We start from the raw sequence: 97604 nt of genomic DNA on the forward strand, positions 1-97604 counted from the left end.
TACTGGAAAAGCGATCGCCTGATGTAATGCCAGATTAACCCAGCTACAATTAACCCTAAACCAATTTGCCAGATAGCAGACTCTACCCAAAACGCTAAAAATAAACAAGATAACAATCCTATCCAACCTATCCATGTCGGGTATAGTCTTTCGGAGGCGGGAATTTTTAAGGCGGCATAGTTGGTGATGGCGTAGTAGATTAAGACGCTAAAGGCACTAAATGACCAGGTTGTTTTGACGTTGCCTAATAATACCAGAAAGGCGATCGCTATTCCGACAACTATCACCGCCCAATAAGGTGCAGTTTGGGCTTGATTCAGTCGTGCTAAAAATCTCGGAGCATCTGCACGTCTACCCATAGCCAGCAATACACGAGATAAGCCCAAGATTAAATTTAATAATACACCTAACATCGCTGCGATCGCACCAATCGCCAAAACCACAGCCGCACCCGCACCGCCTACACTCCGGGCGACAACTTCCAAAGGTGCAGCTTTTACTTGTCCGGTAGCATTAGCTAAAGTCTCCACACCTACAGCACTAATCCCTACAGTTGCCACCGTCATATAGAGTAACATCGTCAGCAGCAAGCAGACAATCATCGCCCTGGGAATAGTTTCTCGCGGAAAACGTGCTTCTTCCCCCATAGTTGCAATCCGCCCATAGCCAGTGTAAGCTACAAACATCAACGCACTAGCATGAAGCACATCCCCCCAAGAATTACTGAAAAAAGGCGTTAAATTATTTACCCCTTCACCCACCGCACGGGGCAGACAAATCAGCGTAAAAAAGCCCAAAGACAGCAGCGTAACCGACACAATCACGATATTAGTCAGATTCGAGCGTTTAATTCCACTCAAAACAACTAACGTCATAATTAATACAGCCAACACAGCCAGAGGAATCACCCAAGTAGAACTGACACCCAACAGATTCAGCAAATAACCAGCAAACCCTAACGCCGCCGTCGCCGCCGAAGCCGACTTAGCCACTAAAAACATCCAACCTGCGGTAAAACCAAAAGCCGGAGTGAGATATTTATAACCATATTCATAAGTACCACCACTGACGGGATGATTAGCAGCCAGTTGTGCGCTATTGAGTCCGTTACAGGTAGCGACAATTGCCCCAATAGCTATTGCCAAAATGACGGCTGATCCGGCGATACCAGCCGCAATACCAATACTGACAAATACACCCGTACCGACAATCGAACCCAACCCCATGATTGTCGCACCAAACACCCCTAACTCTCGTTTCAGTTGGGGTGGTGAATTGCTGACGGACATCTAATTTATCTCCCTCGTTTAGCTGATGAAGATGTAGCATTTATTGGAGAGGATACCATAACAGTTTTGAACGAAATCTAGAGAAGAAAAAGGGAAAAATGTAGAGACGTTGCATACAACATCTCTACATTTGTAGGTAAAACACATCTTGCACCTGTTCCTTGATGATAATTTTTGTAGGGTGGGCATTGCTTGCAACTTGCTGAAAGCCTTAGTTTTACGTAATTAGCAATGCCCACCGGACGCTGATTGAGAAAGGTGCAAGATATGACGTAAGCTTGATGTCGCTGTCAGTCAGGACTAAGCCTCGACTTTGACACCACGCCAAAAAGCGACATAACCCTCGATATTCTTAGCTTTGTCCTTGGTGGTGGGATAGTACCAAGCTGCATCTTTGTTAACTTGTCCATCAACGGCGATGCTGTAGTAACTCGCCACACCTTTCCAGGGACAAGTTGTGTGAGTATCACTGTCTTGGAAATACTGCTTGTTAATTGCGTCAGGGGGGAAATAATGGTTTCCTTCTACGACAACGGTTTTGTCGCTTTCAGCTAAAACAGCCCCATTCCAGATTGCTTTTGCCATCAGTGCGTTTGTTAATAAAGTTTACATTTATATTTTGACACCTTCACCTTTTAAAACACGGTGTGTTCTTCCAAGTGGGCGGTGATTTCCTGTCGAGTTCGCCAAACCGGACGCAATTGTTGACGAATAAAAAATTGCAGTTGATCGCCAACATGAGGTGAATGAGGTTGAGTAGCATTCCCATAACTGGTGATAGCCATTGCTTTTATTGGTTGGGAAAACTCCACAGCCGCAACGTAAGAGTCACCCGCGACTGCTTGAAACTTCCCATCACCGACTGGGGCAAAATTCACTACACGGAAAATACCTTTATCTCCATCACCACCATTAGCGGGTAAATCTAAATTGCCATACCGTAATCGGAAGACATCACCCCAAGCTACATCTAGGCTGCCATAGGTTTTTTCTAGTTTTGCTGCTACCTCTGCTAGTGCTTTGACTGCACTTTCAGGATTAGCCAAACCATCGGGTGTTGTGTGTGGGTGTTTTTCATCCCAAGGAGTGCTAAACACCTGATCTAAATCTATATTGTCCACCCAGGAGTTAAACAAGACAGCACCTCGGCTATTGGCATCGGCTTTCCGATTCCACGCTGCTAAAACCTCGGCGGCGCGACGTGTTAATTCATCTCCTTGTTGTTGTGCGGCAGGAATTAAATCATCTAAAATTCGCTCTGCCAGTTCCATCTGGGTAGAATGTTTGTAAGCAATCATTTCCTCAAAGGAAATACTTTCATCCTCTGCTAACATTTTGGCGGAATGTTGCGCCCGGAAATCCATCGGCCACTTTGGTGCCATATAGGAAGGATAGTTTTCGGCTTTGATGGCGGTGGGATAAGTAGTAGTCCAAGGTGGATCATTGGCATTTTGTAACCAACCACTGGGGGGATCAATTACTCTCGGCAAATCTTGATATGGGTGGATTTTAGTCCACAAAGTTTGAGATGTATCACCAGGAATCATGTTTTGCCAATAGGTAAAGTCTCCTTTTTGACGCACAGGTACTAGACCGTTGAATAGGTGCATAATATGACCATCACGGTCTGCATACATGACGGTAAACATGGGGAGTTGTAAGCGTTGCAATGCTTGCTGAAATTGGGTGAGATTTTTGGAGGTTGCCATATTCCACCACTGTTCTAAAACACCAGGGCGATCTAAACCAACCACACGCAACGCTACGGCTTTACCTTGTTTGTTGCTGACTATAGGGCCGTGAATTGAAGTTTTAACTGAGAATATTTGCTCGCGCAATGAGCCATTTTTTTGCTTGATTTTTAAGGAAAAGTTAGCTGTTTCAAAGGGGCGAACTTTGCCATCAAAAAGATAGCCGTTTTGTTGTAATTTGAGTTCGTAGGCATCCCAACCGTCGTGAGTGTTGACGGTATGAGTCCAACCTAAGTTATCGTTGAAGGCGATCGCTAACACGGGAATACCTACCAATGTGGCCCCATAAGCATCAATTCCTGGGGCGGTAATTTGGGCTTCGTACCACAAAAATAAATCTTTCCAAGGCAAGTGCGGATTAGCCAATAGCATCGCCTTGCCACTAGCAGACTTTTTTGGTGCGATCGCCCAACCATTAGAACCGGCTGGCAACTGAGGCTTAGTAATATCTGCTACATAACCCGGATTGACCACAAAAGTAAACAGCAACACTCGTTGCAGGTGGCTGAATACATCCTCTGGCTTCACAGGTAACACTGCCTTGACTTCATCATCAATTAAATCGGGATGTTTTGTGGCATAGGCATTAATTCCATCGGCAAAGGCATCTATGTAACTGCGAAACTTAGAACTTTGTGCTTTATACCAAGCACTTCCTCTGTTGGGTACACCCATTGTCAATACCCATTTGTCGGAATCTAGATATTTCTCGCCCCAATATTCCGCAGCTCTTCCCCGTGCTTGTCCGTAGAGGCGCAACAGCAAGTTACCATGACTTTGCATTTGCGCCCAACCAAAGGCGTGAAAAGCTCCTTGGGTGTTATTACCGTAAATATGCGGTATGCCGTAGGTATCCCAAAGAATTTCTGTATCTTTGGGTGCATAGCTAATACTTTGGCTACTCACTACCAATGTAAATATAAGGCTGAGTAAAAAAGGTAACAACTTTTTTAAGTGTTTCTGCCAGCCCAAAGGACTATCAAGCTGAGTGTTAGCCGTAAACAACATTTTCTAATGAGATTTATTTGCAATAAACACTAAGATATAATAGAACATCTGTCAAGTTTATTTGAGGCTTTATTAAACCAACATAACGATAAAGACTATCAATAAGCTTAGACAGACCTTATAGGGCGGAGAGTGTGAAATTTCTAGACATTGAACTGCTGATGTGTGAAACTTTAAGTAAATTCTACATATAATAAGCTTTTTAGTGAATTTATGGAGACTGTAACACTGACGGCTGTTGCTACTGCGATCGCTTCTATCATGACTACACTTGCCACCAAAGCTATAGAGAAAAGTGGCGAAAATCTTGGCGATGCGGTATGTGAGTTAATAAACCAGCTACGCCAGAAGGGTAAATCGCCATTACTCACCAGTGCGGTTGAGGAAAATGAGCCGCAGCGTTTAGATTTTGGTCAAGCAGTGCTAGAACTCACGGAAGCCGCACAAGACCCAGAAATTGCTCAAGCTGTTGTAGATGTGGAAGCAGCAGTTAACAATGACCAGTCTGAGACTGCTAAGGAGATTAAACAGAAAGCAGCAGAAATCGAGTCTCAGCCATCAGTTGTTAACAACTTTGCCAAGTTAGCAGAAACAATTAAAGCAGAGAAAGGTGCAATGGTTGCCCAACAAATTACAATTAAGGAACAGAATAATACTTACAACTGACTACAGCCGCCCGACGGGGAGAAGCGGGTAAAGTTAACTCCCATTGACTGGCGTAAGATTTGCACCGCCATGCTGGAAAGTCAGCAGAAAGCTGCAAGACTTAGACGCACAGCTACAGAACAAGGTTTTGAAGTTAACGTTTATGTTCCCTTGGGGTTGGTGGAACGCAAACAGCAGCAACGCCGACAACTAGATGAATATCAAGACAGAGAAAATGTCTATGAATTAACTCAAGAAGTCATAGTCAAAACCTATGAACATGACGCATTTCTGAGAGAAGTAATTGCACAACAGCCAACCGCCAATAATCAACATATTGCTATCATCGGTGAACCGGGAGCAGGTAAGACAACTTTATTGAGTACCATTGCTTCCTTTATTCACAACAACACTCAAGATTTACCCATCTGTATTTCTCTCGCCAACTTACAGGGAAGAACAATTGAGGAATATTTACTCAAGCAATGGCTGACTGATGCGATGAGATTAGTTAAATCTGATGTTGTCGTCACGCCAGAAATTGAACGTCAATTAATCGAGTGTTTTGGTAAAGGGGGAGTTTGGCTACTGTTAGACGGCGTGGATGAAATGGGTGAAAATTCACCTGTGGAAGCCTTAGCCAAAATTAATCGAGAACTGACAGCATCTCTGAGACAGGCGCGGGTGGTGTTAACTTGTCGCTTAAATGTTTGGGATGCCAAGGTTAATAATACACTCACAGGATTTGATACTTATAAAACCCAAGAGTTTCAACCAGAACAAATTGATGAATTTATTCAACAGTGGTTTGAGTGTGCTGGCAATTTACCAAAAGGGAAGATACTACAGGATAAATTAAAAGCAACTCAACATGAAAATATTCGTAAATTGGTGACAAATCCTCTGCGCTTGTCGCTGTTGTGTCAGACATTCTATTTGGATAAACAGGGAGAGTTACCAGAAACTAAAGCAGCACTTTATCAGAGATTTACCTTTTATTTCTATGAATGGAAGTCAGATTTATTTCCTGAATTGTCTAACTCTGATGATTTAAAGGCTGAATTACACCAAGCTTTAAGTAAATTAGCATTTGCAGGTATTAACAGTAGTGTAAGATTTCGCTTGCGGCGGAGTTTAGCACGTCAAGAAATGGGAGAGAGATTATTTAAATTAGCTGGTGATGTTGGTTGGTTAAATTTAGTAGACAGAGTAGCTGAAACTGATGAAGAAGTTTATGCTTTCTTTCATCCTAACTTTCAAGAATATTTCGCAGCTTTAAATGTTTATGACTGGCATGAGTTTATTAATCATGTTCCTCACAATCCCAGACAAGGAATTTACCGCATTTTTGAACCACAATGGAAAGAGGTGATTTTGCTGTGGTTAGGACGGAGACAAGAAAACCTCAGACAGCAGCAGCAAGATTTTATTAATGCTTTGGTGAACTTTAAAGATGGATGTGGTCAGTGGAATAGGGAAGATGTAGACAAAGGTTTTTATGAGTATCAAGCCTACTTTTTAGCGGCGGCGGGAATTGCTGAGTTTAAAGATTGTTCTCAAGCAGATGAGATAGTAGAGAAAATAGTTACTTGGATATTTGGTAATTTCAAAGATGTCATTAAGAATGAAGCCAGAACAGCACTAGAACAAACCTACCGCAGAAAAGCGATCGCTGCTTTGGTGCAACTGCTGCATTCACAAAAAGTGTCTGACTACACCCGTTTGCAGGCAGCAGACAGCTTAGGGAAAATCGACTCAGGAAATCAAGATGCGATCGCCGCCTTAGTGCAACTGCTGCATTCACAAAAAGTGTCTGACTACACCCGTTTGCAGGCAGCAGACAGCTTAGGGAAAATCGACCCAGGAAATCAAGATGCGATCGCCGCCTTGGTGCAACTGCTGCGTTCACCAAATCTGGATGACTACACCCGTTTGCAGGCAGCACAAAGCTTAGGGGAAATCGGCACAGGAAATCAAGATGCGATCGCCGCCTTAGTGCAACTGCTGCAATCACCAAATCTGGATAACTACACCCGTAGGCAAGCAGCATCAAGCTTAGGGGAAATCGACCCAGGAAATCAAGATGCGATCGCCGCCTTAGTGCAACTGCTGCAATCACCAAATCTGGATGACTTCACCCGTAGGCTGGCAGCATCAAGCTTAGGGAAAATCGACCCAGGAAATCAAGATGCGATCGCCGCCTTGGTGCAACTGCTGCAATCACCAAATCTGGATGACTTCACCCGTTGGCAGGCAGCAGAAAGCTTAGGGGAAATCGACCCAGGAAATCAAGATGCGATCGCCGCCTTGGTGCAACTGCTGCAATCACCAAATCTGGATGACTTCACCCGTTGGCAGGCAGCAGATAGCTTAGGGAATATCGGCACAGGAAATCAAGATGCGATCGCCGCCTTGGTGCAACTGCTACATTCACCAAATCTGGATGACTACACCCGTAGGCAAGCAGCATCAAGCTTAGGGGAAATCGACCCAGGAAATCAAGATGCGATCGCCGCCTTAGTGCAACTGCTGCATTCACCAAATCTGGATGACTTCACCCGTAGGCTGGCAGCATCAAGCTTAGGGAAAATCGCCTCTCCCTATGAGGTAGTCAAAGTTTTAAGAGGTTCTTGGCTATTGAGTGATTACGAATATCAGATTATCTGGAAATCTTCCCAGAATATGCCTTACCCCAAGTTTTATCAAGTTTGGCATGAGTTGAACTTGATCACTCGTGCAAAGATCAACCTAGCGAGGTTATCTAGCTGGGTGCGAGATATTTTATAACTTACACGCTGTACAAATTAATCATAATATGCAGTTACGAACATAAGTCTTTTTCGCCTTTATTCCATCATTAATTTAATTGTAAATGTGTATTTATATTCATTAGACTTTGAAAACACGCCCTAAATAACTCGTAAACCTGATGATTACAAGTTCTATACTATTAACAGCAAACTCAGATTCACACCAATGAAAGCAATTGAAGTCAAGGGAACAGTGAATGAATTTGGTCAACTTGCCTTAGACGAACCGTTGACTATAGCAAAACACAGCCGTGTCCGAGTCATTGTGATTATCGCGGAAGAAAATCAAGAGGATGAGGAACTGATTGAGTCTGCAAGCGAAAGTTTTCGTCAAGGTTGGTACGATGCGATGAATGGAAATACAGTACCTATCTCTCAGTTGTGGGAAGGGATTGATGCAGAGTGAACCACCTTTGATTATAGTCGTAGCCACTGCTAAATTCCAACGCAATCTGCGTATTTTAGCCAAGAAGTATCGGAATATTCGTAATGATGTTCAACCGATTATTGAGCAACTGCAATTAGGAGAATTACCCGGAGACCAAATACCTGGAGTTGGATATACAATTTTTAAGCTACGAGTCAAAAATAGTGATATTCAAAAGGGTAAAAGTGGTGGATATCGAGTAATTTATTATGTCAAGACAGTGAGAAATATTATTTTAGTCACTATCTACTCAAAATCCGAGCAGGAAGACATCTCAGTAGCAGAAATTCAACAAATATTAGCTGATTTTGAACAGCAATATCAAGGAGAATAGGCAGGCGTAATTCTTCATTAGTTCTAATTGTGTAAAAATTTAGATTATTGCTTCTTCTCTGGTGAGTGGTTGAAAATATTTAATCTGGATGGGATTTGCTGTTAAATGGGCGATAATCCCCGTTGGCGAAAAGCGTTTCTTGTTCGGCGAGGGTTTCAAAATCACGATTTGCACCATCTCGGCGTTGCGTATCTCGTCTTGATACTCAACCGGAATTTCAATTTTCCCATTTTTGACCTGAGCGTTAAAAGAATGTGTATTTGTACTCATTCTGGTATAGTCAAACCTCTAATCCTCTTAGTATAGCTCCCTCTTCATTAGTTGGGTTGCGCTGCACTTAACCCAACCTACAAACACTACAAATACTCTTTATCCTCTCTGCGCGACGGACACTTTGCTCAAGTCGGCAAAGCCGCCCACGCAAGTGTCCTCCTCTGCGTCTCTGCGTGAACATTCCCTAATCCCATCACCAACGCCCAGCCAGAGAAAAAAATTCCCGCTTTCCTAGCGAGAGATTGTTACAATCCTGTTATCCTCATAACTACTAACGCAGAAAGCCATCAAACAAGCGATCGCTATGCTTCAGTATCCCAATCTCGAACACGCGCTAAAATATCACTTCGGTTATGATAACTTTCGCCCTGGACAACGGCAAATTATCGAAAATGCGCTACAAAATCGGGATTTATTGGTAGTGATGCCCACAGGTGGCGGTAAGTCTCTGTGCTTTCAGTTACCTGCACTGGTGAAAACAGGACTAACTGTGGTAGTATCACCGTTAATTGCATTGATGCAAGACCAAGTAGAAGCACTGCGAAATAATAATATCTCGGCTACCTTCCTCAATAGTAGTCTGAATCCTTATCAGGTGCGATCGCGTGAAGAAGCCATCCTCTACGGTAAAGTAAAATTACTCTACGTCGCCCCAGAACGTCTACTGAGTGAAAGGTTTCTCCCTTTCCTAGATTTAGTCAACGAAAAAATCGGGATTTCCATCTTTGCAATTGATGAAGCGCATTGTGTTTCTGAATGGGGACATGATTTCCGCCCAGAATATCGCCAGTTAAAATCCCTCCGCAAGCGTTACCCCAATGTTCCCACCCTCGCCCTCACAGCCACAGCTACAGACCGGGTTCGTTCTGATATCATTCAACAATTAGGGTTAAAGCAACCAAGCATTCACATTGCTAGCTTTAATCGTCAAAATTTATATTACGAAGTCCGCGCCAAAAGTAAACAAGCTTACGCCGAATTATTAGCCTTAATTCGTGATACCGATGGTTCAGCTATTATTTATTGTTTAACTCGCAAAAAAGTTGAGGAACTAACTTTTAAACTGCAAAAGGATAAGATTTCCGCCTTACCTTATCATGCCGGATTACCTGATGCTGAACGTAGTAAAAATCAAACGCGATTTATTCGGGATGATGTGCGGGTGATGGTAGCAACTATCGCCTTTGGCATGGGAATTAATAAACCCGATGTGCGGTTAGTTGTGCATTTTGATATTCCCCGCAATTTAGAAAGTTACTATCAAGAATCAGGTAGGGCGGGTAGGGATGGCGAACCATCACGCTGTACATTATTTTTCAGTTTTGGTGATATTAAAACTATAGAATGGAGTATTGAACAAAAACCAGACCCCCAAGAGCAATTAATTGCTCGGCAACAACTACGACAAATGATAGACTATGCTGAGGGGACTGATTGCCGTCGGACAATTCAACTCGGTTATTTTGGTGAACGGTTTGCAGGTAATTGCGGTAACTGTGATAATTGTCGTTATCCCAAACCTGTAGAAGATTGGACAATTGAAGCCATGAAGTTTTTATCTTGTGTGGCACGTTGTAAACAAAGATTTGGGATGTCACATATTATTGATGTGTTGCGTGGGTCGAAAAAAGAGAAGATTATTCAATACGAACATGATAAACTTTCTACCTATGGGATTGGTAAAGATAGAACTGTAGATGAATGGCGAATGTTAGGGCGATCGCTCTTACATCAAGGTCTACTAGAACAAACTACAGATGGTTATTCTGTGCTAAAATTAAATGCCTTAAGTTGGGAAGTCATGCGCCGTCAACGTCAAGTGATGCTATCTGTTTCTGTGGCGCAGAAGCTGAGTGTAGTAACGGATAATCCCAACGCCGAAGTTGCAGAAGCACTGTTATATAGACTGCGATCGCTGCGTAAACAATTAGCTGATGAACAGTCTGTAGCACCCTATGTCATCTTTCATGATTCTACATTAAAATTGATGGCACAGGTACAACCAAAAACTATGACCGAATTCGGGAAACTTTCGGGCGTAGGTAGTCACAAACTCACCCAATACGGTGAAAAGTTCCTCTCAGAAATTCGCGCCTATATTCAAGAACAAAAAGCCACAGATAAACCTGCTAATGCGATATCTTCATCTAGCTTAGTGTCAGCCACAGAATTACAGACTTTGTATTTACATCAACAAGGTTTAAATATTGCTCAAATCGCCCAGCAACGCAACCTCAGCCCCTCTACCGTTGCTACACATTTAGAAAAACTCATCGAAAAAAATCAGCCTGTAGATTTAAATCAATTAGTTCCTCTGGAACATCAACAAAAAATCTGGCAAGTTTTAGAAGTGTTGGGTGATATTCCTTTAACGCCAATTAAAGAACAGCTAGGCGATAATTATACTTTTAATGAAATTCGCCTAGTGCGAGAAAAATGGCGGCGACAACGCAAGAATTCTTAATTTATGTTGTAGTCAGCACTATTAGTGCTGAGTTGGTTTGTGTTAAGAGAGGACTAAAGTCCCCACTACAAACTCAGAACAGACTACGATGATACGTTATCTTGAGTTTTTGCAGCGAGAATTACAGACAGTAACTTTGGCAATACCAAACACAGAACAGTATTGACCAGTGTTAAGAGGATACCATCCATCAAACTCATAGACATTCCCCTTGTTGAAAATTTGGATTTATTACTTATATTAGTTTGAACTATAATCTGTGTTATGGATCACAGCAATTATTTTAATTTTCTTTGGTTATCCATAAGCCTGTTCTATATATATTTTTGTAAACTCCAGTTTCTCAACTTCAGCCTCTAACCTCTCAACTCAACAATATGTGCTGGATTTTATACCCAAATGCTGGCAGCATTCGGGTATAGCGGTTTGGCAATGGAGTCATGAATGATGCAGAGATTCTCACCTACAATAGTTGATTAATTCGGAGAACATTTAGAACAGAAATGAGGGCTGAATTTACAAAATTCGCTACCCGTGATTTTGTAAGCTGTACAGTAGGGAAAACTGGTAATTCCCCTCCCTGCTTCTCGCCATTGTAAAACCGGGGATAATCTGTAATTTTGTTGGGTTTTACGCAAAGACAAAATCAACGATAATAGCTTGGGTAATCCCACACAGACAACTAAATTCATTAGGGTTAGCAAGCAAGCGTCGAGTAATCCTATAGGTATTCACCCCCAGTTCAGAATAATTAGGTGGTTGCCATTGATAGTTGTAAATTGGATTTAGCAGTCAAAATTTTCGAGTCAGACCGATGAGCAAAATCGGGAGATGATCTCACTTATGACTTGACCAACTATATCAAACGCTGATCAATCATTAGTTCTGACTGCTGTGTTCTGAATTCCCAGGGAAAAACCATTGAGTTTGGTTTATATAAATTAACTTTAACATAAACTTCTCTCAATCCAAATGTTAAGGTTGCGAAACTGACTACACAATGAATGATGTAGATATCAAGAAGCGGTATTGTAGCGTAATAACAGAATCAATAAAGACAAAATTAACTTTGAATTTGAGGTGATTTATAATGGTAGCCATGCAATCAGGGTCTGCTTTTTTAGCCAACATTAACAGGCAAGAAAGTCTTTCACTACAGCGTTTAGTGGATTATACTCAAGTAGAATCACTGCCAGAAATTTGGCCGTTGGCGGCGGAAAAATTTGGTAATATTGTGGCTCTGCACAGTCCCCACACCAAGCCAGAGATAAAAATTACTTATAAGCAGCTAGCAGAAAAAATTCAGCAATTTGCGGCTGGTTTACAAGCTTTGGGGGTGCAACCAGGCGATCGCATCTCTCTGATAGCAGATAATAGTCCACGTTGGTTTATTGCGGATCACGGTATAATTACCGCCGGGGGAGTAAATGCGGTGCGGAGCGCCCAAGCGGAACGGGAAGAACTGCTGTTTATTGTGGCTAATAGTGGTAGTACAGCCTTAGTAGTCGAGGATTTAAAAACATTACAAAGATTGCAGCCACGTCTCAACGACTTACCAATTCAGTTTATTATCTTACTTTCCGATGAAATACCACCCACCGAGACAACAATCAAAGTCTTCAACTATGACCAAATACTAGAACTGGGTGCGAAACATACCCTAGTCAAAGTCAAACTCAAATCTAGCAACCTCGCCACCTTGATTTACACCTCCGGCACCACAGGGAAACCCAAGGGAGTGATGCTATCTCACGGCAACTTACTGCACCAAGTCAAAACCTTGGGGACAATTGTACAACCCCAACCAGGGGATATAGTCCTGAGTATACTTCCTACTTGGCACAGCTACGAACGCAGTGGCGAGTATTTCTTACTGTCGCAAGGTTGTACACAAGTTTATACTAATTTACGTTCTGTTAAAAAAGATTTAAAAGACTTCAAACCCCATTACATGATTGCAGTTCCCCGACTGTGGGAATCGATCCATGAAGGTGTGCAGAAGCAATTCCGGGAACAACCAGCCAATAAACAACGGCTGATTTACTTTTTACTGGGTGCGAGTGAGAGATATATCAAAAACAAGAGAATTGCTCAAGGTTTAAGTTTAGATCATCTTCATGCCTCAGTTGTGGAACGTTTAGCAGCCAGGGCAGTAGCAACGGCTTTATTTCCCCTGCACGCCCTCGGAGAAAAGATAGTTTATGGCAAAGTGCGACAAGCCACAGGAGGACGCATCAAACAAGTAATTAGCGGTGGTGGTGCATTACCCCGACACATAGATAACTTTTTTGAGATGATAGGCGTAGACATTTTACAAGGTTACGGCTTAACAGAAACCTCTCCCGTGACAAATGCCCGTCGTCCTTGGCATAATTTACGCGGTTCATCCGGACAACCAATTGCCGGTACAGAAGTGAAAATCGTAGATCCTGAGACTCGCAAGCCGTTAGCAGCAGGGCAACGAGGCTTAGTGTTATTGCGAGGGCCGCAAGTTATGCAAGGCTATTACCAAAATCCCGAAGCCACAGCTAAAGTCATAGATGCTGAAGGTTGGTTTAATAGCGGTGACTTAGGTTGGATTACACCATATAATGACTTAGTGCTGACAGGCAGGGCAAAAGATACGATTGTCTTAACCAATGGGGAAAATATCGAACCGCAACCCATCGAAGATGCTTGTTTGCGATCGCCCTACATCGATCAGATTATGCTAGTGGGACAAGACCAACGCTGTATCGGTGCTTTGATTGTTCCCAACCTGGAAGCTTTGGCAAAATGGGCAGAGAGTCAAAATCTAACTTTAGTGACAGAGGATGATAATTTAACCGCTTCATCCAGCGAAACAATTACCCTGGAGAGTAAAATAGTCCAGGATTTATTCCGGCAAGAATTGAATCGGGAAGTGCAGAACCGTCCAGGTTATCGCCCAGATGACCGTATTGGGCCGTTTAGACTGATTTTAGAGCCATTTTCCATTGAAAATGGTTTAATGACACAAACGCTAAAAATCCGGCGACACGTTGTCATGGAACGCTACCAAGATTTGATTGTCGCCATGTTTTCCTGATGATTTCACATTGCAAACTCTAGAGTGAACGCGAATTTTTATGACTGATGTCTCCAATCCTCAATTGCTGTTAAAGCGCGTAGTTAACGTGAAAGTGATTGTCACCCCTCTGTGGAAAGAAGAAGTACAACAACAATTGCAAGCACAGATCAACCAACTGGATCAGCAATTGCAACAGTTGGACATGGAAGGACAAAGAGCGATCGCCGCGATTCAAAAACAAAGTCTCCAGCCACCAGGCCCCCAGACTGTACAACAAATCGATAACATCCAACTGCAAGTCAACCAAAAGAAAAGCGAATTTCTAGAACAGAAAAACCAAATGCTGCAAAATCTCCAGCAAGTACAGCTACTTGAGTTAGATCAAGAAGTGAATCAATTCCAAATGGAAGGCTTTTTCCGTATTGAACGGGGCGATAATTTAATTAGCAAAATGCAAGTTGAAATCGTTCTCCGTGATGGAGTTGTCGAAGAAATTCGTGGCGATATTTAACCAAATGAGGTTGAGGTAATTCTCAAGTTTGAATTTGGCACTTTGAATTTTGAATTGTCTTCAGGGGTATGGTTTCCAGTTCGAGTACGAATTTGGGAACCTACCCAAACAATTTGCCAGATTGGCGGTGAACTGACTAACAGCGATCGCCCAAACACAGACATCTCCACGCGATATTTAATCACCTGAGAAGAATCGCCATCTGATGACTTTTCGATCACTGTGACTAACGCTTGATTCTGTTGAGGGTAGATAACCTCCACCTGGCGATCGCCATTCGTTGCTGTCAAATCATCCAAAACATTCATCGCCAGAGTTTTCGGGTTACTACCTTGTAGGGGATAGTTGATATTTTCTAAAGGTATAGTTTGATATTCAGCCCGTTCTGGATGCTCCAAAACTTCCTGAGAATGTTGTACTGTTGACAATTCCTGTGGCTGCGTGTCTGTATTGTCTACAATTGATAATGGTGTCTGGTTTTGAGCCATATAGAAACCAACACTCATTGTAGTAAAAAGACTCAGTATTACAATCAAAGACAATTTCAGCTTTACTGACATAAAACTAAATAGGTAGTTCCAACAGACCAATGATCGATTTTAGGTTTTAAACTGAAGTTTAATTATTAATGACTGTCTATCATCTCCCTTGGGAAAGCTTCTCATTCCCGATAATTTAGTGATGAGCGATACAAATCTATATAAAAATTGCCTAGGAATTGTGAAAAACTCATCATTATGGAAACATAGACCCCACAGTTGTCTGGATGTTCCGATGCGGGAGATGGTGGAGATGAGGGAGATGGGGGAGATGGGGGAGATGAGGGAGAAAATCTTTCCCAGTCCCCAGTCAAGAGTCCCTTCCAGTCCCCAGTCAAGAGTCCCTTCCAGTCAAGAGTCCCTTCCAGTACCCAGTACCCAGTACCCAGTACCCAGTACCCAGTACCCAGTACCCAGTCCCTTCCAGTCCCCAGTCCCCATTCCTTAACCTAAAATAGAAAATCTCAACCATAAAACTCTCTTGCCAAGATACAATTCGATCTGGCAAAAGCTGATAAATTCCATAAACCCGTTGATTCTAGAACCACCATCATATGAGCATTCACGAAATATTCATGCCCGCGCTTAGTTCCACCATGACCGAAGGTAAAATTGTCTCCTGGGTAAAATCGCCAGGGGATAAAGTGGAAAAAGGCGAAACAGTGGTGGTTGTCGAGTCAGATAAGGCAGATATGGATGTAGAATCCTTCTATGAGGGATATCTGGCACATATCGTAGTTCAAGCCGGTGACAGTGCGCCTGTAGGAGCAGCGATCGCCTATGTCGCAGAAACCGAAGCCGAAATTGAAACCGCCAAGTCTATGGGGAACTCCGGTGGTGCTGCTACTCCTACCTCTGCGCCGCAACCAGTTGCAGCTACAGCCGCAGTGGGAACACCTTCCGTAGCATCTCAAAATGGCTCTAACCACAAGGAAGGTAGACTCATAGCTTCACCCAGGGCGCGCAAGTTAGCCAAAGAACTGAAAGTTGATTTAACAACTCTCAAAGGTAGTGGCCCCTACGGTAGAATTGTCGCTGAAGATGTGGAGGCATCTGTAGGTAAAACCACTACCCCGGCTGCACCCGCACCCGCACCCAGCATTACCCCAGTTAAACCACCCGCACCCGCACCCGCACCCGCACCCGCACCCGCACCCGCCGCAGTTGTTCCTGGTCAAATCGCACCATTCAATACTCTGCAAAATGCCGTAATTCGGAATATGGTTGCTAGCCTAGCAGTCCCAGAATTCCGTGTGGGTTATACAATTACCACCGATGGATTAGACAAACTTTACAAACAAATTAAATCCAAGGGTGTGACAATGACAGCGTTACTGGCGAAAGCCGTAGCGGTGACATTACAAAAACATCCACTGTTAAATGCTAGCTACTCTGATCAAGGTGTAGTTTACCACGCCGACATTAATATTGCTGTAGCCGTGGCAATGGATGATGGCGGTTTAATCACACCCGTATTAAAAAATGCTGACCAAATAGACATTTATTCCCTGTCGCGCACCTGGAAATCACTTGTAGACCGCGCTAGAGCCAAACAACTGCAACCTGATGAATATAGCAGTGGTACTTTCACCCTGTCCAACTTGGGGATGTATGGTGTAGATACATTTGATGCGATTCTACCACCCGGACAAGGTTCAATTTTAGCGATCGGTGGCTCTCGTCCCCAAGTTGTCGCCACCCCAGACGGTTTGTTTGGTGTGCGTCAACAAATGCAGGTTAATATTACTTGCGACCATCGCATTATATACGGTGCTCATGCGGCGGCGTTTTTACAAGACTTGGCTAAGTTGATTGAAACCGATGTTCAATCCTTAACCCTGTAATTTCATCCGCTTCAGTGAAAAGTAGTTTGAGTTAACATAATCCCGCTTTCGCAAGAAAGCGGGATTTAAATCCCCCTGCAAAACCTACACTGTTCCCTGTTGCCCGTTAAGAGTTCCTCATTAACACGACATTTCAATTCGGAATACTATATAATCGGTATGATCATGAGTGAGGTAGAGAGAAATCCACTCAGGAACGTGCTTTTACCTTCTTCTTTACCTTTGCTCAGATGGCTCTCCCAATTCTCCCAAAGTCAGGGAAATTAACCAGGATTTACCATTTACCATCATTAAACCCCAGTTCCTAGCTCAATGTTATCTCGTAAAAAGACATGAGAGCCATTCTTCATTTAGGAATGTTGGGGTGAATTTCACATAATTTGTCATGCAGCCACGCTTATCAGAACATGATCTGCTGCTTAAATCCAGACTGTCCAAATCCTCTTAATCCCAATGGTAAAAAGGTGTGTCAAAGTTGTGGCACCACCTTAGTACCCTTGTTGAGAAATCGCTTCCGTGTCATCCGAGTGCTTTCTGATGAAGGCGGATTTGGTAGAACCTATCTATCAGAAGATAAAGATAAACTGAATGAACGTTGTGTCATTAAACAATTAGCTCCAAAATTTCAAGGAACTTGGTCACAAAAAAAAGCGGTAGAATTGTTTGCTGAAGAAGCCAAACGATTACAAGAACTAGGAGAACATCCGCAAATTCCCACCTTGCTAGCTTACTTTGAGCAAGACAATTGCCTGTATTTGGTACAACAGTTTATTAATGGGCAGAACTTATTAAAAGAATTACAGCAGCGTAAGACTTATAGACCAGGGGAAATACAAGCAATTTTGCTAGATATATTACCTGTTCTCAAATTCATTCACGATCGCGGTGTAATTCATCGTGATATCAAACCAGAAAATATTATTCGTTGTCGTATTGATGGACGGTTAAATCTGATTGACTTTGGTTCTTCTAAGCAATTAACAGCCAACGTCCAGAATTTTGGCACATCCATTGGTTCACACGGTTACTCTCCTCTCGAACAAATCCGAGATGGTAAAGCTTATGCAGCTAGTGATTTATTTGCCTTGGGGGCTACTTGTTTTCACTTATTAACTGGCATTTCCCCCTTTCAATTGTGGATGGAACATGGTTATGGTTGGGCGACAAATTGGCGGCAATATCTGCGTAGTTCCTTAAATCCAGAGTTGGATTTTGTCCTGGACAAGTTATTGCAAAAAGACTTAAAGTCCCGCTACCAATCGGCGGATCAAGTCCTGAAAGATATCACTCCTAAACAAATACTTGCATTACCTGCTGCCGGTCAGACATCAGGAAAAATCCCTGTAACTCAAATCAATCAAAAACCGCATTTGACGATTATATACTGGCTGATGCGGGCTGGGGTGTTAATGTGTGCTTTCATCTTATTATTTGGTTTTAATGAATCTTGGTATAACCAATATCGCCGGATTTACAGTAGTTTATCCGCCAGATTAATTCAGCCTCACAAGAGTTCAACACCTGGGGAGGTAGTTGTGGCACAGCCCCAGAGGATAACTTTGAAAGATATCACCTTAGCCAATACCCTCCTCGGCCATGAGAATGCAGTTGTCTCTGTGGCTGTCAGCCCTGATGGTGAGACTATGGCTAGCAGTGGGGACGATCGCACTATTAAAATTTGGCACATCTCCACAGGTGAGGAAATCGCCACCCTGCCACCGCCAGGCTACCCCAACCAAGGACATTCCCGCAAAGTCAATGCAGTTGCCATTAGTGCTGATGGTACAACTTTAGTCAGTGGTAGCGATGACAAAACCATCAAACTCTGGAATCTCAAAACTCGTCAAGAAATCAAGACTCTTAGAGGACATAGCGATGCAGTTCATGCCTTAGCCATCAGTCCTGATGGTAAAACTTTAGTTAGTGGTAGTGATGACAAGACTATTAAAGTTTGGCATTTGGAAAGTGGTAGACTCATCGGTACTCTCACAGGTCATCAATACTGGGTGCGTACAGTTGCAATTAGCCGTGATGGTGCAACTATCGCCAGTGGTAGTTTTGACAAAACTATCAAAATTTGGGATTTAAAAACTAAATCTTTAATTCGCACCATCGCAGATAATGACGAAACCATAACAGCAATTGCCTTTAGTCCCGATGGTAACATTCTGGCTACTGCTAGCCGCGATCGCACCATCAAACTCTGGAATTTTGCCCAAGGTACAAGAATACGCACCTTACGAGGTAGTACGGAAACAGTCACAGCAATTGCCTTTAGTCCCGATGGTAACACTCTTGCTAGTGCCAGTCGTGACCAAACTATCAAACTTTGGAACCTAGAGACAGGTGAAGAACTGCGTACCCTGATAGGTCATGAAAACACTGTAACATCCGTTGCTTTTACGCCCAACGGTCAAACTCTAGTTAGCGGTGGTGAAGATAACACGATTAGAATTTGGCGTGTTGGTAATTGAACCATAACTCTGTTGTGTCCCTGTTGTTTGATGCTGGAAATTTCAGTAGGGCTATGTTTAAATGCAGTACAACCTTGTGTTAACTAAAAATTAAACATCCTAAATTATACTGTCAAAGAATTTTACGCAAATTGCAATCATGACATTTTGAGTTTAGGTGAGATGGCGATCGCACTCAATACTCAAACAATTGCAGTTTATCCATGAGCAACATCTGATCCAGACAGCATTTAACCCCATGCAGATTGATTAAACTGCCGCTTTGCTGGCAGCAATTTTAAGAGAAACAACTACATACAAGTTGTTCATGAAATTATACAAGGTAAAAACAAATGCCAATAAGTTTAACTGGAACAAATTACACTGAGAACTTTGACTCCTTAGTAAATTCTGGAACAACAGATAGTGTACTACCGTCTGGGTGGGAGTTTTTGGAAAGTGGAAGTAATGCCGACACAACCTACGGTATTAATAATGGCAATTCTAATACAGGTAATACATATAGCTACGGCGCAACAGACGATACAGACAGAGCATTTGGTGGATTGCAATCTGGTAGTCTAACACCCACTATAGGAGTCAGTTTTACAAATAACACAGGTACTACCATCACTTCATTAAACATCAGCTATCGTGGTGAGCAATGGCGATTAGGTACTACAGGTAGACAAGATCGCTTAGATTTTCAATACAGCTTAGATGCGACTTCCCTATCAACTGGTAGTTGGATAGATGTTGACTCCTTGGATTTTAGTTCGCCTAATACTTCAACCACAGGTTCTCTCGATGGTAATGCTGCGGGGAATAATACCACAGTCACAGGAACCATCTCTGGGTTAAATATTGCCAATGGTGCAACCTTCTATTTGCGCTGGCAAGACTTAAATGCTTCTGGTGCAGATGATGGTTTAGCAATTGACGATTTTTCCCTGTCTATTCCTTCTTCAACCCCCACAGTTAACCTATCCGTTAACAGTAACACTGGCACAGAAACAGGAACAACAATAATTACTGTCACCGCTACAGCTTCCAGTGCCGTGACAGGCGAGCAAACTGTTAACCTAGCAGTATCGGGAACTGATATCACTGCCAGCGATTACTACCTCAGCAATACTACAATTACCATTGCCGACGGACAAACCGTTGGTTCTGTCTCCTTCATTGTGGCTGATGATGCCATACCTGAAGGAACAGAAACCGCAACATTAACTATTAGCAGTCCATCCGCAGGTATTAGTTTAGGTGCGACCACCTCTCAAAATATTACTATTACTAACAATGACGGCAGCTTTTTAACCAAAGTTGGAGGGATCACCAGTGCTAACGGGGCGGAAATTCCAGCTTTTGATCCAGGAAGCGATCGCCTATTTGTTGTTGCTGGTACTACCGTAGAAATTTATACTGTTAGTAATACAGGTTCGCTGACTGCGGTTGGTAGTTTAACTCCCGGAATCACTCCTGCTGTTGATACTGCATTAATTCCCAACAGCGTGGCGGTGAAAAATGGCGTGGTTGCCGTAGCTTATGCAGTACGTACTACAAACAATGCCCAACTAACTGGTAAAGTAGCTTTCTTTAATGCTGCCGATGGCAATTATATCAGTGCGGTAGATGTGGGTGCATTGCCTGATATGCTCACCTTTACCCCCGACGGCACAAAAATATTAGTAGCTAACGAAGGTGAACCCAACAGTTACGGTCAAGCCGACTCTGTTGATCCAGAAGGTTCAGTTAGTATCATTGATATTGCTAATGGTGTTGCTAATGCCACAGTGCAAACAGCCACGTTTACCAGTTTTAACAGTCAGATTCCAACACTCAGAGCCTCTGGTGTCAGGATTTTTGGGCCAAATGCTACAGTTGCTCAAGACTTAGAACCAGAGTATATTACAGTATCAGGCGATGGTCAAACTGCTTGGATTACCCTACAAGAAAATAATGCGATCGCCATTCTAGATATTGCCAATGCAACCATTACTCAAATTCTGCCGTTGGGTGTAAAGAATCACAGTCTACCTGGTAATGGCATAGATGCCAGTGATCGAGACAGTGGTATTAATATTGCGAACTGGCCTGTATTTGGATTGTATCAACCGGATGCGATCGCCAGCTTCGTAGTTAACAGTCAAACCTACTACATCACCGCTAACGAAGGCGATGCCCGTGACTACACAGGATTTGCTGAGGAAATTCGTGTTGGTAATGCCGGCTATGTTTTAGATCCAACTGTTTTCCCCAATGCAGCTACACTCAAACAAAACGCCAACTTAGGGCGGTTAACAGTTACAAATGCCACAGGTGACATAGACGGAGATGGAGATTATGATCGCATTGAGGTATTTGGGGCGCGTTCCTTCTCCATTTGGGATGCAAACGGCAATCAGGTATTTGACAGTGGCTACCAACTTGAACAAATCACACTTACAAAAGTCCCCACCCTGTTTAACTCCAACGGTGCAGGAGATAGCTTTGACAGCCGCAGCGACAACAAAGGCCCAGAACCCGAAGGTGTAGTAATTGGAGTCATCGACAACCGCACCTATGCTTTTATCGGTCTAGAACGCACAGGCGATGTTATCGTCTATGATGTCAGCAATCCCAACCAACCGCAATTTGTCCAGTACATCAACACACCCGCAGACGTTAGCCCTGAAGGACTCACCTTTATTTCCGCCGCCGATAGTCCCACCGGCAAACCACTGTTAGTCACCGCCAACGAAGTCAGCCAAACAGTAGCGGTGTTTGAAATCACCCCCCCCATTCGTATCCGTGACATTCAAGGAACAAGCCACACATCCCCATTAGACGGTCAGACAGTCAACAATGTTGCGGGTATTGTCACAGCCATCAGAAACAACGGCTTCTACTTCCAAGACTCCAACCCAGACAATGACGACAGCACCAGCGAAGCTATTTTTGTCTTCACCTCATCAGTACCAACTGTACAAGTAGGTGACTCAGTAACCGTCAGTGGTACAGTAACAGAATTTCTTCCCGGTGGTTCTAGTGGCACTAACAACTTAACACTCACACAAATTATTAGCCCTGCAATCACTGTACTATCTAGTGGTAATGAGTTACCCGCAGCTACCATTTTAGGTGATGGAGGTCGGACAATCCCCACCACAGTCATCAGTGATGGTCAAATCAGTGGTACATTCGACCCAGTACAAGAAGGCATCGACTTCTACGAAAGTTTAGAAGGGATGCGGGTACAGATTAATAATCCTGTAGCCGTAAGTCCGACTAATCAATTTGGGGAAATTTGGGTATTAGCAGATAATGGCGCAAATGCTACCGGACGGACAGCCCGTGGTGGGATCGGAATTAGTGCTAATGATTTTAATCCAGAGCGTATCCAAATAGATGATACTTTACTTAATCCGCTTAGTGGCAGCTATTTAACACCCAATGTCAGTGTAGGAGCGCAACTAGATACAATTGTCGGGGTAGTAGACTATAGCTTTGGTAATTATGAGGTATTACCAAATACTTTACCCACAGTAGATACACCAAGCACACTTACTAGAGAAGTCACAAACCTCGCTCCTGGTGATAATCAACTGACAGTTGCTACATTTAATGTGGAAAATCTTGATCCTAATGATGGGGCAACTAAGTTTAATAATATAGCGGCTCGGATTGTGAATAACTTGCGATCGCCAGACATTATCTCTGTAGAAGAAATTCAGGATAATAACGGGGCAATCAATGACAGTGTAGTTGATGCAAGTGTAACATACCAGGCTTTGATTGATGCCATAGTTGCTGCTGGTGGCCCCACATATCAATATCGACAAATTGACCCAGTGGATGATACCAACGGAGGAGAACCAGGCGGTAATATCCGGGTAGGTTTCCTGTTTAATCCTGGGCGTGTTTCATTCGTAGACATTCCTGGTGGTACATCAACCTCCAGCACCAGCGTTACCAACACCAACGGTACACCCACACTCTCAGCCAGTCCTGGTTTAATTGACCCCACCAACACAGCTTTTGATAGCAGTCGTAAACCTTTAGTTGGACAGTTTACCTTTAACGGTCAGACTGTATATATAGTAGCCAATCATTTCAACTCGAAAGGAGGAGATCAACCCCTATTTGGTGTTAATCAACCCCCCACCCTGACTAGCGAAACCCAACGTAATCAACAAGCAGAGATTGTTAAAAACTTTGTCCAAAGCATTCTGGCAATTAATCCCAACGCTAATGTTATCGTAGCCGGGGATTTAAACGACTTTGAATTTTCCCATCCCTTAACCACCCTAAAAAGTGCGGGACTCAATACCTTAATTGAAACTCTGCCAGAAAATGAGCGTTATACCTACAACTTTCAAGGTAATGCTCAAACCCTCGACCACATTTTAGTTAGTAATAACTTACTCAGTAACCTAGATGGGTTTGATGTGGTTCATATTAACTCAGAGTTTTATGACCAAGATAGCGACCATGACCCCACAGTAGCTAGATTTAATATCTCATCTAACACACCCCCCACAGTTGCCATCCCCATCGCTGACCAAACAGCACCCACAGGTAAAACTTTTAACTTCCAATTTGCTCCCAACGCCTTCACCGATGTAGAAGATGGTACAAACCTCACTTACACCGCTACTTTAGCAGATGGTAATGAATTACCCAATTGGTTAACCTTCAACCCAGATACTCGCACCTTCTCTGGCGAATACTCCACACCAGAAACTCTCACCATTCAGGTAACAGCAAAAGATTCACAAGATGCAACCGTGAGTGATGAGTTTGTCTTAACACTCAAACAACCCATTCAAGGCGAATTAGGTAACAACATCATCAGAGGTACAAACGAAGGCGATGTCATCGAGGGTTTAGACGGTAGACAATACCTCATAGGACGTGGAGGTAACGACAACCTGGATGGCGGTGCTGACAATGACTACGTATTCGGTGGTGCAGGGGATGACAACATCAAGGGTGGCGACGATGCCGGCTTTGACCTACTCTACGGCAACGAAGGTAATGACACCCTCGACGGTGGCGACGGTAACGACAACCTCGACGGTGGAACAGGTAATGATCTCCTGATTGGTGGTACTGGTAACGATATCTATACTGTAGATAGTTTCGGCGACACCGTAGTTGAGAATGACGGAGAAGGAACAGATAAAGTCAACTCTTTCATCGACTACACACTCGGAGATTACTTAGAAAATCTCACCCTGTTGGGTAACGCCGCTATTAATGGTACTGGTAACAGCCTCAATAACCACATCATTGGCAACAATAGAGATAATACCCTATATGGTTTAGATGGTGATGATTGGCTGATGGGTAAGGGTGGTAACGACACCCTGTATGGTGGTATTGGTAATGACCGACTTGATGGTGGTAAAGGTGATGATAGTCTGGTTGGTGGTGCTGGTAATGATATCTATGAAATAGATAGCTTCGGCGACGAAATTATTGAAGCTGAAGATGGAGGTATAGATACAGTTATCTCTGTTGTAGATTGGGTTTTAGGGGACAACATAGAAAACCTAACTTTAGTAAGAAATGCTACTGATGGTGGAGGTAATGAACTCAATAACCGCATCATTGGTAATAATGCAAGTAATACCCTAGTTGGTTTAGACGGTGATGATTATCTTGCCGGAGGAACAGGCAATGATACACTCATTGGTGGTGATGGCAATGATACTCTAGTCGGTGGTCGTGATGCAGATAGGTTTGACTTGACTGGTGTTCTGCTTGGTGGTTTTGATACTATCGTTGATTTCCGAACCAGTGAAGATATTGTCCAACTGTCTGCTAATGAGTTGCAACTCACAGCAGGAAGCTTAGACTCTAGCTTGTTTGTCTTGGGTACGAGTGCGACTACAGAAACTCACCGCTTGATTTACAATCGAACTACAGGGGAGCTATTCTTTGATACTGATGGTAGTGGTAGCACTGAATCTGTAAAAATTGCGCTGTTCTCTAATCGTGCGGCGTTAACTGCTGCTAGTTTTGATGTAGTACCTGAGTTTTAGGAAAAAAGGCACAAGTGCGACGGCAAGCTATGCTGAAGGTAAAATTTCTGCCTAGCTTGCCGCTTGCCGTAGGCTACTGCTCTAAAGCATGCTTAAGCTTTTCTGCTAATACCTGCACATGAGGTTCTTCTAAAATTGTATAGTGATCACCAGGAAGAATATGTACATCAGTAATTTCTTGCACCAGTTGATTCCAAGCTAAAATTCGCTCATTGGCATCTTGAGATATTTGTTCAACTTCCTGAATATTAAGTGAATGACTGGCTTGAAAAAAGCTAACTTTACCAGAGTATAACTTAGCTCGATAGTTAATAATAGCTTGGTGATTAGCTTTATTAACTGCCAGAAAATAACTTATCTGTTCTAAACTAATATCTGGAGGAAGAAAATCTTCTTTCTTCATGATGTCCAAAACATAACTTAGCTGTTTTTCTGGTGCAATTGTTTCCAGAGTAGTTTTTAAAAATGACAAATCTTTCCCAAAAGATGCAGCAGTTCCAATAGCAATATTAGCTAACAATTGAGCATCAGTAACTTTACTAAAATCTTGGTGATGATTATTTAATGTTGGTGGTTTAGAATCTATCAACGCTAGAAAATCTACATTTTCCCCTTGCTTTTGTAGCTGTATAGCCATTTCTAGAGCTATAACACCTCCCATCGACCATCCACCGAGGAGATAGGGGCCTTCTGGCTGCACCTTTTTTAAAGCTTGAATGTAAAAATTTGCCATGTCTTCAATTTGATTATAAGGCTCACATTCACCATATAATCCTGGTGCTACTAAACCATAGAAAGGTCTTTCTGCACCTAAATATTTCGCCAAATGATAATAACAAATTACATGACCCTCGCTAGGATGAATACAGAAAAAAGGCTTTTGATTTCCTAAAGGTTGAATAGAGACTAAAGGAGAAACAGATATAGATGCAGGTTCTTGACGCAGAATACCTGCTAAATGCTCAATAGTTGGGTTCTTTAAAAAAGCTGATAAAGGTATTTTTTGCTGAAAACTTTTCTCAATTCTAGCAATTAAACGTACAGCTAGAAGTGAATGACCACCAACTTCAAAAAAGTTATTTTTCACTCCAATCGGACGAATTTGTAAAATTTCTTCCCAAATATTTTTGAGTTGTAATTCTATGCTCTCACGAGGAGGAACAAAAGCATTTTCTGTAGTTTCATTGAGTAAATCAACAATTGGCAACGCTTGACGATTGACTTTACCATTAGATGTTAAAGGCAAAGTTTTCAACTTCATAAATGCTGATGGAATCATGTATTCCGGTAATTTACTTTTCAGAAAATCACGCCAATCATCAACATTTGCAATTACATCTTTACGAGGTACTATATAAGCTACCAGTCTTTGATTACCTGTTTCATCTTCTTGTAATAAAACTACAGCTTGTTGAACACTAGAATGTTGAGATAAAACTGTTGTAATCTCTTCTAATTCAATCCGATAACCTCTAATTTTTACCTGATTATCAACTCTCCCCAAAAATTCAATATTACCATCTGGCAAGTAACGGGCTAAATCTCCAGTTTTATACAGAAATGCTTTACCATCCTGACTAAAAGGATTGGCAATAAACTTTATTTGTGTCAATTCTGGACGATGTAAATAACCGCGCGTCACAGAAGCACCACCAATATATAATTCTCCCTTAACTCCCATAGGTACAGGTTGCATTTGTTCATCTAATATATAAATTTGGGTGTTAGGAAGGGGACGACCTAAAGGTACTGTTACTGATTGGTATTTGCAGTTATCTGAACATAATTGATATGTGAGTACACCAACAGTTGTTTCCGTTGGGCCATAATGGTTAATAATTGTACATTCAGGTGCTAATTGTTGAATTTTATTGATTAAATTCCAACTGGCTGCTTCTCCTCCCAAAATTAATCTTTGTTGGGGGAAAACTGATTTGTTGTTAACAGATGTGAGTATGGCTTCTAAATGTGAGGGAACTATCTTTAAACAGTCTATACTATGGGTGCTGAAATAATCTTCTAATGCTTGTGGATCCGTAGCGCGTTCTTTACTAATTATATGTAAACAGCCACCTGTAGACAGTGCGGGAAAAATTGCTGTATTACCTAAATCAGCAGCTAGGGTAGAAACTGTTGCAAAACTAGATTCTGCGGGTAGATTTAAGCGTTCTCTAATACCATAAAGGTAATTAATTAGTTGTTGATGTTCAACTGCTACACCTTTAGGTTTACCTGTAGAACCGGAGGTATAGATAACATAAGCTAAATTTTCAATGCTAGAATCTGTGTGTGGATTATCGCTACTTTCAGTTATTAAATCCTGTTCTAATTCATCTACACAAATTACATTTACTGTCTCTATTTCTAATTCTTGTGCTAAGTGCTGTTGAGTTAGTAGAATTGGTGTTTGAGAATCTTGTAACCTTAAAGATACATTCTCTACTGGTAAATCAGCATCTATGGGTAGGTAAGCACCACCAGCTTTGAGAATGCCAAGTAGGGAAATGATCATGTCTAGGGAACGATTCATATATATCCCTACTAAAACTTCTGGTTTTACTCCCTGTTTTTGCAGATAATGTGCTAATTGATTAGAGCGAGAATTTAGTTCAGCATAGGTTAATTGTTGACTTTCAAAGATAACGGCAACATTATCAGGAGTGCGCGCTACCTGTTCTGTAAATAGTTGATGGAAGCATTTCTCATCAGAAAAATCTACTTGAGTATCATTGAATTTTACCAACAGTTGATGGTGATCGCTCTCATTTAATAATGCTAATTGATTAATTGCAGTTTCGGGATTATCAACAGCACTTGTGACTAAAGTTTGAAAATATCCAGCTAAAATTTCAATAATTTCTGCACTAAATAAATTTACATCATAATCAAACCCAGCTATTAAACCATCAGCTTGCTGAACACAGGAAAGTTTAACCCTGAAACGTTCAGTACAAGCAAACTGCTTGTAAATTGAGAATGTAACGTCATCAGTAGTATATTGTGCTGCTTCTGTTTGAAACTCAAAACTTAAAGGTAAGAAAGCAGAATCAGGTAAATTTTCCCATGAAAAATACTCTTGCCATTCAAAGTTTTCTTGTACTGATTGGCTAACTATTTGTAATACTTCTCTGAAAGAAAAGTTATTTTCTAAAGTAGTTGATAGTGGTAAATATTTTGTGAGCAATCCTATGACTGTTTCTAAATCCTCATATTTACGTCCATCAGCAGCAATACCAATGACTATCTTTGCTTCCTCAGTCAAACGCCATAATAAAATCTGCCAACAGCTAACTAAGAAATTAGAAATAGACGTTTCATAATTTTGAACAAGTTCTTCTATTTGTCCAAACAAGTTAGGTTCAATCTTCCACTGATAAGAACCAATACTGAATTGAGAAGCATTATTTAGTAGTTTATTTTCAAAAGGTAGTGTCAATCCTGGTAAAGCAGATAAATCATATTTTTGCCAATATTCTTTACCTTCATCTGCATCTGCATCTTCTAGCAACTCATTTTGCCACTCAGAAAATTGCAAGTATTGTACAATGTCTTCACTATCTAATTCTCTACCTTGCAAACAAGCACCATAACACTGACTAATTTCAGCTACTAAATTTTTAATTGAACAGCTATCAGCGTAAACCGCAGGTAGATTTATTAGTAAAATATACTTGTTTATTGATAAATTAATTAATGAACAACGCAACAGTGAACCTTGCTCAAAGTCCCAAGGTATTAATCTTTCTTGTTGTAATAAATATTCTACCTTGTTTAATTGTTCCTGTTCTTGAATATCGCTGAAATCAATTACTTGCCAAACCAGAAATCCTTGTTCAGCTATTGACTGCATAGGGGTTTTAATCCCTGCTGGTTTGATAAAGTTCGTCCGCAGAATTTCTTGACGATTAATAACTTGTTCTATAGCTGATTTCAAAACATCGATTTTTAGACTTCCTGCGAGCAAAATAGCACCTTGAACACAATAAACGGGGTTATCTTTTTGCAGATGCCAAACACGTTTTTGTTGAGGTGAAAGACGAAAACCATTGATAACTTTTTCTTGTACTTGCATTTTAGTCTATTCCTTAGATTTCAACATTTGATAGATCCCCGACTTCTTCAAGAAGTCGGGGATCTGGGTATTAAGTTTTAAGCTTGAGTTACTTACTATTCACAATTTCGCCCATCGCTACCACAATTTTCCGCTTACCCACATAAGGATTACGTGCGTGAGCAGTGAGCATATTATCGAGCATTAAAATATCGCCTTTCTGCCAAGGGAAAGCAATTTCAGCTTGCTCATAAACAGATGTAACTTCATCAATCACCGATTGTTCTATTGGTGTAGCATCACCGTAATAAACATTTCTTGGGAGATTTTCTTCACCGAACAATGACAACAGAGATTCACGGACTGAAGAATCTAAATAAGCGATATGGTGCAACTGAATTTGATTAAAAAATACCGATTCACCTGTTTTGGGATGTTGAGCGATCGCTTGGCGAATTTCTTTAGTTTTTAATCCTCCATCTGCTTTCCATTCCCACTCAATAGCATTCTGTTTACAGAATTTTTCTACTGCTGCTTTATCAGTGGTGTGAAAGAAGTTTTGCCAACTTACATCTAATCCGTCTGTGTAGTTACGCACATACATTAATCCCTTTTCGGCAAATCTTTCTCTAATTTCAGGATTGAGTAATTGATAAACTTTGCGACAATCAACAATTGGTGTTTCTCCCCGTTCTTGCGCTGGCTGTACACAGTAAAACCATATTTTCATTGGCCATCTGTGCATGTGAGAACTTTCATTGTGAAAGAGAATTGCTTTATCTGCCGGATAAGGTGTAGAACCATAGACTTTACCACCTAAACCTTCCCTGGGTAAATCACCATATTCACCAAATAATTCTGGACAAACAGCTTGAGCAAAGGTTTCAAAATCCGCTACTGAATTGGCGTTAAATCCTCGGAATAGGATAGCACCATGTTTAAACAAATTACTGTCTATAAATTGCTGATTATTTTTAGCCCAATCTATAAAATCCAAATCAGATGTATTGGGTTGACAAACAAGAGGTAAAGTTTCTCCTGGCTGAAGATAATCAGTTTTAACTAATTGTGATTCAGCAAAACTAACAGCTTTTGGCTTAACCTTTTTGAACTTTTGCAAGTTAGCAGACTGACGTTTTGTTTTGTCGGTAATTTGTTTTTGTTTTTCCTCTGGAGTTAGCATATCTAAGGAGTTGATTTTGGTATCTGGTGCGGCGACAATGCTAGTGAGCAGAGTTTGAAAGTGGTTGGATAGACGAGCAATATCTGTTTCTGCAAATAAATCTGTTTTGTATTTCCAGCCAAAAGAAATTTTATGTTCAGTTTCTACCGCAAATAAAGCTAAATCAAACTTAGACTGTCCATCTTCAATTTCCAGAGGATGTAATTTTAAATCAGCAAGCTCAATTTCTGTCGTTGGCGTATTCTGCAAAACAAACAATACTTGGAACAGAGGAGTTTGTTGTAAATTTCGCTCACTTCTTAACTCTTCCACCAATTTTTCAAAAGGTAAATCTTGGTGAGCATAAGCTTGTAACGTGACTTCACGCACACGCTGTAATAACTCTCGGAAACTGGGATTACCGCGCATATCCGTGCGTAAAACCAACAAATTTATAAAGAAACCAATTAGTAATTCTGTATTTGTCTGAGTGCGATTAGCAATATCAGTACCAACCACAATATCATCTAGGTTGGTGTAGCGATAAAGTAAAGTTTGTAAACCTGCCAGTAAAGTCATAAATAAAGTTACATTTTCCTGGCGGCTCAATTCTATAATCTGTTGTGATAAATCTTCAGATAATTCAAAATTGTAAGTTGCACCTTTATAACTTGGAATAGCAGATTGTTCACGTTGAATAGGTAACTTTAAGGTTGGTAAATTACCACCTAATAACTGTTGTTTCCAATAGGCTAATTGAGCTTCTAAAACTTCCCCCTGTAACCATTTCCTTTGCCACATAGCGAAGTCAGCATATTGTATCGATAAAGGTGGTAATGGGTTACTTTCACTAGCACAGAAAGCTTCATATAAAGTTGCCATTTCTTGAACTAAAACCCCCATTGACCAAGCATCAGAAATAATGTGGTGCATTGTCAACAGCAGCACATATTCTGTTGCAGATAACTTCAATAAAGTGACCCGTAATAAAGGAGCTTGATTTAAATCAAAGGGTTGTAACTTTTCTGAAGTAGCTATCTCTTCAACTCGGTTAGCTTGCTCAGTTGGTGCAAGGTTTTCTAAATCAATAATCGGCAACTCTAAAGTTAAATTAGGTGTAATAAATTGAATTGGTTTACCTTCAACTGCAACAAAGCTAGTTCGCAAAGTTTCATGTCTTTGCACAACCGCATTGAAACTTTTTTCCAGTGCAGGTATATTCAGTAAACCAGTCAACCGCACAGGAGCAGAAAGATTATATAAAGGACTATTGGGAATTAGTTGACTCAGAAACCACAGACGTTGTTGAGCAAAAGAAAGTAGTAATTCTTCATCCCGTGAAACCACCTGAATAGGAGGATATTCAACCAGAATAGGTGCAGACTTCCTATCAATAACTTCCCCCAGTCCTGCTATTGTTGGCGACTCAAATAAACAACGTAAAGGAATAGTCACATTAAATTCATCTCGAATTCGTGACATTACTTGCGTAGCTAATAGCGAATGCCCACCCAAATTAAAGAAATTATCGTAAATACCCACCTTTTCGACATTTAAAATCTGTGACCAAATTCTGACTAAATTTTCTTCAATAGTATTACGTGGTTTTGCATATTCATTTTCTCTTTTTAGTTGAGATGTATCAGGATTTGGTAATGATTTTCTGTCTACTTTACCATTAGGTGTTAATGGTAATTTATCCAACAACATATAAGCTGATGGAATCATGAACTGAGGCAACTTTGATTGTAGATATTGACGCAGTTTTACGATTAATTCGGAAACATCAACGGATAATTTTGGTACAATATAAGCCACTAATTGCTGATTTCCTGGTACATCTTCCCTAGCAATAACAACCGCTTCCTGCACAGTATAATGTTGTCTAAGGGTAGTTTCAATTTCCCCTAACTCAATGCGAAACCCGCGTAATTTTACTTGATTGTCTATACGTTCCAAATATTCAATATTGCCATCTGGTAAATAGCGAGCTAAATCACCAGTCTTGTATAACTTCTGATTAAAAGTAGAAGATATGAATTTTTCTGTGGTTAATTCTGGGCGATTTAAATAGCCTCGTGATAGTCCTGCACCACCAATATACAACTCGCCCGGTACGCCAATCGGTACAGGCTGTAATTGCTGGTCTAAAATATAAATTTGGGTGTTAGCAATAGGGCGACCAATAGGAATTAAAGATTTTGATAATTTATTAGGATCTACTTGATAAACCGTTGACCAAATAGTTGTTTCTGTTGGGCCATATAAATTCCATAACTCAGCAGATTTTGCTAATAAATTTTCTGCCAAATCATAGGAAAGAGCCTCACCACCACAAAGGATTTTTAACTGTTTACTACCAACCCAACCAGATGTTAATAACATTCGCCAAGTGGCTGGAGTTGCTTGCATCACTGTTGCACCACTAGCGGCAATATTTTGACTTAATTTTTCCCCATCCATTGCTACTTCACGGCTGACTACTACCAGACGTGCGCCACAAATTAATGGTAAATATATTTCCAATGCAGCAATATCAAAGGATATGGAAGTAACCGCCAAAAGGATATCAGCTTCAGTTAATCCAGGCTGATGGCGCATTGATTGCAAAAAATTGACAACACTAGCATGATTAATTTGTACACCCTTGGGTTTACCTGTAGAACCAGAGGTGTAAATAACATAAGCCAGGTGAGAAGAATTGAGATTTTGCGGTTGTGAATTTGGAATTGAATTATTAATTTTTTTCCAATCTGTATCTATACAAATGATTTGACAATGATGATGAGAAATATGATTTAATAATTTGTTTTGAGTCAATAAAAACTTCACTTGAGCATCTTCTAACATTAGAGATAAACGCTCTTGGGGATAAGCTGGATCTAGAGGTACATAAGCACCACCAGCTTTAAGAATCCCCAAAAGTCCTACCACCATTTCTAAGGAACGTTCAACACAAATTCCTACTAAAGTATCTGGTTTAACTCCCAAACTTTGTAAATAAAATGCTAATTGATTACTTTTTTGATTTAGTTCTTGGTAAGTTAACTTCTCCTCACCAAAAACTACAGCCACACTATCAGGCGTTTTTTGTGCTTGTAATTCAATTAGCTGATGAATACAAACATCTTTTTCCCAATCAATTTGGGTATTATTCCAGTCAAATAAAAACTGATTTTTTTCTTCTAATGTTAATAATGATAATTCAGAAATTGTTGCTTGAGGATTATCAACAATGGCAGATAATAGATTGTGGAAATGTGCCACCATTCGCGCAATAGTAGCAGATTCAAATAATTCAGAACTATATTCAAAAGAACCTACTAATCCTGTATCATTTTCAGATAAACATAAATCTAAATCAAATTTTGCTGTTTGATGAGCATCATTATCAAAGTTATTCAACGTTAGTTCTGGTAACTCCAGAGTTTGTGTAGGGGTATTCTGAAGTTGAAAGGCAACTTGAAATAATGGATTATAGTTAAGATGACGCTCTGGTTGTAGTTCTTCTACTAACTTTTCAAAAGGTAAATCTTGATGGGCATAAGCTCCTAATGTTACATCTTTTACACGAGATAATAATTCTGTAAAAGTGGGATGACCAGATAAATCTGAACGCAGTACCAAAGTATTAACAAAAAAGCCAATTAACTTTTCTATTTCTTCTCTATTACGGTTAGCAATCGGAGAACCAATACAAATATCATCCTGACCTGTATAACGATACAATAAAACCTTAAACGCCGCTAATAAAGTCATGAATAAAGTTACACCTTGTCCCCGACTAAGAGAGCGTAATTTTTCAGTTAGCTCATAGGATAAAACAAAATCATAGCTTGCACCTTTAAAACTAGGTATATTAGGTCTAGGTTTATCTGTAGGCAAAGATAGCAAAGAAATATTATTAAGTTGTTTTTTCCAATAATTTAATTGTTTTTCTAATACTTCACCTTGTAACCGCTCTTGTTGCCACACTGCAAAATCTGCATATTGAATTGGTAATTTGGGCAAATATGGTAATTGCTCCCTAGTACAAAAAGCCGGGTAAAGTGTAGCTAATTCTTCCACTAATAAACCCATTGACCAACCATCAGCAATAATGTGGTGTAAAGTAAATAAAAACACATATTCTCTTTGACTTATTTGCAGTAAACGCACCCGTAATAACTGACCAGATTCTAAGTCAAAAGCAGAAAGAGCTTCTTGACTAATTAACTTTTGTGCCTCTTGCTCTGGAAATGTGGATTGACTTAGATCAACTACTGGTATTGTTAACTGTAAAGATGGAGAAATTATTTGGACAGGATGCCCGTCTACAGTTGTAAATGTAGTCCGTAAAATTTCGTGACGCTTAATAATTTCATTTAAGCTTTGCTCTAAAGCTTTTATATTTAGATTACCTTGAAGTCGGACAGCACCGGGAATATTATAAAAAGGGTTCCCTGGCTCTAATTGGTCTAAAAACCATAATCTTTTTTGAGCAAATGATAAAGGAAATGTATTAGAATCCCTGCTTTGGGGTTTGATAAAATTAGTTTTCTTCTGGTTTTGTTGATTAATTTTTTGCAGCAGTAATGCACGTTTTTCAGGGGAAAGTGCGGCGATTTTTTGGGCAATATCAGTCATTTTATTTTCCTGGTTTATTTGTGTAGTTTTGTTGATTGTTTAAAAATAAAAATTAATTTATATATGGGTTCGGTTGAGGTGAAGAAACCCAAGATTTTCACGACTTACGCAAAATATATCTTATGTCCTTTTCTTTGCTAAACAGTGTCGTCATTTTGTAGACTTTGTTGGGTTGCGCTGTCGCTTAACCCAACCTACAGTTTTGACTAAATATTGCTGATTTCTGAATCTGGTAAAATTTCTAATTCTGCTAAAATTTGCTCTAATAATTGACTGTCCGTTTGTTCTATTTGTTTTTCAGCAACAAGCACCACTAATTCCGCAATGGTAGGAGTTGCAAAGATTTGACGTAAAGATAACTCAACTCCCAAAGCGTTATACAACCTAGAAGTGACTTGAGTTAACAGTAAAGAATGTCCACCTAAATCAAAGAAATTATCATGAATACCAACTTTTTCTAACCTTAATACTTCAGCCCAAATTTCTGCTAGGGTTTTTTCTATTTCTGTTTTAGGTGGTACATAAGTGGCTGCTAATTCTGGTTTAACCTGTTCTGGTGCAGGTAAAGATTGTCGAGCAATTTTACCATTTGCTGTTAAAGGTAATGCCTTCAAGAATACATAAACAGAAGGGATCATGTATTCTGGTAATGTTTCTTTGAGGAAGTCTCGCAGTTGATTAGATGTTAACTGACTGTGGTTTTCAGGAACCACATACGCTACTAACTTTTGGTTGTTATATTCATCTGCATTAACTATAACTACTGCTTGTTGAATATCTGGATGTTGAGAAAGTTCAACTTCAATTTCTCCTAACTCAATGCGGAAACCTCTGATTTTTACTTGGTTATCAATTCTGCCTAAAAACTCTAAATTGCCATCAGCGTGATAGCGAACTAAATCACCAGTTTTATATAGACGTTGTGATATTGAGTCATGAAAAGTATGTTGAATAAACTTTTCATTGGTGATTTCAGGATGATTGAGATAACCTCTAGCTACACCAGCACCACTAATATATAATTCACCGGGTACACCAATGGGTACAGGTTGCAATTGTGCATCTAAAACATAAACTTGGGTATTTGCTAAGGGTTTACCTAAAGGTACGGTTTGAGAGTTTGTATCAATCTGTTCAACCTGATAAGTTAATACTCCTACAGTTGTCTCAGTTGGCCCATAATGATTGATAATTATGCACTCAGGATTTAAAGACTGAATCTTTTTAATTAACTCCCAACTGCAAGCTTCTCCTCCTAAAATTAACCGTGCTTTTGGTAATAAATCGGCAGCAAATTCAGAAGTTAATAAAGCCTCTAAATGTGCAGGTACAATTTTTAAACAATCAATGGGTTTTTGACGAAAATAATCAGCTAATGCTTCTCCATTTGTTGCACGTTCATTAGAGATGAGATGCAAACAACCTCCGCTACACAAAGCTGGAAAAATAGATGTATTGCCTAAATCTGCTGCTAAGGTGGAAACTAAAGCAAAACTTGCAATTTTAGGCAGGTTTAATCTTTGTTGAATGCTGTAGAGGTAATTGAGAATTTGTCGATGTTCAATTGCAACTCCTTTGGGTTGACCTGTAGAACCGGAGGTATAGATAATATAAGCTAAATTTTCCTCTGTAATCTGGATATTGGGATTTTCAGAATTATGATTACTAATTTCTGCTTGGTTTGTATCTAAATTAATAACAACAGGTGCTGTGAGTGTGGGGTGTTGTTGTTGAATAGCAGAATTGGTTAATAATATTTGTGCTTGAGCGTCTTCTAACCTTGTAAGTAAGCTTTGTGTGGGAAAGTTGGGGTCTAATGGTAAATATGCTCCCCCAGCTTTGAGTACAGCAAGAATGCTAATAATTGCTTCTAAAGAACGTTCTAAGCAAATAGCAACTATGCTTTCTGGTACTACTCCATTTTGTTGCAAATAATGAGCGATTTGGTTAGTGCGGGCGTTGAGTTCTTTGTAGGTAAGTTGTTTATCCTCATAGACAACAGCTATATTATCCGGGTTGATTTTTACCTGTTGTTCAAATAGTTGATGAATGAGCTTATTTTGAGGAAATTCTGTTTGGGTGTTGTTGAATTCATAAATTAGTTGTTGGTAATCCTTTTCTGGGAGAATATTTAACTTGCTAATTGCTGTGTCTGGCTCAGATATTACATTTGCTAATAAAGTTTCAAACTGTGCTGCTACACTAGCGATATTTACCGATGAGAATAAATTAGAATTATAATAAAAATTTAATTGCCAATTACCTTGATTTTCAATACAAGATAGCCTCAGATTGAATTTATCTAAATATGATTCAATTTTATCAATCAACCAATTAATATTTTGATTACTTGGTTGTAATTTTATTTCTTGATAATCAAAACCCACAGCTAAATTATCAAATTTATTAATCTGTTCCCAGTTATAATACTGCTGCCATTGTTTGGCTTCTTCTTTGTTTGCGGCAATCTGTTCTATTAAATTAATAATTGTCTGTTGGTTATCTAATTCAATTGTAATTGGTAAATATTTTGCTAACAAACCCATAGCTGACTCTAATTCTTGATAGGGTCTACCATCAAAAGCTGTACCAATGATTAATTCTGATTCGCTGGTGAGTCTCGAAACTAAAATTAGCCAACAAGCAAAGAATAGATTATCTAACGGAGTTGTAAATTTATCTCCAAAAAGTTTGATTTTTTCTACCAAGCTAGAATTGATTTTTTGACTTAAAATACCTGGTTGATATTCTTGACTAGGAATGGGTTGTTTTTGCCAGGGCAGTTTAAGATTGATGCCAGCAGAAATATCTTGTTGCTGCCAATAATTTTTTCCTAACTCACTATCGCTGCTTGTCAATAGTTCTTGTTGCCATGTAGCAATATCTACATATTGTAAAGGTTCTTCAGTAATTTCAGATGATGCTAAATTATCAGTATATAAACTTTTAATCTCGCTGACTAAATTCTGTAATGATTTTACATCTCCACAAATAGCAGGTAAGGATATCAACAGTAAATGCTGATGAGAAGACAGAGTTAAAATATATGTATTTAATAGAGAATCTTGTGCAAAATTAAAATTAATATTCTTTGATTCTTGAAACAATTCTTTGCACTTTGCTTGTTGGGTTGGTAAATCTAATTGTGAGAGGTTTAATTCTTGATAATATGATGAGTTTTTTGGATTAATGATTTGTAGGGGTAATGTTAATCCAGGTACATTTTTAAAATTAGTACGCAGGATTTCATGACGGTTGACTACTTTCTCAACTGCTAATTTAAAAACTTCCCTGTTGAGATTACCGTCAATTATTACAGACATTTGTACGCGATAATGCTGATTTTTATCCTGTTCTTGTAACTGCCATATATATGTTTGTTGGGGTGATAGTTGATAACCTTCTACTGTTTCTGGTAATGTTTCTATATTTGTATTTTGCATATTTTTGTCCTTTATTTGTTTGGTTTCAAATTACTATAACTACAGGGTTCTGACATACCGACTAGGACTTTTCTATTACCTTTAAATGCTTTGCGTCCGTGGGCAACTTGAACATTATCTAAGAAGAGAATATCACCTGCTTGCCAAGGAAATGTTACTGTTTCTTGTGCATAAGCAGCACGAATTTCTGTTAATGTTTCGGGTTCAATGGGAGAACTATCACCATAATATGTATTATGGGGTAAGTCAGCTTCGGAAAATTCTGATATTAATGCTTGATAAATTCTTGGTTCTAGAGTTGTGACGTGAAAGAAGGCAGCATGATTAAACCAAACTTCTACACCTGTAATTGGATGTTTAATTACTGCTGGGCGTACTTGTTTAGTTCTGAGTCTATCACCTGTTTTCCATTCAAATTCAATGGCGTTATTGTGACAATATTCTTCTACAATCGCTTTATCTAATGTTTGAAAAACATTCTGCCACGTTAATCCAAAACCATCGTTATAGTTACGGACATATAATACTTGTTTATTTATAAACTTATCACGAATTTGGGGAGAAATGCGTTGAAAAATTTTTTGTGTATCAGCTATTGGTGTTTCTCCTCCTGTTTCGGCAGGTTGCAAACAACAAAAGTAAATTTTTTGTGGCCAAGTTAAACAGTATGTACTTTCGCTGTGGAGAAAAATACTTTGTTCGGCTGGGTAATCTGTGGAAGTGTAGATTTTACCGCTAATTTCGTGACGTGGTGATGAACGGTCATTATAACTTATTGGTTCTCCTTTGGATGTGGCTTTGATCAATTGGTCTAATTGTGTGGGTGAATTAATGTTAAAGCCTCGAAAAAGTAAGGCTTTGTGTTTGATTAAAAGTGTGTGGATGGTTTCTTGATTTTGGTTTGCCCACTCTAAAATATTGACGTTGGCTACAGCAGGTTGAATTATTAAAGGTATGAGTTGTTCGTCAGAAAAGTAGCTAGTACGAGTTAACTCTGCTGGGGATATTTTGACAGATTTCCGGCTAATACCTATTTTTTTTAAACTTAAACTGGCTATTTCTTGGTTGTTCATAATAAATTTTCGTTATTTAAAGTATGTTTGAAAAGCCTAAAATCTAACGAAGAACTCCTATCTAAACCTCTCTTTGATATCTCCCTAACCCTCTCCTCTTAGGAGAGGGGACAGGAATAACTTCTAAGAACGAGAAAAAGATTGACGTTTGATATTCTTTAACATCTTGAGGTTAGTAGATTCTAATTCTTTGGCTTTGTTGGTTTTCTGAGCTTTTTGAGTTTCGTTAAATTTGGCTGCTATTTCATTTAGTGTGAGGTCTGGTGTATTTACAATTTCTGTGAGTAATGTTTGGAAATTATCAGCCATTTGAGTAATTGTGTCAGCAAAGAATAAATCGGTGCTGTACTCGAAACATCCGCTAATTCCTGTTGGTGTTTCGTCCAGGAAAAGCCCTAAATCATATCCGGTTGTGTCGTTGTGAATATCTAATGGTTGTAAGGTTAAGTTGGGTAATTCTAAAGAGCCTAAAGGAGCATTTTGGAGAACAAACCACACTTGAAATAAGGGTAAATTAGTTTGATTTCTGTCTGGTTGTAGTTCTTCTGCAATTTTTTCAAAAGGTAAGTTTTGGTGAGTGTAAGCACCTAATGTTACTTCTCTGATTCGTCCTAATAATTCTCGGAAATTGGGGTTGTTGGATAAGTCTGTACGTAAAACTAAGGTGTTAATAAATAAGCCAATTAATTTTTCGATTTCTTGGCGATCGCGATTCGCTATGGGAGAACCCACCCTAATATCAGTTTGCCCTGAATAGCAGTACAACAGGGTTTTAAATGCTGCTAATAGGGTCATAAATAAAGTTACACCTTCTTGCTGACTCAACTGTTGTAATTGCTTACTTAAATCTAGTGGTAATGAAAAATCTATTTTCTTACCTTGTTGACTACTTTGTTGAGGACGGGGTTTATCTATGGGCAATTTTAAAGGTGGTAAATCTGACCCTAGTTGCTGTTTCCAGTAATTTAATTGTTTTTGTAATTCTTCACCTTGTAACCATTGACGTTGCCAAACTGCAAAATCACCATATTGAATTGCTAACTCTGGTAAAGGTGATGTTTTCCCTTCACAATAAGCTGGATAAAGTGCGGTTATTTCTTCTATCCAAACTCCCATTGACCAACCATCAGAAATGATATGGTGTAGGTTTAATAGCAATATATATTCTGTGCTATCTAGCCATAATAATGTAGTTCTGAGCAGGGGACTTTGCGCTAAATCAAATGGTTGTTTAGCTTCTTGTTTAGCTATTTGTGAAGCTCTTTCGTGTCTTGTTTGTGGATCTAATTCCCGTAGGTCTAGGATGGCTAAATTAACATTGAGTGTAGGACTGATAGCAATTTTAGGTTTTCCTTGGACTATGGGAAATGTTGTCCGTAAGGTTTCATGACGACGAACTATTTCATTAATGCTTTGTTCTAAAGCAGAAATATTTAATTTTCCACTGATTTTTAAAGTGACTGTATTATTATATAGGGCATTATTGGAAGTAATTTGAGACATTAACCAGAATCTTTCTTGAGCAAAAGAAAGGGGTATTTCTCCATCTATTGACACTGGTACAAGGGGAGGAACTTGTAAATTTTGCTGCGTTTTGATTTCTGCTTCTATAGATGCTGATAATTTCCCAATGGTGGGAGATTCAAATAAACAACGCAATGGTAACTCAATTTGAAATGTTTCCCGCACACGGGATATTACTTGAGTTGCTAAAAGTGAGTGTCCACCCAAATCAAAAAAGTTATCGTTAATGCCAATATATGACACACCCAAAACTTGACTCCATATTCCTGTTAATATTTCTTGGATAGGAGTAAGGGCTACTGCATCTTTAGTTTCAGGTTCGGATCTGCCTAAGTCTGGTTCTGGTAAAGCTTTGCGGTCTAGTTTACCGTTGGGTGTGAGCGGTAAGGTATCCAGCAATACAAAAGCTGAAGGAACCATATATTCAGGCAATTTAGACTGCAAATATTGACGCAGTTGTGGGATTAATTCACGGGTTACTTTTGCCTGTAGAGGGTTATTGGCGTAACTGTGCAAAGGACGCTCAGGTATAGGCGCAATATTATTTGTGATTGTCCTTAGTTCTGTTTTGCTGTTGCTTGGCGATCGCTCTAACTGCCATTGGGATACTTGCTGATTTTCAATTTTTGTAGAATCACCTTGATATTGAGGATTTTGGACTACATAAGCTACTAAGCGTTTTTCGCCTAGAGTATCTCCTTTAGCGATGACAGCATTTACTTCTACTCCCGGATGTTGATTGAGGTTAGCTTCAATTTCTCCCAACTCAATGCGGAAACCACGAATTTTAACCTGATGGTCAATTCTTCCCAAACATTCAATCGTTCCATCTGGTAAATAACGAGCTAAATCACCAGTTTTATATAGGTGTGGTGATTTTCCATTTTTAAAGGGATTGAGAACAAACTTTTCTGTGGTTAATTCTGGGCGATTTAAATAGCCCCGTGATAGTCCTGCACCACCAATATGTAACTCACCAGGTACACCAATCGGTACAGGCTGTAATTGCTGATCTAGAATATAAATTTGGGTGTTAGCAATAGGGCGACCAATCGGCACTAAAGACATTGATAATTTGCTAGTTTCTACTTGAGAAACTGTTGACCAAATTGTGGTTTCTGTCGGTCCATATAAGTTCCACAGTTCAGCACCTTTTGTTAATAAATTTGCTGCTAAATCACAGGTCAGAGCTTCACCACCACAGAGAATTTTTAACTGTTTACTACCAACCCAACCAGAGGTTAGTAACATTCTCCAAGTCGCTGGAGTTGCTTGCATGACTGTTGCACCAGTAGCGGCAATATTCTGACTTAATTTTTCCCCATCCATTGCTATTTCACGGCTGACTATTACCAGACGTGCGCCACAAATTAATGGTAGATATAGTTCTAGTGCGGCAATATCAAAAGATATGGATGTCACCGCCAAAAGTGTATCAAATTCAGTTAACCCTGGTTGCTGCCGCATGGATTCTAAGAAATTGACCACACTGCCATGAGCAATTTGTACACCCTTGGGTTTACCTGTAGAACCAGAAGTATAAATGACGTAAGCTAGGTTATTTTCCTTAACGCTACTTAGGGGATTTTCTGAACTGTAATTATTAATATTTTCCCAATCAGTATCTAAACAAATTATATTGGCTGTTGTTTCTGGTAAGTCTCCCAGTAGGTTTTTTGTGGTTAATAATATCGGTGCTTGAGTATCGTTGAGCATGAATGCTAAACGTTCTTGAGGGTAACTAGGATCTAATGGCACATAAGCACCACCAGCTTTTAAAATGCCAAGAATCCCGATTAGCATTTCTAGCGATCGCTCTACACAAATTCCTACTAAAACTTCAGAAACAACCCCTAATTTTTGTAAATAATTTGCCAGTTGATTAGCACGTTCATTTAATTGTTTATAGGTTAGTGAATCACCATCAAATATAACAGCTATATTATCCGGTGTTCTGATGGCCTGTTCCTCAAAAAGTTGATGTAAACACTTATCTTGGGGGTAATCAGCCTTAGTCTTGTTAAACTCTACCAGTAATTGATGTTGTTCTGTTTGAGAAAGCAAGGACAACTCTGATAACCGGGCTGTGGGATTTGTCACCATGCCCGTCAGTAAAGTTTGGAGATGCCCTAACATCCGAGCGATCGCTTGCTGATCAAATCTACGAGTGTCGTACAACAGTTTTAATGTGAGGGCAGCATCTGATACTACTATCAATGTCAGGGCATGATCGGTCTTTTCAAAAAACTGCCCACTTTGTATTTTCAGCCCATCTATCCCCTGAGCTAAAGCCGCATCAACTGGATAGTTCTCCAATACATAGCCAATCTCAAACAAAGACAGACCTCTATTGACATCACTCCATCTTTGTACTTCTACCAAAGGACTATATTCATACTGGATCACCTCGATTTGGTGATTTTGTAACTCTTTTAACCAAGGTAAAAGTAAAGCATCTTCTGTCACTTGCACCCGCAAAGGTAAGGTATTTACAAATAAACCCACCATATTTTCAACACCGGGCAAATTAGGAGGACGACCGGAAGAGGTACTACCAAAAACAATATCAAACTCGCCACTATAGCGACTTAAAAGTATTGTCCAAGCCCCTTGTACCAACGTATTTAAAGTTAATTGGTGCTGTTTTCCTAGAGATTGTAAAGCGGTTGTAGTTGCCTTGGATAACTCAATTCTCTGCCAATCATAATCTTCATCTAAACTGGGTAAAATGCCAGGATTTTTATCTAAAAGTAAGGTTGTAGGCTTGTCAAAACCTTTGAGTGTTTTACGCCAAAAAGCCTCTGCTTTAGATAAATCTTGTTGTTGTAACCAATTAATATAATCTCGATAGGGGCGAGGTGAATTTAATTTGACATCTTCACCTTGACAAAATCCTTGATAAAAAGCATAAACTTCTTTAAAAACCAAAGATTCAGACCAACCATCTAATAATATATGGTGACTACTCCACACAAATTCATAAGTATTATCATCCAAACGGAACAAATTTAACCGAATTAATGGAGCTTGAGAAAGTTCAAAGCCACGCTGTCTATCAGCTTGTAAAAAAGCCTCTAACTTTTGTTTTTGTACTTCAGCAGAAAATTCTTGCCAGTCGTGAAAATCCCAAGGAAGCTCTACCTGTTGATATACAACTTGATAGGGTTTTTCTAAATCTTGCCAATAAAATGCAGTGCGTAAAATTGGGTGTCTTTCTACTACCTTTTCCCAAGCTAGTTTAAATGCTGCGACATTAAAATCACCTTCTAAAGTCCAGCAAAACTGCTCAAAATATATCCCAGAATTGGGAGCATAAATTGTGTGGAACAGTAGCCCCTGTTGTAAAGGTGAAAGTTCGTAAATATCTGCTAAATTTGCTGTATTCATATCTTTTTGACCTTTTATTTTTTGACTTTAGTATTGAGTTTATTCAGTAACTTATTGAAATCTTTTTCACCAATTTTGGCAGCAGCAAAATCCGAAGGTGTATAGCTACCCATATCTGGCGATTGACTGCGATTAAGCAAAGATTTTAATGTATTTATAAATCCTTGGGCTAAATTTTCTACCGTACTTTGACGATGTACATTTTGGCTATATGTCCAATCAATTTGGAGACGATTATTAATGACCAAACCATCAATTTCTAACAAATAAGAACGTCTTGCTAAAAGACTTTGCTCAGAACCAATTGCTTCAGTAGCAGGTGTTAAAAGTTGTGAATTATCAGAAAGTTGATTAAATTGACCTAAGTAATTAAAACTCACTTCCGCTTTTGCTAAAGCACTGATTTTTTGAATACCTTCTTCCCTGCCTAAATAACGCAATAAACCATAACCAATACCTTGGTTGGGAATTTGGCGTAGTTGTTCTTTAACAGTTTTGAGGATTTGGATTAAATCAGCATTTTTACCCCAGCTTAAATATACAGGAAATACAGAAGTAAACCAACCTACAGTACGGGATAAATCCACATCTGTAAATAGTGATTCTCGTCCGTGACCTTCTAAGTCAATTAATAAAGAATTTTCTCCCGTCCAGTTAGCAAAAGTTTGGGATAATGCCGTTAACAACACTTCATTAATTTGGGTCTTATAAGCTGAGGGAATCTCATAAAGTAATGTTTGAGTTTCTGATTCACTCAAAGCAATGGATACTTTACCAACAGATTCTACAATATTAATCCCGTTATCAAAATCTACTGGTAAAGCCGAAATTTGTTTTTCACCTGCTGTCAACCAATAATTAATTTCTTGTTCAATTTCTGGTAATTTGGCATGATTTACTAATCGCTGCGCCCAATGTTTATATGCAGTAGTTTTCGCTGGAAATTGAATTGCTTTTCCTTGACTCAATTGAGTGTAAGCTGTTTGGAAATCTTCTAATAAAATCCGCCAAGAAACACCGTCAACTAGCAAGTGATGAATGATAAATAATAATCTGCTAGGTTGGTTTTCACCTAAATTAAACAGAGCAACTTTCATTAAAGGTGCTGTAAACAGGTTGAGGCTTGCTTGTAATTGTTCAGCAATTTTTGTAATTTCTAATGGTTGTTCTATTGCTGATAATGCTGATAAATCAAATTGGATAACTTCTGATGTCACATCATCACCAGCGTTCACCTGTTGCCAACCGGAATCAGTTTTTGTAAATTGTATCCTTAAAGCATCATGGTGGACAAGCAACTGCTGTACAACTTGCTGCACATAATCAGGATTAATAGCTTCTTTGACTATTAATAAATTAGCTTGGTTGTAGTGATGTGGTTGAGAGAAATTTTCTGCAAAGAACCAATATTGAACAGGTGTTAGTGGTAAATCACCTGTAACTAAACCTTGTTCAGCTTGAATTGTTGATTCTATACCAACAACTGCTGCTAATTCGGCAATTGTTTGATGTTGAAATAGTTGTTTAGGTGTTAATTGTAAACCTTGTTGGTTAGCTTTGGCGACAACTTGAATACTCAGAATTGAATCGCCACCTAAGTCAAAGAAATTATCATAAATACCAACAGATTCTAAACCTAATACTTGAGTCCAAATTTCTGCTAGTGTTTCTTCAGTGGAACTGCGAGGAGATGTAAAACTATTTTCTGTTTGTGTGGTTCTGCGCTCTGGTTTGGGTAGTGCTTTACGGTCTATTTTACCATTGGGAGTTAATGGTAAACTTGGCAAGACCACAAAGAATTGCGGAAGCATATATTCTGGTAATTTGCTTTGAGCAAAAGTCCGCAGTTGAGAAATTAATTGTAATTCTTGTTTTTGTTGTAATGGTTGATTTGCGTAAACACTCCAAGATTCAGGATGATGAGAACTATTGACTACTATCTTTTGTTGAATTTCTCCTTGCTTATCTATAGAAATTGGTTTCCAAAAGACTACATCATAAGTACCATTATTACTATTTTCTGACCAATTAATTTTTACTTGATAATCAAGTAAATTAGCCATTTGCCAAAACTCTGGCGGTTCAATTCCAGTATTTACAGAAGTTTTTAATCTTGCTCTTAATTGCTCAACGGTTGTTAATTCATTTGCTGTTTCTAATAATTCTAATGTTTTGAGTTCCTTAAATACACGAGCATTAGGAATTTTGGTAATTTTTAAAGCTGCTATTTGCTTATCAACTAACAACTTATATACATTTTCTATAGAAAATCCTTGCTGCTGCCAATCTAAACAAAGTTGATTTTCTTGGGCATTAATTCGATTTCCTAAATGCAAAACTACATCATATTTAAACTGTGTGAGTTCGTTATGATAAATCCCTCCCTTCAATTCCATATCTACAGCACCAATTTGTGGTAGATGCTGTTGTAGAGCAGTGAAGAAATCAGGAGCAATAACTAACTCGTTTTCTGCTTGTAAAGAGTCTTGTATTCGTTTTTTGAACTCGGTGATAGTTAGTTGAGAATCAGCTTGATATAGTTGAACACCAGTATGGAAAGCCTCTAAAAGTGGCAAACTCCGCACACCACCGAGGAAAATAGAACCACCGGGTTTGAGGATGCTAACTGCACGTTCTAAAACACTGACTAAATAATCAATACTGGGGAAGTTTTGAATAATTTCATTGAGGACAATTACATCAAAAGATGCTGGTTCTATTCCCTCTAATTTATCAGCTATACCTTGTACAAGATTGACTTTCGGTAATAGTTCTGGTTGGCGTTTTTCTAATAATTGTTGTAAATATTGTAGAGCAGTTTCGGAAATATCTACACCACAGTAATGCTGACAATGGGGGGTAACTCTTGTTAAAATCAAGCCAGTACCGCAACCAATTTCTAAAACACGCTCAGGTTTCAAAGATAGAATACGTTCTACTGTATTTTCAACACATTCAATAATTTCTGGTTCTGGTATTGGTTGATTTGTATAACGACTTGTCCAAACTCTCAAATTAATTGAGGGGTCTTGATCAGAAAATTGCCAGCTATAAAACTGATCATAAAGTAATTCTAAATCGGCAACATAATCAGTTTCAAAATTATCTTGTTCGGGAGATTGTGGTACTACATAGGCAACTAATTTTTTATCATCAGCTATATCATCTCTTGTGATCACAATGGTATCTTGTACCGATTTATGTTGTTTGATAACTGTTTCAATTTCGCCTAACTCAATCCGAAAACCACGAATTTTAACTTGATGGTCACTGCGTCCAATAAATTCTATATTGCCATCTGGTAAATAACGAGCGATGTCTCCAGTTTTATACAAACGAGTTGATTTTGATGGCTCAAAATAATGTTCAATAAATTTTTCCTTAGTCAGTTCAGGACGATTCAAATAACCTTGTGCTAAACCAATACCAGCAATATAGATTTCCCCAGGAATACCGATTGGTACAGCTTGCAAATGTTGATCAAGTAAATAAATTTGGGCATTATTTACAGGTTTACCAATAGGTGTGTAACGTTGATTTTCTGATGGAGATGGTACAGAATAAAGGGTAGTACAAATAGTAGCTTCTGTTGGACCATATCCGTTGATAATGTGTAATCCGGGAATATGGTTATTAATAGTTTTTAAAGTGCTTTCTGCAATCGGTTCTACTCCTACCAATAACCTTCTTAATGCTAATGTTTCTGGTTGTTGTTTTAACCAATTTACTAACCCAGGTAACATGAAAGGTGGAAGGTAAGCACTGGTAATTTGATGAGTTTGTAACCAGTTAATTAAAGTTTGACTATCAGCACGGATTTCTTCAGGTACTATATGCAGAGTTGCCCCAAATAAAAGGGCTGAGAAAATTTCATAAACTGAAACATCAAAACTTAAACTTGTCCATAAACTACAAGCATCTACAACTGTTAGCGGTTGACGATTTTCAAAGTCTGTGAGCAGATTTAAGACACTTTCATGATAACAACAAACTCCTTTTGGTTCTCCTGTTGAACCGGATGTATAAATCACATAAGCTAAGGATGAGGTGTTATTAATTTCTTGCTCACCACCAGATCCAATAGTTGCCCAATCTGTATCTAAGCAAATAATTTGAGCATTATTTGTTGGTAAATTATTTACTAAAAATTGTTGGGTTAATAAAATAGGAACTTGTGAATCCTTGAGCATAAATGCTAAACGCTCGGTAGGATAGGTAGGATCAAGAGGTACATAAGCTGCACCAGCTTTTAAAGTTCCCAAAATGCCAATGATCATTTCTAGGGATCTGTGCATACAAATTCCCACGAAACTATTTTCACCTACCCCTAATTTTTGCAAATAATTAGCTAGTTGGTTGGCTTTTTGATTTAGTTCTTGATAAGTTAATTGTTCTTGTCCAAAAACTACAGCGATCGCATCTGGTGTTTTGGCAGCTTGTTCAGCAAATATTTGATGTATATTTCGAGATTCTTTCCAATTAGTTTGGGTATTATTCCATTCAATTAATAATTGATGTTTTTCAGATTCAGTTAATAATGGTAATTCGGAAATTTTAGCTTGGCGATTAGCAATGATTCCATAAAGCAAAGTTTGAAAATGTTCTGCTATCCGGGCAATAGTTTCCTGATCAAATAATTCCGTACTATATTCAATTGCTCCTGTTAGTCCTTGTTCGCCTATATATATATCTAAGCTCAAATCAAATTGTGTAGTGCCACTTTCAACTTCAATAGGTGTTAAGGTTAAATCCCCTATCTTTAAAGTTGGTATGGGTAAATTATGCAGTGCAAACCAAACTTGAAATATTGGGTTACGGCTTAAATCTCGTTCTGGTTGTATTTCATCTACTAATTTTTCAAAGGGTAAATCTTGATGAACGTAAGCTTTTAAAGTTGTGTCTTTAACTTGATTGAGTAATTCGCTAAAACTAGGGTTATTTTTAATTTGTGTACGCAGTGCTAAGGTGTTAACAAATAAGCCTATAATACTTTCACTTTCTGCCCAGTTACGATTGGCGATCGCAGAACCTACTACAATATCATCTTGATTCGTATAACGATACAGCAAGGTATTAAACGCCGTTAGCAAAGTCATAAACAAAGTTACGCCCGCTTTTTGGCTAAAAGCTTCTAATGCTGTTGTTAAATCCTGGGGAATTTGCCAAGTGTAGGTTTTTCCCTCAAATTTTTGTAGTGCTGAACGGGGTCTATCTGTGGGTAATTGTAAAGTAGAAATACCATCAAGCTGTTGTTTCCAATAACTTAATTGATTTTCTAAAACTTCTCCCTGTAAATATTCCTGCTGCCAAACACTATAGTCAGCATACTGAAGTTGTAATTCTGGTAATGGAAAGGGTTGACCAGCCTTAAAAGCTTGATAAATTGCTGCTAATTCTTTTAATAATATGCCTATAGACCAACCATCACAAATAGCATGATGTAGGGTAAGTAATAATATATGGTTTTGTTTATTTAGCTGGATTAATTTTAGCCGTATTAATGGGCATTCTGATAAAATAAATGGGCTTGTTGCTTCTGCTACGGCTATTTTTTGCGCTTCTGTTTCTCGCTCATTTTCTGGTAAATTTTGTAAATTTATGACTGGAATCTGTAGTTTTATACTAGGATTTATTGCCTGTACAGGTTCGCCATCAACAGTAATTATGCTAGTTCTTAAAGCTTCATGACGATCAATCAATGCCAGAAAACTTTTTTCTAATAAAGTTATGTTTAATGCACCTGTTAACCGTACAGCATAGGGTAAGTTATAAAAAGGGCTACCGGGTTCTAATTGGTCTAAAAACCATAGTCTTTTTTGTCCGAAGGAAGCAGGAAAAACATAAACTTCTGTTTCTTCAGCGTTTTGAAATTCTTGGTTTGGAAAAGTTTGTAGTGTCATGATTGATTGGTTTTGAGGCAATAGAGTGATTTTTTTTCACGCAGAGACGCAGAGGCGCAGAGAAGAGTTCAGTTAAGAGTTGGTAGAGTTGGTTTTCAGGGAGGATAATTTGACGCGATTTGCTTCTCTGGATAGACGTTGAGGAGCAATTTTAGGTTTGTATGAAGTTTGTTGTTTCTGTTGTAATGATTGAGAAATTTCCTCAGCTAATGTGGCAATTGTGGGCATTTCAAACAGGCGACTTAATGGTATTTCAATTTGCCATGTTTGACGAATTTGAGATATTATTTGAGTTGCTAGTAATGAATGTCCGCCTAATTCAAAGAAGTTATCTTCAATACTAATCTGTTTTAAGTTTAGTATTTCGACCCAGATTTCTGCTAATTTCTCTTCAATTTGGTTACGTGGTAATACTTTTTCTTTTTTGGGGTTGAAATTTATTTCTGGTGCAGGTAACGCACGACGATCAAGTTTACCATTAGGTGTTAAAGGTAAACTATCAAGTACAACAAAAGCTGAAGGAATCATGTAATCAGGTAGCTTCTGTTGCAGAAATTTACGCAATTGCGAAAATTGAGGTTTTGATGAATCAGGATTAGTAACAATGTAAGCTACTATTCGTTGCTGTTTAGATTCATCTTCAAAAACTATAACTACAGCTTGTTTGATGTCTGTAAATTGCTCAATAACTGCGGCAATTTCTCCTAATTCTATGCGGAAACCACGAATTTTTACTTGGTCGTCAATCCGTCCTAAATATTCAATTTCGCCAGTTGGTAAATAACGGGCTAAATCTCCCGTTTTATATAATTTTGCTTCAGGATTATTACTAAAAGGATTAGCAATAAATTTCTCATTTGTCAACTGGGGACGGTTGAGATAAGCACGGGCTAAACCTACACCTCCTATATGTAATTCCCCTGGTACACCAACGGGAACAGGCTGCAATTGTTGATTTAAAATATAAATTTGCGTGTTAGCAATGGGGCGACCAATGGGGACTATTTTTCGTGGATAATCTTTTTGACAATGCCAGAAAGTGACATCAATTGCTGCTTCTGTTGGCCCGTAAAGATTATGTAATTCTACATTTTTATAACGGGTAAAGAATTTTGATTGTAATTCAAAAGATAAAGCTTCACCGCTACAAATTACACGTTTGAGGTGTTGACATTCTTCTATTCCCTGCTCATTTAAAAATACTTGCAGCATTGATGGAACAAAATGTACAGTGGTAATTTGCTGGTCTTTGATTAGTTTTACTAAATAGTTACTATCTCGATGTCCTTCTGGTTTAGCAATGACTAAACAAGCTCCTGTAATGAGAGTCCAGAAAAATTCCCACACGGAAACATCAAAGCTAAAGGGAGTTTTTTGTAATACTCGGTCAGATGTATTTAGTTGATATTGATCCTGCATCCATAACAACCGATTACAAATTCCTTGATGGGTGTTCATTGCTCCTTTGGGTTTTCCTGTGGAGCCGGAAGTATAAATTACGTAAGCTAGGTTATGAGAGTTAAGATTGCAGGTAAGATTTTCTGAGTTTTGATCAGCGATTTTATCCCAGTCGCTATCTAAACAAATTACTTGAGCTTTGTAAGGTGGAAGGTTATCAATTAGGTGCTGTTGAGATAACAAAATTGGGGTTTGGGAGTCTTCCAACATAAAAGCTAGGCGTTCTTGGGGATAGGTTGGATCTAAAGGTACATAAGCACCACCAGCTTTGAGAATCCCCAAAAGCCCAATTACCATTTCTAAGGAACGCTCTACACAAATCCCCACTAAAGTATCTGCAACTACTCCTATTTTTTGTAGGTAATTTGCTAGTTGATTAGCTTTTTTATTGAGTTCCCGATATGTTAATTTATCATTTTCAAATACCACGGCAACAGCATCAGGTGTTTTTTCTACCTGTGCTTCCAATAATTGATGAATGCACTGGTTTTGAGGGTAATTAATTTTAGTATTATTCCATTCTAATAATAGTTGATTTTGCTCATTCGCTGTTAATAATGGTAATTCGGACAAGTGCTGCTGGGGATTAGCAACAATCCCCTCTAACAACACCTGAAAATGTCCCAACATTCGGTTAATTCTGTCAGGATTAAATATATCTGTGTTGTATTCTAAATCTCCTTGTAATCCTGTCTCTGTTTCTGATAGCGAGAGGGTAAAATCAAATTTGGTAGTGTTGTGTTCTAAGTTTAATTCCTCTATGGTTAATTCTGGTAATTCTATAGGTTCGGTTGTGTTATTTTGCAACACAAACATCACATTAAACAAGGGATTTTGACTCAAATTGCGCCCTGGCTGTATTTCTTCTACCAATTTTTCAAAGGGCAAGTCTTGATGAGCATAAGCCCCTAAAGTAACCTCACGTACTTGCTGTAACAGTTCTTTGAAAGTGGGGTTATTCCCCAGGTTTGTCCTAAGTACCAAAGTATTGACAAAAAATCCAATTAAACCTTCAATTTCTGAACGATTACGGTTAGCAATAGGAGTACCAACTAGAATATCTTCCTGCTGTGTGTAGCGGTGTAACAACACTTTTAATGTTGCCAGCAGCGTCATAAATAAGGTAACTCCCTCCTGCTTTGATAGGTCTTTAAGTTTCTCTGTCAGGGACTTGGATAATTGAAAAGGCTGTGTAGCACCTCTGTGAGATTTGATTGCAGGTCGATGGTTGTCAGTAGGCAATTCTAAAACAGGTAAGTTACCACCTAACTGCTGTTTCCAATAGTTAAGTTGAGTGTGCAGCACCTCGCCTTGTAACCATTTTCTTTGCCAAATAGCAAAGTCAATATACTGAATCTGTAATTCAGGAAGTGGGGAAGGCTGACCTTGAGAAAAGGCTGTGTACAATGCTGTAAGTTCTTTAATGAATATCCCCCTAGACCAACCATCAGAAACTATATGGTGCATGGTCAATAGCACTACATGATCTGTATCTGATAGTTTGAGTAAACTGGCTCTGATTGGTAAATCTTTTACTAAGTCAAAGGGTTTTTGTGCTTCTAATAAAGCTAGATTTTGCATTTCTTGTTCTTGTTTATTTACTTCTATCTTATGCAAATCTAGAACTGGAAGACTAAAGCTTTCACCTTGACTAATTACTTGTACTACTTCCCCATTTACTACTGTAAATGTAGTTCTTAATATTTCGTGTCGTCTGATAATTTCCTGGATACTTTCTGAAAGTGCAGGTACATTTAATTTACCTGTTAATCTAAATGCTACAGGTATTCTATAAGCACCACTATTTGGTTCTAATTGGTTAAAAAACCATAGTCGCTGCTGGGCAAAAGACAGAGGTATGTTTCCCTGGCGTGAGGCAGGTTGAATAGATTCTGAATTTGATTTTAATGCCTGAGTAGCTTTGCTAATAAAATCTATAATTTCTACTTTGCGTGCTGCTAATTCTGCTTTGATATCTGGTGTCAGGGCTTCTTTTGGCGCACTACAACGCAGACGCTCATTTTCAACCCATAGTCTGATCTCCTGACTGCAAAGGTAAGACAAAAATTCAGCAGTGCTTTTCATATTTCTATTTCCTCTCTGTCTTCGCCGATTTGCTCATATCCAGTTTGTAACTTTTGTACTGTTATAATTTCCTCGATTTTATCAACCAAATTTTTAACTGTTGGATACTCAAAGAAGCTACGCAAAGGTAAATCAATTTTCAAGGTTTCCCGTACTCTAGAAATAACTTGGGTAGCTAAAAGTGAATGTCCTCCTAAATCAAAGAAGTTGTCATCAATTCCTATTTTTTCTTTCCCTAATACATCAGCCCAAATATCAGCTATTATCTGTTCTGTTGGGGTGCGGGGTGGGACATAAGTTGCTTCATCTCCAGTTTTTGTATCTGGTACAGGTAGTGCTTTACGGTCTATTTTTCCATTAGGAGTTAATGGAAAAGTAGTTAAGGTAACAAAGAATTGCGGAACCATATACTCTGGTAATCTGTTTTCGGCAAAACTCCGCAGTTGCGAAATTAATTCTAATTCTTGCTTTTGCTGTAATGGTTGATTGGCATAAACACCCCAAGATTGAGGAGTGCTATTAATATTTAAAACTATTTCCTGATTCTTTTGTTCTGGATTATGTGCGGGAATTTGTTTTAAGAAAACTACGTTGTAGCAACCATCATTACTGTTGTTTGACCAACTAATTTTGACTTGATAAGCAAGTAAATCAGCTATTACCCAAAAATCTTGCGGATCAATTCCATTTTCTGAGGTTATTTGCTTCAAAATTCTTCGTAACTGCTCAACTGTGAGCAATTCGTCCGCAATTGCAAGTAACTCCAAGGTTTTAAGTTCAGCAACTATACGGGCGTTAGGAATCTGAGCAATTTTTAGGGTATTGGGTTGATTATTCAGTAAAAGCTGCTGCACACTTTCTACTGACAATTCTTTTTGCTGCCAATCTAACCAGGGTTGGTTTTCTGTATGATCAATCTGATAACCAAGACGAAGAATTACATCATACTTAAACTTGGTCAGTTCGTTATGATGATGACCTCCTTTCAATTCCATCTGCACATTACCAATTTGCGGCAGATGCTGTTGTAGAGTGGTGAAGAAATTAGGAGAAATGACTAACTCGTTTTCAGCTTGCAGAGAGTCTTTTATTCGTTTTTTTAACTCAGTTACAGTTAGGTCTGAGTCAGCTTGATTTAATTGGACACCAGTATGAAAAGCTTCTAAAAGTGGCAAGTTACGCACACCACCAATAAAAATACAACCTCCTGGTTTAAGGATACTGACAGCACCTTCTAGAACACTGACTAAATAATCAATGCTGGGGAAGTTCTGAATAATTTCATTGAGAATAATTACATCAAAAGACTCTGGTTTTATCTTGTCTAAATTATGGGCTACTCCTTGTACAAGAGTAACTTTAGACAATAATTCTGGCTGGCGTTTGGCTAACAATTGCTGCAAATATTGTAGAGCCGTTTGGGAAATATCTACACCACAGTAATGTAGACAGTGAGGTGCGACTCTGGACAAAATTAAACCTGTACCACAACCAATTTCTAAAACTCGCTGAGGCTGAAGTGCGAGAATACGTTCTACTGTATTTTCAACGCACTCGATAATTTCCGCTTCTGGTAAAGGTTGATTTGTATAACGGCTTGTCCAAACTCTCAAGTTGATTGAAGGGTCTTTTTCGGAAAATTGCCAACTGTAGAATTGGTCATAAAGTAATTCTAAATCTGAAACATATTCAGTTTCAAATTTATGGTTTTTGGGAGTTTGAGGTATTACGTAAGCGACTAATCGCTTATCATTAGCTATGTCGTCTCGTGTAACTACAACTGTGTCTTGTACTGATGGATGTTGTTTTAATACTGACTCAATTTCTCCCAACTCAATGCGAAAACCGCGAATTTTAACTTGGTAATCACTGCGTCCGAGAAATTCTATATTCCCGTCTGGTAAATAGCGAGCGATGTCTCCGGTTTTATATAAGCGAGTTGATTTTGATTGCTCAAAAGGATGGGAAATAAATTTTTCGCTGGTGAGTTCAGGACGATTTAAGTAGCCTTTTGCTAAACCAATACCAGCAATATAAATTTCACCGGGAATACCAATTGGTACAGGTTGAAGATGACTATCTAAGATATATATTTGGGTATTATTTACGGGTTTACCAATGGGTGTAAATCGTTTATGTTGTTGCTGGTTTGGTACGGAATACAGGGTAGTACAGATAGTAGCTTCTGTGGGGCCATAACCGTTGATAATGTGTAACCCAGGAATGCGGTTATTAATTGCTGCTAAAGTTTGCTCAAGAATCGGCTCTACCCCTACCAGTAACCGTCTTAATTCCAATTTTGCTGGTTGTTGTTCTAACCAATTTGCTAAAACAGGCAGCATAAAAGGTGGAATATAGGCACTGGTGATTTTGTGAGTATGCAACCATTGAATAAACGCTTGACTATCAGCACGAATTTCTTCAGGTACTATATGCAGAGTTGCCCCAAATAAAAGGGCTGAGAAAATTTCATAAACTGAAACATCAAAACTTAAACTTGTCCACAAACTACAAACATCTTTAACTGTTAAAGATTGTCTGTTTTCAAAGTCTGCAAGTAGGTTAATAACACCCAAATGGTGACAACAAACTCCTTTGGGTTCTCCTGTAGAACCGGAAGTGTAAATCACATAAGCCAAGGATGAACTATGAGCAATATATTGGGAACTACAAGAACCAATAGTTTCCCAATCTGTATCTAGGCAAACAAGTTGAGAATTATTTGTTGGTAGTTGATTGACTAAAGATTGTTGAGTTAATAAAATAGGTGTTTTTACATATTGGAGCATCAAAGCCAAACGCTCAACCGGATAGGTAGGATCAAGTGGTACATAAGCCCCCCCAGCTTTCAAAGTCCCCAGAATCCCAATGATCATTTCTAGGGATCTATTCATATAAATTCCCACTAAAGTCTCTGAGCCTACCCCTAATTTCTGTAAATAATTAGCTAGTTGATTGGCTTTTTGGTTAAGTTCTTGATATGTTAATGACTGCCCTGCCAAAATAACTGCAACGGCATCTGGTGTCTTTTCTACTTGAGTCTCGAATTGCTCATGTAGCCTACATAATTCTATGGGGTTAATCTGTGTATTATTCCACTGAAATAATTGATTTTTTTCCGCTTGAGTTAATAATGGTAACTCAGATATTTTGGCTTCAGGATTAGCAACTATACCATCTAGTAAAGTCTGGAAATGTTCTATCATCCGCGCAATGGTGGCTGATTCAAACAACTCTGTGCTGTACTCAATTGTTCCTATTAATCCTTGGGCTTCTATATTTATATCTAAACTCAAATCAAATTGAGATGTATCCCTTTCTACTTCTAAGGAAGTTATGACTAAATTCCCTAGTTGTAAAGTTGGCATTGGCTGATTGTGGAGAGCAAACCATACCTGAAATAATGGGTTGCTTCCTAAATGCCGTTCCGGTTGTAGTTCTTGAACTAGCTGTTCAAAGGGAAGTTCTTGATGTGCATAAGCAGCTAAAGCTGTCTCACGTACTCGTTTCACCAACTCTTTAAAACTCAGTTCCCCAGACACATCATTTCTGAGAACTAAAGTGTTAACAAAGCATCCTAGTAAATTCTCAATTTCGCTGTGAGTGCGGTTAGCAACTGGAGTCCCAACTAATAAATCTGTCTGTCCTGTGTAACGATAAAGTAAGGTTTTAAAGGCAGCTAATAAAACTATAAACAAGGTGGCATTTTCCTGTTGCCCTAAAAATTTCAGTTGATTAGTTAATGTTTCTGAAATGGTAAAATTTACCCGCGCACCTTGAAAACTTTGTTGTAGAGGACGGTTATAGTCTGTTGGTAAATTAAGAATTGGTGGCGCATCTTTTAGTTGCTGCTTCCAATAATTCAGCAGATGTGATTTATTTTGTAAAGATTGTTTTTGCCACAATGCAAAATCTGCATATTGGATGGGTAATTCTGGTAGTGGGGAAGCTTCACCATGACAAAATGCTTGATATAGTGCTGCTAACTCTTGATAAAAGATGCCGCTCGACCAACCGTCAAAAATAATATGATGTATACTCAAAAATAAAATATGTTCTTCTTCTTGTAATTGGATGAGAAAAATTTTGAATAGGGGAGTTTCAACTAGATTAAATGGCTGCTGAGAATACTCTAATACAAGTTGTTTAACTTTTGCCTCTTGCTCAGGTTTTGACAATCCTTGTAAGTTGATAATAGGCAGTTCTATTTTTAGTGTAGGCGCAATTTTTTGTACAACTTGCTCATCTATAACTTGAAAGCTCGTGCGAAGAATCTCGTGACGCTTAATAATTTCGTTAAGGCTTTTCTCTAAAATATTTATATCAAGTTGACCCTGCAAGGATAACATATTTAACTCGTTGTATGCAGTTAAATCTGGTTGTAACTGTTGCAGTAGCCAGAATTTTTCTTGAGTTAAAGATAAACTCAAGGTATCATCTGCTTTTCTTTGAGAAATCGTCAGATTATTCTTTAAATTGTTTTGGCTTTTTTGTTGTTGTAAACGTTTTTCTAATAAGGCTCTTTGTTCTGGAGACAAAGCGGCTATTCTTTCATTTATATCTTTTACCATTATGCACCTCAGACAAACAAGAAATTTTGATTTTTACCTTCTTGGTAAGTTAGTTGCTAATTATTGACTCAGTAGGGTGTTGGCTTCTTCACTAGACAGATTTTCAATTTCTGCTAATAGCTGTTCTATATTGTCCATTTCCTCTGATGCTTGTTTTTCTAAAATTACATGAGCCAGTTGACTAACTGTAGGAGCATCAAAGAGGAGGGTACGCAGTGGTAATTCAATTTGAAAAGCTTCTCGAATCCGGGAAATTGTTTGTACTGCTAGTAAAGAATGTCCGCCTAATTCAAAAAAGTTATCGTTAATTCCTACTTTTTCTATTCCAATAAGTTCTTCCCAAAGATTAGCAAGAGTTTTTTCAGTTTCATTACGAGGAGCTATATAAGTATTTTCTTGCAGAGTGCGTGAATGTCTGCTGTTAGATACCTGAAGAGAATTTATTGGCTTTTGAGCTAAGGATAAAGATAAAACTAATTGGTTAAGCTGCTCAATTCCTGCTTGTAAATCTTGGGTGGAAACTATAACTTGTGGTAATGAATTAGCTAAAATGCGGCTAAAGACATCAATTCCTTCTGTGGGTAGAATAGCATTTTTTAAGCTGGTTTCCCGCCAATTTTTGATTTCATTAGGAATAGTGGTATTAACTGCCATACCAATTTTTTGCCAAGCATCCCAATTAATAGCAATCGTCAATCGGTTATTTGTTGTTGTATTCCATTGTGCAAAGGCATCTAAAAAGGTATTGGCAGCACAATAATCTACCTGTCCAAATCCTCCTTGAATTGAACTTAAAGATGAACAGAGAACTAAAAAGTCTAAATCCTGATTTTTGAGGACATTATTTAAAATTATTGTTCCTTGCACTTTAGGAGCAAAAACACTTTCGGCCATTTCTGGGGTTTTGAGTTGAATCATCCCAGCACCAGCAACCCCAGCAGCATGAATCACACCGTTAATTGTACCAAAACGTTGTAAAGATTGAGCGATCGCTCTCTGCATCTGCTCATCATTAGTCACATCAGCAGCAAGTACCAATACTTCTGCACCTAACGCTTCTAATTCTTTAATTTTGTCGTTTTCAGATGTTACCGAACGTCCTAATAAAATCAGTTTAGCTTTTACGGTTCTGGCTAGGTATTCTGCTAAAGTTAAACCCATACCTCCCATACCACCTGTAATTAAGTAAACTCCATTTTGTCGTAAACGGATTTTATCTGTGGTAGCTGGTTCTAGAGAAATCGGTTCAAATGTTTGTACCCAACGGTAATTATTACGGTAAGCAATAATTGAATTTTGTGATTCTGCTGTTAATTCTGCCAGTAGTTTCTCTATAAAATCTTCATTCGCTAATCTTGGTAGTACAATGTCAACCAGACGACAACTTATATTCTGATATTCTTGAGGAATAACTTTACAAGCACCCAAGATAGTTGTTTTTTCAGGATATAATTCTTCATTTCCTGTAATTTTGTGCAGATTGTTGGCAATAACAAAAATTTGAATTTCATCACTTATTTGTTGTTGTCCAATAGCTTGCGCGAGGTAAACAAGACTGTAAAAACCTAAATTTTGAGTTATTTCCCAAGATAAAGCTTGTGATTGTGTAACGCTCCACAAATGAATTATTTGATTAGGTGTTTTATCTTCTTCCCGTAATTCTCGCAGCAAATGATAATAATCATCTGCTTGTTTTGGGTTAATAGTGTAGATATTGCTATCTATTTGCTTAAATTTTTCTCCTGGTTTGACATAAATTATATCTTGTCTAAGTTGTTGTAATCTCTGTCCAATTTCTGAACCTATACCAGATTCATCTATAAAAATTAACGAGTAACCAGAAGTAATCTCTTGAGTTTTAATGATGGGAACTCGTTTCCAAGAAGGAATATAAAACCAGTCAGTAATATTTGCTTTTTTACCAGCTTTACTGATAACTTGCTTTTGTATTTCTGGTTCAATCCAGTAACGTTGACGTTCAAAGGGATAAGTCGGTAAAGGTATGCGATAACGCTGTTCATGGCTATAAAAACCAGACCAGTTTATCGCAAGTCCTGCTAACCACAAACGCCCTAAAGTATGGAGCAAGAAATTAACATCAGATTTTTCTTCCTGGGGATGACGCAAAGAAGGTAATACAACTTGTCCGGCTGCTTGTTGGGTGTGTTGTTTAACAAGAGTACATAAAGTTCTTCCTGGCCCTACTTCTAACAAGATGCTTGCTGTTTCTTGCAACAAAACTGATAAACCAGCAGAAAAATTGACTGTTTGTCGTAAATGCTGCGCCCAATAATTTGAAGATGTTGCTTGTTCTGGTGTAATCCAAGTCCCCGTTAAATTAGAAATAAAGGGAATTTGGGGAGGATTAAGTTTAACTTTTTTCACTTCCGCAGTAAATGGTTGTAACATTGCTTCCATCATTGAGGAGTGAAAAGCATGGGAGGTATGTAAACGACGAGATTCTATTTTTAATGCAGTTAATTTCTGTTGAAATTCATCTATGGCTTCATAACTTCCTGAAACTACACACAAAGCAGGTGCATTACTAGCAGCTAAATCTAAATTTTTAGGCAATAAATCTTTAATTTCGTTTGCTGATGCAGAAACAGAAAGCATTGCACCTGTAGACATTTGCTGCATCAATTTTCCTCGCACAGCTACTAAAGCTAAGGCATTTTCTAAAGACATGACACCAGCTAAACAAGCTGCAACATATTCACCGATACTGTGACCAATCATTACTTGTGGATAAATACCCCAAGACATCCACAGTTGAGCTAAGGAATACTCAATGACAAACAATGCTGGTTGTGCTAAAGATGTCTGTTTTAATTGTTCTGTTGCTGCTTGTTTTTCAGTTTCCTGTGGATAAATAACTGCTCGTAAATCTAAACCTAAATATGGTTTGAGTATCAGGCAACAATTATCTACTTGTTCTTGAAATACAGGCTCAGTCTGATACAGTTCCTTACCCATATCCACATATTGAGTACCCTGTCCAGGAAACATGAAAGTAATAGCGCGTTGTCTGGGTTCCTCAAAATGAGTTAATACTTGGGGATTATCTGGATTTTCTAGGGTATTTATTGCTTCTTGGATACTTTGACAAACTATAAAACGACGATAATTAAAAACACTTCTTCCTACCTGCAATGTATAAGCTACATCTGTCAAATCTAACTCAGGATGTTGTTTGAGATGTTGAGCAAGATTTTGAGTAGCAGTTTCTAAAGCTGAATCAGTTTTGGCTGATAAACACAAAAGTTGATATGCACTTTTGACTTTTGATTTTTGACTTTTGACTTGTTCTGGTGCTTCTTCCAAAATTACATGAGCATTAGTCCCACCAATACCTAAAGAACTAACTCCAGCACGTCGCGGGGTAGAAGTTTCAGTCCATTCTGTCAATTTAGTATTGACATAAAAAGGACTATTTACAAAGTTAATTTCTGGGTTTGGTTGTTCAAAATTTAAGCTAGGCGGAATTAATTTATGTTGCAAAGATAAAGCGGTTTTGATTAAACCTGTTACTCCTGCGGCTGCGTCTAAATGTCCAATATTTGTTTTGACTGAACCAATTGCACAGAAAGCTTTTTTATCTGTTTCTGCACGAAAAACATTTGTTAATGCAGATATCTCGATGGGATCGCCTAACGCTGTTCCTGTTCCGTGAGTTTCAATGTAGGTAATGGTTTCGGGTTCAACATCAGCTAAAGCTATTGCTTCGGCGATCGCTTCTGCTTGTCCATTCACACTAGGCGCAGTGTAGCCAACTTTACCAGAACCATCATTATTGATAGCACTACCTTTGATGACTGCATAGATATGATCACCATCTGCGATCGCATCCGATAACCGTTTTAACAGCACTACTCCCACACCATTACCAATAACTGTCCCTTTGGCTTTGGCATCAAAAGCACGACAATGGCCGTCAGATGATAAAATACCGCCTTCTTGGTGTAAATACCCTGTTTTTTGGGGTATACGCACCGAAGCACCACCCGCCAAAGCCATATCACATTGGTAATTCAATAAACTTTGACAAGCTAAAACGGTTGCTACTAAAGAAGTAGAACAAGCAGTTTGTACTGTGAGACTTGGGCCAGTTAAATTTAATTTATAAGAAACACGAGTAGACAAAAAATCTTTATCATTACCAATTAATTTCTGAAAACTATTAGCTGAACCAATTTGGTCAATACTTAACTTAAAAGATAAATAATTATTTAAACTCGCACCAGCATAAACCCCAATCCGACTTTCACATCTTTGAGCGTCATAGCCAGCATTTTCTAAAGCTTCCCAAGCACATTCTAAAAATAAACGATGTTGGGGGTCAGTCATTTCTGCTTCTTTGGGGTTAAAGCCAAAGAAACCTGCATCAAATAAATCAATATCTTCTAATACAGACCCAGCTTTTATATAGTTAGGATTATTCAGTAATGATGGATCTACTCCCGCAGCAATTAATTCTTCATCACTGAATTGAGAAATGGCTTCAACTCCATTACATAAATTTTGCCAAAACTCCGTAATATTTTTAGCACCTGGAAACCGTCCAGACAATCCAATAATAGCAATATTTTCCATCACTCAACCTTTCAAATTACTGAATTTTCATCTCTCATTTATCAGCTTTAATGGTTATGGCATAAATGTATTTATTAACCATTTCTACTTTTGTCTTGGTGTAGCAATGCTAAACTACTACTGATTACTGACTTAATTCAAATTACTTAAAACTCTTCCGTTGCTTCATTAATAATTGATTGCGTTGGTTCAAAGCTTCTCTTTGTCTATCAACTCTTTCGCGCATTTTTCCTAAAGTTGTTGGTGCTTCTGACGTTTTACTTAAATGTTCCGCCAATAACTTGATAGTGGGGTTCTGAAAAAGTTCCACAACTGACAAATCCCGGTGCAAAATTTCCCTGAGTTTATTGTTTACCTGCACAACTAACAAAGAATGTCCACCAAGGTCAAAGAAATTATCATTAACACCAACCCTCTCTAATTGTAATACCTGTTTCCAAACCTTAGCAATTGATTTTTCTACCTCAGATTCAGGAGCTTGATAATTATTTGCTAATTCTGGACGTAAATTATCCGGTGCAGGTAAAGCACGACGGTCTACCTTTCCATTGGGTGTCAGAGGTAATGCTTCTAAAACTACAAAGGCAGACGGAAGCATATATTCAGGTAGTTTCTCTTTGAGAAAATGCCTTAACTCATTGACAGAAAACTTTGCTTTTTCATGGGGAACTACATAAGCAATCAGGCGATTTTTATTAGCAATAACTACCGTTTCTCGCACATTGGGATATTGTGCTGTTACTGCCTCAATTTCTCCTAATTCAATGCGGAAACCACGTAATTTAACTTGATGGTCAATCCTGCCCAAAAATTCAATTGTTCCATCCGCGCGATACCTTGCTAAATCTCCTGTTTTGTAGAGGCGTTTTTCAGAATCAAAAGGACTAACAATAAACTTTTCGTTAGTTAATTCTGGTCTATTCCAATAGCCTCGTGCTAAACCCACACCACCAATATACAACTCACCAGCAATACCTATAGGGACAGGTTGTAATTGTTGATCTAATATGTATATTTGTGTGTTGGCAATAGGACGACCAATAGGAACAATTCTCTCATTGGTGTTGGCTTGGCATTTCCAGGAAGTTACATCAATAGCTGCTTCTGTTGGGCCATAGAGATTATGTAATTCTGCGTGCAAACGTTCAAAGAAACATTTTTGTAGTTCCCAGGGTAATGCTTCACCACTACAAATTACCCGTTTAATACTCTGACAATTTTCTAGTCCGGGTTCTTCTAGAAACACTTGCAGCATTGATGGTACAAAGTGCAATGTTGTAATTTGCTGCTGGGTTATGAGTTGGACTAAATAGCTTGCATCTTGATGACCACCTGGTTTAGCTATGACTAGAGTTGCACCAGTAAATAAAGTCCAGAAAAATTCCCAAACAGAGACATCAAAACTAAAAGGTGTTTTTTGTAAAACCGAGTCTTTTGATGTTAATTCATAGGTATCTTGCATCCACAGTAAGCGGTTGCATAAACCTTGATGAGTGTTAATTGCTCCTTTGGGTTTTCCTGTTGAGCCAGAGGTATAAATTACATAAGCAATATTTTCTAATTGTACATTACTATCTGGGTTAACTTGGCTGTAATTAGCAAATTCTACCCAATCTGTATCTATATTTATAACTTGAGCTTGGTGTGGTGGTAGTTGATCAACTAGATGCGATCGCACTAGCAATAATGATAGTTGAGCATCTGCTAACATGAAGGCTAAACGCTCTTGAGGATAGCTAGGATCTAGCGGTAGATACGCGCCACCAGCTTTCATAATTGCTAATATTCCCACTACCATTTCTAAAGAGCGTTCCATACAAATACCCACCAAAGTATCTGGCTTCACGCCTAGATTTTGTATGTAGTGTGCTAGTTGATTGGCTTTTTTATTTAACTCCTGATAGGTAAGTTGTTGATTCTCAAATACTACTGCTACAGCATCCGGTGTTTTTTCTACCTGCGCCTCAAACAAGTGATGAATACAAGCTGCTTGGGGATAATCAACTTGAGTATTATTCCAATCTACTAGCAGCGTTTGACGTTCAGCAGGTGTCAATATTGGTAACTCGGAAATACGCTGCTGGGAATTACTCACTATACTTTCTAGTAAGGTTTGAAAATGCCCAACCATTCTGTTGATAGTATCGGCATTAAATAAGTCTGTATTGTATTCTATTGTTCCTGTTAATCCTGTCTCAGTTTCCATCATTGATAGCAGGATATCAAACTTAGCTGTTCCTGTCTCCAGTTCCTCAGTTTTCCAGATTGCGTCTGAATCAGCATTCTGAAGCACAAACATCACTTGGAACAGTGGGTTATAGCTTAAATCCCGATTTGGGTGTAAGGCTTCTACTAATTTTTCAAAAGGTAAATCTTGGTGCGTATATGCCTCAATTGCTACCTTTCGCACTCGTGCCAACAATTCTTTAAAGCTGGGATTTCCTGCTAAATTGCTACGCAATACCAAAGTATTGACAAAACACCCGATTAATTGTTCTATTTCAGTACGGTTACGGTTAGCTATGGGTGAACCAACCAAAATATCTTCTTGACCTGTGTAGCGGTATAACAAAGTTTGAAAGGTCGCTAACAAGGTCATAAATAAAGTAGCGTCTTCCCCTTTACTTAACTGTTTGATTTTTTCAGTTAAGGCTTTTGACAATATAAACTTATGCTGCGCTCCTTTAAAAGTCTGTATTGGCGGTCTAGGACGGTCTGTAGGTAGTTGTAATACAGGCAGATTTCCGCTTAATTTTTGTTGCCAATAAGTTAAATGCTGTGCTAAAACTTCTCCTTGTAAATAACTGCGTTGCCAATAGACAAAATCGGTGTACTGCAAAGGCAGTTCTGATAAAGGAGAAGATTTACCAGCACAGAAAGCCTGATAAATTATTGATAGTTCTTTAACTAAAATATTGATTGACGAACCATCACCAACTAAGTGATGCAGCGTCAAAATCAATATTGACTTTTCTGGTTGTAATTTTACCAGTTTTGCCCGTAATAAGGGTGGTTGTCCTAAATCAAAAGATGCTTGAGCTTCTTGAATAGATAAGGTTTTGATTTCAATTTCTTGCTGTTGCTGCCCAAGATGCTGTAAATCAACTTGCGGTACAGTGAAGTTAACAAAATCTACAACTTTCTGAGCAGATTCACCATCTACTATTTCAAAGCTGGTACGTAAGATTTCGTGTCTTTGAATAATGGCATTGATACTATTAACTAATGCTGATAAATTTAAATATCCGGGAATGTGAACCGCTACAGGAATGTTATATGTAGCTGTCCCTGGTTGCAGTTGACTTATAAACCATAACTGTTGTTGAGTAAAGGTTAGGGGATGATGATGAGTATTTGTCTCAACTTGAGAAATAGGCAAGTATACATGAGTGTAGTTGCTATTAACTTGGTTGAGGATTTGGTTTGCTAACTCAGCAATACCAGCACCATCAAAGAATTCAGCGATAGATATAGCTACTTCAAAATCAACTTCTATGCGATTTTTTAACTCGAAAACTTTGAGAGAATCTAACCCTAAGCTATTTATAGGTTGCTCTGACGCTACTTGCTCAGGTTTTACTCTCAATACCCTAGCTACTAATTTTTGTAGGTGATAATTTAATAATTGCTGTCTTTGTTGTGGTGCTACTGCTAGTAAGTCGCTGCGGGTGAGAATTGTTTCTGGTTCTGTTGTTTGACTGATTTCTAGAATACTACTACCAACAACTTCTAATGTACCTTCTAAAAATCTAGCTTTTGTGGCTCGACGCTGAATTTTACCACTGGATGTTTTGGGAATTGTGCCAGCTTTGATTAAAATGACTGCATAGACTTGTATTTCATGTTCTGCGGTTACAGCTTGACGAATAGCAGCCGTAACTTCTTCTATATTCGGTTTGGCACGAAATTCTAGTTCTTGTACTACTACTAACTGTTCTTCTTTTTCAACTTCTACCGCAAAGGCTGCAACACTTCCCGCACGCAACATTTTATGGCTGCTTTCTGCTGTCAGTTCAATATCTTGTGGGTAAAGGTTGCGTCCCCTGATGATGATTAAATCTTTTGCTCGTCCAGTAATGAAGAGTTCACCATGATGGAGAAAACCTAAATCTCCAGTCCGCAAAAATGGCCCTTCTCCCGTGTCTTGCAGATATGCGTGGAATGTTTGCTCTGTTTCCTCTGGTCTGTTCCAATATCCATGACCAATACTCGGCCCTGATACCCAAATTTCCCCGACTTCATCAGCCGCACAACGGGTTAAGGTGTCGGGGTTGGCAATCATAATCTGTTGTTGCGGTACAACTTGACCACAACTAACTATTTGAATACTGTTATCTGCGTTATTAGCAGCATCAATTACATGGTTGCATTCTAAAGCGGGTTTTTGTAATGTCTTTGTTCTGACTAATGCAGATTTGACGCTGCCAGATACCATTAAAGTTGCTTCTGCCATGCCATAGCAAGGATAAAAGGCTTCTGGACGAAATCCGCATTCAGCAAAGGTCTGAATAAATCTCTCTAATGTGTCCTGACGAATTGGTTCAGCACCGTTAAATGCTACACTCCAACTGCTTAAGTCTAGAGTTTCCCGTTGTTCGGGGGTAATTTTGTCAACACACAGTTGGTATGCAAAGTTAGGCGCACCACTGGTTGTACCTCGATAATCAGAAATCGCTTTTAACCAACGATAGGGACGCTGAAGAAAGGTTGCGGGTGGCATCATGACACATGGAAAACCTCCATATAAAGGTTGCAGTATGCCTCCAATTAGTCCCATATCATGATAAACGGGTAGCCAAGTTACAAACTTACTACTAGCGGTATGTTCCATATATTGGCGTGTCACAGCCGCATTGTGTAACAGGTTGCTATGACTGAGCATGACACCTTTGGGTGTGCCAGTAGAACCGGATGTATATTGTAAAAAGGCTAGTGTGTCTTGATTGATTACAGGCTGTTGCCAAGATGCTTCTATGCCTGGTTCAAGGTTATCTGTGGTTAGCCAATGCAAATTATGAATATCAAATTTATCGCTTAATAAAGTTTGCACCTGTGACAATATACCTGATGTCGTCAGGATGATTGCGGCTTGTGCATCTTGTAAAATCGCTAAAATTCTGGGTGTGTTGCGCTGGTTGCGTGGTGGATAAGCGGGAACGGCTACGACTCCAGCATACAGACAACCGAAAAACGCTGCTAGGTAATCTAGTCCTGGTGGGTAAAGGAGTAAGGCTCGTTCACCAGTTAATTTTAGTGCTTGTAGTTGGGATGCGATCGCACGAGAGCATTTGTCCAATTCCTGATAAGTCTGTGTTGCCTCGGTTGTCTCTCCATCTGCTAAAAAGGTAAAAGCTATCTGCTGTGCTTGTATGGAGCTTCTCCAACGAAGAACATCAACAACTGTAGATATTTCCAGATCGGTTTTTAAGCCATTAAAAGGTTGATTCATCGGAATATTACTTTCAACCATTGCTCCCTGCACACTCATAGTTTTTGATTGGAGAGGCCATTCTCTGCTGTTATTTTGCCAACGGAATGATTAACTCTGCGGCGATCGCTTCAGAATGCCCATCAAGCGTAAAAAATTCTTTTTGGGGTTTGTGTTGGAACTTCAGATTTTAAAGTATTGGTGCTTCCAACCCTTTCCTGTTTACAACCAGGATCACCCTTGTCCTCATTGGGTATTGATTTTGATTGGCGGCAATTACTCCAATTTAGCTCCAACAAGTGGCAGTTTGAACTCCACTCATTTGCAAGTTATTTTCAATTAGCTTTTTGCAGTTTAATAAAAACTTTTATCATTTGCAAGGTTTTTTAAATAAATAGAAATTATTGATGGATACAATTAGTATTAACTGATGCTATAGATACCACAGACTTGGTTTGAAGATTAACCGTGTGATTAATTAGTTTGCATATATACGCTTTAACATATACAAACGAGATTTGCATTGTAATTCCTAGATTTCAGTCTAATAAGTCTTCTCAAGATTATTATCAAAAATTGTTACTTGATGACAAATAGTTTGTAATAACTGAGACTTTATTCTAATATATATTGCAAATAACTTTTAATAAGTGCTATGTCGCTAAGTATGAAGCGTAAGCGGCATGACTGGTTGTGAGGACAAGAATGAAACAAGATCGGCTATTTCAAAGCCTGTTACTTACAGGCGCATTTTTTTTGGTGCTAACAACTCCCGCCTTCAGTCAGGAAGAAGGAAAAACAGAAGCACAGCAATCTGATAAAGCTGTCAATTCTGAGAAACGATTATTGAAATTGACTTCAGCACAGCAAGTTGGGTTGAATCAAGAAATTCCCCAACGCGCACAGATGAAGCTGCCCCCAAGAATTCGCCAAAAGCTTGTTCAGTCGCCAGCAACAGCAGTCATACCAGTTACGGGAGTAAAACTAAGTCCCACCGAAAAGGGTGTAGAGATTCTGTTAGAGACTTCCCAAGGGGAGCAATTGCAGGTGTCAGCCAAAAGCGAAGGTAACACTTACATTGCTGATATTCCCAATGCTCAATTACAGCTATCCAACGGTGAGACAACATTTCGTCCAGATCAACCAATTACAGGTATTACGCTCTTAGAAGTATCTAATCAAGATGCCAACACTATCCGAATAACTGTGACAGGAGAATCGGGATTACCAACTGTTGAGTTGTTTGATAGTGACGAGGGTGTGATTTTTAGCTTTACGCCCGTTGTTTCAACGACAACAGCACCAACGCAACCATCACAGCCAGAAGAAACCGAGCAGCCAACGAGTGAAACCACACCTACAGAACAACCAACGTCTGAAAGTGATGAATCAATTGAACTGGTGGTGACAGCAACTCGTACTGAAGAAGATGTACTAAATATTCCGCGTTCTGTCACTGTAATTACTCGTGAACAGATTGAGCAGCAATCTCAATTAAGTACCAATTTAGCTGATATTCTGGCGAAAACTGTTCCTGGCTTTGGCGCACCAACTAATCGTACTAATACATTTGGGCAAACTTTGCGGGGTCGCAATATTTCGGTTTTGATTGATGGTGTTCCGCAAAATAGCAATTTACAATCTATTCCGGCGCAATTGACAACTATTGATCCGAGTGCAATTGAACGGATTGAAGTTGTGCGCGGCCCGAATGCAATCTATGGTGGGCAAGCTACTGGTGGTGTCGTAAATATTATTACTAAGAGGCCAAGCGGTCAAAAACTAACTTCTACAACAAATATTGGTTTAGATACCTCTTTAACTCGTTCCGCAGATAGCTTTGGTTATAACCTTTCGCATCAAATTTCTGGTACAGAAGGGAAATTTGACTACACTGTGGGTTTTTCTCTGGTAACAACTGCGGGTTTTTATGATGCAGAAGGCGATCGCATTGCTAACTTTTCCGGTGATGACGATAGTAGAAAAATCAACGCTTTGGCTAAGGTAGGAGTAGAATTAGCACCAGAACAACGTCTACAATTCACATTCAATCATTTTGATCAAAAACAAGATACTGATTTTGTTTCTGATGAAGCAGTTGATAGTATACCCGGCATTCAAAAATCTCGCGCTTTGCGGATACCAGCAGGGACAACTGTAATTGGTGCTGATGATGGTAGTTTTATCAAAAACACTTTACTGAGCTTAAATTACAACAACGACAATATTTTTGGTAGCAAGCTGCAAGCTCAAGCTTACTATCGTAATTATGATTTCGGTGGCGGACTTCCTAGTGATAACCGGGGTGGAAGATTAGATGCAATCACTCAGTCAGAAGGAGATTCTGAACAGTTAGGCGGCAGATTGCAAGTTGAGACACCCTTCAATACTCAACAAACGGTCAGCTTGCTTTGGGGTGTGGACTATCAGAATGAGCGTAGTTCTCAAAGGTTCAATATTTTCGATCCTGTGGAATTTGACGCATCAGGGGGTCTAGTTTATCGCAAAACTGGCGAGCGGACTTTTGTTCCAGAATATGATTTTCGAGAACTGGGTGTATTTGGTCAGTTGCAATGGGAAGTTAGCGAGCAGCTGCAATTAAGCGGTGGTTTGCGTTATGTGAATATCGGTGTGAGTTTGGACGACTACACAACCGCAGAAAATCCCCGTCGTAATATTCAAGGTGGCGATCGCAGTTTCGACTCTACAGTATTTAATGCTGGTGTGGTCTACAAATTTACACCAGAAGTTAGTGTATTTGCTAACTTTGCTCAAGGTTTCTCTGTTCCCGATTTAGGTCGTGTTTTCCGCAGACCACCATCAGGTGTAGTCAATATTTTAAACTCTCTGCAACTGACAGAACCCCAAAAAGTAGACAACTATGAAATCGGGATTCGTGGTCAATGGGATAATCTCCAAGCATCCTTGTCTGGTTTTTACAATTATTCTGACTTAGGTTCAGCTTTTAACTTTAACGCTGATACTGATTTCCTAGAGACTGTTCGCGCTCCTCAAAAAGTTTATGGTATAGAAGCTGCTGTTGATGTTCAACCTGCTGAGGGTTGGAAAGTGGGTGGTACAGTGACCTGGACAGAAGGCGAAAATGACGAAGACAATGATGGTGAGTATTTAGCACTGAATAGCATCACAGTTGCACCTTTGAAATTGACAGCTTATGTAGAAAACCAAACTCTTAAAGGTTGGAGAAATAGATTACAACTTCTTTATTCTGGTAATCGCGATCGCGCTTTTGAAGATGGGGTTGAAGATGGCAAAATTAGCAGCTATGTCACAGTAGACTACCTCAGCAGCATCAAACTAGGACAAGGGGAACTACAAATAGGTATTCAAAACCTATTTAATAACCAATACTTCCCCGTTTATTCACAATACTTTGCTCCTTTCTTTGATAGTGCTAATTATGCAGGTCAAGGTAGAACTTTAAGCGTTGGCTATCGGATTAGTTGGTAAATCTTTTTATGGGTGAGTTTTTTGCTCACTCATGAAAAATACTTACTTCTGAGACAGATTTATCCAGGCTGGTTGGATTAATTAAATCTATTCGTTCAGATTGTTTTCTATTAGGAAGTTATTGCAAAATAATTATGTTAACCAAATTCCAAGAATAACTGAGCATGCGTACTTTTTTTATCATTTGGTTTGGACAGTTAATCTCAAATATTGGTAGCTACATGACCTATTTTGCTATCAAGCTTTGGGCTTGGGAATTGACAAATCAGGTCACAACATTAGCTCTATTAAGTTTTTTTACATTGATTCCCAGTATTTTGATTACATTAGTTTCGGGATTAATTGTAGACCGTGTAAACAAAAAAATATTGATGATAATTGGTGATACAGTAGCCGCTATATCTACAGTAGTTATCTTTTATCTATACTTAAATAATCAATTAGAAATTTGGCATATTTATTTAACGGGTGCTTTAAATGGAGCTTTTAGTGAAATTCAAGCTTTGGCGTATTCGACATCAATTTCTGTGCTAGTTCCCAAACAGCATTATACCCGCGCCACCAGTATGAATTCTGCTATTCATTACGGTTCAATTATTATAGCTCCAGCATTGGCAGGTGTACTTTATTATGTAATTGGTTTGAGTGGAATTTTAGTTATTGATTTAGTTACTTTTACAATGGCGATCGCCACTGTTTTTACAGTTAATATTCCCCAAACAAAAAACAAAAATCAAGCTCAGGAAAATATTGGTTTTTTACAAGAAATAATCTTTGGTTTTCGCTATCTTATAGAACGTCAGAGTTTATTAGCTGTCATCGCCACTGGTTCATTATTTTGGTTCGTTCATGATATTGGTGCAACCTTGTTTTCTCCGATGATTTTGGCGCGTACAGATAATAATGCCACAGTCTTAGGAAGTATATCTTCTGCCGCCGGATTGGGTGGGGTGACAGGAACTATAATTTTAAGTATTTGGGGTGGTTCTAAACGGCGTATCAATGGCTTTTTGTTAGGAATGATTGGCGCGGGAATCAGCAAAACAGTATTTGGTTTTTCACAAGGGTTAATGATTTGGCTACCAGCGCAGTTTTGTTCTTCGCTGAATTTTCCCATGTTGAGAAGTTCTGGTACAGCTATTTTGTTGAGTAAAGTTAAACCAGATGTACAAGGAAGAGTATTTGCTACAGAGTCTAGTATTCAACAGATTGTGTCTGCGATCGCCGTCTTTATTGCTGCTTTACTTGCTGACCATGTTTTTGAACCTGCTATGATGCCTGGAGGTAGTCTTACTCCCTTATTTAGCGGTTTATTTGGCACTGGAAAAGGTGCAGGCATGGCACTTTTGTATGTGATATCTTCTTTGGGTTTGTTGTGCGTTGGTTTGAGTGGATATGCTTACCCAAAACTACGGAATGTAGAAACTATCTTACCTGATCATGATGCTGAATACTCAGAGTCCGCTAAGACACCTTAAACTTGTACCCAAAGAAACATAAATTATTTTTAGTTATTGATAATAATTCTAAGTAATGAAAATTCTCAACCCTCATTTTTTGGTTTATGATGAACAATTTTTTTTGTGCAGAAGAATCTTGTCAAGCGAAAGAAGACCTTATTGGTACAGCATTAAATCGCCAATACTATGTTTTAATCGAAGTTCCACCACCTTGGACATCTCAACCCTTAAACTCAAAAGGAATTACCAAGAAACTACAAAATTTGCAATCAACTATTGATGAGTCTGAATGTTCTTTGAGGTTGGTATTTATTTACAATGCCAATTATTATCAAATTGGACAAACTCACCTAATTATCTATTATCAGGCAGAAGAATTATCTTCAGGGTATAGCAAGAAAGAATATATCCTATCAGATATTGATGATGCAGTACCAATTATAGAAAATTGTATCAACAATGAACTGTTTGTAGACGTTGAAGATACCAACATTCAAACTAGAGACTTGTTAGTGTGTACTCATGGTAGTCATGATAAATGCTGCGCTAAATATGGGATTCCTTTTTATCGTCAAGCCTTAGCAACAGTAGCCAATTTATCATTATCTCATGTTCGAGTTTGGCAAAGTAGTCATTTTGGTGGACATCGCTTTGCACCCACTATGATTGACCTGCCTACAGCAAGATACTACGGTAGATTAGACCAAAAATCTTTCATTTCTATTTTGACACAAACTGGAGATATCCAATCTTTAAAAAGTGTCTATCGTGGTTGGGGAATTTTACCTTGGCAAGTGCAAATATTAGAAAGAGAGTTGATGTTAAAATACGGCTGGGATTGGTTTAATTACCAAGTTAAAGGTTGTGTAATTGAACAAAACGAAGATGAGACTTTTAACCAAGTAGAGATAACTTTCATTACTCCTGATGATCTGGTTAATCATTATAGATGTAATGTAATTGAAGATGAAAGCAAAACTTTGTTTTTCCGTAGTCAATGTGGACAGGATGAATTAATAAAGTTTTCTCAATTTTCTATCACGGATTTGGGAAAAGTTAATAAAAACTTAGTGACAGTTTAGTTTACAGTAAAACAAGTTGTATGTGGGTTGTGAATTTAGCCCATAATTAAGAAAATGTCAAGTAAAAAAAATCTATTTATCAGGGTGTTTACCCTCCGGCATTGCCGACTTAGTTATCAACAGATTAAGTTAATTCTATTCAGCGTCATCACAGCTTTAATAGTTATTGGTTGTGGAGTAAGTAATCCAAAATCTGTCACTCTCAAAGCTGAAAATACCACTTCGCAAGTGCGAGTAGTAAAACACGCTATGGGTGAAACAAAAGTACCTATACATCCACAGCGAGTAGTTGTCTTAGGTGGCTTAGACAATGTTTTAGCTTTAGGAGTAAAACCAATTGCATCTACAACATTAGGCGATTATAATTTTCCTGATTACTTAGAAGATTTAACAATAGGAATCGAAAAAATTGGTACTAATGGTCAACCCAATTTAGAAAAAATTTTATATCTCAAACCAGACTTAATATTAGGTCTTTCTTGGGATGCTAAACTGTATGGGCAACTATCCCAAATTGCCCCAACAATTTTAGCAGATGAAGACAGAGAATGGAAATATTGGTTAAAAAAATACGCAGAAGCACTGGGAAAAACAGCAAAGGCTGAACAATTATTGCAAGCATATAATCAAAAAATAGAGATTCTGCGTCAAACAATGGGAGAAAACCTTGACCAAACAAAAGTCTCTTTAGTTAATTTTTGGGCTAATTATACTCGTCTTTATATGAATGAATCCTTTGGTGGGTCAATCCTCAAAGAAATTGGTTTACCTCGACCTAAATATGAAGATAAAGATAAACATCAGGAAAACATTTCTTTAGAATTAATTCCTCAAATCGGTGGGGATGTGATTTTTTTAATTCTGGGAGGACATAATGAATTAAGGTTAAAACAATTCACAAATCATCCTTTGTGGTCACGTTTACAAGCTGTACAACAAAATCGTGTTTATCCAGTTTCAGGTGACACCTGGATTGCTGCATGGGGACTGATTGGTGCTAATCGAGTTTTAGATGACTTGTTAAATTATTTGCCTTGAATAAAAAAATTGCTGGATTGCGGGGTTGACAAACAGAGCAAACGCATTTAATTTTTATCAAACTAAATTAAAAGTATTTAACAACTAGAAAAAACAATTTAATGTGATGAAATCAAACATATCAAGTTACAACTCTTGGGTAACTTGCCCCAAGCAAAATCCTTTGGCGGCTTTGCGTTTATTTTGTTTTCCTTATGCGGGTGGTAGTTCTTTGATTTTTCGCCCTTGGTGTGACTTTTTACCTGCATCTGTAGAAGTTTGTGCAATTGAAATTCCCGGACGAGGGAAGCAAATCAACTTAGCACCATTTAATCAACTAGAGCCGCTTGTGGATGCGATCGCCTCCTTTATCCACCCATATTTAGATAAACCATTCGCATTCTTCGGTCACAGTATGGGTGGGTTAGTAAGCTTTGAGTTAGCCCGTCTACTTCGTAAAAAGTATAGTTTTAGCCCCGTTCACCTATTTATATCTGGTCGTCGCGCCCCACACATTCCCGATTTAGAGCCACCAATTCATAGCCTCCCCGAACCTGCTTTTATAGAAGAACTGCGTCATCTTAACGGTACACCACAGGCAGTATTAGAAAATGCAGAATTAATGCAGCTATTTCTGCCAATACTCAGGGCTGATTTTGCTGTATTGGAAACTTATATTTATACTCCTGAACCACCTTTAGAATGTCCCATTACTGTTTTTGGGGGATTACAAGATTCCAGGGTTGGTTGTGACGAACTGCAAGCATGGCAAGAGCAGACAGAGGCTGATTTTAATTTATATATGTTTCCCGGCGACCACTTTTTTCTGCATTCTGCCCAATCTTTGTTACTAAAAAATTTGGCTGAATCTTTGACACCTAATTTACCTACATAAATTTTAGATGAAAACAACTATTATAAATAAGCTGAATGTCTAACCGAAATAGTAATCATTTTTGTACAAGCATCGGAAACTACGCTCACCACCATAGAAGTTGTTTTGTTGGTATTTTGAACACAAAAAATGATTGGTTTTGCCAGCAATACTTTGTGTGTTTGCTTGCCATGTTCATGGTCGGTTATTCTTTGCCTACAATTGCATCAGAAGCAAATCCTAGTCAAGCTGATGAATTAGAAATATTACAAACTAATATTACACAAAATGATTTCAAAATTATCGAACGATTAGTTACTATTGCCGAGCGGAATTCTTCTGAGGTACTAGAGGCAAAATCTGCTATGGGATGGCGTGCTTTTCAAGACGTTGTATCTATAGAATTATCCCCTTCTCTGACTACTACCAATTACAACTCACCTGATGATCCTGAAGAAAGGGAAAGTAGTTTTTACTTCAGCATTTCCCTTGATCCCATGAAGTTAATTAGTGCTTTTCAAAAAAAACCAATATTTAAAGCTCGTTTGCATGAAGCCAAGCAGCAGAAACGATTAGCTGTGATTCGCTACTACTTGGCTTATCTCCAGGCTCGTCAAGCAGTCAAAATCGCAGCTTATCGTATGCAAAATTTCACAAATAGTCAGCGTATTGCTAGCCTGAATTCTCAAACCAACCCTCCCCACAGTCTGAAAAGTCTTGCCAATGCTGACTATGTAGCAGCAGCAACAGAAATGCTCAACAGTAATGCACAGGAACAAGCAGCTTTGGCAGAATTGGCAGCTTGTGTTGGTTTATCTACATCGGCAATGATGACTGTGATCAATGGGCGTTAATCAAAGTCTCGTGTAGGGTGCGTCAGAAGCGATAATTGGGTAAAAAACAACGGATTTTAAACATCTGACGCACCCTACTAATGTGCCAGTGGCGTAAGTCCCAAATTAGGACTAAGAAATTTAGCCAAAAAGTTACTAATCATTCAGATTTTCAGGGAATAGAAACACAAAATCAGTAAGGGGGCTTGCTATTGCATCCCTCGTGATTCCAGTTTTTCCCCCTAGAATGGCTGGGACTGATGTTTTTTCCTGCTGGGAAAGTTTGATGGTTGCAGATGAATACAGGAATAATCGAACCTTACAGTGATGGATTTTTAGAAGTATTACCAGAGGGTGAAGACAGCGACTATTGGCAGATTGTGGCCATACATATTAATGGCCAAGCCTACTGTCCTACACCTCAGCTTTATCGTTCAGAAAAACTCGCATTAGCAAAAGCGGCACAAATTTATGATTGGCTAGTTGAACATCCACCAGAAATCAGTCATGGGGTTTGCTATTGTTCTCTATTGAAACTGATTCTCTGGCAACAACCAAAGCTATGTTAGGTGAAGCGGAGGTGATGCGCCTGGAAATGGTCTGCAATCCACATTCAGGCGATCGCTGGCGGTTTGGTTACTTCTACAATCCTCAGCTTGATTTTTATCCCCGTCGTCTACACCATTTAACTGCGTTGGGCAGGAAAGCCCGCCCTTCTGTATGCTTGATCAAACCATGCAAAAAAATTTCGTTTTGTTTGGGGTCGAAATCGCTTGACTTTTTGCTCTAGGAGTGATATTTTTATAATGGGAATGCGTGCTTACAAAAAAATTTTGCTCACACCCGATTATGTATGATGTCATTATCTTACCACGTTCACCCCGACCTCAACCCCAAAATCAAAAAATTTTTTTGATAAAAACTTATAAAAAATCTAGACAAGAATAACTGAAACTTATTAATCGCAGAAAACAACTGACTTTTATAAAGATAATAGTACCAGAAAGGAGAGGTAATACAGATGGCAGAGGCTAAAAACGTACTTGGTACAGACTTAGAAGTTTGCTGTACTTCGCCCATGACTGGGTTTTACCGTGATGGGTTTTGTTCTACAGGTGCTTATGATGTCGGAATGCACGTTGTTTGCGCTCAAGTCACGGCAGAATTTTTAGAGTTCACTAAATCACGAGGTAACGACCTCAGCACACCTGTTCCTGAGTATAATTTTCCTGGATTAAGGCCGGGCGATCGCTGGTGTTTATGTGCATCTCGTTGGCAAGAAGCCTTAGAAGCTGGGGTAGCTCCTCCGGTTGTGCTTGCAGCCACCCACGCTAGAGCCTTGGAAGTCTGTAATTTAGCAGATTTAAAAAAACACGCTCTCAAAGCTAAAGACGAGATTTAACGAGATTTTAAGTGAACACTGGTAAACTACAGAAAACTTAGGGGTTGAGCAAATTTCAAGCCATGCCCACCCTACAAAAATTGTTATGGTCTTTTGTAGGGTGCGTCAGAAGAGATAATTTGGTCAAGTTGAACAGATTTTCAACATCTGATGTCATGTCCGTTTAAATAATTATCATATCTGTTGGGGTAGGGAACAGGGAACGGGGAACAGGGAACAGGCAACAGGCAACAGGGAACGGGGAACAGGCAACAGGGAAGAAGAAAATATCAGCATCGAAAACTTATCATAAGTAATTAGCCGGACATGATATGACGCACGCTACTAACTGATATCTTGCACCATTCTCAATAACCGTAGGGCGATGCACTGTCCACAACGTAAAAATAAGGGTTAGAGCGTATTTTCAGCAGTGCATCGCCTGAGTTTATTTGCAATAAAGCAACTGGTGCAAGATGTAAGCTAATGTGCTAGTGAGGTACAGTCAATGGACGCAGATATACGCAGATATACACAGATAAATTTATATTTGATTAGACTAGAAACCGCTATTTTGAATTAAAAAGAGTGAGCAATGCTCACTCAAAATATAATGAGGAAAATCTGATTGCAAGTTAAATTTCTGCTAAAGCATCAATAGCTGGCCCGTTGATGACTTTACCTTGGGCATTAAAGCGCGAACCGTGACAGGGACAATCCCATGTTTGTTCGGAAGAATTCCAACTGACAATACAATTGAGATGGGTACAAACTGCGGAATGTTGGTGTAGTTTACCGCTTTGATCACGATAGGCAGCGATTTTATTTAAACCACTTCTGACTACTGCGCCTGTACCGGGGGCAATTTTTTCTACATTGTCTACTTCTCCTGGTGTCACCCAGTCTAAATATTGAGAAGCTACGTTAATATTTTCTGAGATAAAATCACCAACTGCACCGACTCTAGCCCTTGAGGGATCATAAACTTCTGCCCAGGTGTTTTTTCTCCCCAAAATCATATCTGATAACAAAATTCCGGCAATTGTACCGTGAGTCATCCCTAAACCAGAGTCACCTGTAGCGATGTAGATATTATCTGTGTCAAAGGGGTTTTTACCAATGTAGGCGATGCCATCATCAGCGTTCATTACTTGACCTGACCAACGATATAAAATATCTTCTACCATTGGGAAGCGTTCTTGTGTCCACTGCTGGAGTTTGGCATAACGAGCATCAGCATCGTCAGCTTGTCCGGTTTTATGGTCTTCACCACCGACTATTAAGATATCATATTGCTCATCTAGATTTTGTAGACGCACGTAATGGTAAGGGTCGAGGGTATCCCAATATAATGCTTGAGTCACCGAACCACGAGGCACTTTTGCACCAATGACAAAGGTGATGTAAGCAGCTTGCTTGAAGTGCATAGTAGCTAAGTTGCTAATAGGTGAGTTGGTTGCTACTACTACAGCGTCAGCAGTTACTACTTTACCGTTGCTGGTTTCCACACGGGCTGTTGCACCACCTTGGATTTTTTCGACGTGGGTGTTAGTATAAATTCTACCGCCATAATTTTCTATGGCTGCAACTAATCCTGTGAGATATTTGAGTGGGTCAAATTGCCCTTGTTGGGGAAAGCGTAGACATACGCCTGTGTCAAAACCTGTGAGTGGTGCTTGTTTGACAAGTTCGACATTAGTCAGTCCAGCACGATGGGCGGCGGCCAATTCTCGCTGCATTTCGTCTAAGGACTGAAGGTCGGGCGGAAACAGATAGCCGTTTAGTCTGGTAAAATCACAATTGATATGTTCTTGGGTGGCGATCGCTTCTATCGTATTAATTGCTGTCAGATGACTTTCGGCAATTAATTTAGCACGTTCTTCTCCGTGCATGTCCTCTAGTTCATAGTAGCGATAACTCAACACGTTGGATAAATGTGCTGTAGTGCGTTCTGTTTGTCCTCCACCTACAGCCCCATCATCTAATACTACTACAGATTTACCGGCACGAGAAAGCATATAGGCGGTTGACATCCCCGCTATCCCTGCACCTACAATACAAACATCTGCATGGGTGTTTTCTATCAGTTCTGGTTGTACTGGTACGTTTGCCGTTGTCATCCACACAGAAATAGTTTTTCCAGAATCACTTTGCATAGAGCTTTTATGATTATGAACTCCCTGCTAGCAATGAGAAAATTTTGCATTTTTCTGCACTGACACTAGCAAGGTTGAGCCTGACTTAATACTATTTACTTGTGGAATTTTAGACGGTTATTTTTGTTGAATATATCTATAGTTCGATAGAATTAGATAATCTACTTTAATGAGGATGTAATACTAAGATTTTTTTTGATAAGTGATTATGTTCTGGCGGTTGAAAAAATTTTCCTCTCCATCTCAATAATATCTATAAACATAGCTACACCATTAATAATTAATTATTTCTGGCGACAATTTTGATTAAATATAGGCATCTAATTTGATGTTTAAATTATTTGTATTTTTGGCTTTATATAGCTTACATGAATCAATGGTTTATCGGGTTGATTTATACCTCATATCATCGGGAAATGCGCTTAATTCGTAACTGTAGCAATATTATATATCACATTCAACCTATGTATTAAACACAACATTAACTAGAATTTATATGAGAATTTTGCACATCTATAGATTTTTTATATGTTGATCATATATCCAGTAAATCTATAGGAATAGGGGAGTAAAGAGTGCTGACTAAAAATTACTCGCCTCTAGGTTCTAACTTGATACTACAAAAGTGCAATTAAAAATGTAAAATTTTATTGATTTATTTTTGAGATTGTAAATTACTGATAAATATTATCATATCTTGCACCATTCTCAATCAGAATAGGTGGGCATTGCTATCAATACAATGCTCAGGATTTGAGGGCATCTCAAGCAACGCCCACCCTAAAAATTTTCAACAAGCAACTCTTGCAAGATGTGTATAAGCAAAAGTAGAGATGACTGACTCGGCAGACGGCTGAGTTATCAAATTATATATATATTTTGATAGATATAAAGTTTAATAAATCAAGGTATTCTATATAACGCCAAAAAATATATGTTAAATGTAAAACATACATAATAACTATTGCCATTTCAATAAATGCGGTTTTAGAGATATCAATGTTAGAAGTCAACCGCTTGCGACTACAAGTCAGACATAATTCACTGGTAACAAACGTTGCGAGTGCGATCGCCATTTTGGTGGGTAGTTTGGTACTACTCGGCTGGTGGCTGGATATCGAAGTGATCAAAAGAGGTTTCCTGAACTTTCCAGCGACAATCAAACCAAACACAGCACTATGCTTTGTGCTGACTGGTGTTTCCCTATGCTTGCTGACATTAAGTAAGGTGAGGGTTGATTCCCGGAACTTAGAAACACAGCCCAGGAAGAAGCTGAAGAAAAACTACTTGTGGGTGTCGGAAGTTTGTGCTGTCACTGTCATCCTGATTGCTACTCTCACCCTCAGTCAATATATCTTTGGTTGGAATTTAGGAATTGATCAGTTGTTGGTGGATAACTTGTCTACCCCAGTGACAACGTATCAGGCAAGAATGGCGTGGAATACAGCTCTAAATTTTCTGCTGATTGGTACTGCCCTGGAAGTGTTGATTCATCGCCAAAATAAACGCAGCTATTGGTACGCGCAACTGCTGACTTTAATTGCGGCCGTGATTGCCCTCCAGGTAGTCTTATGTTATGTCTACAGAGTCAAATCTTTCTCTAGTCTGACCATCTATCAGATTACCTGTACGTCTTTATACACAGCAATATTATTTATCGTGCTGTGTATGGGTATTTTGTGGGGTTGGGCAGAACAGGGATTGATGAAGATAGCAACCAGTGATACCTATGGCGGGAAAATTTTCAGGCAGTTTTTAGGATATGCGATCGCCGTGCCTTTGGTGCTAGGGTGGTTGATTGTAGAAGGACAAAGAACAGGACAATATAGCCCATCTTTTGCAGTGGCAATATTTGCGGTGATCTTGATGGTGATGTTTGCCATTGTGATTTGGCAAAGTGCCATAATTATAGAAAGGTTGAGTCAGCAAGGCGATCGCGCTCAAGCCACAGTCAAAGCCTATGAAGCAAAACTGAGAAGTTTTGTAGATGCCAACATCATCGGCATTACATTCGGCGACATTGACGGCGGAATTCACCAAGCCAACCAAGCATTTTTGGCAATGGTGGGTTATACCCCAGAAGATTTATTAGCAGGTCGGGTAAGGTGGGATAATATAACACCGCCAGAGTATCTCCCCCTAGATGAGCAACATATAGCCGAAGCCCAAGCTAACCCTCAAGGTGCTTGTACACCCTACGAAAAAGAATATATTCACCAGGATGGTAGCCGCATTCCTGTGTTAGTCGGTTACGTACTCATGGGAGAACAAAAACAAGAGACAGTAGCCTTTATTATCAACTTGCAAGAATCGAAACAAGCCCAAGCAAAAATCCTGAAACTCAACAAAGATTTACAACGCCGCATTGTAGAATTACAGACATTGCTAGAAGTCATCCCCATTGGCATAGGCATCGCCGAAGATCCACAATGTCAAAGCATTAACGTAAATCCCGCTTTTGCCAAGCAACTAGGAATATCGCTACAGACAAATGCTTCTCTGACTGCTCCCCTTGCCGAAAAACCGACACAATTTCAAGTTTACCGTCAGGGTAAAGAACTGTTACCTGAAGAACTGCCGATGCAGTATGCAGCTACTCATGGAGTGGAAGTCTTAGATTTTGAAGTTGATGTAGTGCATGAGAATGGTGAAATCATCAAGTTGCTGGAATATGTGGCACCATTGTTTGATGAAGAAGGTAAGACTAGAGGCTGTATCGGGGCATTTTTAGATATTACAGAGCGCAAACAAGCAGAGGAACAGTTGCGAAATCAGCAACAATGGCTAGAAGAAGTCTTAAATTTCATGCCGATACCACTGCTATTGATTGAACCAGGAACAGCACGGGTAACTTTTGCTAATCGTGCGGCGGATGAATTAGCAGGGGGCGAATTTCCCAAAGGTATACCAGCCGCAGAGTATCACACAGCCTATTACTGTACAGATGCAGATGGTAATCTGATTCCTAACGAGCAAATGCCAGGGGTGCGGGTAGCGCGTGGAGAACGTCTGCATGGCTTTGAGATGGACTGGCACACTAAAAATGGGATTCGTTCTTTATTGATATTTGCTGATACCCTACCCGCCATACACGGCTACCCAGCTACCTGTATAGTGGTATTTCAAGAGATTTCCAATCTCAAGCAAGCAGAAAAAGCCCGTTTACTCAACTATCAAAGATTGCAATTGCTGTTTAGTACCGCCAGTGATTTGCTATCTAGTCAGGAACCATTGGTACTGATTGATAGTTGCTTTGACAAACTAGCTCAACAGATTGAACTGGATGTTTACATCAACTATTTAGTCGAACCAGAAAATTCTCAGGTAATGCGTTTAGCCGCTTATCGAGGTTTGTCTCCAGAAATAGCAACACAACTGGAATGCTTACCTCTAGGACAAGCAGTGTGCGGTATTGTCGCTCAACAGCGTCAGCCTATCTGTGTAGAAAGCGTACAGGAATCAAATGATTCTACTACAGAATTACTGCGATCGCTCGGTCTGACGGCTTATTACTGTTACCCATTGACAGCCCAGGGGAAAGTTTTAGGGACTTTGAGTTTTGGGAGTCGTACTCGCACTGTATTCACCGAAAATCAAAAGGGCATGATGCAAGCGGTGTGTGATCAAATTGCGATCGCTATGGAACGCGCCCAGTTGATAGCTTCCTTACAGCAACAAACTGAGCAGCTAACACAAGCCAATCGCATGAAAGACGAATTTTTGGCTATCCTTTCCCATGAATTGCGATCGCCTCTGAATGCTATCTTAGGCTGGGCGCAGTTGTTACAATCCCGTCAACTCAATGAAACTCAGACAGCAAAAGGCTTAGAAACTATCGAGCGCAACGCCAAGGCGCAAACCCAGCTAATTGAAGATTTGCTGGATATTTCACGCATGATTAGAGGTAAGTTACGTCTCAATGTTTGTAATTGTAATTTAGTATCCATCATTCATGCAGCCATTGAGAATATTAACCTAGCAGCTAAAGCCAAAGAAATTGATGTGCAACTTTCCTTATCCCCACAGTTGGAATCACTGCACCCAGAAAATAACCAATTTCTCGTTTCTGGTGATCCTGAAAGGTTACAGCAAATCATTTGGAATTTGCTGACAAATGCCATCAAGTTTACACCCAGAGGTGGCAAAGTAGAAATTAGACTCGCTCAAATTAGTGAGAGTGCAGCAACGCCTAATTACGACTATGCTCAAATTCAAGTGATTGATACAGGTATTGGGATTAATCCCAGTTTCTTACCTTACGTGTTTGATCGATTTCGCCAAGCCGATAGTTCTAGTACCAGAAGCCACGGCGGTTTAGGTTTAGGTTTAGCAATTGTCCGGCATTTAGTAGAATTGCATGGTGGTACAATCCATGTAGATAGTCTAGGCGAAGGACAAGGTGCCACCTTTACCGTCAAGCTGCCACTGCTAGCTTGTTGTCACGTTGCGATTGCACCAGCCACTACAACAGCAGAAAATGTCACTCCTTCACCAGAATACCCTCATTGTTAGGTGTGCGCGTACTGGTGGTAGATGATGAGGTAGATTCTCGTGATTTGGTTAGCACAGTTTTGGAAAAATGTCAAGCAGAAGTCCGAGCAGTGGCATCAGCACCAGCCGCATTACAGATGATTAGCCAGTGGCAACCGGATGTGTTAGTTAGTGACTTGGTATGCCCCAGGAAGATGGCTACTCCTTAATTCGGAAACTGCGATCGCTACCGCCAGAACAAGGTGGTTATTAGTTATTAGTCATTAGTCATTAGTCATTAGTCATTAGTCATTAGTTATTAGTTATTAGTCATTAGTTTTTCTCCTCTGTTTCCCCAGTTCCTACTGAGAGTTGGGTTTTTGTTGCAGGCGGATTAATGTATTGTAAACCTGTCTTTTTAAATTATTGTTATTTTGCAGTTCCATTGTGATAGTATTAAATTTCTGAATAGTCAGACCATTATCTTCGACAATTTTTTGTGATTGATTACAGTAATTAATTGCAATATCTCTAGCCTGACTGGGCAAACCATTCATACTCTTAGGATCATTACAAACTATCTTGGGAATCTCAGCATTACCAATAATTTTTTTAATTTCTCCAAAAGCTTGCTGACGGGCTGGCTCCATAGCTAAAACAGCTTGGGCGTAGTTAGTAATTTCAAGATTATTAAGTGAGCTAACTTGAGCATTAACTTTTAAACTACCAAAAACAAAACTAGCACTGGTAATCATGCCAAGAAATAGAGTTTTGGTAAGTATATCTTGCATTCTAGTTTTGTTAATCAAATTAGCAATCTTCATCATAAGGTGTGACGCAGAGCGACAGCAGGGATATAGTAATAACTGTGAATTATTTTCGGCGTGAGAAGTTCCAGAGAAACTGATAATCTGTGGTGGTATTTACTGTCAATTACGTCGGCATACTTGGCATAATTCTATGACTTTAGTTTGTAGTGTTGATATTTCCCCGGAGCCTTGTTTGAGACTAAACTCTAACTCTAGTAGTAGTGGTAAACAAGACAGAAGTTGCCTCAGAGAAAGACTTTGCACTTCTTGCTGTAAAAAGTAGACACGCTTAGGATTACCCACTTCAGCAGCTTGGGCGATCGCTTGAGAATTACGTTCACCACTTTCCATCATCAGTTTCACCCATAACCAAGTGCGAAATTGACCAATGAGAGTAGCAACTATGCGTAATCCCGGCTCGGCGGCATTGATTAAATCAGCCAAGACAGTTAAAGCCTTGGCGGTGTCTCCTGTTCTAATAGCTGCCGCTAGTTGCAGACTATTTTGGGTATGATTTCTGACTAACAGTGCAACAGTATCTACATCTATAGGTTGATGACCACCTTCAGCATAAAGACGTAATTTCTCACTTTCATTGTAAAGCAGACGTGTATCATTACCTACAGCTTCCGCTAAAAATTCTGCCGCTTTAGCTGTGAGTTTCACGCCCACAGTTTGAGCAGCTTGGTTAACAGCTTGGATGAGTAACTCTGTCTTCCAAGGTGGAATGAGGGGAAACTCCCGAAACTCAGTAGCAAACTGTTTTAACAACTTTGTAGCCTTCAAACGCTCATCGGGTTTGTTGCGGGAAGTGAGTAATAAACATGAGTTGTCAGGAATAACTGACAAAGTACGAGTTAGTTCCGCCAAGACATGATCAGGACACTGCTGACAAACAGTAGTATTAATTAACCATACCAAACGCCCCCCAGCACCAAAGGGTGGAGTCATAGCTTGATTTAAAGCCGCAATGATAGCATCGCTTTGTTCGGGTGGGAAACAAGTATAGTTAAAACTAATCCAGAGGGGATCGAGGATGCGATCGCGTAACTGCGACACAGCTTTTTCCAAAGCAAAATCATCCTCACCCCAGTAAACGTAGATAGACATTTTGACACCTGGAGGAGAGCAGAGGGAGCAGGGGAGCAGGGGAGCAGGGGAGCAGGGGAGCAGGGGAGCAGAGGAGAAAAACTAATGACCAATGACTAATGACCAATGACTAATGACTAATGACCAATGACTAATGACCAATGACTAATGACTAATGACTAATAATTAATGACTTGCTTGTTAACGTAGTTCTATTTTCCCTAAAATCAATCAAGTGAGAGCGCGAGGCAACAAAGATTGGACGACAACTACCAAACCTACTTAAATCGGGTAGCACGGATGACGCTACCAGAAGCTTATAAAACCCAGGTGCAGCATATTCAGGAATCCTATAAATTTCAGCCATCAGGGGAATCTAGAGTTGCAGTATCTTTTCCTGGTTACACACTAATTACCTCCACGGCGACAGAAGACTCAGAAAACTCGGCTTTCTACGCCACATTACAAGGGTATCAACAGGAAATTTTACAGTTACCTGGCAATAAAGATTTAATTGTCCCCCTACCTGCTGGCAGTTTCCACTTAACCTTAGCAGATTTGATTTGGGATAGTGCTTATCGTCATGCTTGTGAAGAAAATCCTCAATTTGACCAACAATTACGCTCTTGCATAGCCGAAACATTTCAGCAGTATCAAGAATCATTGACAAAAGAGAGTCAAGGCATTACTTGGAAAGTGCTAGGAATAGTGCTGATGCCCAGAGCTATAGGAGTGTGTCTAGTACCCAAAGATGAAAACTGCTACGAACAGATTATTAAATTTCGCCGTACAGTTTATCAAAACCCCAAATTAATCGCTTTGGGAATTGAACAACACTATCATTTCACAGCCCATGTTACCTTGGGTTATTTTGGAGCCATCCCAGAAGATTTAGACAGAATAAAATTTGTTGACTCACTGACTGAGTTAAATAAAAAATGGATGTTTGACCTACCAGAAATTTCCATTAGTCGTGTTGAACTCAGAAAATTTGACGATATGACACGTTATTATCGTGAGCCAGACTGGCCGATTTTAAAATTTTAATTGAGGACTGGGGACTGGGGACGGTTGACGGTTGACGGTTGACGATTGACTGTTGACTGTTGACTGTTGACTGTTGACTGTTGACTGAGAAAGATTTCTACCTTGTCTACCTCATCCTCCTCATCCTCCTCATCCTCCTCATCTCCCTCCGCTCCCCTGCTCCCTCATCTCCCTCATCTCCCTCCCCAATCGCGATTTTGATATGCTAGGTAAACGGCTTCTAAAAGCACATCGGGAGAAATATGTGCTGGTAAAGTTTCGATTTTGAGAATGGCTTGAAGTTGTTGGGATAATTTCAAAGCTAGTGCATTTCTGGCTTTTGTTGCCATTGCACTGCGTCGTTTTAAATACTCACGAATTACAGCAAAATCATCAGGCAATAATATTGATAGGTCGGTAATTTGGAGCAATTCTTCATAGAATGACTTAGCTTGCTCAGAAATGCTTACAGTCTCGGATGTACTGGGTGTTTCGGCTTGAATGACAATTGTACCAGCGACTAAATCGCCAAGGCGTTTTTCTTGGGGGCTAAACAGGATTAAAAAAGCTCCAATAAACAGAAATTCGTCAAATGGCCGTAATAAAGCCCGGAGGGTTGCTTGTTGCATTCCTATTGGTCTACCATCGTCACGAACTACGCGAATTTTTGCGGCTCGTTTACCAGGGGTTTGACCTTGCCATAAGGTTTCAAAAAATACAAAATAGCCAGCATAAATGACGAAGCTGACAATAAATGTAATTGCTATTAACCATAAACCAACTGTAGAGCCAAAGATTTGTTGCCAAAAATCAGATAATTGACCAGCAATGATAATCCAGGCAATTAAGAACAGGATTAAAATAGCAGCTAATGCTAAATAATCTATCAATAAAGCCCAAGCACGATTACCAATACCAGCCAGGGTAAATTCTAACTCTACACTTTCGGGTGTGCGGTATTTAACACGGTTAAACAGGTGCATAATCTCAATCTATGCTGGTGGTTAAATTTCGCGATCGCGTAGTTGTAAGCCTAACCCTTCCCGGCGACTGCGTAAGTCGTAGTAAATCACCGCTTTGATAGTTTGCCAAAATGGTACAATCACAGCACCACTACTAAAACTGATAGCTAAGATTAATACAAAATAAAACAAAAGATATATACTAGCTCCTTCTTGTATCAACGGTAAGAAAGCAAGCTGTATAACTCTCGTGAGAATCTGCACCACAATTTGCAGGGGAATAGTAATTAAAAAGGCGACAAAGGAAATTAACAGTATCCGCCAAACGTAACCCTGAGTTAATTCCCAACTACGACTGATAGCTGATGCACCATCAACGTTATCTTCCACAGCCAAGGGTAAATCTACTAAGTAAAATCTTGTGATTAGCCACAAAACGGCTAATAACGTCACAATTCCCACAACAAAAGCAACCAGTCCCAACACTACAAAAGTAGCTGGATTTCCTTGCTGAACCACTCCACCGACTAGCAGCCCTGCTAACACCCCTAGGATGCTAAATACAATGACTACACCAATACCAATTCCTATCCCCACAAGAAACAGTAACAGCATCGCCAGCAAAAACTGCCACAAGCGGGAGTTGACGAAACTTTTACCCGATGAGATGCTTTCTGGTTGATTCACCAAGTCACCAAAAGCCAAGCGGGAAATTAGGGATGTGAGAGCATAAAACTTAGCCCATCCATACACAGGAACTAGCAGCCAGAGGTAAGCTTGAAGTGCGAGTAAAAAATAGTCCTTGAGATGAGAACGATACAATCGGATGCCAGCACTGACAACGTTGCCTACACTCAGGGGTTGTATAGGAGAATCAATATTTCCTGCCATAAGGTAGAACTTTCCTTGAAATTACGGGTATTAATTTGAGGCTATCTTAAGGTAAGTTAATTGCTAATATGCCCAAATTTTATGAATATTCAACGTTGGATTGCACGGCGAGAACCAAACTGGCAGCGTTTAGAAGCTTTGTTAAGGCAAGCAGAAACAAAAGGCTTAAAGTCGCTCAAAGCTGGGGAAATTAGCGAATTAGCTAGTTTATACCGTTCCGTAGCCGCAGATTTAGCCCGCGCCCGCACGCAACAAGTTGGTAATATTTTGATACAAAATTTACAATTATTGACAACTCGCGCTTACACGCAAATTTACCAAGGTTCGCGACGACAGGAATGGCAAGCTGTGGTAGAGTTTTACCGTTGGGGATTACCAGAGGTAATACAGCGAACATTCCCATATACAGCTACAGCTACAGGTTTGTTTTGCTTCGGATTGATAGTTGCTTGGTGGTATGCGTGGCGAGATCCGGCATTTATGTCGCTGATAGTTCCAGAAAGCTTAATTTCACAAGTACGAGATGAACATAAATTGTGGATGGGTTCGATTGTGGGGATTGAACCTTTAGCATCTAGCGGCATTATGATTAACAATATCCGGGTTTCCTTTGGTGCGGTGGCTGGAGGAATTACCGCCGGAGTCTTTACGACTTATATTATGGTATTTAATGGCTTATTAATTGGTGCGATCGCTACCTTGGTAGGTCAAAATAATTTAGCTTATCCTTTTTGGGCTTTTGTCTTTCCCCACGGTGCTTTAGAATTACCCGCTATCTTTTTTGCTGGTGGGGCTGGTTTTTTATTAGCCAAAGCCATTTTATTTCCCGGTAAATATCGCCGCCAAGCTGCCTTAAAATATTATGGTTCACAAGCAGTAAAGTTACTATTTGGCATTGTACCACTGTTAGTAATTGCTGGGATAATTGAGGGTTTTTTCTCACCTAATCCTATCGTACCCAACCCATTAAAGTATTTATTTGGTTTAGGATTATTCATAATTTTAGTGATGTACTGTAGCCGCAAACATACATCAGTCAACGGGTAGATTTTTGAACTTTGAATTTTGCGAAAAGTTCTGTAGGCGGGTTTCCCGCCGTAGGAAACTTTTCAAGACGAATTTTGTCTTGGGAATTTTGTCTGTACGGTTATTGCGATCGCAATGGTTCATCAAACCGAACCCACAGCTATTTTACAGTGTTCTAGTGTGTTAGTAAGGAAGCTTGAGATAAAGCTGTTCGCAACCAAGATTAATCAAACAAATATACTGACCACCTGTCAACTAAAAAGCTTGAAATTAGGCTTTCCAAACCAAAATAGTGCATTTTGAGGTGATATTATGGCACTGATTCGTTGGGAACCATTCCGAGATATTGAACGCTTAGAACCATTCCGGGAAATTGATACTTTACAACGGCAAATGAATCGTCTGATTGAAAGGTTAATGCCCACAGATGGCGGTGAAAGAGGTGGATTGACATTCATGCCGGCGGCTGAACTCGAAGAAACAGATGATGCGATTCATTTGAGACTAGAAGTACCTGGTTTAGAATCCAAAGATATTAATGTAGAAGCCACACCCGAATCGATAGCGATTAGCGGTGAACGCAAAACCGAAACCAAAACTGAAGAAGCTGGTATGACTCGTTCTGAATTCCGGTATGGTAGATTCTACAGAGAAATACCTTTGCCTTATCAAATTCAAAACGACAAAGTACAAGCTGAATACAAAAACGGCATTCTTCGTCTAACGATGCCGAAAGCCGAATCAGAAAAACAAAAAGTTGTAAAAGTTAATCTCGGATAATTTCAGGGAGTTAGGCATATATGTAGAGACGTTGCATGCAACGTCTCTACAAGTCAATAGTTAACAGTTGTTCTGCACCTACACCCTAAAGAGAGGAAATTCTTATGGCAAAAGTAGTTGGCATTGATTTAGGAACAACGAACTCATGCGTTGCTGTGATGGAAGGGGGACAACCAAGCGTGATTGCTAATGCAGAGGGACAAAGAATTACGCCCTCTGTTGTGGCATATACTAAAACAGGTGAACGCTTGGTGGGTCAAATTGCCAGACGGCAAGCTGTAATGAACCCAGAAAACACTTTTTATTCTGTGAAACGCTTTATTGGGCGAAAATTTGATGAAGTCACCCATGAAGCCACAGAAGTTTCTTATCGAATCATGCGCGACAGTCAGGGAAATGTCAAATTAGACTGTCCCGCAGCTAGTAAACAATTTGCGCCAGAAGAAATTTCTGCCCAAGTGTTGCGGAAATTGGTAGATGATGCCAGCAAATATTTAGGAGAAAAAGTCACCCAAGCTGTAATTACAGTCCCGGCATATTTCAATGACTCTCAACGCCAGGCTACTAAAGATGCTGGGAAAATTGCAGGTATAGAAGTTCTCCGCATCATCAACGAACCGACAGCCGCCGCCCTCGCCTACGGTTTGGATAAAAAGCAAAATGAAACTATCTTAGTGTTTGACTTGGGTGGTGGAACTTTTGACGTTTCAATTTTGGAAGTAGGCGACGGTGTATTTGAAGTTAAATCTACCAGTGGTGACACTCATTTAGGTGGTGATGACTTCGATAAAAAGATTGTTGACTGGTTAGCGAGTGAATTTCAACGTCATGAAGGTGTAGACTTGCGGAAAGATAAGCAAGCACTACAACGACTGACAGAAGCAGCCGAAAAAGCCAAAATTGAACTTTCCAGTGCGACGCAAACTAATATCAATCTCCCGTTTATCACTGCCACGCAAGAAGGGCCAAAACATTTAGATATGACGCTGACGCGGGCTAAATTTGAGGAGATGTGTGCCGATTTATTTGACCGTTGTCGTAAGCCTGTACAACAAGCATTGCAAGACGCTAAACTTTCCCATGCGGAACTCGATGAAGTTGTATTAGTTGGTGGTTCAACGCGCATTCCGGCGGTACAAGCATTAGTCCGACAAATGACGGGGAAAGAACCATGTCAAGGAGTTAACCCGGATGAAGTTGTGGCTGTTGGTGCAGCTATTCAAGCGGGTGTACTGTCAGGTGAAGTCAAAGATATTTTACTGTTGGATGTTACACCGTTGTCTTTGGGTGTGGAAACTCTGGGCGGTGTGATGACTAAGATTATTGAACGTAACACTACCATTCCGGTGAAGAAATCCGAAACTTTTTCTACCGCCGCCGATGGACAATCAAACGTAGAAATTCATGTTCTTCAAGGTGAACGGGAGTTAGCTAGAGATAATAAAAGTTTGGGTAATTTCCGTTTAGATGGAATTCCGCCAGCACCTAGAGGTGTGCCACAAATTGAGGTGACTTTTGATATTGATGCTAACGGTATTCTCTCGGTGACGGCGAAAGACCGGGCAACGAACAAACAGCAGTCGATTTCGATTACCGGGGCTTCTACGCTGGATAAACGCGATGTGGAACGGATGGTGAGGGATGCAGAAGCCCACGCCGCCGAAGACCACCAACGTCGGGAACAAATTGATACTAAGAACATGGCGGATTCTTTGGTATATCAAGCGGAGAAACAATTGCGAGATTTAGGTGATAAAGTTAGTGCCAGCGATCGCAGTCGAGTTGAAGGGTTAATCAGTGATTTACGAGAGGCGATTAATCAAGATAACTTTGAGCGAATCAAATCTCTAACCAACGAATTACAACAAGTTCTGATGCAAGTTGGTAGTGCTGTTTACGCCCAAGCCGCAGGAACAACTCCCGACGGTACAACCCCAGGTGAACAAGGTGGCGGTGAAGATGTAATTGATGCTGACTTTGTGGAAAGTAAATAATAGTGAGTGAGTGCTGTTAATCAGATAGTTAAGGCGCAAGCGTTCCTCGTTTGTGCCTTTTCAGCATTAATGTATTTAATTATCTCAACAAAATTAATTACACCTAATTAACGATTCTCAGTTTTGATGGCATCCGGCGATGAGCATAAATCTAGAGTAGCAAAAGTACAATATATACACTCTAGTTGGTTTGTTATGAATCTTTGTAAAGAAATATAAAAACAGTGATGACTTAACTCGTCAGCAACAAGTCATTAGTCTTGAGTTTATTCCTCTTACCCCTACAGCCTACTCCTTGTGTTTCTGAGGAGGGAATTGTTTATGCTGTTGCTATTCCATAGGCCAAAGAAACGCAAGTAATTAGTATCTAAATGTTGGTAATTAACTATATGCTAAGAAAAGATCCACGCTCACTACTCCCGGTTTATACTATGCCAACTTTGCATTGATTGTGATGCCCAAAATTGCTGATTAAAATCAAGTAGACAACTAAACACACACTGATCCCTGTTTGTTTGCTTGAATAGCTATATTGATAGGATTGAAATACCACCTTCTTGATTATGTCCAGTAAAGTAATTAATGTTAGAGAATATACTGTAAGAGCGCATCAACGTGTAATTCACACTCGCGTTTTTCACTTTGTCTGTAAAGAGTGCAATGAAGCTACAAAACGCGAGACGTATGGCCCTCGTCCTTTATATTGCGAAAGATGTCGCCCGCCCCAACCACCGAAAAAATCGCAGCAGCCAAGTCACAAGGCTAAACCTCGGCCAATGTCTTATACAAGTGATACTGATTTAGGTTGATGAGAAAATAGATGATGAATCCTCAATTACATTTAGAACCCCCTCCCCAAGACTTTCTTTCGCCGTTGTTAGAACTCAGAGACTATTATGCTGGTCTTGTAGAAGAGTACGAAAGTTTATATAATCAGGCGCGATCGCAGCTAGATCATGTACAAGCTTTGTTATCAACCTGGGCTTCTGATTCAGATGACAAAGACCAGATTACAGCTAGTAAAGTCACGCCGCAATTATGCCCATCTCCTCAAGATGAGTCTTCCCTTTCTGCACCTGATAGTGCGGCTTTCGCTGATATGAATGTGTCAGAGTCTAGCCAATCTGACATCGAAAGCTTAGAAACTTTGGAAATAGAAGATACTGCTGCTAGGGTGACAGATGTCAACGAGTCTGCAACCGCCAATTCATCGAATCCCAAAGAGATAACGCCGGAAGATATCAGAGGCGTTGATATTCCCATGTTATCCCAGTATGAATCTCTGAGTCGGATGGAAGCGATCGCTGAACTCTTGGAAGAACATATTGGTACTGTCTGCCATATAGATTTTATTGTGCGATCGCTCTATGGTGAGTTAGAACCTGATGTTTTCCATGTAGTTAAAGGTAGAGTTCAGTCTTCCCTCACACAAGGTAGAGAAAGACAGGCTTGGTTTCGCATTCCTGACGAACCCGGTTGTTATACCCTAGATTTGAGTTTGGTAAATTCTAATCGCACTCATAGGTATTCTCAAGCCGGCAAAACTAAGAAGAAACCTGTGGTTATCCCCAAGGGAAATCATATCCCGATGTTACCAGCCTATGAAGGGCAATTTTTGATTGATGCTCTCACCGCTTTCTTTCACAAACATCCAGGGAAAGTCTTTGGTGTGGCGGAAGTCATCACGGGACTTTATGGAGAATTAAATGATGACGATTTCCGAGAAGTTAAGAGTAAGGTACTCAATGAATTGTCTCGTGGTTATCGTATAGGCAGATTCGCCAGAATTCCCAACAAAGTAGGCTTTTATACTTTGGATTTGAAGCTAGCGGCTAAATCAGGGTGAGGGGATTGGGGACTGGGGATTGGGGACTGGGTAAAAATTATTCTCCCTTGTCTCCCTTGTCTCCCTTGTCTCCCTTGTCTTCCTTGTCTTCCTTGTCTTCCTTGTCTCCCCTGCTTCCCCTGCTTCCCCTAATCTTCCCAGGCTAGAGAGCGTTTAACGGCTTTTTGCCAAGTGGCAAAGTTGGCTATGGCTTGATGTCTTCCCTCTCCAGGCTGAAATATGCGGTCAATTTTTCGTTGGTTTACCAGTTGTGTATAACTATGCCAAAATCCGCTAGCGATACCTGCTGCAAATGCTGCCCCTTGTACGGTTGTGTCGCGCATGGTGGGACGTTCTACGGGAATGCCTAAGACATCGGCTTGAAACTGCATGAGAAAATTGTTCTCACAAGCACCACCATCGACAATTAAACGCTGCATGGGGCTGCTACTAGAGGCGTTGATAGCCTGTACTACTTCTAACACTTGATAGGCGATCGCTTCTAATACAGCCCTGACTAAATGCTGGGGTTGCACACCAGCCGTAATTCCCAAAAATGCGCCTCTGGCGTTCATATCCCAATAAGGCGCACCTAGTCCGCTAAATGCTGGGACAAAGTACACTCCACCATTATCTGCTACTTGCTGCGCCATAGCTTCAGTTTCCGCCGCCGTTTTGATTAACTTGATGCCATCCCGCAACCATTGGATACAAGCACCACTGGTAAACATACTGCCTTCTAGAGCGTAGCCGATATTTAAATTATCTTTTGGATTGGCTTGTGTACAGGCGATTGTAGAAATCAGTTGATTGTGCGATCGCACAATATCCGCCCCAGTGTGAGCCACTAAAAAGCTACCAGTGCCGTAGGTACATTTCATCAAACCGGGGCGATCGCAGCCATGACCAAACAAAGCGGCTTGCTGATCACCTAAAATAGCAGTGATCGGAATAGCCGCACCGAATAACTCAGCATCAGTCACGCCAAACTCACCTAAACTCGGTTGAATTTTCGGTAAGATATGCGCCGGAATCTGGAAAATATCCAATAATTTCTCATCCCACTCGCAGGTGGTGAGATTCATTAACATGGTGCGGCTAGCGTTGCTGTGGTCGGTGGCGTGGACTTTTCCCCCCGTGAGTTTCCATAGTACCCAAGTATCAATTGTGCCAGCGATAACATTATTCAAATCAACGCCTGTTATCTTGTCTAATAGCCATCTGAGCTTAGTTGCAGAAAAATAAGCATCGATAATTAAACCTGTGCGTTGGTATATTTCCTGACTATATCCCTGTGCTTGTAATTGAAGACACAGGGGAGTAGTCCGCCTGTCTTGCCAGACAATAGCATTATGTAATGGTTTTCCTGTGGTTTTATCCCAGAGTAAACAAGTTTCTCGTTGTACAGTCAAACCTATCGCCGTAATTTGAGATGGGGTGATTTGAGACTGAGACATTGCAGCTTGCATCACCCAGCAAGTATCCTGCCAAATTGCTTCCGGGTCATGTTCTAACCATCCCGGTTGGGGATAATATTGTGTGAGTTCTTTATAAGCCTGTCCGACAATTTTACCGTCGGCGTTAAAGATAAAAGCGCGGTTTCCTGTTGTACCTAAATCTAAGGCGAGGATATAGCCGGATGATGTTGTGTTGCCGAATGTCTGCATAAGCCCCTTTGGGGAATTCAAAATTCAAAATTCGTCTTGAAAAGTTTCCTACGGCGGGAAACCCGCC

The 97604-nt window shown here is 39.5% G+C and carries 46 protein-coding genes and 1 pseudogene; 26 read left to right on the top strand and 21 right to left on the bottom strand.

What is annotated here, in order from left to right:
• From A3775_RS21995 to A3775_RS22005, 3 genes are all read right to left on the bottom strand, one after another.
• A partial coding sequence (locus tag A3775_RS21995) for an APC family permease (protein WP_082803825.1) occupies positions 1-1289 on the bottom strand: 1289 nt, incomplete at its 3' end.
• A gap of 300 nt (positions 1290-1589) precedes the next feature.
• Positions 1590-1874, bottom strand: a complete 285-nt coding sequence (locus A3775_RS22000) for a DUF427 domain-containing protein (protein ID WP_066383125.1) — start codon at positions 1872-1874, stop codon at positions 1590-1592.
• A gap of 50 nt (positions 1875-1924) precedes the next feature.
• Positions 1925-4048: an acylase gene (locus A3775_RS22005; RefSeq protein ID WP_066383128.1), complete on the bottom strand. Its 2124-nt coding sequence runs from the start codon at positions 4046-4048 to the stop codon at positions 1925-1927.
• Positions 4049-4261: 213 nt separating this feature from the next.
• Between A3775_RS22005 and A3775_RS22010 the strand changes: the two genes are divergently transcribed.
• The 4 genes from A3775_RS22010 (at position 4262) to A3775_RS22025 (ending at position 8264) form a co-directional block, all read left to right on the top strand.
• A complete protein-coding gene (locus tag A3775_RS22010) occupies positions 4262-4714 on the top strand; it encodes a hypothetical protein (protein WP_066426792.1) in 453 nt (150 codons plus the stop codon).
• A 69-nt stretch (positions 4715-4783) separates the two neighbouring features.
• On the top strand, positions 4784-7480 hold the full coding sequence (locus A3775_RS22015) for an NACHT domain-containing NTPase (RefSeq protein ID WP_066426794.1): 2697 nt from the start codon (positions 4784-4786) through the stop codon (positions 7478-7480).
• Between the two features lie 189 nt (positions 7481-7669).
• On the top strand, positions 7670-7909 hold the full coding sequence (locus A3775_RS22020) for a hypothetical protein (RefSeq protein ID WP_066383138.1): 240 nt from the start codon (positions 7670-7672) through the stop codon (positions 7907-7909).
• Positions 7899-8264 carry a type II toxin-antitoxin system RelE/ParE family toxin gene (locus A3775_RS22025; protein ID WP_066426799.1) on the top strand — a complete coding sequence of 122 codons (366 nt, stop codon included), beginning with the start codon at positions 7899-7901 and terminating at the stop codon, positions 8262-8264. The genes A3775_RS22020 and A3775_RS22025 overlap by 11 nt, the downstream gene beginning before the upstream one ends.
• Positions 8265-8303: 39 nt before the next feature.
• Here A3775_RS22025 and A3775_RS22030 read toward each other — a convergent pair whose 3' ends face one another.
• Entirely contained in the window at positions 8304-8534 is a 231-nt protein-coding gene (locus tag A3775_RS22030) for a hypothetical protein (protein WP_066383149.1), read from the bottom strand.
• Between the two features lie 307 nt (positions 8535-8841).
• Between A3775_RS22030 and recQ the strand changes: the two genes are divergently transcribed.
• The 3 genes from recQ to A3775_RS22045 all read left to right on the top strand — a co-directional run bounded on the left by recQ (position 8842) and on the right by A3775_RS22045 (position 14561).
• The gene (recQ, locus tag A3775_RS22035; protein ID WP_066426800.1) at positions 8842-11001 is read left to right on the top strand and encodes a DNA helicase RecQ; all 2160 of its coding nucleotides are present in this window, start codon (positions 8842-8844) and stop codon (positions 10999-11001) included.
• A 1090-nt stretch (positions 11002-12091) separates the two neighbouring features.
• Entirely contained in the window at positions 12092-14068 is a 1977-nt protein-coding gene (locus A3775_RS22040) for a long-chain fatty acid--CoA ligase (RefSeq protein WP_066426803.1), read from the top strand.
• Between the two features lie 40 nt (positions 14069-14108).
• Positions 14109-14561 (top strand): YlqD family protein, encoded by a 453-nt coding sequence (locus A3775_RS22045; RefSeq protein ID WP_066383158.1) that lies wholly within the window; start codon positions 14109-14111, stop codon positions 14559-14561.
• On the opposite strand, the gene A3775_RS22050 is transcribed toward A3775_RS22045, so the two are convergent.
• Positions 14558-15049 (bottom strand): hypothetical protein, encoded by a 492-nt coding sequence (locus tag A3775_RS22050; protein WP_339373728.1) that lies wholly within the window; start codon positions 15047-15049, stop codon positions 14558-14560. The genes A3775_RS22045 and A3775_RS22050 overlap by 4 nt on opposite strands.
• A 605-nt stretch (positions 15050-15654) precedes the next feature.
• On the opposite strand from A3775_RS22050, the gene A3775_RS22055 reads away from it, so the two are divergent.
• The 3 genes from A3775_RS22055 (at position 15655) to A3775_RS24510 (ending at position 25423) form a co-directional block, all read left to right on the top strand.
• Positions 15655-16944 (top strand): dihydrolipoamide acetyltransferase family protein, encoded by a 1290-nt coding sequence (locus A3775_RS22055; RefSeq protein WP_066383162.1) that lies wholly within the window; start codon positions 15655-15657, stop codon positions 16942-16944.
• Positions 16945-17351: 407 nt separating this feature from the next.
• Positions 17352-19418: a serine/threonine-protein kinase gene (locus tag A3775_RS22060; protein WP_066426805.1), complete on the top strand. Its 2067-nt coding sequence runs from the start codon at positions 17352-17354 to the stop codon at positions 19416-19418.
• Positions 19419-19750: 332 nt separating this feature from the next.
• The gene (locus tag A3775_RS24510; RefSeq protein WP_156481709.1) at positions 19751-25423 is read left to right on the top strand and encodes a choice-of-anchor I family protein; all 5673 of its coding nucleotides are present in this window, start codon (positions 19751-19753) and stop codon (positions 25421-25423) included.
• A 73-nt stretch (positions 25424-25496) separates the two neighbouring features.
• On the opposite strand, the gene A3775_RS22070 is transcribed toward A3775_RS24510, so the two are convergent.
• The 10 genes from A3775_RS22070 to A3775_RS22115 form a co-directional block, all read right to left on the bottom strand.
• Positions 25497-29495 (bottom strand): non-ribosomal peptide synthetase, encoded by a 3999-nt coding sequence (locus tag A3775_RS22070; RefSeq protein WP_066426808.1) that lies wholly within the window; start codon positions 29493-29495, stop codon positions 25497-25499.
• An 88-nt stretch (positions 29496-29583) separates the two neighbouring features.
• On the bottom strand, positions 29584-35262 hold the full coding sequence (locus A3775_RS22075; protein ID WP_066426809.1) for a non-ribosomal peptide synthetase: 5679 nt from the start codon (positions 35260-35262) through the stop codon (positions 29584-29586).
• A gap of 206 nt (positions 35263-35468) precedes the next feature.
• Complete coding sequence (locus A3775_RS22080) at positions 35469-38705, bottom strand: non-ribosomal peptide synthetase (protein WP_066426811.1); 3237 nt, start codon at positions 38703-38705, stop codon at positions 35469-35471.
• Between the two features lie 11 nt (positions 38706-38716).
• Positions 38717-39778 carry a TauD/TfdA family dioxygenase gene (locus tag A3775_RS22085; RefSeq protein WP_066383173.1) on the bottom strand — a complete coding sequence of 354 codons (1062 nt, stop codon included), beginning with the start codon at positions 39776-39778 and terminating at the stop codon, positions 38717-38719.
• A 123-nt stretch (positions 39779-39901) separates the two neighbouring features.
• On the bottom strand, positions 39902-44689 hold the full coding sequence (locus A3775_RS22090; protein WP_066426813.1) for a non-ribosomal peptide synthetase: 4788 nt from the start codon (positions 44687-44689) through the stop codon (positions 39902-39904).
• A 14-nt stretch (positions 44690-44703) separates the two neighbouring features.
• The gene (locus tag A3775_RS22095) at positions 44704-50589 is read right to left on the bottom strand and encodes a non-ribosomal peptide synthetase (protein ID WP_066426815.1); all 5886 of its coding nucleotides are present in this window, start codon (positions 50587-50589) and stop codon (positions 44704-44706) included.
• 72 nt (positions 50590-50661) lie between these two features.
• Entirely contained in the window at positions 50662-54132 is a 3471-nt protein-coding gene (locus tag A3775_RS22100) for a non-ribosomal peptide synthetase (RefSeq protein ID WP_066426817.1), read from the bottom strand.
• Positions 54129-58703, bottom strand: coding sequence for a non-ribosomal peptide synthetase (locus A3775_RS22105; protein WP_066426819.1), 4575 nt, complete (start codon positions 58701-58703; stop codon positions 54129-54131). The genes A3775_RS22100 and A3775_RS22105 overlap by 4 nt, the downstream gene beginning before the upstream one ends.
• Positions 58704-58763: 60 nt before the next feature.
• Positions 58764-63296 (bottom strand): type I polyketide synthase, encoded by a 4533-nt coding sequence (locus A3775_RS22110; protein ID WP_066426821.1) that lies wholly within the window; start codon positions 63294-63296, stop codon positions 58764-58766.
• 142 nt (positions 63297-63438) lie between these two features.
• Complete coding sequence (locus A3775_RS22115) at positions 63439-68745, bottom strand: non-ribosomal peptide synthetase (protein WP_066426846.1); 5307 nt, start codon at positions 68743-68745, stop codon at positions 63439-63441.
• Positions 68746-69429: 684 nt separating this feature from the next.
• Here A3775_RS22115 and A3775_RS22125 point away from each other — a divergent pair.
• From A3775_RS22125 to A3775_RS22160, 9 genes are all read left to right on the top strand, one after another.
• Entirely contained in the window at positions 69430-72195 is a 2766-nt protein-coding gene (locus A3775_RS22125; protein ID WP_066426823.1) for a TonB-dependent siderophore receptor, read from the top strand.
• A 164-nt stretch (positions 72196-72359) separates the two neighbouring features.
• The gene (locus A3775_RS22130; protein WP_066383192.1) at positions 72360-73673 is read left to right on the top strand and encodes an MFS transporter; all 1314 of its coding nucleotides are present in this window, start codon (positions 72360-72362) and stop codon (positions 73671-73673) included.
• A gap of 86 nt (positions 73674-73759) precedes the next feature.
• Positions 73760-74737, top strand: coding sequence for a sucrase ferredoxin (locus A3775_RS22135; protein ID WP_231867057.1), 978 nt, complete (start codon positions 73760-73762; stop codon positions 74735-74737).
• A 54-nt stretch (positions 74738-74791) separates the two neighbouring features.
• A complete protein-coding gene (locus A3775_RS22140; protein ID WP_066383196.1) occupies positions 74792-75775 on the top strand; it encodes an ABC transporter substrate-binding protein in 984 nt (327 codons plus the stop codon).
• Positions 75776-75881: 106 nt separating this feature from the next.
• Positions 75882-76649, top strand: a complete 768-nt coding sequence (locus A3775_RS22145) for a thioesterase II family protein (protein ID WP_066426825.1) — start codon at positions 75882-75884, stop codon at positions 76647-76649.
• A 170-nt stretch (positions 76650-76819) separates the two neighbouring features.
• The gene (locus tag A3775_RS22150) at positions 76820-77482 is read left to right on the top strand and encodes a hypothetical protein (RefSeq protein ID WP_066383202.1); all 663 of its coding nucleotides are present in this window, start codon (positions 76820-76822) and stop codon (positions 77480-77482) included.
• Positions 77483-77757: 275 nt separating this feature from the next.
• Positions 77758-78030 carry a hypothetical protein gene (locus tag A3775_RS22155; protein WP_066383203.1) on the top strand — a complete coding sequence of 91 codons (273 nt, stop codon included), beginning with the start codon at positions 77758-77760 and terminating at the stop codon, positions 78028-78030.
• Complete coding sequence (locus A3775_RS24515; protein ID WP_156481710.1) at positions 78024-78251, top strand: hypothetical protein; 228 nt, start codon at positions 78024-78026, stop codon at positions 78249-78251. The genes A3775_RS22155 and A3775_RS24515 overlap by 7 nt, the downstream gene beginning before the upstream one ends.
• A 231-nt stretch (positions 78252-78482) precedes the next feature.
• Positions 78483-78863, top strand: coding sequence for a DUF2237 family protein (locus A3775_RS22160; RefSeq protein ID WP_066383205.1), 381 nt, complete (start codon positions 78483-78485; stop codon positions 78861-78863).
• Between the two features lie 614 nt (positions 78864-79477).
• Here A3775_RS22160 and A3775_RS22165 read toward each other — a convergent pair.
• Complete coding sequence (locus A3775_RS22165) at positions 79478-80998, bottom strand: FAD-dependent oxidoreductase (protein WP_066426827.1); 1521 nt, start codon at positions 80996-80998, stop codon at positions 79478-79480.
• A 999-nt stretch (positions 80999-81997) separates the two neighbouring features.
• On the opposite strand from A3775_RS22165, the pseudogene A3775_RS22170 reads away from it, so the two are divergent.
• Positions 81998-85736, top strand: a pseudogene (locus A3775_RS22170) (ATP-binding protein); the annotation flags it as partial.
• A 94-nt stretch (positions 85737-85830) separates the two neighbouring features.
• On the opposite strand, the gene A3775_RS22180 reads toward A3775_RS22170, so the two are convergent.
• Entirely contained in the window at positions 85831-86295 is a 465-nt protein-coding gene (locus A3775_RS22180; RefSeq protein ID WP_066383213.1) for a DUF4168 domain-containing protein, read from the bottom strand.
• Between the two features lie 102 nt (positions 86296-86397).
• Positions 86398-87387, bottom strand: coding sequence for a DNA polymerase III subunit delta (holA, locus tag A3775_RS22185; protein WP_066383216.1), 990 nt, complete (start codon positions 87385-87387; stop codon positions 86398-86400).
• 237 nt (positions 87388-87624) lie between these two features.
• Here holA and A3775_RS22190 point away from each other — a divergent pair, with 237 nt between their 5' ends.
• Positions 87625-88413, top strand: a complete 789-nt coding sequence (locus tag A3775_RS22190) for a DUF1868 domain-containing protein (protein WP_082803827.1) — start codon at positions 87625-87627, stop codon at positions 88411-88413.
• A 173-nt stretch (positions 88414-88586) separates the two neighbouring features.
• Here the strand turns inward: A3775_RS22190 and A3775_RS22195 are convergent, their stop codons facing one another.
• The gene (locus tag A3775_RS22195; RefSeq protein WP_066426834.1) at positions 88587-89375 is read right to left on the bottom strand and encodes an RDD family protein; all 789 of its coding nucleotides are present in this window, start codon (positions 89373-89375) and stop codon (positions 88587-88589) included.
• A 21-nt stretch (positions 89376-89396) separates the two neighbouring features.
• Positions 89397-90245 carry a hypothetical protein gene (locus A3775_RS22200; protein WP_066426836.1) on the bottom strand — a complete coding sequence of 283 codons (849 nt, stop codon included), beginning with the start codon at positions 90243-90245 and terminating at the stop codon, positions 89397-89399.
• A gap of 81 nt (positions 90246-90326) precedes the next feature.
• On the opposite strand from A3775_RS22200, the gene A3775_RS22205 reads away from it, so the two are divergent.
• The 5 genes from A3775_RS22205 (at position 90327) to A3775_RS22220 (ending at position 95891) form a co-directional block, all read left to right on the top strand.
• On the top strand, positions 90327-91292 hold the full coding sequence (locus tag A3775_RS22205) for a stage II sporulation protein M (RefSeq protein WP_066426838.1): 966 nt from the start codon (positions 90327-90329) through the stop codon (positions 91290-91292).
• Between the two features lie 291 nt (positions 91293-91583).
• Entirely contained in the window at positions 91584-92051 is a 468-nt protein-coding gene (locus tag A3775_RS22210) for an Hsp20/alpha crystallin family protein (protein WP_066383242.1), read from the top strand.
• Positions 92052-92155: 104 nt separating this feature from the next.
• Complete coding sequence (dnaK, locus tag A3775_RS22215) at positions 92156-94045, top strand: molecular chaperone DnaK (protein ID WP_066383245.1); 1890 nt, start codon at positions 92156-92158, stop codon at positions 94043-94045.
• A 563-nt stretch (positions 94046-94608) separates the two neighbouring features.
• A complete protein-coding gene (locus A3775_RS25155; protein WP_082803828.1) occupies positions 94609-94854 on the top strand; it encodes a hypothetical protein in 246 nt (81 codons plus the stop codon).
• An 11-nt stretch (positions 94855-94865) separates the two neighbouring features.
• Positions 94866-95891, top strand: a complete 1026-nt coding sequence (locus A3775_RS22220; protein ID WP_066383247.1) for a hypothetical protein — start codon at positions 94866-94868, stop codon at positions 95889-95891.
• 128 nt (positions 95892-96019) lie between these two features.
• Here the strand turns inward: A3775_RS22220 and glpK are convergent, their stop codons facing one another.
• Complete coding sequence (gene glpK / locus A3775_RS22225) at positions 96020-97537, bottom strand: glycerol kinase GlpK (protein WP_066383249.1); 1518 nt, start codon at positions 97535-97537, stop codon at positions 96020-96022.
• Positions 97538-97604 lie beyond the last annotated feature (67 nt).

This window comes from Anabaena sp. 4-3 (assembly GCF_001597745.1).
Taxonomy (GTDB): Bacteria; Cyanobacteriota; Cyanobacteriia; order Cyanobacteriales; family Nostocaceae; genus Trichormus.

Coding starts and splice junctions, on each gene's coding strand:
- A3775_RS22095 (WP_066426815.1), bottom strand. CDS start 50,589: ATGACACTACAAACTTTTCCAAACCAAGAATTTCAAAACGCTGAAGAA.
- A3775_RS22015 (WP_066426794.1), top strand. CDS start 4,784: ATGCTGGAAAGTCAGCAGAAAGCTGCAAGACTTAGACGCACAGCTACA.
- A3775_RS22005 (WP_066383128.1), bottom strand. CDS start 4,048: ATGTTGTTTACGGCTAACACTCAGCTTGATAGTCCTTTGGGCTGGCAG.
- A3775_RS22200 (WP_066426836.1), bottom strand. CDS start 90,245: ATGGCAGGAAATATTGATTCTCCTATACAACCCCTGAGTGTAGGCAAC.
- A3775_RS25155 (WP_082803828.1), top strand. CDS start 94,609: ATGTCCAGTAAAGTAATTAATGTTAGAGAATATACTGTAAGAGCGCAT.
- A3775_RS22010 (WP_066426792.1), top strand. CDS start 4,262: ATGGAGACTGTAACACTGACGGCTGTTGCTACTGCGATCGCTTCTATC.
- A3775_RS22045 (WP_066383158.1), top strand. CDS start 14,109: ATGACTGATGTCTCCAATCCTCAATTGCTGTTAAAGCGCGTAGTTAAC.
- A3775_RS22040 (WP_066426803.1), top strand. CDS start 12,092: ATGGTAGCCATGCAATCAGGGTCTGCTTTTTTAGCCAACATTAACAGG.
- A3775_RS22150 (WP_066383202.1), top strand. CDS start 76,820: ATGTTCATGGTCGGTTATTCTTTGCCTACAATTGCATCAGAAGCAAAT.
- A3775_RS22050 (WP_339373728.1), bottom strand. CDS start 15,049: ATGGCTCAAAACCAGACACCATTATCAATTGTAGACAATACAGACACG.
- A3775_RS22195 (WP_066426834.1), bottom strand. CDS start 89,375: ATGCACCTGTTTAACCGTGTTAAATACCGCACACCCGAAAGTGTAGAG.
- A3775_RS22000 (WP_066383125.1), bottom strand. CDS start 1,874: ATGGCAAAAGCAATCTGGAATGGGGCTGTTTTAGCTGAAAGCGACAAA.
- A3775_RS22020 (WP_066383138.1), top strand. CDS start 7,670: ATGAAAGCAATTGAAGTCAAGGGAACAGTGAATGAATTTGGTCAACTT.
- A3775_RS24510 (WP_156481709.1), top strand. CDS start 19,751: ATGCCAATAAGTTTAACTGGAACAAATTACACTGAGAACTTTGACTCC.
- A3775_RS22075 (WP_066426809.1), bottom strand. CDS start 35,262: ATGACTGATATTGCCCAAAAAATCGCCGCACTTTCCCCTGAAAAACGT.
- A3775_RS22090 (WP_066426813.1), bottom strand. CDS start 44,689: ATGAATACAGCAAATTTAGCAGATATTTACGAACTTTCACCTTTACAA.
- glpK (WP_066383249.1), bottom strand. CDS start 97,537: ATGCAGACATTCGGCAACACAACATCATCCGGCTATATCCTCGCCTTA.
- A3775_RS22165 (WP_066426827.1), bottom strand. CDS start 80,998: ATGCAAAGTGATTCTGGAAAAACTATTTCTGTGTGGATGACAACGGCA.
- A3775_RS22115 (WP_066426846.1), bottom strand. CDS start 68,745: ATGAATCAACCTTTTAATGGCTTAAAAACCGATCTGGAAATATCTACA.
- A3775_RS22030 (WP_066383149.1), bottom strand. CDS start 8,534: ATGAGTACAAATACACATTCTTTTAACGCTCAGGTCAAAAATGGGAAA.
- A3775_RS22140 (WP_066383196.1), top strand. CDS start 74,792: ATGTCAAGTAAAAAAAATCTATTTATCAGGGTGTTTACCCTCCGGCAT.
- recQ (WP_066426800.1), top strand. CDS start 8,842: ATGCTTCAGTATCCCAATCTCGAACACGCGCTAAAATATCACTTCGGT.
- A3775_RS24515 (WP_156481710.1), top strand. CDS start 78,024: ATGTTAGGTGAAGCGGAGGTGATGCGCCTGGAAATGGTCTGCAATCCA.
- A3775_RS22060 (WP_066426805.1), top strand. CDS start 17,352: ATGATCTGCTGCTTAAATCCAGACTGTCCAAATCCTCTTAATCCCAAT.
- A3775_RS22110 (WP_066426821.1), bottom strand. CDS start 63,296: ATGGAAAATATTGCTATTATTGGATTGTCTGGACGGTTTCCAGGTGCT.
- A3775_RS22145 (WP_066426825.1), top strand. CDS start 75,882: ATGAAATCAAACATATCAAGTTACAACTCTTGGGTAACTTGCCCCAAG.
- A3775_RS22070 (WP_066426808.1), bottom strand. CDS start 29,495: ATGCAAGTACAAGAAAAAGTTATCAATGGTTTTCGTCTTTCACCTCAA.
- A3775_RS22180 (WP_066383213.1), bottom strand. CDS start 86,295: ATGATGAAGATTGCTAATTTGATTAACAAAACTAGAATGCAAGATATA.
- A3775_RS22155 (WP_066383203.1), top strand. CDS start 77,758: ATGAATACAGGAATAATCGAACCTTACAGTGATGGATTTTTAGAAGTA.
- A3775_RS22125 (WP_066426823.1), top strand. CDS start 69,430: ATGAAACAAGATCGGCTATTTCAAAGCCTGTTACTTACAGGCGCATTT.
- A3775_RS22100 (WP_066426817.1), bottom strand. CDS start 54,132: ATGAAAAGCACTGCTGAATTTTTGTCTTACCTTTGCAGTCAGGAGATC.
- A3775_RS22130 (WP_066383192.1), top strand. CDS start 72,360: ATGCGTACTTTTTTTATCATTTGGTTTGGACAGTTAATCTCAAATATT.
- A3775_RS22205 (WP_066426838.1), top strand. CDS start 90,327: ATGAATATTCAACGTTGGATTGCACGGCGAGAACCAAACTGGCAGCGT.
- A3775_RS22105 (WP_066426819.1), bottom strand. CDS start 58,703: ATGGTAAAAGATATAAATGAAAGAATAGCCGCTTTGTCTCCAGAACAA.
- A3775_RS22135 (WP_231867057.1), top strand. CDS start 73,760: ATGATGAACAATTTTTTTTGTGCAGAAGAATCTTGTCAAGCGAAAGAA.
- A3775_RS22210 (WP_066383242.1), top strand. CDS start 91,584: ATGGCACTGATTCGTTGGGAACCATTCCGAGATATTGAACGCTTAGAA.
- A3775_RS22055 (WP_066383162.1), top strand. CDS start 15,655: ATGAGCATTCACGAAATATTCATGCCCGCGCTTAGTTCCACCATGACC.
- A3775_RS22160 (WP_066383205.1), top strand. CDS start 78,483: ATGGCAGAGGCTAAAAACGTACTTGGTACAGACTTAGAAGTTTGCTGT.
- holA (WP_066383216.1), bottom strand. CDS start 87,387: ATGTCTATCTACGTTTACTGGGGTGAGGATGATTTTGCTTTGGAAAAA.
- A3775_RS22080 (WP_066426811.1), bottom strand. CDS start 38,705: ATGCAAAATACAAATATAGAAACATTACCAGAAACAGTAGAAGGTTAT.
- A3775_RS22085 (WP_066383173.1), bottom strand. CDS start 39,778: ATGAACAACCAAGAAATAGCCAGTTTAAGTTTAAAAAAAATAGGTATT.
- A3775_RS22220 (WP_066383247.1), top strand. CDS start 94,866: ATGATGAATCCTCAATTACATTTAGAACCCCCTCCCCAAGACTTTCTT.
- dnaK (WP_066383245.1), top strand. CDS start 92,156: ATGGCAAAAGTAGTTGGCATTGATTTAGGAACAACGAACTCATGCGTT.
- A3775_RS22025 (WP_066426799.1), top strand. CDS start 7,899: ATGCAGAGTGAACCACCTTTGATTATAGTCGTAGCCACTGCTAAATTC.